The 104,473-nt window shown below is 61.1% G+C and carries 96 protein-coding genes, 1 tRNA gene and 3 pseudogenes (1 of these 100 running past the window's edge); 38 read left to right on the top strand and 62 right to left on the bottom strand.

Going from position 1 to position 104,473, the window contains the following annotated elements; all coding sequences use genetic code 11:
* Positions 1-17: 17 nt before the first annotated feature.
* Positions 18-794 carry a serine O-acetyltransferase gene (gene cysE, locus HX830_RS07465; RefSeq protein ID WP_152740971.1) on the bottom strand — a complete coding sequence of 259 codons (777 nt, stop codon included), beginning with the start codon at positions 792-794 and terminating at the stop codon, positions 18-20.
* The gene (gene trmJ / locus HX830_RS07460; RefSeq protein WP_100941404.1) at positions 794-1,567 is read right to left on the bottom strand and encodes a tRNA (cytosine(32)/uridine(32)-2'-O)-methyltransferase TrmJ; all 774 of its coding nucleotides are present in this window, start codon (positions 1,565-1,567) and stop codon (positions 794-796) included. Before trmJ ends, cysE begins: the two co-directional genes overlap by 1 nt.
* Before the next feature lie 144 nt (positions 1,568-1,711).
* On the opposite strand from trmJ, the gene suhB reads away from it, so the two are divergent.
* Complete coding sequence (gene suhB, locus HX830_RS07455; protein WP_152740973.1) at positions 1,712-2,527, top strand: type III secretion system regulator SuhB; 816 nt, start codon at positions 1,712-1,714, stop codon at positions 2,525-2,527.
* Between the two features lie 73 nt (positions 2,528-2,600).
* On the opposite strand, the gene HX830_RS07450 is transcribed toward suhB, so the two are convergent.
* The 6 genes from HX830_RS07450 to queA form a co-directional block, all read right to left on the bottom strand.
* Positions 2,601-3,167, bottom strand: coding sequence for a glycine zipper 2TM domain-containing protein (locus HX830_RS07450; RefSeq protein WP_103498552.1), 567 nt, complete (start codon positions 3,165-3,167; stop codon positions 2,601-2,603).
* Between the two features lie 124 nt (positions 3,168-3,291).
* Positions 3,292-4,206, bottom strand: a complete 915-nt coding sequence (gene secF / locus HX830_RS07445; protein WP_100941401.1) for a protein translocase subunit SecF — start codon at positions 4,204-4,206, stop codon at positions 3,292-3,294.
* Positions 4,207-4,215: 9 nt separating this feature from the next.
* Complete coding sequence (gene secD, locus HX830_RS07440) at positions 4,216-6,084, bottom strand: protein translocase subunit SecD (RefSeq protein WP_152740974.1); 1,869 nt, start codon at positions 6,082-6,084, stop codon at positions 4,216-4,218.
* A 62-nt stretch (positions 6,085-6,146) separates the two neighbouring features.
* Entirely contained in the window at positions 6,147-6,485 is a 339-nt protein-coding gene (gene yajC / locus HX830_RS07435; protein ID WP_100941399.1) for a preprotein translocase subunit YajC, read from the bottom strand.
* A gap of 37 nt (positions 6,486-6,522) precedes the next feature.
* Entirely contained in the window at positions 6,523-7,638 is a 1,116-nt protein-coding gene (tgt, locus tag HX830_RS07430; protein ID WP_164886323.1) for a tRNA guanosine(34) transglycosylase Tgt, read from the bottom strand.
* A gap of 14 nt (positions 7,639-7,652) precedes the next feature.
* Positions 7,653-8,717 carry a tRNA preQ1(34) S-adenosylmethionine ribosyltransferase-isomerase QueA gene (gene queA, locus HX830_RS07425; RefSeq protein ID WP_177099563.1) on the bottom strand — a complete coding sequence of 355 codons (1,065 nt, stop codon included), beginning with the start codon at positions 8,715-8,717 and terminating at the stop codon, positions 7,653-7,655.
* A gap of 108 nt (positions 8,718-8,825) precedes the next feature.
* Here queA and HX830_RS07420 point away from each other — a divergent pair.
* The 5 genes and pseudogenes from HX830_RS07420 (at position 8,826) to HX830_RS07400 (ending at position 11,477) form a co-directional block, all read left to right on the top strand.
* Positions 8,826-8,910 (top strand) — tRNA-Leu (locus tag HX830_RS07420).
* 328 nt (positions 8,911-9,238) lie between these two features.
* Positions 9,239-10,366, top strand: coding sequence for an AAA family ATPase (locus HX830_RS07415; protein WP_177099561.1), 1,128 nt, complete (start codon positions 9,239-9,241; stop codon positions 10,364-10,366).
* Positions 10,363-11,037: a DUF4276 family protein gene (locus HX830_RS07410; protein ID WP_177099559.1), complete on the top strand. Its 675-nt coding sequence runs from the start codon at positions 10,363-10,365 to the stop codon at positions 11,035-11,037. The genes HX830_RS07415 and HX830_RS07410 overlap by 4 nt, the downstream gene beginning before the upstream one ends.
* Positions 10,980-11,256, top strand: a pseudogene (locus HX830_RS32440) (type II toxin-antitoxin system MqsR family toxin). The gene HX830_RS07410 and the pseudogene HX830_RS32440 overlap by 58 nt, the downstream one beginning before the upstream one ends.
* Positions 11,257-11,258: 2 nt before the next feature.
* Complete coding sequence (locus tag HX830_RS07400; RefSeq protein ID WP_256350422.1) at positions 11,259-11,477, top strand: type II toxin-antitoxin system MqsA family antitoxin; 219 nt, start codon at positions 11,259-11,261, stop codon at positions 11,475-11,477.
* A gap of 86 nt (positions 11,478-11,563) precedes the next feature.
* Here HX830_RS07400 and HX830_RS07395 read toward each other — a convergent pair whose 3' ends face one another.
* On the bottom strand, positions 11,564-11,842 hold the full coding sequence (locus HX830_RS07395; protein WP_177099555.1) for a DUF3077 domain-containing protein: 279 nt from the start codon (positions 11,840-11,842) through the stop codon (positions 11,564-11,566).
* A gap of 696 nt (positions 11,843-12,538) precedes the next feature.
* On the opposite strand from HX830_RS07395, the gene HX830_RS07390 reads away from it, so the two are divergent.
* From HX830_RS07390 to HX830_RS07350, 9 genes are all read left to right on the top strand, one after another.
* On the top strand, positions 12,539-13,507 hold the full coding sequence (locus tag HX830_RS07390) for a hypothetical protein (protein WP_177099553.1): 969 nt from the start codon (positions 12,539-12,541) through the stop codon (positions 13,505-13,507).
* Positions 13,507-13,875 carry a hypothetical protein gene (locus HX830_RS07385; protein WP_177099551.1) on the top strand — a complete coding sequence of 123 codons (369 nt, stop codon included), beginning with the start codon at positions 13,507-13,509 and terminating at the stop codon, positions 13,873-13,875. The genes HX830_RS07390 and HX830_RS07385 overlap by 1 nt, the downstream gene beginning before the upstream one ends.
* Positions 13,872-14,042, top strand: coding sequence for a hypothetical protein (locus HX830_RS07380; protein ID WP_177099255.1), 171 nt, complete (start codon positions 13,872-13,874; stop codon positions 14,040-14,042). The genes HX830_RS07385 and HX830_RS07380 overlap by 4 nt, the downstream gene beginning before the upstream one ends.
* A gap of 1,070 nt (positions 14,043-15,112) precedes the next feature.
* Positions 15,113-15,589, top strand: coding sequence for a formate dehydrogenase subunit gamma (locus HX830_RS07375; protein ID WP_177099549.1), 477 nt, complete (start codon positions 15,113-15,115; stop codon positions 15,587-15,589).
* Positions 15,586-17,148: a formate dehydrogenase beta subunit gene (locus tag HX830_RS07370; RefSeq protein WP_177099547.1), complete on the top strand. Its 1,563-nt coding sequence runs from the start codon at positions 15,586-15,588 to the stop codon at positions 17,146-17,148. The genes HX830_RS07375 and HX830_RS07370 overlap by 4 nt, the downstream gene beginning before the upstream one ends.
* The gene (gene fdhF, locus HX830_RS07365) at positions 17,145-20,033 is read left to right on the top strand and encodes a formate dehydrogenase subunit alpha (RefSeq protein WP_177099545.1); all 2,889 of its coding nucleotides are present in this window, start codon (positions 17,145-17,147) and stop codon (positions 20,031-20,033) included. Before HX830_RS07370 ends, fdhF begins: the two co-directional genes overlap by 4 nt.
* Positions 20,030-20,251, top strand: a complete 222-nt coding sequence (locus HX830_RS07360; RefSeq protein ID WP_152740981.1) for a formate dehydrogenase subunit delta — start codon at positions 20,030-20,032, stop codon at positions 20,249-20,251. Before fdhF ends, HX830_RS07360 begins: the two co-directional genes overlap by 4 nt.
* A 189-nt stretch (positions 20,252-20,440) precedes the next feature.
* The gene (locus tag HX830_RS07355; RefSeq protein ID WP_152740982.1) at positions 20,441-20,737 is read left to right on the top strand and encodes a type II toxin-antitoxin system MqsR family toxin; all 297 of its coding nucleotides are present in this window, start codon (positions 20,441-20,443) and stop codon (positions 20,735-20,737) included.
* Positions 20,738-20,739: 2 nt separating this feature from the next.
* Complete coding sequence (locus tag HX830_RS07350; RefSeq protein ID WP_103497579.1) at positions 20,740-21,141, top strand: type II toxin-antitoxin system MqsA family antitoxin; 402 nt, start codon at positions 20,740-20,742, stop codon at positions 21,139-21,141.
* 185 nt (positions 21,142-21,326) lie between these two features.
* Here the strand turns inward: HX830_RS07350 and HX830_RS07345 are convergent, their stop codons facing one another.
* From HX830_RS07345 to HX830_RS07325, 5 genes are all read right to left on the bottom strand, one after another.
* Entirely contained in the window at positions 21,327-22,097 is a 771-nt protein-coding gene (locus HX830_RS07345) for an ABC transporter ATP-binding protein (RefSeq protein ID WP_152740983.1), read from the bottom strand.
* A gap of 20 nt (positions 22,098-22,117) precedes the next feature.
* Entirely contained in the window at positions 22,118-22,831 is a 714-nt protein-coding gene (locus HX830_RS07340; protein WP_177099543.1) for an ABC transporter permease, read from the bottom strand.
* Positions 22,828-23,517, bottom strand: coding sequence for an ABC transporter permease (locus HX830_RS07335; protein ID WP_177099541.1), 690 nt, complete (start codon positions 23,515-23,517; stop codon positions 22,828-22,830). The genes HX830_RS07340 and HX830_RS07335 overlap by 4 nt, the downstream gene beginning before the upstream one ends.
* Positions 23,518-23,607: 90 nt before the next feature.
* Positions 23,608-24,396 (bottom strand): ABC transporter substrate-binding protein, encoded by a 789-nt coding sequence (locus tag HX830_RS07330; RefSeq protein ID WP_152740986.1) that lies wholly within the window; start codon positions 24,394-24,396, stop codon positions 23,608-23,610.
* A gap of 65 nt (positions 24,397-24,461) precedes the next feature.
* Entirely contained in the window at positions 24,462-25,631 is a 1,170-nt protein-coding gene (locus tag HX830_RS07325) for a M20 aminoacylase family protein (RefSeq protein WP_177099539.1), read from the bottom strand.
* A gap of 85 nt (positions 25,632-25,716) precedes the next feature.
* Between HX830_RS07325 and HX830_RS07320 the strand changes: the two genes are divergently transcribed.
* Together HX830_RS07320 and HX830_RS07315 are read left to right on the top strand one after the other, a co-directional pair.
* Positions 25,717-26,706: a LysR family transcriptional regulator gene (locus tag HX830_RS07320; protein WP_177099537.1), complete on the top strand. Its 990-nt coding sequence runs from the start codon at positions 25,717-25,719 to the stop codon at positions 26,704-26,706.
* A 129-nt stretch (positions 26,707-26,835) separates the two neighbouring features.
* Positions 26,836-27,090, top strand: coding sequence for a CopG family ribbon-helix-helix protein (locus HX830_RS07315; protein WP_177099535.1), 255 nt, complete (start codon positions 26,836-26,838; stop codon positions 27,088-27,090).
* Positions 27,091-27,311: 221 nt separating this feature from the next.
* Here HX830_RS07315 and HX830_RS07310 read toward each other — a convergent pair whose 3' ends face one another.
* Positions 27,312-27,590, bottom strand: coding sequence for a DUF3077 domain-containing protein (locus tag HX830_RS07310; RefSeq protein ID WP_152740989.1), 279 nt, complete (start codon positions 27,588-27,590; stop codon positions 27,312-27,314).
* A 293-nt stretch (positions 27,591-27,883) separates the two neighbouring features.
* On the opposite strand from HX830_RS07310, the gene HX830_RS07305 reads away from it, so the two are divergent.
* Together HX830_RS07305 and HX830_RS07300 are read left to right on the top strand one after the other, a co-directional pair.
* On the top strand, positions 27,884-28,948 hold the full coding sequence (locus HX830_RS07305; protein WP_177099533.1) for a hypothetical protein: 1,065 nt from the start codon (positions 27,884-27,886) through the stop codon (positions 28,946-28,948).
* 134 nt (positions 28,949-29,082) lie between these two features.
* Positions 29,083-29,955, top strand: a complete 873-nt coding sequence (locus tag HX830_RS07300) for a DUF4087 domain-containing protein (RefSeq protein ID WP_177099531.1) — start codon at positions 29,083-29,085, stop codon at positions 29,953-29,955.
* Positions 29,956-30,009: 54 nt separating this feature from the next.
* Here the strand turns inward: HX830_RS07300 and HX830_RS07295 are convergent, their stop codons facing one another.
* The 10 genes and pseudogenes from HX830_RS07295 to HX830_RS07255 form a co-directional block, all read right to left on the bottom strand.
* On the bottom strand, positions 30,010-30,657 hold the full coding sequence (locus HX830_RS07295) for a VOC family protein (protein WP_177099530.1): 648 nt from the start codon (positions 30,655-30,657) through the stop codon (positions 30,010-30,012).
* Positions 30,658-30,692: 35 nt separating this feature from the next.
* On the bottom strand, positions 30,693-31,220 hold the full coding sequence (locus HX830_RS07290; protein WP_256350420.1) for a sterol desaturase family protein: 528 nt from the start codon (positions 31,218-31,220) through the stop codon (positions 30,693-30,695).
* A gap of 1,031 nt (positions 31,221-32,251) precedes the next feature.
* Positions 32,252-32,695, bottom strand: a complete 444-nt coding sequence (locus HX830_RS07285) for a TM2 domain-containing protein (protein ID WP_100941372.1) — start codon at positions 32,693-32,695, stop codon at positions 32,252-32,254.
* Positions 32,696-33,156: 461 nt separating this feature from the next.
* The gene (locus HX830_RS07280; protein WP_177099527.1) at positions 33,157-33,909 is read right to left on the bottom strand and encodes an outer membrane beta-barrel protein; all 753 of its coding nucleotides are present in this window, start codon (positions 33,907-33,909) and stop codon (positions 33,157-33,159) included.
* 236 nt (positions 33,910-34,145) lie between these two features.
* Positions 34,146-34,973 carry a Kdo hydroxylase family protein gene (locus HX830_RS07275; protein ID WP_218171217.1) on the bottom strand — a complete coding sequence of 276 codons (828 nt, stop codon included), beginning with the start codon at positions 34,971-34,973 and terminating at the stop codon, positions 34,146-34,148.
* 249 nt (positions 34,974-35,222) lie between these two features.
* Positions 35,223-36,011, bottom strand: coding sequence for a DeoR/GlpR family DNA-binding transcription regulator (locus HX830_RS07270; protein ID WP_177099525.1), 789 nt, complete (start codon positions 36,009-36,011; stop codon positions 35,223-35,225).
* 94 nt (positions 36,012-36,105) lie between these two features.
* Complete coding sequence (locus tag HX830_RS32435) at positions 36,106-36,870, bottom strand: methyl-accepting chemotaxis protein (RefSeq protein WP_371317479.1); 765 nt, start codon at positions 36,868-36,870, stop codon at positions 36,106-36,108.
* A 93-nt stretch (positions 36,871-36,963) separates the two neighbouring features.
* A pseudogene (locus tag HX830_RS32430) lies at positions 36,964-37,986 on the bottom strand (HAMP domain-containing protein); the annotation flags it as partial.
* A 267-nt stretch (positions 37,987-38,253) separates the two neighbouring features.
* Entirely contained in the window at positions 38,254-39,531 is a 1,278-nt protein-coding gene (locus HX830_RS07260; protein WP_177099626.1) for an ATP-binding protein, read from the bottom strand.
* Positions 39,532-39,599: 68 nt separating this feature from the next.
* Positions 39,600-40,310: a response regulator gene (locus HX830_RS07255; RefSeq protein WP_177099522.1), complete on the bottom strand. Its 711-nt coding sequence runs from the start codon at positions 40,308-40,310 to the stop codon at positions 39,600-39,602.
* A gap of 170 nt (positions 40,311-40,480) precedes the next feature.
* Here HX830_RS07255 and HX830_RS07250 point away from each other — a divergent pair, with 170 nt between their 5' ends.
* The 3 genes from HX830_RS07250 to HX830_RS07240 all read left to right on the top strand — a co-directional run bounded on the left by HX830_RS07250 (position 40,481) and on the right by HX830_RS07240 (position 43,117).
* A complete protein-coding gene (locus HX830_RS07250; RefSeq protein WP_103494591.1) occupies positions 40,481-41,269 on the top strand; it encodes an MlaA family lipoprotein in 789 nt (262 codons plus the stop codon).
* Complete coding sequence (locus tag HX830_RS07245; RefSeq protein ID WP_103494590.1) at positions 41,259-41,495, top strand: hypothetical protein; 237 nt, start codon at positions 41,259-41,261, stop codon at positions 41,493-41,495. Before HX830_RS07250 ends, HX830_RS07245 begins: the two co-directional genes overlap by 11 nt.
* 221 nt (positions 41,496-41,716) lie before the next feature.
* On the top strand, positions 41,717-43,117 hold the full coding sequence (locus HX830_RS07240) for an amino acid permease (protein ID WP_177099520.1): 1,401 nt from the start codon (positions 41,717-41,719) through the stop codon (positions 43,115-43,117).
* A gap of 205 nt (positions 43,118-43,322) precedes the next feature.
* Here the strand turns inward: HX830_RS07240 and HX830_RS07235 are convergent, their stop codons facing one another.
* From HX830_RS07235 to bcsQ, 9 genes are read right to left on the bottom strand one after another with little or no spacing between them, the layout of a single operon-like run.
* Complete coding sequence (locus HX830_RS07235; protein WP_177099518.1) at positions 43,323-44,468, bottom strand: alginate O-acetyltransferase AlgX-related protein; 1,146 nt, start codon at positions 44,466-44,468, stop codon at positions 43,323-43,325.
* The gene (locus tag HX830_RS07230) at positions 44,468-45,883 is read right to left on the bottom strand and encodes an MBOAT family O-acyltransferase (RefSeq protein WP_177099516.1); all 1,416 of its coding nucleotides are present in this window, start codon (positions 45,881-45,883) and stop codon (positions 44,468-44,470) included. Before HX830_RS07230 ends, HX830_RS07235 begins: the two co-directional genes overlap by 1 nt.
* 19 nt (positions 45,884-45,902) lie before the next feature.
* Positions 45,903-46,580 carry a cell division protein FtsQ gene (locus tag HX830_RS07225; protein WP_103494577.1) on the bottom strand — a complete coding sequence of 226 codons (678 nt, stop codon included), beginning with the start codon at positions 46,578-46,580 and terminating at the stop codon, positions 45,903-45,905.
* Positions 46,577-47,263, bottom strand: coding sequence for an SGNH/GDSL hydrolase family protein (locus HX830_RS07220; protein WP_100941354.1), 687 nt, complete (start codon positions 47,261-47,263; stop codon positions 46,577-46,579). Before HX830_RS07220 ends, HX830_RS07225 begins: the two co-directional genes overlap by 4 nt.
* Positions 47,264-47,282: 19 nt before the next feature.
* Complete coding sequence (locus HX830_RS07215; RefSeq protein ID WP_177099514.1) at positions 47,283-51,179, bottom strand: cellulose synthase subunit BcsC-related outer membrane protein; 3,897 nt, start codon at positions 51,177-51,179, stop codon at positions 47,283-47,285.
* Positions 51,161-52,342: a cellulose synthase complex periplasmic endoglucanase BcsZ gene (bcsZ, locus tag HX830_RS07210; protein ID WP_152741007.1), complete on the bottom strand. Its 1,182-nt coding sequence runs from the start codon at positions 52,340-52,342 to the stop codon at positions 51,161-51,163. Before bcsZ ends, HX830_RS07215 begins: the two co-directional genes overlap by 19 nt.
* On the bottom strand, positions 52,339-54,645 hold the full coding sequence (gene bcsB, locus HX830_RS07205) for a cellulose biosynthesis cyclic di-GMP-binding regulatory protein BcsB (protein ID WP_177099512.1): 2,307 nt from the start codon (positions 54,643-54,645) through the stop codon (positions 52,339-52,341). The genes bcsZ and bcsB overlap by 4 nt, the downstream gene beginning before the upstream one ends.
* Positions 54,642-56,903: a UDP-forming cellulose synthase catalytic subunit gene (gene bcsA, locus HX830_RS07200; RefSeq protein WP_177099510.1), complete on the bottom strand. Its 2,262-nt coding sequence runs from the start codon at positions 56,901-56,903 to the stop codon at positions 54,642-54,644. The genes bcsB and bcsA overlap by 4 nt, the downstream gene beginning before the upstream one ends.
* Positions 56,900-57,985, bottom strand: a complete 1,086-nt coding sequence (gene bcsQ / locus HX830_RS07195; RefSeq protein ID WP_177099508.1) for a cellulose biosynthesis protein BcsQ — start codon at positions 57,983-57,985, stop codon at positions 56,900-56,902. The genes bcsA and bcsQ overlap by 4 nt, the downstream gene beginning before the upstream one ends.
* Positions 57,986-58,342: 357 nt before the next feature.
* Here bcsQ and HX830_RS07190 point away from each other — a divergent pair, with 357 nt between their 5' ends.
* Complete coding sequence (locus HX830_RS07190; protein WP_152741011.1) at positions 58,343-59,047, top strand: hypothetical protein; 705 nt, start codon at positions 58,343-58,345, stop codon at positions 59,045-59,047.
* Positions 59,048-59,249: 202 nt separating this feature from the next.
* Here the strand turns inward: HX830_RS07190 and HX830_RS07185 are convergent, their stop codons facing one another.
* From HX830_RS07185 to HX830_RS07175, 3 genes are all read right to left on the bottom strand, one after another.
* On the bottom strand, positions 59,250-59,543 hold the full coding sequence (locus HX830_RS07185; protein WP_103494570.1) for an addiction module antidote protein: 294 nt from the start codon (positions 59,541-59,543) through the stop codon (positions 59,250-59,252).
* Positions 59,544-59,545: 2 nt separating this feature from the next.
* Positions 59,546-59,839, bottom strand: a complete 294-nt coding sequence (locus HX830_RS07180) for a type II toxin-antitoxin system RelE/ParE family toxin (RefSeq protein ID WP_177099624.1) — start codon at positions 59,837-59,839, stop codon at positions 59,546-59,548.
* A gap of 213 nt (positions 59,840-60,052) precedes the next feature.
* Positions 60,053-60,547, bottom strand: coding sequence for a hypothetical protein (locus HX830_RS07175; RefSeq protein ID WP_152741012.1), 495 nt, complete (start codon positions 60,545-60,547; stop codon positions 60,053-60,055).
* Positions 60,548-60,737: 190 nt separating this feature from the next.
* Between HX830_RS07175 and HX830_RS07170 the strand changes: the two genes are divergently transcribed.
* Positions 60,738-61,751 carry a sensor domain-containing diguanylate cyclase gene (locus HX830_RS07170; RefSeq protein WP_177099506.1) on the top strand — a complete coding sequence of 338 codons (1,014 nt, stop codon included), beginning with the start codon at positions 60,738-60,740 and terminating at the stop codon, positions 61,749-61,751.
* 189 nt (positions 61,752-61,940) lie between these two features.
* Here HX830_RS07170 and HX830_RS07165 read toward each other — a convergent pair whose 3' ends face one another.
* Positions 61,941-63,176, bottom strand: coding sequence for an acetylornithine transaminase (locus tag HX830_RS07165; protein ID WP_152741148.1), 1,236 nt, complete (start codon positions 63,174-63,176; stop codon positions 61,941-61,943).
* A 101-nt stretch (positions 63,177-63,277) separates the two neighbouring features.
* Between HX830_RS07165 and HX830_RS07160 the strand changes: the two genes are divergently transcribed.
* Positions 63,278-64,183, top strand: coding sequence for a LysR family transcriptional regulator (locus tag HX830_RS07160; protein ID WP_152741149.1), 906 nt, complete (start codon positions 63,278-63,280; stop codon positions 64,181-64,183).
* A 144-nt stretch (positions 64,184-64,327) separates the two neighbouring features.
* On the opposite strand, the gene HX830_RS07155 is transcribed toward HX830_RS07160, so the two are convergent.
* Positions 64,328-65,152 (bottom strand): alpha/beta fold hydrolase, encoded by an 825-nt coding sequence (locus HX830_RS07155; protein ID WP_103494565.1) that lies wholly within the window; start codon positions 65,150-65,152, stop codon positions 64,328-64,330.
* A 160-nt stretch (positions 65,153-65,312) separates the two neighbouring features.
* On the opposite strand from HX830_RS07155, the gene HX830_RS07150 reads away from it, so the two are divergent.
* Positions 65,313-66,134: an AraC family transcriptional regulator gene (locus HX830_RS07150; RefSeq protein ID WP_177099504.1), complete on the top strand. Its 822-nt coding sequence runs from the start codon at positions 65,313-65,315 to the stop codon at positions 66,132-66,134.
* Positions 66,135-66,289: 155 nt separating this feature from the next.
* On the top strand, positions 66,290-66,874 hold the full coding sequence (locus HX830_RS07145) for a DedA family protein (protein ID WP_177099503.1): 585 nt from the start codon (positions 66,290-66,292) through the stop codon (positions 66,872-66,874).
* Positions 66,875-66,881: 7 nt separating this feature from the next.
* On the opposite strand, the gene HX830_RS07140 is transcribed toward HX830_RS07145, so the two are convergent.
* The 3 genes from HX830_RS07140 to HX830_RS07130 form a co-directional block, all read right to left on the bottom strand.
* Positions 66,882-68,507: a methyl-accepting chemotaxis protein gene (locus tag HX830_RS07140; RefSeq protein WP_103494562.1), complete on the bottom strand. Its 1,626-nt coding sequence runs from the start codon at positions 68,505-68,507 to the stop codon at positions 66,882-66,884.
* 132 nt (positions 68,508-68,639) lie between these two features.
* The gene (locus HX830_RS07135) at positions 68,640-68,945 is read right to left on the bottom strand and encodes a DUF4124 domain-containing protein (RefSeq protein WP_103494561.1); all 306 of its coding nucleotides are present in this window, start codon (positions 68,943-68,945) and stop codon (positions 68,640-68,642) included.
* A gap of 262 nt (positions 68,946-69,207) precedes the next feature.
* The gene (locus HX830_RS07130; protein ID WP_177099501.1) at positions 69,208-69,894 is read right to left on the bottom strand and encodes a hypothetical protein; all 687 of its coding nucleotides are present in this window, start codon (positions 69,892-69,894) and stop codon (positions 69,208-69,210) included.
* 200 nt (positions 69,895-70,094) lie between these two features.
* Here HX830_RS07130 and HX830_RS07125 point away from each other — a divergent pair, with 200 nt between their 5' ends.
* Positions 70,095-71,507 (top strand): aminotransferase-like domain-containing protein, encoded by a 1,413-nt coding sequence (locus HX830_RS07125; RefSeq protein WP_177099499.1) that lies wholly within the window; start codon positions 70,095-70,097, stop codon positions 71,505-71,507.
* 57 nt (positions 71,508-71,564) lie between these two features.
* On the opposite strand, the gene cyoE is transcribed toward HX830_RS07125, so the two are convergent.
* The 7 genes from cyoE to hmpA form a co-directional block, all read right to left on the bottom strand.
* Positions 71,565-72,452 carry a heme o synthase gene (cyoE, locus tag HX830_RS07120; RefSeq protein WP_103494558.1) on the bottom strand — a complete coding sequence of 296 codons (888 nt, stop codon included), beginning with the start codon at positions 72,450-72,452 and terminating at the stop codon, positions 71,565-71,567.
* Between the two features lie 10 nt (positions 72,453-72,462).
* The gene (cyoD, locus tag HX830_RS07115; RefSeq protein ID WP_100941333.1) at positions 72,463-72,792 is read right to left on the bottom strand and encodes a cytochrome o ubiquinol oxidase subunit IV; all 330 of its coding nucleotides are present in this window, start codon (positions 72,790-72,792) and stop codon (positions 72,463-72,465) included.
* Positions 72,793-73,419, bottom strand: a complete 627-nt coding sequence (cyoC, locus tag HX830_RS07110) for a cytochrome o ubiquinol oxidase subunit III (RefSeq protein ID WP_100941332.1) — start codon at positions 73,417-73,419, stop codon at positions 72,793-72,795.
* A 3-nt stretch (positions 73,420-73,422) separates the two neighbouring features.
* Positions 73,423-75,441 (bottom strand): cytochrome o ubiquinol oxidase subunit I, encoded by a 2,019-nt coding sequence (cyoB, locus tag HX830_RS07105; protein WP_152741154.1) that lies wholly within the window; start codon positions 75,439-75,441, stop codon positions 73,423-73,425.
* 3 nt (positions 75,442-75,444) lie between these two features.
* Positions 75,445-76,383: a ubiquinol oxidase subunit II gene (gene cyoA / locus HX830_RS07100; RefSeq protein WP_103494556.1), complete on the bottom strand. Its 939-nt coding sequence runs from the start codon at positions 76,381-76,383 to the stop codon at positions 75,445-75,447.
* An 827-nt stretch (positions 76,384-77,210) separates the two neighbouring features.
* A complete protein-coding gene (locus tag HX830_RS07095; RefSeq protein WP_103494555.1) occupies positions 77,211-77,720 on the bottom strand; it encodes a disulfide bond formation protein B in 510 nt (169 codons plus the stop codon).
* 352 nt (positions 77,721-78,072) lie between these two features.
* Positions 78,073-79,254 (bottom strand): NO-inducible flavohemoprotein, encoded by a 1,182-nt coding sequence (gene hmpA / locus HX830_RS07090; RefSeq protein WP_177099497.1) that lies wholly within the window; start codon positions 79,252-79,254, stop codon positions 78,073-78,075.
* Positions 79,255-79,407: 153 nt separating this feature from the next.
* Here hmpA and norR point away from each other — a divergent pair, with 153 nt between their 5' ends.
* The 5 genes from norR to HX830_RS07065 all read left to right on the top strand — a co-directional run bounded on the left by norR (position 79,408) and on the right by HX830_RS07065 (position 83,685).
* Positions 79,408-80,958: a nitric oxide reductase transcriptional regulator NorR gene (norR, locus tag HX830_RS07085; protein WP_177099495.1), complete on the top strand. Its 1,551-nt coding sequence runs from the start codon at positions 79,408-79,410 to the stop codon at positions 80,956-80,958.
* 120 nt (positions 80,959-81,078) lie between these two features.
* Positions 81,079-81,981 (top strand): chemotaxis protein CheV, encoded by a 903-nt coding sequence (locus tag HX830_RS07080; RefSeq protein WP_103494552.1) that lies wholly within the window; start codon positions 81,079-81,081, stop codon positions 81,979-81,981.
* A gap of 1 nt (position 81,982) precedes the next feature.
* On the top strand, positions 81,983-82,474 hold the full coding sequence (locus tag HX830_RS07075) for a GNAT family N-acetyltransferase (protein ID WP_152741157.1): 492 nt from the start codon (positions 81,983-81,985) through the stop codon (positions 82,472-82,474).
* A 37-nt stretch (positions 82,475-82,511) separates the two neighbouring features.
* Positions 82,512-82,835, top strand: coding sequence for a hypothetical protein (locus tag HX830_RS07070; RefSeq protein ID WP_152741158.1), 324 nt, complete (start codon positions 82,512-82,514; stop codon positions 82,833-82,835).
* A gap of 97 nt (positions 82,836-82,932) precedes the next feature.
* Entirely contained in the window at positions 82,933-83,685 is a 753-nt protein-coding gene (locus tag HX830_RS07065; protein ID WP_152741159.1) for a YkgJ family cysteine cluster protein, read from the top strand.
* Positions 83,686-83,840: 155 nt separating this feature from the next.
* On the opposite strand, the gene HX830_RS07060 is transcribed toward HX830_RS07065, so the two are convergent.
* The 9 genes and pseudogenes from HX830_RS07060 to HX830_RS07025 form a co-directional block, all read right to left on the bottom strand.
* A complete protein-coding gene (locus HX830_RS07060; protein ID WP_370868313.1) occupies positions 83,841-84,899 on the bottom strand; it encodes a methyl-accepting chemotaxis protein in 1,059 nt (352 codons plus the stop codon).
* 243 nt (positions 84,900-85,142) lie between these two features.
* Positions 85,143-85,424: pseudogene (locus HX830_RS32425) on the bottom strand (PAS domain-containing protein); the annotation flags it as partial.
* 188 nt (positions 85,425-85,612) lie between these two features.
* Positions 85,613-85,855, bottom strand: a complete 243-nt coding sequence (locus HX830_RS07055) for a hypothetical protein (protein ID WP_152741162.1) — start codon at positions 85,853-85,855, stop codon at positions 85,613-85,615.
* Positions 85,856-85,940: 85 nt separating this feature from the next.
* The gene (locus HX830_RS07050) at positions 85,941-86,921 is read right to left on the bottom strand and encodes a fimbrial protein (protein ID WP_177099493.1); all 981 of its coding nucleotides are present in this window, start codon (positions 86,919-86,921) and stop codon (positions 85,941-85,943) included.
* Complete coding sequence (locus tag HX830_RS07045; RefSeq protein ID WP_177099491.1) at positions 86,914-87,696, bottom strand: fimbria/pilus periplasmic chaperone; 783 nt, start codon at positions 87,694-87,696, stop codon at positions 86,914-86,916. Before HX830_RS07045 ends, HX830_RS07050 begins: the two co-directional genes overlap by 8 nt.
* Positions 87,693-90,140 carry a fimbria/pilus outer membrane usher protein gene (locus HX830_RS07040; protein ID WP_256350429.1) on the bottom strand — a complete coding sequence of 816 codons (2,448 nt, stop codon included), beginning with the start codon at positions 90,138-90,140 and terminating at the stop codon, positions 87,693-87,695. The genes HX830_RS07045 and HX830_RS07040 overlap by 4 nt, the downstream gene beginning before the upstream one ends.
* Before the next feature lie 254 nt (positions 90,141-90,394).
* Positions 90,395-91,129 (bottom strand): fimbrial biogenesis chaperone, encoded by a 735-nt coding sequence (locus tag HX830_RS07035; RefSeq protein WP_152741165.1) that lies wholly within the window; start codon positions 91,127-91,129, stop codon positions 90,395-90,397.
* A gap of 64 nt (positions 91,130-91,193) precedes the next feature.
* Positions 91,194-91,751, bottom strand: a complete 558-nt coding sequence (locus HX830_RS07030) for a fimbrial protein (protein WP_152741166.1) — start codon at positions 91,749-91,751, stop codon at positions 91,194-91,196.
* A gap of 415 nt (positions 91,752-92,166) precedes the next feature.
* Positions 92,167-92,526 carry a hypothetical protein gene (locus tag HX830_RS07025; protein ID WP_177099487.1) on the bottom strand — a complete coding sequence of 120 codons (360 nt, stop codon included), beginning with the start codon at positions 92,524-92,526 and terminating at the stop codon, positions 92,167-92,169.
* Between the two features lie 267 nt (positions 92,527-92,793).
* Between HX830_RS07025 and HX830_RS07020 the strand changes: the two genes are divergently transcribed.
* The 5 genes from HX830_RS07020 (at position 92,794) to HX830_RS07000 (ending at position 100,690) form a co-directional block, all read left to right on the top strand.
* Positions 92,794-93,957 (top strand): efflux RND transporter periplasmic adaptor subunit, encoded by a 1,164-nt coding sequence (locus HX830_RS07020; RefSeq protein WP_177099485.1) that lies wholly within the window; start codon positions 92,794-92,796, stop codon positions 93,955-93,957.
* The gene (locus HX830_RS07015) at positions 93,954-97,049 is read left to right on the top strand and encodes a multidrug efflux RND transporter permease subunit (RefSeq protein WP_152741169.1); all 3,096 of its coding nucleotides are present in this window, start codon (positions 93,954-93,956) and stop codon (positions 97,047-97,049) included. Before HX830_RS07020 ends, HX830_RS07015 begins: the two co-directional genes overlap by 4 nt.
* Positions 97,050-97,058: 9 nt before the next feature.
* Complete coding sequence (locus HX830_RS07010) at positions 97,059-97,739, top strand: heavy metal response regulator transcription factor (RefSeq protein ID WP_103494538.1); 681 nt, start codon at positions 97,059-97,061, stop codon at positions 97,737-97,739.
* Positions 97,729-99,093, top strand: a complete 1,365-nt coding sequence (locus HX830_RS07005) for a heavy metal sensor histidine kinase (protein WP_177099482.1) — start codon at positions 97,729-97,731, stop codon at positions 99,091-99,093. Before HX830_RS07010 ends, HX830_RS07005 begins: the two co-directional genes overlap by 11 nt.
* A 151-nt stretch (positions 99,094-99,244) precedes the next feature.
* Entirely contained in the window at positions 99,245-100,690 is a 1,446-nt protein-coding gene (locus tag HX830_RS07000; protein ID WP_152741170.1) for a sensor domain-containing diguanylate cyclase, read from the top strand.
* Between the two features lie 186 nt (positions 100,691-100,876).
* On the opposite strand, the gene lpxC is transcribed toward HX830_RS07000, so the two are convergent.
* The 4 genes from lpxC to HX830_RS06980 form a co-directional block, all read right to left on the bottom strand.
* Positions 100,877-101,788: a UDP-3-O-acyl-N-acetylglucosamine deacetylase gene (lpxC, locus tag HX830_RS06995; RefSeq protein WP_100941309.1), complete on the bottom strand. Its 912-nt coding sequence runs from the start codon at positions 101,786-101,788 to the stop codon at positions 100,877-100,879.
* Between the two features lie 112 nt (positions 101,789-101,900).
* Positions 101,901-103,094, bottom strand: a complete 1,194-nt coding sequence (gene ftsZ, locus HX830_RS06990) for a cell division protein FtsZ (protein WP_103494534.1) — start codon at positions 103,092-103,094, stop codon at positions 101,901-101,903.
* A gap of 55 nt (positions 103,095-103,149) precedes the next feature.
* Positions 103,150-104,415, bottom strand: coding sequence for a cell division protein FtsA (ftsA, locus tag HX830_RS06985; RefSeq protein ID WP_100941307.1), 1,266 nt, complete (start codon positions 104,413-104,415; stop codon positions 103,150-103,152).
* A 14-nt stretch (positions 104,416-104,429) separates the two neighbouring features.
* On the bottom strand, positions 104,430-104,473 hold the 3' portion of the coding sequence (locus tag HX830_RS06980) for a cell division protein FtsQ/DivIB (RefSeq protein ID WP_152741171.1). The gene runs 826 nt beyond the window's last position; only the last 44 of its 870 coding nucleotides appear in the window; its start codon lies beyond the right edge, outside the window; it ends in the stop codon at positions 104,430-104,432.

The raw sequence follows: 104,473 nt of genomic DNA, 5'->3' as shown, positions 1-104,473 counted from the left end.
GGCAAGTCCGACAAAGATCAGCCCGCTTTGGCCTCGGCCTCGCTCTTCACCTCGACAAACCCATCACACTGCAACTCCGGCAGCTCCTTGGCGCAATACGTGCTGCCCAGGTCCTTCAGCGCCCCACACACCCCCTCCAGACGCCCATCCACCGCCTGCAGGTGATCGAGCAACTGGCCAATGGCCCGCGCCACCGGGTCCGGCATGTCTTCGCTGACGCCATAGGCATCGAAACCAATCTTCTCCGCCATGGCCTTGCGCTTGGCTTCGACCTGATCGTCGGCCTTCATGATGATCCGCCCAGGAATCCCCACTACGGTCGCACCGGCCGGCACCGCCTTGGTCACCACCGCATTGGACCCGACCTTGGCCCCGGCACCGACGGTAAACGGCCCGAGCACCTTGGCGCCGGCGCCCACCACCACGCCATCCTCCAAAGTCGGATGACGCTTGCCCTTGTTCCAACTGGTGCCACCCAGGGTCACACCCTGGTAGATGGTCACGTCATCGCCGATCTCGGCGGTCTCGCCGATCACGATGCCCATGCCATGGTCGATAAAGAACCGCCGCCCGACCTTGGCCCCGGGGTGGATCTCGATGCCGGTCAGCCAACGACCGAAGTTCGACACCACCCGCGCCAGCCATTTCCAGCCCATGCCCCACAAGGCATGACCCAGGCGATGCAGCCAGATGGCATGCAGGCCCGGGTAGCAGGTCAGCACTTCGAAGGCATTACGCGCCGCCGGATCACGGTGGAATACGCTCTGGATATCTTCTCGCAAACGCTCGAACATCACTGATCCTTCCGCTTAAGGAGCTCGCCCCGGGCCGCTTTTTCGGTTTCCGTGAGGATGCCCCGCAAAATATTCATCTCGGCGCGACTGACCGAACTGCGCCCGTACAGGCGACGCAACCGTGCCATCAAATGGCGCGGTTTTTCGGGGTCGAGGAAGTCGATGGCCACCAGGGTCTGTTCCAGATGGCCGTAGAACCGCTCCATCTCGTCCATGGTCGCCAGCTCTTCGCTGCGCGTCGACGCCACTTCATGCTTCTCTACCTTGCTCGGCTGCCCGACGGCCGCCAGCCAGGACATCCGCACTTCATAGCTCAGCACCTGCACCGCCGTGGCGAGGTTGAGCGAACTGAAGTCCGGATCGGACGGGATATGTACGTGATAATGACATCGCTGCAGCTCGTCGTTGGTCAGGCCGGAATCTTCACGACCGAACACCAGTGCGATCTCGGCGCCCTGCCCGGCCTCCTCGACCACCTTCAACCCGGATTCACGGGGATCGAGCAACGGCCACGGAATCCGCCGATCGCGAGCACTGGTACCAAACACCAGGTTGCAACCGACCAATGCGTCTTCCAAGGTGGCGACGACTTGCGCGTTTTCAAGGATATCGGTAGCACCGGAAGCCCGTGCATCGGCTTCAGCGGACGGAAAGATCCGCGGCTCCACCAGCACCAGGCGCGACAGCCCCATGTTCTTCATGGCCCGCGCGGCCCCGCCGATATTGCCCGGATGACTGGTATTGACCAGGACAACACGAATATTTTGCAGCACGAGAGACACTCTCAGACTCGGCGAAGGGGAGCAAATCTTACAGAAGCACTGGGGATTGCGCCACGAGCGCCAACGTCGTCCTTCTCCCCCGGGACTTTTCTGGTAGAATGTTCGGCTTTCTTTAACACTCTAGGTGAAACGTCCATGCAGCCCATGCTGAATATCGCGCTGCGCGCCGCCCGCAGCGCCAGTGAATTGATTTTCCGCTCCATCGAGCGCCTGGATACCATCAAGGTCGACGAAAAAGACGCCAAGGACTATGTGTCCGAAGTGGATCGCGCCGCCGAACAGAAAATTATCGACGCGCTGCGCAAGGCCTATCCGACCCACGCCATTCGTGGCGAAGAAACCGGCTTCCACGCCGGCAGCGGCGAAGGCGAAGAATACCTGTGGATCATCGACCCACTGGATGGCACCACCAACTTCCTGCGTGGCATCCCGCACTTCGCGGTCAGCATCGCCTGCAAATACCGTGGTCGCCTGGAACACGCCGTGGTCCTCGACCCGGTCCGCCAGGAAGAATTCACCGCCTCCCGTGGCCGTGGCGCCCAGCTCAATGGCCGTCGCCTGCGCGTCAGCGGTCGCACCAGCCTGGACGGCGCCCTGCTGGGTACCGGTTTCCCGTTCCGTGACGACCAGATGGACAACCTGGACAACTACCTGGGCATGTTCCGCGCCCTGGTCGGCCAGACCGCCGGCATCCGCCGCGCCGGTGCCGCGAGCCTGGACCTGGCCTATGTGGCCGCCGGTCGTTTCGATGCGTTCTGGGAGTCGGGCCTGTCCGAATGGGACATGGCGGCGGGCGCCCTGCTGATCCAGGAAGCCGGCGGCCTGGTGAGCGACTTCACCGGCGGTCACGACTTCCTGGAAAAAGGCCATATCGTTGCCGGCAACACCAAGTGCTTCAAGGCCGTACTGACGGCGATCCAGCCGCACCTGCCGGCTTCGCTGAAGCGCTAAGCTTTCGCCGAACACAAAAATGCCCCGTATCTTGCGATACGGGGCATTTTTTATGTCCCTACAACAGTAGCCGTTACTGGCCCGGCTGCGGAGCTGGCTGACCCTGGTTCTGACTCAGGACCAGATGACCATCCTTGTCCACCGGGATCTGGTTGCCCGGATCACGATCCATCCGGATCTTGCCTTCCTTGCCGCCCAACTGATAACGCACGTCGTAGCCGACCACCTTGTCGCTGACATCGTTGACCGTGTTGCAGCGTTTCTGGGTCGTGGTGTAGGTGTCACGCTCCTGCATGCCCTCCTGCACCTTGTTACCGGCATAACCGCCGCCGACCGCACCGACCACGGTGGCCAGGGTCTTGCCGCGACCGCCGCCGACCAGGCTGCCGAGCAGACCACCGCCGACCGCACCCAACGCGGTACCGGCCAGGCGGTGCTCATCCTGGACCGGCTTCTGCCGGGTCACCGCGACATCTTCACAGACTTGGCGCGGGGTCTTGATCTGGGTCTTGACCGGCTCTACCGCCAATACTTGCGCATACTCAGGGCCGCTTTTTACCAGGCTGTAGGTGGCAACAGCACCTCCGGCAGTGACACCGACAGCACCCAATACCGCACCTACCAGCAACGACTTGTTCACGTGAACCTCCTGACCATCACAAGTGGATCGGTGCCCACTCTTCTCTATGGCTTTGGAGTACAAAAAAAGGCGCGAGTTCAACACTCGCGCCTTTATCAGCAAACAGCCTGAAGAAAGATTTCCGTCAAGGACGGTCGTCGACTTCCTTCTGGGTATTGGCCGGAGGAATCAGGTCCTCGCTGTTCAGGTTCAGCCAGATCAGCACCACGTTGGCGATGTAGATCGACGAGTAGGTACCCGCCAACACACCGATAAACAGGGCGATGGAGAAACCGAACAGGTTATCGCCACCGAAGAACAGCAGCGCGGAAATCGCCAGCAAGGTGGAGATCGACGTCGCCATGGTCCGCAGCAGGGTCTGGGTGGTCGAGACGTTGATGTTCTCGATCAGAGTGGCCTTGCGCAGCACACGGAAGTTCTCACGCACCCGGTCGAAGACCACGATGGTGTCATTGAGCGAGTAACCGATGATCGCCAGTACCGCCGCCAGCACCGTCAGGTCGAAGGTGACCTGGAAGAACGAGAGGATACCCACCGTCACCACCACGTCGTGGACCAGCGAGACGATGGCGCCCACCGCGAACTTCCACTGGAAGCGGAACGCCAGGTAGATCAATACGCCGCCCAGCGCCATGAGCATGCCGAGGCCGCCCTGGTCGCGCAGCTCTTCACCGACCTGCGGGCCGACGAACTCGACGCGCTTGATCTGTACCGGGTTGTCGCCGCCCAGTTTCTGCAGCGCCTCGGCGACCTGATGGCCCAGCTGCGGGTCTTCACCCGGCATGCGCACCAGCAAGTCGGTGGTCGCGCCGAAACTCTGCACGATCGCCTCGTGATAACCGGCCTCAGCCAGCTCTCCGCGCACCTTGGTGACATCCGCCGCATGCTCGTAGGTCAGCTCGATGAGCGTACCGCCGGTGAAGTCCAGACCGTAGTTCATGCCCTTGTGGAAGCAGCTGAACAAGGCCAATGCGGTGAGGAACAGGGTGACGCCGAACGCAACGTTGCGAACACCCATGAAGTTGATAGTACGTAACATGGCAGCCCCTTAAATCCACAACTTCTTGAAGTCACGACCGCCGAAGATCAGGTTGACCATCGCGCGGGTCACCAGAATGGCCGTGAACATCGAGGTAAAGATCCCGAGGGACATGGTCACCGCAAAGCCCTTGACCGGGCCGGTCCCCATGGCAAAGAGGATGCCGCCCACCAGCAAGGTGGTCAGGTTGGCGTCGATAATCGCCGTGAACGCACGACCAAAGCCTTCGTTGATCGCTCGCTGCACCGTCATTCCCGCGGCGATCTCTTCACGTATCCGCGAGAAGATCAGCACGTTGGCGTCCACCGCCATACCCATGGTCAGGACGATACCGGCAATACCCGGCAGGGTCAGCGTTGCCCCCAGCAAGGACATCAGCGCCAGCAAGGCGACCATGTTGAAGGCCAGGGCCACGGTGGCGATGATGCCGAAAAAGCGGTAGATGGCGATGATGAACAGCGAGACGAACAGCATGCCCCACAGCGACGCATCGATACCCTTGGTGATGTTGTCGGCACCCAGGCTTGGACCGATGGTACGTTCTTCCGCGAAGTACATCGGCGCGGCCAGACCACCGGCACGCAGCAGCAGCGCCAGTTCCGAGGACTCGCCCTGGCCGTTCAGGCCGGTGATGCGGAACTGACTGCCCAGCGGCGACTGGATGGTCGCCAGGCTGATGATCTTCTTCTCTTCCTTGAAGGTCTGCACCGGCACGTCTTTTTCGACGCCATCCACAACCTGCTTGGTGTAGGTGGTGATCGGCTTCTGCTCGATGAAGATCACCGCCATGCTGCGACCGACGTTGCTGCGGGTCGCGCGGCTCATCAGGTCACCACCGTGGCCATCGAGCTTGATGTTCACCTGCGGACGACCGTGTTCGTCGAAACCCGCCTGGGCATCGGTCACCTGGTCACCGGTGATGATCAGACCACGCTCGATCTGCGCCGGAGGACGATTGCCTTCACGGAACTCGAACTCTTCGGAAGTCGCCTTCGAAGCACCTGGTTCAGCGGCCAGACGGAACTCCAGGTTGGCGGTCTTGCCGAGGATCCGCTTGGCTTCAGCGGTGTCCTGCACGCCCGGCAGTTCGACCACGATGCGGTTGGCACCCTGACGCTGCACCAGTGGCTCGGCCACACCCAGCTCGTTGACGCGGTTACGCACCGTGGTCAAGTTCTGCTTGATGGAGTATTCGCGGATTTCCGCCAGCTTGGCCGGGGTCATCGCCAGACGCAGTACCGGCTGCTCGCCGAGGTCGGCCGTTACAATGTCGAAATCGTTGAAGTTCTTGCGAATCAGCGCACGGGCCTGTTCACGGGTATCCGCGTCAGCAAAGCCCAACTGGATGGCGCCATTGAACGGTGGCAGGGTGCGATAACGCACACGCTCCTTGCGCAACAGGCTCTTGACGTCGCCGTCATAGACTTTCAGGCGGGCGTCGACGGCTTTTTCCATGTCCACTTCCAGCAGGAAGTGCACACCACCGGACAAGTCCAGACCCAGCTTCATCGGGTGCGCGCCAAGGCTGCGCAACCATTGTGGAGTGGTCTGCGCCAGGTTCAGGGCCACGACATAGTCGTCGCCGAGGGCTTTACGCACCACATCCTTGGCCGGCAGTTGGTCTTCCTGCCTGGTCAGACGAATCAGGCCGCCCTTGCCGCCGGCAGCCAGTGTGGCGCCCTTGACGGTGATCTTGGCGTCGGTGAGCGCTTTGCTCACACGGTCCAGATCGGCCTGGGTGACCTGCAGTGCAGTGCTTGCGCCGCTGACCTGGATCGCCGGATCGTCTGGATAGAGATTGGGAGCGGAATAAATAAAACCGATCGCCAGCACCGCCAGGATCAGTAGGTATTTCCACAGAGGGTATTTGTTCAGCATCACGCCGCCCGCTTATGACGCGGGGCGCCTTGCGCGCCCCGTCGATTGTTAAGAGTTGAAACCTAGATCGCTTTCAGCGTGCCTTTAGGCAGGGTGGCCGCGATGGCCCCCTTCTGAAACTTCATTTCGACGGTGTCGGAGACTTCCAGAACCACGAAATCGTCGCTCACTTTGGTGATCTTGCCGGCGATACCGCCGGTGGTGACCACTTCGTCACCCTTGGCCAGGTTGCCCAGCAGGTTCTTCTGCTCCTTGGCGCGCTTGGCCTGCGGACGCCAGATCATCAGGTAGAAGATGACCAGGAAGCCGACCAGGAAGATCCATTCGAAACCACCGCCCATCGGGCCTGCAGCAGCAGGCGCGGCGCCGTCGGCGAACGCGTTAGAGATGAAAAAGCTCATTTAGCACTCCAGTTGCAATCATTCAATTCTGAAAAATTCAGTCCAAAGGCGGTACGGGAAGCCCGCGTTTGGCGTAGAAGGCATCGACAAAGGCGGCCAATGTACCCTGTTGAATAGCCTCGCGCAAACCAGCCATCAGGCGCTGGTAATGGCGCAAATTGTGGATCGTATTCAACATGCTCCCCAGCATTTCGCCGCACTTGTCCAAATGATGCAGATAAGCACGGGAGAAGTTCTGGCAGGTGTAGCAATCGCAGGTCGGATCCAGCGGCGATTCATCATGGCGATGGAACGCGTTGCGGATCTTCAGCACGCCGGTATCGATGAACAGGTGCCCATTGCGGGCATTACGGGTTGGCATCACGCAATCGAACATGTCCACCCCGCGGCGCACACCCTCCACCAGATCTTCCGGCTTGCCAACGCCCATAAGGTAACGAGGTTTGTCAGCAGGCATCAGGCCGGGCAGGTAATCCAGCACCTTGATCATTTCGTGCTTGGGCTCGCCCACCGACAGGCCGCCGATGGCCAGGCCGTCGAAGCCGATCTGGTCGAGGCCTTCGAGGGAGCGCTTGCGCAGGCTTTCGTGCATGCCGCCCTGGACGATGCCGAACAACGCGGCGGTGTTTTCGCCGTGGGCGTTTTTCGAGCGCTGGGCCCAACGCAGCGACAGCTCCATGGACACACGGGCGACGTCTTCGTCAGCCGGGTACGGGGTGCACTCGTCGAAAATCATCACGATGTCCGAGCCCAGGTCGCGCTGGACCTGCATCGACTCTTCCGGGCCCATGAAGACCTTGGCGCCGTCGACCGGCGAGGCGAAGGTCACGCCCTCCTCCTTGATCTTGCGCATGGCGCCCAGGCTGAACACCTGGAAGCCGCCGGAGTCGGTGAGGATCGGGCCTTTCCACTGCATGAAGTCGTGCAGGTCGCCGTGGGCCTTGATCACCTCGGTGCCGGGACGCAGCCACAGGTGGAAAGTGTTGCCGAGGATGATTTCGGCGCCGGTGGCGACGATATCCCGTGGCAGCATGCCCTTGACCGTGCCGTAGGTGCCCACGGGCATGAAGGCCGGGGTTTCGACGGTACCGCGGGGGAAGGTCAGGCGACCGCGACGAGCCTTGCCATCAGTGGCGAGCAGCTCGAACGACATACGACAGTTGCGACTCATGCTTGGTCCTCTGGGGCCCGATCCTTGGGTGCGGCAGGCGCCGGGTTGCGGGTGATGAACATCGCATCACCGTAGCTGAAGAAGCGGTAGCCGTTGTCCACGGCGGCCTTGTAGGCGGCCATGGTCTCGGGGTAACCGGCGAAGGCCGAAACCAGCATCAGCAGCGTGGATTCGGGCAGGTGGAAATTGGTCACCAGGGCGTCGACCACATGGAAGGGACGGCCCGGGAAGATAAAGATGTCGGTGTCGCCACTGAAGGGCTTGAGCACGCCATCGCGGGCGGCGCTTTCCAGCGAACGGACGCTGGTGGTGCCCACGGCGATCACCCGACCGCCGCGTGCACGGCAGGCGGCAACGGCATCGACCACTTCCTGGCTGACTTCCAGCCATTCGTGGTGCATATGGTGGTCTTCGAGACGCTCCACACGGACCGGCTGGAAGGTCCCGGCGCCGACGTGCAGGGTGACGAAAGCGCGTTCAACACCCTTGGCGGCGATGGCATCCAGCAGCGGCTGATCGAAATGCAGCCCGGCGGTGGGGGCGGCCACGGCGCCAAGGCGTTCGGCGTAGACGGTCTGATAGCGCTCGCGGTCGGCGCCTTCGTCGGGGCGGTCTATATAAGGAGGCAACGGCATATGGCCGACGCGTTCCAGCAGCGGCAGCACTTCTTCGGCGAAGCCCAGTTCGAAGAGCGTGTCGTGGCGGGCGAGCATCTCGGCTTCGCCGCCGCCATCGATCAGGATCTTCGATCCGGGTTTGGGCGACTTGCTGGAGCGCACATGGGCCAGCACGCGGTGGGTATCGAGGACCCGTTCCACGAGGATCTCCAACTTGCCGCCGGAGGCTTTCTGGCCGAACAGGCGGGCTGGAATGACCCGGGTATTGTTGAACACCATCAGATCGCCAGGGCGTAAATGCTCAAGCAAATCAGTGAATTGACGGTGTGCGAGAGAGCCGCTGGGGCCGTCGAGGGTCAGCAGGCGACTGAGGCGTCGCTCGGCCAAAGGATGGCGAGCGATCAGGGAATCGGGGAGCTCGAAAGTAAAGTCAGCGACGCGCATGATGGGGTTCGTTCAGCAGGGCCGGGAAGTTTAGCGGAAATCGTAAAAATTGACCACGAAAGCCGATTGACCAACGGTAATCACGTCTCTATACTTCGCCGCCATTGAGCCCTGATGGCGGAATTGGTAGACGCGGCGGATTCAAAATCCGTTTTCGAAAGGAGTGGGAGTTCGAGTCTCCCTCGGGGCACCATCTTAAAAAAAGACCTTGAAATTCAAGGTCTTTTTTTTCGCCTGCAGAAAAGTGGAAAAGCACCACGATCCTGTAGGAGCCGAGCTTGCTCGCGATGAACGATGACGCGGAGAGCCTGCCGTGCGCCGCCGCCAATCTCGACATCAATCGAGGATCGCTCGATTGATACTGGTAACACCTGCTCCAGCGTTACCTGATGCAAAAATAAAATCAGGATGATCCTTTCACGAGTTACGCCAATATTGGGAATCAATGGCAAACTCTGATCATGTATCAACAACCGCGGCCTGATACTCGACAAACAGAGCCGCGCAAGGAATCAGGCATCATGAGCAAGAAGAACTCCATCAGCAGGCTTACGATCAAGGGCTTCAAGTCGATCGAACACCTGGATGACCTGAGCCTTGGAAGCCTGAACGTTCTGCTGGGTGCCAACGGCGCGGGCAAGAGCAGCTTCGTTTCCTACTTTCGCATGCTTGGCGAAATGATGGAGCTGCGCCTGAAAAAGTGGACGACCCAGCAAGGCTCCGCAGATCGCATTGTCAGTTTCGGCGTGAAAGAAACCCACAGAATAGAATCATTCGTCAAATTTGGTCTGAACGGATATCGATTCGAGCTGGAACCTACGGTCGACGGTGATTTTGTATTTGCCAATGAACGACTTTTTTTCAACGGACCTCTTTACGGCCCTCAGTGGATCCCCCTCGGCTCGGGTCATCAGGAAGCAAAACTCCGAGAGGTGTTCAAGGCTAAAAATTTCTCGGCAGCCTACAAAAACGACGTGGCCGCTTACTGCTATGAATCCATCTCAAGCTGGAAGGTCTTCCACTTTCACGACACCAGTGACACGGCAGCCGTAAAGCGCTTCGGTCCTGCCCACCTCCACGACGACCTGCGCCCAGACGCCTCGAATCTGGCGGCCTATCTTTACCGCTTATCAAACGAAACGCCGGATGTCTACGAACAGATTCGCAAGACCATCCAATTGGCCATTCCGTTCTTCGATGATTTCGTGCTCAAGCCCCGCCGCCTGGACACGGAAGAGGAATTGATCAATCTACAGTGGCGCCAGAAAGACAGCGACTACATCTTCTGGCCCAGCCAGCTTTCGGACGGTTCGATCCGCTTCATGTGTCTGGTGACTGCCCTCCTCCAACCGGAGCCGCCCTCGACCATCATCATTGATGAGCCTGAATTGGGCCTACACCCATACGCCATTACTTTGCTGGGCTCACTACTGCGCTCAGCGTCAAAACGAATGCAAGTGATTGTCTCGACGCAGTCCGTGCCACTGGTGAATGAGTTTGCCATTGAAGATCTGATCATTGTCGAACGCGAAGAAGGTGCGACGGTTTTCAAGCGACTGGATGAGGATGAGTTTGAAACCTGGCTGGAAGACTATTCGGTCGGCGAGCTATGGGAGAAAAACATCCTGGGCGGGAGGCCTCGCAAATGATTCGAGTGCATGTCATTTGTGAAGGCCAGACCGAGGAAATGTTCATCAACGAGGTACTCGCCGAAGCTTTTCATCACTTGGGCATCTATCTAACACCGGCGTTGATTGGCAAACCCGGCCACAAGGGCGGCAACTTTCGCTTCGAACGCCTGCTCAGCGACCTCGAAAAGCGACTGCTGGGTGATCGTCTGGCTTACTGTACGACGTTTTTCGACTTCTACGGCCTGCCCGAAGAGTTTCCCGGAAAAACCGAGGCTGCCAGCAAAAACAGCATGGATAAAAAAGCCGACTACCTACTGAAGGCCATGACAGAGAAGCTGAGGAACAAACTGGGTAACGATGTGATGCGCCGCTTCATTCCCTACGTACAGATGTACGAATTCGAGGGATTGCTATTCAGTTGTCCTGAGCGACTGGCTGCCGGGATCAACCAACCACTCCTTGAAGAAAAGCTGCAGCGCATACGAAATGAGTTCGATACGCCAGAAACCATCAACAACAGCCCGATGACCGCACCGAGCAAACGGATCTTGAGGCTTTACGAGGGCTACGAGAAACCGCTGCATGGCTCACTCGCTGCGATTGAGATTGGCCTCCCAACGATACGAACCCAATGCACGCGGTTCAATGCCTGGCTGCAACAAATCGAATCGTTGCTGCCATTGGCGTAGCCGCACCCAAATCAAAATCAGGACTGAAAGCTTGAGCTGTCAGATATGCTGACTGTCGTGACGGTGCTGACAGATACGGACTTCTACGAGAGCATGACGACTCATGCCGATCACATGATCTGGCAAGACGTGTACCGCCCCAGCACGCAGGTGGGCGACGTGTATTTAAAGCTGACGGTTATCGATGACGTGCTGATCGTATCCTTCAAGGAGTTATGAACATGAAATGTCCTGTTTGCGGCGCAGCGGAGCTGATCCACGATACACGTGACCTGCCCTACACCTACAAAGGCGAAACCACAGTCATCACTTCGGTGACGGGAGACTTCTGCCCGGCCTGCGCCGAGTCTGTCCTGGATACAGCCGAATCGGATAGTGTCATGCGCGAAATGCGATCAGCCTCGAAACAGGCCCATGCAGCTAACGCACCGCTCCTGTAGGAGCAAGCTTGCTCGCGGATGAACGATAACGCGGTGAGCCTGCCAACACTCACCGCCAAAATCGGCATCAACCGAAAACTACCTGCCTACACCGACGTCCCGCGCAACATTCCCTGCGTCAAATCATCAATGACCGCCTTGCCCATCTCGCCCAGGTAATGCGATGCCCAAGCATAGCGTTCGCCATCGCTTTCCAGGGCAGCATCGAGGGAGAGTGCTTTGGCGCAATAGAGCAGGAGGGACGCGTGCTCCATGGCTTCCAGAATGGGAACGCCAGGGTTTACGCGGAACAGTTCACGACCTTGGGAGCCGCACTGGGAAAAGGTGATGACGCCAAGGGTTTTGCTTGTGGGTGGGTTGGTCATTGGGCACCTCCGACGAATGCGCGGGTGCTTGATACTTGAAGCTGAAGCTCTTGAGTCAAAATGTTCATGCGCTACTCCTACCGTAGAAGAAAGCGCCAGCAGTCTAATCGATAGTGGCGCCTATGCGCCTATCTTCCGTTCCACGGGTTTCCAGGCCCGGTCGCCGAATTGGCAGCGACAAACAAAAGGTAGCGCGCGTAGTGAAGAGCTGCAATGTGACTGGTAGGGAGTATTTAAGTCGAAAAATTTCAACCGGCATATGGAACCGGTGTGACATCCCAGCACAAACCTTTGGCCGAAGCGGCTGCAATATCGCCAGCCACCATGGCTTGCTCAACAATGAACGATCGCTTAATCTTTTCATATGAGCATTTGATCTCTGGACAGCACCATGGCCACCACCCAAAAAAATCGACAAACCCTACAAGAAGCCCATCAGCAGTGAACTGACATACCTTGATGTGCGTCAGGCCGCGCGTGACGGACAAAAAGCCTTTGAAGCCTTCGTTGCCACCGGTAAATTACCCTTCGCCAAGTAAGCCACGCATGCTCTCCAACCTATTCAACATCAATCGATACGTAGGACATTTCCCATAATCAATTAAGACCTGTAGCAAATAGCGGAATTGCTCTTTTTTTCAGTGTTTATCTGCCCTTATATCCGACGTCATCTTTCACACATCAAGGATGTGAAGCGTGGCGCACGGATTCATCAATGAAAAGACCACCCATTACCCCAGCCTGAAAAGCCAGCTATTGATACAGCGTGGTTCACATGCACTGACCAAGTTCGACACGGTCAATAGTCACCTGCGCCGCTCGATGGTAACCCCCGGGCAACTGGTGATCGTGCCCGACGATACTACGGCGTCCTGCACCTTCGAAGAGGCCTGGCTGATGACCCGGGCCCGGGAAATCGACCTGGCCCTGAGTCTCGAACCCAGGGCGGGTGTCGAGATCCTGAACAACTATGATTTGTTACAGGGGTTGCTGGGTTACAGCTCGATTGGCATCGGTAGCACCACAGCCGCCTGGGGACGGCATTTGAGCGGGGTTGAGGACACCTTGAAAGACATCGAAAAACTGCATCAGCAGCATCTGAAAGGCGGTGTTTCAGCCAAGGCCGAATTCATCGCCAAGCGACAGGCCCTATTCCAGAAGCTGGACACCCAACTCCAGGGCGTCGGCCATTACGGCACCAGCTTGCGGCACAACAAATCGATCAAGAAAATGCTCGGCATTTCCACCCGACGCTATCTGCATCGCCAGGAAATCGACTGGTATGCGCAGCGGATCAACAAGATTGCCAGTACCTCCCGTTTTCTGAGCAAAGGCGGTTATGTGGGCATGACGCTGGACGTGGGAGCGGCGGGGCTGGCAATTCAAGAGGCATGTTCGACCGGGCGCGAGGAGCAGTGCAGAAAAGCGCGGTATGTCGAAGGCGGTAAAGTGGTCGCAGGAATTACGGGATCTCACTTCGGTGGAGTACTTGGAGGTAAGGCCGGTCCCATCATATGCGCCATTGGATTGGGTGTTGTATCTGGAGGGTGGGGGGCTTTGGGGTGTGGGATTATCGGCGCAGCCGCAGGTGGATATATCGGTGGGAAGATTGGTGGGGGACTGGGAGAGTATACCGGTGATTTGATTTATGAGGGGCAGTACTGATGATGACATTAAAAGCGGTGGGGGCTTTTCTGTCTCTGTTTCTATTATTCCTTGGTGTTGGCTTGTCAGCCTATGTCACGAAGGCCAAGCTGGATCTTGTTGAGGTCTACTTCAAGGATAACACAATGATGATTGGCCATTGCCGATGGTGGGGAGGCAACTCGTTCAAGGATCGCTCAATGAGACAGGGATTGATAAGTATGATGGTCATGTTCCCCAAGATGTTCATCTGGCGCGGATTCTTGACTCAGCAAGAAATAGACGTTATTCCACCAACACTCAAGCGATGGATCAAAGCCCCATTGTATTTTGAGATCCCTTTTTTTCTTGCCGCTATCGCATTCTGTATAGGGGAACAATTCCAGTGAGCGTTAAGCCCACACCCTGGCACATCAATGCAATTGCCGATGGAATCGCCGACGCAGAAGCAGGCAACCTGACCGATCTGAAAATCATCAAGGCCAAATGGGTGAACCGTGCCAGACTTTCAGCGGTTGCGGCAGTTTTTGCGTCCGAACAGCGTCGACGCCGCTAGTCGGGCAGGTGCAGTAATCATGTAGAGCGTGCGAATACTCGGAATACAACCATATATTAGTTACCCAATTGATGATCTGCCCGACGATTGCCGGGAATGGCTGAAGGGCAAAGAGAGGGAATGGACAATCAAATAGCAGACGCATTGCTAAACCCGCCCCGACCGAAGCCGGGACGGGCCACTTCAACAACCTTTACCGCTGATTATCGAAATGATCCCGCAGAAACTCATACAGGCGATAAGCCCGAAATGCGTTCACTACGAGGCTCCAGGTACGTCGCAGAATCTTTGACATACTTTGGCCCTCCAAGGTGGGCCAAACCTCCAGCGTACTTACCGGAACATGTACGCCTTCGAGATCCACGGCGATGGTCTCTGTGAGGCGGCCAGGCTGGTGAACTCCTGAATAAATCCGGCACGGGTTACTAAGCCGTGTCAGGAGAACGGAATGCGCGCGCGGGCTTGGCCACTTCACAAGGACTCTCGAGCGTGAGAGCGTGGACATAATACCTGAGCGCACCGGCCTTAATTCCCATTACAGGGATATTTTTCAAACTAACGTTGATCAAAATATTTCATAATCAATCAGTACTCAATAACCCTGTCGCCGCGAAGCAAGCACAGCGTTGCATGATGCAGCTAACGACAGTAAACTGAGGATCCACGTCGATGGTCTCTGTGAGATATGCAAGCTGGCTTTATGCCAGACTTGCGGAAAAAACCGCCCTACTAAGGCGGTTTTTTTTCGCCTCCACTTTCTGGAAAAAGAGGCACCCCGCCCCCTCGTGGACAACACCTCGGTCAGCACTCATCTAGACTCAACAGGCGGTCGCAAAAAGAACCGCGTACGTCGCTTTGGTGCAGGCGAATCATAGGCCGCGTGGCAAGCTGCCTTTTATGCCCTGAAGAGGTGCGGCAAAGACCGCATCGGGCCCAACAAGATGCCCGCCCAGGGTGCCTGGCCAACGGCCTGAAATGCCACGATACCGTGACGTGGCGTGAGTGCCGCAGCCGACACTTTCGGACAACCGACAACCGCCTGGTTTGTCCGTGACCGTGAGGAATGCCGTATGCCTGATGAGATGTTGTACCTGCCCATGGTCAACAACGTGCTGGAGCGCCACAAGGGCTCCCCCGGCGCACTGTTGCCCATCCTCCATGAGATTCAGGCGGGCATCGGCTATATCCCCGATGCCGCCGTCCCCGAGATTGCCCACGCCCTCAACCTGAGTCAAGCCGAAGTACGCGGGGTGATCAGCTTCTACCACGACTTCCGTAGCGCGCCTCCGGCCCGGCATATCCTGCGCCTGTGCCGCGCCGAATCCTGCCAGAGCCGCGGCGCCGAGCAGCTCGCCGCGCAACTGCGCGAACGCCTGCAACTGGACGACCACGGCAGCAGTGCCGACGGCAGCATCAGCCTGCGCCCGGTCTATTGCCTCGGTGCCTGCGCCTGCTCGCCGGCCCTGGAGCTGGACGGCCAGGTGCATGCGCGACTCAGCGCCGAGCGCCTGGATGCCCTGCTCGATACATGCCGGGAGGACGCATGATGCCGAGCCTCTATCTCCCCGCCGATTCCCTTGCCCGTGCCGTGGGTGCCGATGAGGTCGCCGTGGCCCTGGCCACCCAAGCCCGCGAGCGCAATCTGCCGCTGGACCTGCAACGCACCAGCTCCCGTGGCCTGTACTGGCTGGAGCCGCTGCTGGAAATCGACAGTGCGCAAGGCCGAATCGGCTTCGGCCCGCTGACGGTTGCCGATGTGCCGTCCCTGCTCGATGCACTGCAAGGCGATCCATCCACCCATCCCCTGGCCCTGGGCCCGGTGGAACAGTTGCCTTATCTGAAGACACAACAACGCCTGCTGTTCGCCCGTGCCGGGATTACCCGGCCGCTATCTCTCGAGGACTACCAAGCCCACGGAGGCTTCGAGGGCCTGACCCAGGCCATCGCCCTGGGCGGCGAGCAGACCGCTACCGCCGTGTTCGACTCAGGCCTGCGTGGCCGTGGCGGCGCGGCCTTCCCCGCCGGGATCAAATGGCGCACGGTGCGCGGCGCCCAGGCGGCGCAGAAGTACATTGTCTGCAACGCCGACGAAGGCGACTCCGGCACCTTCGCCGACCGCATGTTGATGGAAGGCGACCCCTTCTTGCTGATCGAAGGCATGGCCATCGCCGGTATCAGCGTCGGCGCCAGCTACGGCTACATCTATGTGCGCTCGGAATATCCACAGGCCGTGGCCACACTGCGCGACGCACTGGATATCGCCCGCGCCGCTGGTTACCTTGGATCTAATGTCAGCGGCAGCGGCCTGGCCTTTGATATGGAAGTGCGCGTCGGTGCCGGCGCCTATATCTGCGGCGAGGAAACCGCGCTGCTGGACTCCCTCGAAGGCAAGCGCGGGATCGTCCGCGCCAAGCCGCCGATTCCCGCCCTGAAGGGCCTGTTCGGCCTGCCGACCCTGGTGCACAACGTGCTGACCCTGGCCTCGGTGCCGCTGATTCTGGCCAAGGGCGCGCAGTTCTATCGCGACTACGGCATGGGCCGCTCCCTGGGCACCATGCCCTTCCAACTGGCCGGCAATATCCGTCACGGCGGCCTGGTGGAACGGGCATTTGGCCTGACCCTGCGGGAACTGGTGGAAGACTACGGCGGCGGCACTGCCAGTGGCAGGCCATTGAAGGCCGCCCAAGTCGGTGGTCCCCTCGGCGCTTGGGTGCCACCCAGCCAATTCGACACACCCCTGGATTACGAAGCCTTCGCCGCCATCGGCGCCATGCTCGGTCACGGTGGCGTGGTAGTGGCTGATGACAGCCTGGACATGGCCCGCATGGCGCGCTTCGCCCTGCAGTTCTGCGCCGAGGAATCCTGCGGCAAATGCACCCCTTGCCGCATCGGCTCGACCCGCGGCGTGGAGGTCATCGATCGCCTGCTCGCCGCACCCGACCAGAACGGTCGTGATACCCAGGCGCTCATCCTCAAGGACCTGTGCGACACCCTGCAATACGGTTCGCTCTGCGCACTGGGCGGCATGACTTCCTACCCGGTGGCCAGCGCCCTCAAGTACTTCCCCGCCGACTTCGGTCTGCAATCCTCGGAGGCCGAGCAATGATCACTCTCTTCGACCCGAATACCGATATCGACCTCGGCACCCCGGCCCGCGACAGCCAGGTGCAGGTCACCCTGAATATCGACGGCCGCAGCATCAGCGTGCCCGAAGGCACCTCGGTGATGCGTGCCGCCGCGCTGCTGGGCACCACCATTCCCAAGCTGTGTGCCACCGACAGCCTGGAAGCCTTCGGCTCCTGCCGCATGTGCCTGGTGGAAATCGACGGCATGCGCGGCTACCCGGCGTCCTGCACCACGCCGGTCAGCGAAGGCATGAGCGTGCACACCCAGACACCGAAGCTCGCCAGCCTGCGCCGCAACGTCATGGAGCTGTACATCTCCGATCACCCGCTGGACTGCCTGACCTGCTCGGCCAACGGCAACTGCGAACTGCAGACCGTCGCCGGCCAGGTCGGCCTGCGGGAGGTGCGCTACGGCTATGAAGGTGAAAACCACCTGGCCGACCAGAAAGACACCTCCAACCCCTACTTCGACTACGACCCGAGCAAGTGCATCGTCTGCAACCGCTGCGTGCGCGCCTGCGAAGAAACCCAGGGCACCTTTGCCCTGACCATTACCGGACGCGGCTTCGAATCCCGGGTCTCAGCCGCCGGTGGCGAGAATTTCCTCGACTCGGAATGCGTGTCCTGCGGCGCCTGTGTGCAGGCCTGCCCCACCGCGACCCTGATGGAAAAAAGCGTGGTCGAACTGGGCCAGCCCGAACGCGCCGTGATCACCACCTGTGCCTATTGCGGCGTGGGTTGCTCGTTCCGCGCCGAGATGAAAGGCGACAAGCTGGTGCGTATGGTTCCCGACAAGAACGGCCAGGCCAACCACGGCCACTCCTGCGTCAAGGGACGTTTTGCCTGGGGCTACGCCAGCCACCCGGATCGCATCACCAAGCCGATGATCCGCAAGCACATCAACGACCCTTGGCAGGAAGTCAGCTGGGATGAAGCGGTGACCTACGCCGCCAGCGAATTCCGCCGCCTGCAGCAGAAATACGGTCGCGATTCCATTGGCGGCATCACCTCCAGCCGCTGCACCAACGAAGAAACCTACCTGGTGCAAAAACTGGTGCGGGCCGCCTTCGGCAACAACAACGTCGACACCTGCGCGCGGGTATGCCATTCGCCCACAGGCTATGGCCTGAAACAAACCCTGGGCGAATCCGCCGGGACCCAGAGTTTCGACTCGGTGATGCAGGCCGACGTGATCCTAGTGATGGGCGCCAACCCCAGCGATGCCCATCCGGTGTTTGCTTCCCAACTCAAACGCCGTCTGCGTGAAGGCGCACGATTGATCGTTATCGACCCACGGCGCATCGACCTGGTGGACGCGGTACACGGTCGCGCCGACCTGCACCTGGCCCTGCGCCCGGGCACCAACGTTGCCATGCTCAATGCCCTGGCCCACGTCATCGTCACCGAAGGCCTGCTCGACCAGGCCTTTATCGACGCCCGCTGCGAGGGCAACGATTTCGCCCGCTGGAGCGAATTCGTCAGTCGCGCGGAAAACTCGCCGGAAGTCCTTGGCCCGATCTGCGGCGTCGCCGCTGCCGATATCCGTGCCGCCGCCCGCCTGTATGCCGGCGGCAACAACGCGGCGATCTACTACGGCCTGGGCGTCACCGAACACAGCCAGGGCAGCACAGCGGTGATGGGTATCGCCAACCTGGCCATGGCCACCGGCAATATCGGTCGCGAAGGCGTGGGCGTGAACCCACTGCGGGGTCAGAACAACGTGCAGGGCTCCTGCGACATGGGCTCCTTCCCCCACGAATTGCCCGGTTACCGGCACATCTCCAACGAGGTGGTACGGGCGCAGTTCGAACAGGCCTGGCACGTCAGCCTGCAACCCGACCCAGGGCTGCGCATCCCCAATATGTTCGAAGCCGCCCTCAGCGGTAGCTTCAAGGGCCTGTACTGCCAGGGCGAAGATATCGCCCAGAGCGACCCCAATACCCAGCATGTCACCGCGGCCCTGTCGGCCATGGAATGCATTGTGGTGCAGGATATTTTCCTCAACGAAACCGCCAAGTTCGCCCACGTGTTCCTGCCGGGCAGTTCGTTCCTGGAAAAGGACGGCACCTTCACCAACGCCGAGCGGCGCATCTCCCGAGTGCGCAAGGTCATGGAACCGCTCGGCGGCAAAGCCGACTGGGAAGGCACGGTGGCCCTGGCCAACGCCCTGGGTTACCCCATGAACTACAAGCACCCGTCGGAAATCATGGACGAAATCGCCAGCCTGACGCCAACCTTCACCAACGTCAGCTATGCCGCGCTGGATAGCCACGGCAGCCTGCAATGGCCGTGCAACGCCGAGGCACCGGACGGCACGCCGACCATGCATATCGAGGAATTCGTGCGCGGCAAGGGGCGTTTCATGCTTACCGGCTACATCCCCACCGAGGAAAAGGTCAACAATCGCTATCCCCTGCTGCTGACCACCGGGCGCATCCTCAGCCAGTACAACGTCGGCGCCCAGACCCGGCGTACCGAGAACATCGCCTGGCACGACGAAGATCGCCTGGAAATCCACCCGAGCGATGCCGAGAGCCGTGGCATCAACGAAGGCGACTGGGTCGGCATCGGCAGCCGCGCCGGACAGACCGTACTGCGCGCGCGGGTCACCGAACGGGTCGCCCCGGGCGTGGTGTACACCACCTTCCACTTCCCTGAATCGGGGGCCAACGTCATCACCACCGACAACTCCGACTGGGCCACCAACTGTCCGGAGTACAAGGTCACCGCCGTCGAAGTCAGCCGTGTCTACCACCCTTCCGAGTGGCAGAAACGCTATCAGGAGTTCAGCGACGAACAACAACGCCTGCTTGATGAGCGCCGCCATGAACACAGCGCCGGAGCCAAAGCCGAGGTGCGCCGATGAGTACTGAAAACCTGATCAAGATGGCCAACCAGATCGCCCAGTACTTCGCTACCGAACCGGACCAGCAACAGGCCGTGCTCGGCGTGCGTAATCATCTGCAGATGTTCTGGACGCCGGGCATGCGCAAGGAGTTACTGGCCTGGCAGACAGAACATCAGGGGGCGGACATGCATCCGCTGGCGCAGGCGGCGGTCAGTGGCGCGGGGTGGGAGGCTTAGGTCCACACAATCGCTTGGGGTTGCCCCCTGGTCGGTGACGACAGACCAAGGGGGCATTCCAACGCCTTTCAAATCTTGAAATACACCTCCAAAGCCCCCTCCATCACTACGGAGTAAGCTGGTTTCCAATACAGCCGAAACGCCCACCAAATTGCCAAATAAAAACCTAATAGGTTAGTATCTAATCTCATGGAAAAACGCATCCCGCATTGCAAGCTATCCATCGTCAAAGCCTTGGTCGAAGCGGGACAAGTACGCACCACCCACACCGCACGAGCGGGCGCGAATGAGTTGGGGCTAGAGCTGTCAGATATGCTGGCGGTCGTGACGGCGCTGACAGCAACGGACTTCTACAAGAGCATGACGACCCATGCCGATCACATGATCTGGCAAGACGTGTACCGCCCCAGCACGCAGGTGGGCGACGTGTATTTAAAGCTGACGGTTATCGATGACGTGCTGATCGTGTCCTTCAAGGAGTTATGAACATGAAATGTCCTGTTTGCGGCGCGGCGGAGCTGATCCACGATACACGTGACCTGCCCCATACCTACAAGGGCGAAACCACCACGATCACTGCGGTGACAGGCGACTTCTGTCCGGCGTGCGCCGAATCGATCCTGGATATGACCGAATCAGATCGCGTCATGCGTGAAATGCGTGCTTTCTCGAAACAGGTCAACGCAGCCATTGTCGACCCTGGATTTATTGCCAGCGTACGCAAGAAACTCTCTCTTGATCAACGAGAGGCGGCTGAGATCTTTGGCGGGGGAATCAATGCTTTCTCTCGATATGAGAATGGTAAAACCAGACCCTCGTTGGCGTTGGTGAAACTGCTCAAGGTGCTGGACCGTCATCCTGAACTGCTGAATGAAGTCAGAATGGCCTGAGGTCCTGGGGCTCGCACTCCAGCTATACACCTTGTGTTCGTTTGAAAAAAGACCTTGAGTTTCAAGGTCTTTTTTCGACGGTTGGAAAACAAAAAACACTGTATTGCTATAAATTCCGAGTTTGCTCGCGATGAACGATGACGTACGAAACCTACCAATACTCCCCCTGATTGCTCAACCCGGCATCACGACTTAAGACTCCCCGCCAGAAACTGCTTCAACCGCTCACTACGAGGCTGCTCAAAGACCCGGTCCGGGTCTCCCTGCTCCTCTATCCTGCCCTGATGCAGAAAAACCACATGGTTCGACACCTGCCTGGCAAATGCCATTTCATGGGTGACTACCACCATCGTCCGGCCTTCCTCCGCCAACTGCTGCATGACCTTGAGCACCTCGCCCACCAATTCAGGGTCCAGGGCCGAAGTCGGTTCATCGAACAGCATCACCTGGGGCTCCATGGTCAGCGCACGGGCGATGGCGACACGCTGTTGTTGGCCACCGGACAGATGGGCCGGATACTGGCTTTCGACCTTTTCCGCCAGGCCGACCTTCGCCAGGTAATGACGCGCCCGCTCCAGGGCCTCCTTGCGAGCGAGACCCAGCACACTCATCGGACACTCGATAAGGTTCTCCAGCACCGTCATATGGCTCCACAGATTGAAGTGCTGAAACACCATCGACAACTGGCTGCGCATCCGCTGCAACTGCCGGGGATTGGCCGCACACAAGTCGCCCCCCGAGTTCTTGCGTGTGAGCAGTTCCTCGGCATTGACAGTGATGCGCCCCGCCGACGGCTGTTCGAGCAGGTTGATACAGCGCAGGAAAGTACTTTTTCCAGAACCCGAGGAGCCAATGATGCTGATCACATCACCCGCTTTGGCCTTGAGCGAGACCCCCTTGAGAACTTCATGGCTGCCATAGTTTTTATGCACATCTTCAACGATCAATTTATACATTCGAGCCAATCCGCTTGGGGTCAGTGCGTCCGGGGTTTGAGGTAGGCCAGCCAATGCAGCTCGCCACGTCGAAACAGCCAGATCAGGAAAAATGCGCTACCGGCATACAGCACCCCGGCAATGCCAAAGGCCGTGAAGGACGCGTAGGTCGCCGAATTCACATCCCGGGCAATCTTCAACAAATCGGGCACCGTGGCGGTGAACGCCACCGAGGTGGAATGCAGCATCAGAATCACTTCATTGCTGAACAGCGGCAGGGCCTGGCGCAACGCCGAGGGCAGGACGATTCGCCGATACAGCGTGAAGCGATTCATCCCGAAGGCGCGTGCGGCCTCGACTTCACCGTGGGGAACGGCCCTGATGGCACCGGCGAAGATTTCGGTCATGTAGGCACAGGTATTGAGCCCGAACGCCAACACCGTGCAGTTGAAGCCGTCACGGAAAAACGCGTTGAGCAAATCCTGGGACCTGATCACCTGCAAGCTGTACACCCCGGTGTAGAAGAACAGCAGCTGGATATACAACGGCGTGCCGCGAAACACGTAGGTGTAACCCCAGACCGGCAGACGCAGCAGCGGATTGCGGCTGACCCGGGCAAGCGATAACGGCAGCGCCAACAAGAAGCCAATCAGCACTGCCAGAATGAGCAACCACAAGGTCACCGCCAACCCGGAAAAATACGGCCCGTCGCGCCACAGGTAAGCCTGCCAGTAGTCGCCGAGAATGCCGGTCATAGGGCTGCCGTCCTGACACCCACCGAGTAGCGGCGCTCAAGCCACATCAATACCCCGTTGGACACGGTGGTAATGGCGAGGTAGATCAGACCGCCGACCAGGGTGAAGTAGAAGAACTGTAGTGAGCCCTTGCCCGCATCCTGCGTGGCCTTGACCACATCCGTCAGGCCGATGATCGAGACCAGCGCCGTGGACTTGATCAACACTTGCCAGTTGTTGCCGATTCCCGGCAGCGCGTGACGCAGCATTTGCGGGAACAGCACCTTGCGAAAGGTGCTCCAGCGGCTCATGCCATAAGCCCATGCAGCTTCGAGCTGACCAGCCGGAACGGCCTGGAATGCGCTGCGAAACGTCTCGGTAAAGTAGGCCCCGTAAATGAACGCCAAGGTGACGACACCGGCCAGGAATGGGTCGATATCGACCTGGTTGACGCCCAGCCAATCGGTCATCCGGTTGAGCAACATCTGCAGGCTGAAGAACAGCAACAGCATGATCACCAGATCCGGCATGCTGCGAATCACCGTCGTATAACCGGTGGCCAGCGCTCGCAATAAGCGATTGGAGGACAACTTCGAACTGGCGCCGAGCAGCCCTGCCAGAATGGCGATCGAGAGTGACCAGAGCGCCAGCTTGAGTGTGACCAGAGTACCCAGCAAAATCTGCGGGCCAAAGCCTTCCAGAAGCATTTCACTCTCCTTGTTTTTATTAGGGTGAGGTGAAGGGGATGCTGTAACGGAGCGGTCCGAATGACCGCTCCATTCAAGGTAGCGAGGGGCTTATTTCGCGCCGTAGACGTCGAAATCGAAGTACTTTTTATTGATCCGCGCGTAAGTGCCATTGGCCAGAATCGTCGCCAGGGCCTTGTTCAAGTCTTCGCGCAACTCGACATCGTTCTTGCGCAGGCCGATGCCATCGCCAACGCCGAAAAAGGCCGGGGCATCCAGGGTCGCGCCGGCAAACTCATAGTCCTTGCCCGCCGCCGTGCCGAGGAAGCCGTAACTGGCTTGAATGGCGCCCTGCAGCGAGGCATCGAGTCGGCCCACCACCAGGTCGGCGTAGACCTGGTCCTGATTCTGGTACGACAGAACGTCCACACCCTTCGTCCCCCAGACGGCTTTGGCAAAGGCCTCCTGGGTCGAGCCCTGCTCCACGCCAATGCGCCTGCCCTTGAGTGACTCGAGGGTCGGCAGCAGCCCCGATCCGCGCCTCACCACCAGCCGCGCCGGCGCATTGGAGACCTTGTCGGTAAAGGCGATCTGCTCCTGGCGCTTGGGCGTCACGGTCATCGACGACGCCACCGCGTCGAACTTGCGCGCCAGCAGCGCCGGGATCATCCCGTCCCAGCTGCTTTCCACCCAGACACAGTGGGCTTTCAGCTCGGCGCAGAGTGCTTCGGCGATATCGACGCCAAAGCCGGTCAGGGAACCGTCCTTGTTCTTGTATTCCAACGGTGGGTACGTGGGATCGACACCCAACTTCAAGGTTTTACCGGACCAGTCGGCCGCGCCGGCCAGGCTGGAGGCCGTCAGGAAGACCAGGGATACAGCCGCAATCATCTTGTTCATTGTTATTTTCCTCTTCAGACCAAAGACGATGTTTCGTACAGACTGACGCGCGAAAAGACGGCGTCTCAACTCAGGAAACGCTCGACCAACTTGACCCAGTAGCTCGCCCCGATCGGCAGGCAGGCATCATTGAAGTCGTAGCCGGGGTTGTGCAACTGGCAGCCGCGCTCGCCCTCACCGTTGCCAATCACCAGATAGCTGCCGGGGCACTTTTCCAGGATGAAGGCGAAGTCCTCGCTTGCGGTGAAGGGCCGCAGGTCGTCGATCAGTTGCTCCTCGCCCAACCAGTCCAGGGCGACCTCGCGGGCGAAGGCGGTTTGCTCGGGATGGTTGATCAATACCGGATGACAATGCTGGTAGTCGATCTCGGCGCGGGCGCCGAAACTGGCAGCCTGGCCCTGGACCAACTCGGTAATCCTGACTTCGAGCAAGTGGCGGATCTCAGGCGTCAGCGCCCGCACGCTCAGGCTCATCCGGGCGCTGGACGGGATGACATTCGACGTACTACCGGCATGCAGGGAGCCCACCGTGATAATCGCCATTTCCTGTGGATTGACGTTACGCGAGACGATGCTTTGCAGCGCAATAACAATGGACGAGCAAACCACCACCGGGTCGACTGCCTTGTGCGGCACCGCGCCATGGCCGCCACTGCCGATGATGGTGATCGTCACCGTGTCGGCCGATGCCATGAACGGGCCGCTATAGAAACCCAGGTGCCCGACGGGATAACCCGGCACGTTATGCATGGCAAAGATCGCGTCACACGGAAAACGTTCGAGCAGGCCCTCTTCGAGCATTTTCCGCGCGCCGCCCAGCCCTTCTTCGGCCGGTTGGAAGATCACTTGCAGGGTGCCGTTGAACGTCCGGGTATGGGCCAAGTGCTTGGCGGCGGCCAACAAGGTTGCCGTATGACCGTCGTGGCCGCAGGCATGCATGACACCGTCGATCCGGCTGGCATAGGGCAGGCCGCTGGTTTCCTGAATCGGCAGCGCATCCATGTCGGCACGCAAACCGATGGAGCGGCCTTCGCCGTTTTTCAGGGTACCGACGACACCGGTCTTGCCAACGCCCGTGCTGACCTGAAAACCCCATTGGGTCAAACATTGGGCAACACGCTCGCTGGTGACGACTTCTTCAAAACCCAGCTCGGGATGCGCGTGAATGCCGTGACGCAACGCGATCATTTCATCCTGTATCGCTGCAATACCAGGCAGGACATGGCCGGCACCCATTGTTGTACCCCTTCGACGAGATCTGAGCAGTTGATGGAGTGGATCTTAGGGAAGGGATCCTGGGCTGGGGAGACGCAGTTTGGTTATGATGACAACCATGAGTTGTCACCAGGGTGAGCGGATGAAGCTGCATCAATTACAAGCGCTGATTGCCAGCGCCGAAACCGGCAGTATCCGGGCCGCCGCGCGGTCACTGGATATTTCCCAGGCCGCGGTGACCAAGGCCCTGCGCGAGCTTGAAACCAGCCAGCAGTTGCCGCTGTTCACTCGAACGCCCAGCGGCCTGAGCTTCACCGAATACGGCAAGGTGTTGCTGACTCATGCCCGGTTGGTGATCAAGCAGCTGGAACATGCGCAAACCGAACTCGATCACCTGCGGGGTAAGGCTCAGGGGCGGCTGTGTGTTGGGGTTACGCCGTGGATCGCGCTGACGTTCTTGCCCGAAGTGGTGGTGGCCTTTCGTGAGCAAATGCCGGAGATCCGCCTGGAGTTGTTCGAAAGCCTGATGGCGGTGGCCCAGCCGCTGTTGCGCGATGGCAGCATGGATTTTGCAATTGGCCAGTTGCACCCGACGCAATCGTCACAGGAGTTTGCCAGCGAAATTTTGCTGGATTATCAGACGTCGGTGCTGGTCCGCCAGGGCCATGCCCTACAGAACGCGCGATCGATTCATGAGCTGCTGGAGCAGGACTGGACGCTGAACTATGCGCCGGACGGGCACGATGGGCTGATGCAGGAGTTGTTCTGGCAGCATGGCGCGCAGATCGATGAGAAACGTATCGTTCGTGCTCATTCGCTGGCCATTTTGCAGATGATGGTCGAGCGGGCTGATATGTGCACCTGGGGGCCATCGATTGTGAGTATGGCGCCGCCCTTTCTTGGTCGATTGGTTTCCCTGGGGCTGAAGGAACAGTTCGAACCGAGGCAGTTGAGCATCGTGACACGCCGCAATGGCGCGCTGAGCAAGCCGGCACAGTGCTTCACGGATTGCCTGTTGCAGGTCATCCGGCGTCATGCGCGCTCGGCGAAGAAGGAGGATCGGCAGCTTTTTGAAACCTTACGGCTGAGACTGTGAGCCCCAACCCGTATTACTGTTTAAGGCAGACGGATCGCTCGTCCGGCCATTCAGCTAACGGTTGAAATGTATGCCTCCATGGGCATACAGCCACATCACTTGTATACCTCTGCCGATGAGAACCTAATTATGGATTCCCCCTTGCTGTCATTTCGTGTCGACGAGGTGTTGGTCGAACAACTCGATCAGTTGTCAGCAGCAACGGACCATGATCGCCAGGACCATCTTAACCGCGCCTTAATCCGTTATCTTGAGCCCGAGTCACGGCACCTCAATGCAATTGCCGAGGGTATCGCCGACGCTGAGGCCGGTAACCTGACAGATCTGCAAACCATCAAGGCCAAGTGGGCGAACCGTGCCAACGGCCGGATGCAAGAGAATTAGCTCTATCCAAACTCCCGTTCAGAGCCCCTTACCGCGTGATTCATGGAGAAAATCCAGATCTTGTGCATCCTTCACCAACGCACGTAGCACGTAGAAGATTGGTGATTGCGGCTATTGCCGAATACACACCTGTGGGAGCCGAGCTTGCTCGCGAAGAACGATAACGCGGTGAGTCTGCCAACACTCACCGCCAGTCTGGACCTCAACCGGACGTCACCCGCCTACACTGACGCCCCGCGCAACATCCCCTGCGTCAGATCATCGATGACCGCCTTACCCATCTCGCCCAGGTAATGTGATGCCCAGGCGTAGCGTTCGCCGTCGGTTTCCAATGCTGCATCGAGGGAAAGTGCTTTGGCGCAATAAAGCAGAAGGGACGCGTGCTCCATGGCTTCCAGCATGGGAACGCCGGGGTTTACGCGGAACAGTTCACGGCCTTGGGAACCGCATTGGGAAAAGGTGATGACGCCCAGGGTTTTGTTTGAGGGTGGATTGGTCATTGGGCACCTCCGGCTAATGCGTGGGTGCCGAGGGTTAGGATGATTTAAAAAGGGATCGGTAACCCGGCGAATGAAGGCGCTCGCTTGAGATCTACGTCGTCTGGGCCGACGCTTTCGCGGGCAAGCCCGGCTCCTACAGGGTTTGTGTGTGCCGGAATGATTTGTGGAGCTATTCCGAATGCCTGGTTCGTGAAACAAGGATAAACCGCATGCTCTCTCCCGGACTGGACCAGATAGTGGCACTTCAGTAGCATCGCCGCCTTTCTTCCATATCCGTCAGCCAGGGATGACTAATGCCGGTTCTGTCACTGTTTCCATCACGCTTGTTAACCACCACAACCCTGCTGCTATCGGCGCTACTCGGAGGTTGCAGCGTCAACGGCACTTACCCGGACGCCACGGACCCAGACGCCGCCAAGCTGCGTTTCATCGCCAATACGCAAAACGCCACGCTCGATTACTTCGATGCCGAGCATTGCGACGGGCAAACCACCGGTATTCTCAACAACCTGCTTCTTGGCGATACCAAGCGACGTGCCGACATGAGTATCGCGCCGCCGGAAAACGCCAGGGGCTATCTGGAAATCAAACTCAAGCCCGAACACGAAACCCTTCTGCGGATCCATACCCAGAACGGTTATTCGGTTTGTGGCAACAGCATCAATCTCAAGCCTGAACGCAATGCCGAATACGAGCTGACCTTCGATTCCGGGAAGGGCCAGTGCAGCAGCCAGTTACAACGGGTCCGCAAGATCAATGGCAAGGAGCAGCGCAGTCCCGTCCTGGTCTTTGAAAAAGGCCTCCCGGCCTGTGTCGGGCGCAACGTGATGTTCCCGAAACCACCGGAACCATTGCCGGACACTCCCCATCGCCTGGAACTGATAGGCCGGATTATCGACAACAGTCTTATTCCAGCCATGAAACCCGACTCGGCTGAAATCGCCAAGAGCGCGGTCTCCGCAGAAAAAATCGACGGTTTGATCGCCGAGCGCAAGGCCAAGCTGGGTTTCACCCTGCCGGACGACTATTGGACCTTGTATCGCCAGAATCTCCAGGCCTTCGATGCAGAAGCTGCCCAGCGCAAAGAGCGGACCTTGCAGCTTTACAAGGACGAGTACCTTCTGCGCCTGCGTCGGTTGAAGGATGAGGACCTGGAACAACGGGCGCAGCCCGAAGACAAGTCAGCCAAATCGACCAACGTGGCCGCGCTCGAAGAATACAAGTCGATGACTCTCTACTATTTCGGCGCCAGCAAACGGGTCATGCTGGAAACCATCGACCATCATCTGGAGCGGATGGCGCAGATGGATGCGCATTACGGCGTCTGCGAGCGTTACGCCGATTGCTGGAGACGCTGAAACCCGAGGCCTCGCGGCAGGGCTCACACGCGCACTGCGGCGAGAAAAACCCAGCATTCGCTATCATCACCTATGCTTTCAGCGACCACTCCAGTGCACTACCACCACGTGATGAACACAGACAAGGACGCTCCATGCCCCGCCTCTCCCTCGGCCAGCTCTCCCTACTCACTCTCGTGTTCACCTGCGTGATCCTGCCGGCCCAAGCCGCCGACAAGGTCGAACGCCGCTGCGGCTGGTTCGAAAACCCGACCGCGGCGAACGCCACCCTCACCGACCGTGATGGCACCTGGGAAATCGCCACCCAGGGTGGCTACCAGGCCGAAGGCGACTGGCCACAGTTCAGCGATGCGCAATGGGTGCGTACCAACGGGCATTACGGCTACGGCTGTGGCTGCATGACCGCCAGCGCCGATCCCCAGACCCACCGCTTGAACCACCTCACCAACGCCGTCGCTCGCCCACTGGCGGCCTGCCGCAACGATGCAACCTTGCACGAGCCGGCCAATCCGCTGGCGCCACGACCACCCGATGTGCCAGCCTCGGCCAAAACTATGAAGCCCTACCAAGCCACCGGCTTCAGCTTCAACTACCCGACGGGGTGGAAGGTCAGCAAGAACAAGGAGTGCCTGAACCTCAATCAGCCAAAGACTCAGACCAACGAGGAATACACCCTCAACCTGTGTGTCCAGCACGGCACGCTGCAACAGGCCGCCGACAGCATGATCTTTTCCCAGGAAGACGGCGTCTGGATGCGTAGCGCCGGCATGGACTCGCCCAGCCCCGTCGACATTATCGAAGGCCCCGGATGGAAAGGCATGCAGACGACCCAGACCTGTGGTGTTGGTGACCAAGAGACCGGCTTTCATGCCGCCGGAGGCACTTGCCTGATGGCCATCGTCTACAACGCCAAGACGCAGTTGCTGTTCGACACCGTGGGCTACTACCAGGACTTCGACACGATTGGCGCAATCATTCGGTCGGTTCGGTTTGACGAGAAACAGTAGAAAGCACGCGCCCCATAAGTGATGTCCGGTGACCACAGCAGATCCGAGTGCGAATCACGCCCCCGAAATCGGCAATGTTTTTAAACCACCGGGTGTTTGAATATGAGCGACCAGATACGGAGTTGAAGTTCCTTCGAGCCCGTGAAGATAAACCGGCCCCGAAAAGTTCATGGCGGCCAGAATCGCCCTGACTTTTTCTGGATCAGTATGGAAGACATCCAAAGCCACTAGAGAACAGCCTTTGTCTTGCAGCGTACTTGCGGGATGAGTCGTCTGTTCCCATTGAATCAGGGTAGGAGCTGCCCCTCCCAAAGGAAGGCTGCCGTCCGCGGGTATTGTTATCTGCCAGGACAATGCTCCTCTGCTCATGGGTTCGACATCTCCAACGATGTCGTGGCAATAAGCGCCGACAGCATGGATATCATCGATTCGCGCAACCCATGTCGCCAGGCGTGCCGGAGAGTCGGGCGCAAGTTGGTCAAGACCGAACCAGCGAGGCCGACTGGGGCGCTCAGCAGATGGATCAACGGCAATCACTTCCAGATAGAGCTCGGGGCCAAGGCGAAGCAGCCGATTGTGGGTGCCCATGCGTGGATGGGCTCCGCCCGGTTGAAGGTCGACGCCCAGAGCGCCAGTGACGAACGCGCAGCCGGTATCAAGGTCCGGCGCCACGATAGCCAGGTGATCGATAGTGCTTTTCACGCAATCAGCTCCTTGAAGCGTTTTTTGCCTCGACTTTATTCAACCTCACTCGCGCCATCGCTCCGCCAAACTGCACGGCGCCCTTCCCCTCCAAGCTCAGTCGCCTCACGGGACTCGCGCAACTGCCTCTTCAACGTGCGTAGCGATGGGGCATACAGAAAGCCGAACGACACACTGTTCTTGCGCCCTTTCACCGCATGATGCAACAGGTGAGCCTGATACAGGCGTTTCAAATAGGGATGACGGGGACACGGCCGAAATGGCCAATAGCGGTGGACGATGCCGTCATGCACCACGACATAGATGATCCCGAACGCCGCCACTCCGGCACCTATCCACTGCAGCGGGTCGTATCCGCTATTGCCCAGCACGATCAGGGTGATGGCCACCGCCGCCAATACCAGCAGGTAGATGTCGTTGGTCTCGAAGGCGCCCAGGTGCTCCTCATGATGGGAACGGTGCAGAAACCAGCCCCAACCGTGCATGACGTACTTGTGCGCCAGGTAGCCGACCCCTTCCATGGCCATCAGGGTGCAGAGAAACAGGGCAACGTGGGTGATCATGGAACGCCGTGAGCTCGCAGGTACGTCGGGAAAGACGGCTGGGAAATACTTGAGCCGTGCCCAAGCATACCTCGGTAGTGGGGGAAATCGAATGCGATGAGCGATTCAGCGCTGATTTTCTCAAAGCTCGCTGGCTCGGCGAGGAAGGAAACTACCCAACAGTCGTCCCTTGGATCTGAATCAAAACCCGCCCCGACCGAAGCCGGGGCAGGCCACTTCAATAACCCTTACCGCTGATTATCGTAGTGATCCCGTAGAAACTCATACAGGTGATAAACCCGTAACAAGTTGACTACGAGGCTCCAGGTACGTCTAAGAATCTTGGACATACATTGACCCCCAAAGTGGGCCAACCCTCCAGCATACTTACCGGAACACGTATGCCTTCGAGAACTACGTTGTTAGTCTCAGTGAGGTGGCCAGGCCGATGGCCCCCTGAGCCAATCCGGCACGGGGTACTAAACCGTGTCAGGAGGTCCCAAATGCGCGCGCTGGCTTGACCACTTCAAAAAGTCTTTTAACGAAAGAGCCAAAAAATCATACCTCAGCTCGAATATGGAACTGAAAGCAAAAAGTGTTACTTATCCGAAAAACCTCAATCAAAAAATTTCAGGCATTCAACTCACCTCAACACTCAGAAATATGATGAACCACTCCCAGGCTTGCGTGATAAACATGACTTCAGTAGAGTAAAGGTTCGTTGTTAGTCTCAGTGAGATGAGCAAGCTAGCTTCACATCAGGCTTGCGGAAAAAACCACCCTACTAAGGTGGTTTTTTTTCGCCTCGACTTATCCGGCAGCGACCACATCGCAGCTCACTCGCCCTCAAAACCAGGGCATGCCCGAGGGCACCGCCCAGCCCGACGGCCATCGCGAGGAAGCGTGTTTTTAGGAAATATCGAGAGGGTAAGGCACAGCAGCTATACAGACAGGACATTCGTCAGTCGAACAGGAGCACCCAACGTGCCCCTGCCCACCGGCGCCAACGCCGACAACCGACCCGGACTCACTCAAGCCCAGGGATCAGTGACTCAGAACCAGCCGCGTTTACCAACTACATAAGTCTGCTCGAAGTCATCTTCGGACTTGAGCAGGTAGATGATGAATTCAACAAAGGCGACAATACTGATCACGATCGACGGGATACCCAGCAGCAGCCAGCCGAACAGGAACACCAGCAGCATGATCACGCCCTGGACGTTGTAACCCAGGTAGAACTTGTGCACGCCAAAGGCACCGAGAAAGAACGCCAGCAGGGCCGCCGGGATCTTCTTGGAGTTGCCGCTCGCCGCAGCGCCGTCGGCGAAGATGGCTTCGGCAAACGCACCATTGCTGGCGAAGTCGACGCGCGCGCCGGCCTTGGGCAGTACCGCGGCTTTCCACTCGACCACGTCGAAGGTGTAACGGTTGCCGTCATCACCGGAAATAATGCCGTTACGGGTGTTGGTGTCGTAACTCAGGATCTTGCCTTTCATTTACAGCTCCTTGGGAAGAACGGGACAGGGGGATGCGGGGTAGTGTTCAGGGGATTAAAGGCAGGGAAATCACTTTTCCCGGACAACCCGAACCTGCGCGAACGCTCCATCGACAATCGCCGAGCAGCGCTCGTCGACATCAATCAATACGGTCGGGTGGTTTTTCAGGTTTGAGTAGTTGGACCAACAGGCCATCGCTCGTCCTTGAAAAGTGGCTACCGGACAAGGCTGAAATCGATCAGCATGTCGTCGGCAGTTTCACTGCGTATTCCTTAACCGCTATGAAGGCCTGAGTCGCTGGCGCGTGGAGAGGGCCAGTAGCAGAGGGCTTTGGGGAGGAAAGCTACTATTTCGCTAGCGCGGCGTCTAGAGGGGACAGGAAGGAATGGGACATTGCGGGTAAAAGTGCGGCAACCGCCGGGATAAAAAGCGCGGGAGCCATGGCTCCCGCGCTTCATGCATCAGAACGCGATACCGACCTTGGCACCGTACTCGTCAATCTTGAGTTTGGTGTTGTCCGCCAAGTCGGAATCACCATCCAGTTTGAACTCGGTGTGGGTGTAATAAACGCCCGCGACAATCGGCAACGAACTTTGCTGGTTGAACAGGAAGTTCACTTCGGCATAAGGGTTGGTATGGTCCTTCAGGTCCACCGTATCGGAGCCTTCGCCAGCGACCCTGATCTGCCCCTCGCTGCCAATACTGCGGCGCACGCCCGCTTCGACGCGCATCGTCGCGGCATCGAACTGATGGTTGTAGCCCAGCGCGGCCTTGGCAAACGGCGAACGGCCGGTGAGCTTGATGTCGTAGTCGGCGGAGTCAGGCTCGTAGCGGGTCCAGCTGTAACCGCCACCCACGATCACATCAAAGAAGTTGTGCGAGTCCAGCGCCGCACGCCAGCCAAGGTCGAGGTCGCCCTGGCCTTCCTTGAGTTTGTTGTCATCATTCTTGCCGTACTTCACTTCAACACCGGCCTGGTAGATCAGGCCGGATTCGGCGGTCATCTTGTTGCCGAAGTTATAGAACAGGCCACCAGTGGGCATATGACTTTTCTCGGACTGACTGCCACCCTCCAGCTTGAAGTGGCTGTAGCTGCCCAGGACGCCGAATTGGGAAATAGGGTCGGTGGAGGGAGCCGCCATCGCGATCATCGGGGTGGCGATCACTGCCAGGGCCGAGGATTTGATGAACAGGTGAGTCAGACGATTGAACATAAGCACTACTCCATTAGGGTGTAAACGTGAAGAATCCGGTGGTCTATGAACAGGAAAATGATCATTTGGTTCAAAAAACATTGAGCAAATGTTCATATTTCCGTCATTTTTCTAACTCAGGCAAAAAGCGACGCGCACGCTCTACCCTGCGGCATGCCGGGTAGACGCCAATATTCGCGAGGGGGTGCACAGCCGAGGACCCAGTCGGCCGCGCACAAGTCAGCCAGTGCGAAGCCTCAAACCAAAGGCCGCCCCATCATCCGTGTCAGGATCGCCAAAGGATTGGACTGAGGGTCGTACTGTTTGTCGGCAGGTATGTGCAGGGTCTGCTCAAGCATGTACTGACCGGACATGACCGCATGGGGCACCTGGTCCGAGAAACACACCCAGACCGAGCCGGCGGCAAATGGCATCGTCACCTGCTCAGCGGTTTCCTGATAGGTCTGATCGCCCTTCATGCCGTCATGCAACTGCAACATCAGGTGGTCATATTCGCTGCGGTATGACTTGGTGATGTGCAACGCCTTCAACAGGCTGGCCTGCCAGGCCGCATAGGGTTTGGCCCGTGGCAGGAACTTGCGGGCGACCGTTTCGAAAGGCTCGCCGACACGCCACACCCGCGGCACACCCTCGGGATTGATGTTGCTGAACACCCGCAGAATCCGCTCGCCATAGTTGGGACGCGAAGGAAAGGCGTCGACATGCAGGCGACGATCATCCGCACGCCAGGACTGGGCACGGGTCTCGACCTGCATCGGACGGTAGCTGGTAGGTGCCAGGCGCAAAGCACCCTGGTAGCGGGGCAGCAGCGAGTACACCAGCGTCTGCGCCTGCTCACGGAAGCGTCCGATCATCTCGGTCAGCGCCTGTTGCACGGCAGCATCGCCTTCGGCGCCCTTGAGGTGATTATTCGCATCCAGGCTGATATTACGAGCCTTGGGCGAGCGAATATCCGGACGGAGCAAGGACTTCTCTTCTTCCCGCAGTTCAAACGACAACCGGGGGAAATAAAGCACCTTGCCCGCTTCCAACGCAGCGATCCAGTCCGCGTTCACTTCAGGCATCCGCCAATCGGCGAAATCGATGCCTATTATCTGAGAATCCATTTCCTCAGGGGGCCTCTTTGTGGAGTAGGCCTGCAATGATGCGGCGAGCCGACCGACCATTGCAATGTTTTGTTACCTCTGATTACAAGATGTCGCTCCCAAGAGGGCTCAGCTAGAGGCCTCAACGACCTACGCGGCGGTTCTGCAGAGCCCGGAAATCCTGACTCAGGCGACAGACGGTGAGCTGTGTCCGGCAACGTCTTTCTCTCAAACCTCCAACTGCACGACCTCGATCCCCAGGCGCCGGTAAGCCTGAATATCCCCCGACGGCACAAAGTGCTCGGTCAGCATCGTCTGCAAGCGCGTACAAGGCGCCACCACAAACGGTTCCACGGCCCCGAGCTTGTCGGCCGTGGTCACCGCCACCACATGCGAGGCGCTGTCGAGCATGGCCTGTTTCACGGCGACTTCGTCGTAATGCAGGGAGGTAATACCCATCTCCGGGTGAATCGCGCAAACGCCGGTAAACAGCAGATCGGCCTTGATACCCTGGATCAACCGCACCGCCTCATGCCCGCCAGAGGCCATGGTCGCCGGGTTGAGCTTGCCGCCCGCGAGGATCACGGTAATGCCCGGATGTTCGGCCAGGGTCATGGCGATCATCGGCGAACAGGTGACGGCGGTGATCGACAACCCGGACGGCAGCGACTGGGCGATCTGCAAGGTGGTGCTGCCGGAGTCGAACAGCACGATCTGCCCCGATTCGACCCGCCGGGCGGCCATTTTCGCCAGTTGGGTTTTCACTTCATTGGGCTCGGCGACCCGGGTGAAGTAGTCCTTGCCGGTGTCCTTGGGACGCGGCAACGCACCGCCATGGACCCGCTGCAACAGCCCGGCCTGGGAGAGCTCGGCAAGGTCGCGGCGAATGGTGTCTTCCGACACCGCGAAATGCTGGCCCAACTCCGAGGCCATGACCTTGCCATCCCTTTCGAGCAACAACAGGATCTTTTGCCGCCGCAAATACGGCAATTCCGAAGCTTGGTGAACGCTATGCATGTTTTCGCCTGAGTCTGCATGTTTGTGCCGACTTATACGAGACTCCCGGGCGAATAGCAACTCAGGGCGAAGGGGCTCTCAGGCAAAGCGCACCTCAAATACGAAAGCCGCTGACCAGTTGCTCCAACCGAGCCGTCTGCTCCTCCAGGTCGGAACAGGCCAGCAGCGTGGCATTGAGGTTCTCCACCGCATCCTTGTTCAAGGTGTCGATCTGGGTGATGTCCATATTGATCGCCTCGACCACGGCGGTCTGCTCTTCGGTGGCGGCGGCCACCGACTGGTTCATCCCGTCGATCTCGCCGATACGCCGAGTGACCTGCCCCAGATGCTCGCCGGCCTGATTGGCAATGGCCACGCTCTCCGCGCTGTATTGCTGACTCTCGGCCATGGTCCGCACCGCCTGCCGGGAACCGACTTGCAGCTCCTCGATCATCCCGTGGATCTGCTGGGCCGAGGCCTGGGTTCGTCCGGCGAGGTTACGCACCTCATCGGCGACCACCGAGAAACCGCGCCCCGACTCGCCGGCACGGGCTGCTTCAATGGCGGCATTGAGTGCCAACAGATTGGTCTGCTCGGAAATCGCCTGGATCACCTTGAGTATCTGGCCGATGCTCGAAGTGTGGCTATTGAGCTGCTCGATCCGCGCGCTGGAGGAAAGGATCTTGGCCGACAGTTCATTCATCGCCTGGATCGAGCGCTCGACCACCCGCCGTGCCTCATCCGCCGTGTCCCGCGCATCGGAGGCGCCTTGTGAGGCATCCGCGGCATTCACGGCGATCTCATGGGCCGCGGCACCCAATTGATTGATGGCCGCCGCGACACTGCTGGTGCGATGGGACTGGTTGTCCGAGTTGCTCATCGAGGCGTTGGAGGCGTTGACCACCCGGCTGGCCACCTGGCTCAAGCGGGCGGTGGTCGAGGCCACTTCGCGGATCGAACCGTGGATACGCTCGACAAAACGGTTGAAGGCCCCGGCCAGGTTGCCGAACTCGTCACGCGACTGGATCGGCAAACGCTGCGTCAGGTCGCCATCGCCCTGGGCAATGTCCTCCAGTGCACGGGTCATATGGTGCAAGGGTTTCATCAACAATCGGATCAACAGGCTGAGCAGGACAAAAGTGATGGCCAGCAGCACGACGGTGGCGATCACCACAGAAAGACGAAACTTGGCCAATGCCGCGTAGGCTTTATCCTTGTCGACGGCCAGGCCCACCGACCATTTCACCGAAGGCAGGCCCTGCACGGGCATGAACGTCAGCAACTGCGTGCTGCCCGCCTGATGCACCTCGGTCAGATCGGCGCCGATCCGCGCCGGCTCCATACCGTAGATATCACGCAGGTTCTTGGTGACCAGGGTCTTGTCGGGGTGCACCAGGATATTGCCGTCGGCACTGACCAGAAAGGCATAACCGATGCCGCCGAAATCCTGGGCATTGATCATCCGGGCCATCTTGTCCAGGCTGATATTGACCCCAAGCACACCCAGAACCTGATCGCCAGACTTGATCGGCGCCGCCTCGCTCATGACCAGATAGTCGCTGCCCACGCCGATATAGGGTTCGGTCAGGATCGGACCGTTTTTCACCGCATCCGAATACCAGGGTCGCTGGCGGGGATCGTAGCCGTCGGGCATGACCCGTTCCGGGAAAATGTCGAAGGCGCCGTCACGCGTTGCCCTGTAGCTGGCGACAAAGGTCGAAGTGAGCGCAGGCTGCTGAAGCAGAGTACGGACCTTTTCCTTCGCGGGGTCGAGCGCGATGACCTGGGCCATGGCGTCCACCAGCAGCAAACGATCGCTCAACCAGGTTTGAATATTCTGGGCCAGGACCTGCCCGGTAGTGTGCAAGTTGTTCTCGATATTCCCACTGATTTCATTGCGCTGTTGATAATCGCCATACAGTGCGAACACCGCAAAGACCACAACAACCACGGTAGAAACGGCGAGCAGGATCTTTTGACTGAACTTCAAGCGCATATTCATGGTTTTGGCTACTGCACAATGGAGGGCTTTTTGTTTGGTTTTATATCAAGGCAGGGCAAAACAATGGGCAGGGCGAAAGTCACCCTTAATAGAGAAAGTTTCAGTGTTAGTTAAAAGACTGTCAAACAACAAATATCCGGGGGCTGGCATCAAAAAAACTGATCGCCCCTGGAGTTACAGTGTTCTCTTTACCGTTGTATGAAGTTGCCAAGATTTTATTTGTGAAAGGACGTGATAACAAACACATCCTCCGGGCACCACCTACAAGGCCCCTTGCACCGGCAATGCCACCAGGGCGATCAACCCGCCATCAGCCCGATTGCTCAGGGTCAGCGCCCCCCCCTGTTCCAGCACAATCGCCCGCGCCGCCGACAAGCCCAGTCCGACACCACCGGTGCTCTTGTTACGCGAACTCTCCAGCCGGAAGAACGGTTCGAACACCTGCTCAAGGTAATCCGCGGCGATGCCCGGCCCACGATCCTGCACGCGGATCAGCAGCCGTTCTCCGTCCGGTTCCAACTCGATCGATGGCTCACGACCGTATTTGATGGCGTTATCCAGCAAATTGCCGATGACCCGCTTCAACCCCAGCGGCCGCCCGAAATATACCCATCTGGACGGTCCCACGAAGTCGACCTCAATCCCCTGGTCGCGATAATCGTCCACCAGGGTCTGCAGCAACTCCGCCAGGTCGAAGGACGTTGCCTCTTCCAGGCGCGCATCGTCACGGAAGAACTCCAGTGCCGAGTTGATCATCGCCTGCATTTCATCGACGTCGCGAAACAAGCGCTGCTGTTGTTCCTCATCCTCGATGAACTCACCGCGCAGGCGCATGCGGGTCAAAGGCGTGCGCAGATCATGGGAAATGGCCGCGAGCATCTGCGTGCGGTCCTTGATAAAGTGCTGCAACTGGGCCTGCATGGCGTTGAAAGCGAGGATAGCCTGACGGATTTCATGGGGCCCCACCGGCTCCACCGGCGGGGCCCGGAAGTCGACACCAAAACGCCGTGCGCCCTGGGCAAATTGTTGCAGGGGCCTGGCCAGGCGACGGGTGGCGATCAGCGTGACGACAGCGGTGGAAATCAGCACCAGTACGATCACGATCAGCCCACGCGGCCCCTCCTCCAGCCCCCAACTGCGTGAGGCGGCGGAAAACATCAGCCAGGAGTCATCGTCCAACTGGATCAGCAAGGCATAGCGCCCACCTGGGCCTGGCCAGTCGGAGGGCCGATAGGCCTCGATCCGGCGGTTCGGCGCATTGAGTGCCCGGCGTATGGCCTCCGATCCCCGACCCCGGACTTCTTCGACGATTTTTGGCTGGGCGATATCCTGACGGTCGAGGTACCAGTTCACCTGCATATTCGGATCGCTGACCACCGCCGCCAGACGCGCACGTTGCCCGGGCTCGGAGGCTTCGATCACCCGACTGATGGAGGCGATCTTTTCCAGCAGGCCGGTCTCGATCAGGGAGGGATAGGCCCAGACACCAGCCAGTTTGACAAACAGCGCGTTGAACCCCAGCGCTGTGAGCATGGCCATCAGGATGGTCAGGGCGATCCAGCGTGCCACCGTGTCCTTGGGGCGATAACGCCCGGCTCCGAAGCGGCTCACTGGCGTGTCACATCAGGGGTGAACAGATAGCCGCCATTGCGCACCGTGCGAATCATCGCCGGGCGCTTGGTATCGAACTCCAACTTGCGCCGCAGGCGGCTGACCTGGACATCGATGCTGCGGTCGAACGCGTCATGGCTGTGCCCGCGCGCCAGGTCCAGCAGTTGCTCGCGGGTGAGAATGCGCTGGGAATGCTCGACAAATACCAGCAACAGATCGAATTCCCCCGCCGACAGCGGGATCATCACCTGATCCGGCGAACGCAGTTCACGCCGGGTCAGGTCCAGTTGCCAGTCGGCGAAGCGGATCAGCGGGCGCGGCACTTCACCGGTCAACGGTCGGCTTTCCCCCGCCCGGCGCAAGACCGCCCGGACCCGCGCCAGCAACTCGCGGGCATCGAAGGGTTTGCTCAGGTAGTCGTCGGCGCCCATTTCCAGGCCCACCACCCGGTCGCTCAACTCGCCCATGGCGGTCAGCATGATCACCGGAGTGGCGTATTGCCGACGCAGGCGCTGGCACAGCATCAGGCCGTTCTCTCCCGGCAGCATCAGGTCGAGGATGATCAGGTCCGGGGCCTGGCGCTCCAGCGCGGCCCACAACGCAGCGCCATCAGCGGCGACTTCCACCGTGTAGCCGTGCAACACAAAAAATTTCTTCAGCAGGGCAAGGACCTCGAGGTCGTCGTCCACGATCAACAGACTGCTCACCGGCGGTCATCACTCGAAGTGGGAAAGAGCTCCATCTAAAACCATTCGCCGCGCTCCGTCATATATTTCAATGCGGTAACAAACTGTCAGCGCAGCAATAAAGCAGACATCTTTGCGCAAGGCGCGGCTGCCAGCATCAGCCTCCCGTATTTCGCAGAGACCGTTTGCCCATGCCCCCGCTCAAGTGTTCGCCCGCCCTGCTCCGTCACGCCGCGCTGTTGCTGACCGTTTCGTACCTGGCCGGCTGCAGCAGCTCGGCCCCGGTGGCGAGCGCCAGTTGCGCGCAAGTCGACCATCCAGTGTTCGACCCTGCCCAGCGGGTCAATCGGGGAATTTTCGCCTTCAACCAGGTCGTCGATGACTATGCCCTGGCCCCCGTGGCCCGTGGGTATCTCCACCTGCCGAATTTCTTCCAGCGGGGTGTGCATAACTTCACCACCAACTTTGGCGAGCCCAAGGTCTTCGTCAACGACTTGCTGCAAGGCAACCTGAAACGTTCGGCCACGACCCTGGGGCGTTTCACGGTCAACACCACCCTCGGAGTGGCGGGGCTGATCGATGTCTCGGACCCGATGGGCATCCCCCGCCACACCGCCGACTTCGGCCAGACTTTTGGCGTCTGGGGCATCGGCAACGGGCCCATCGTCGAGCTGCCGCTGCTGGGCACCGGCAACGCCCGCGACGCCGCCGGGCGTGTTCTGGGGCTTGCCTTCAACCCCTTCGGCACCCACAGCGACACCGTCAAGACCCTGGAGACGGTCAACCTGGTCGGCGGTGTGATCGACCAGCGTGCCGAACTGCTGCCGCTCACCGACAGCCTGAAAAAGCTGCCGGACTACTACAGCGCCCTGCGTAATGTCGTCGCCGAACATCGCGCGGCTTTCGTGCAGGAAGGCAAACAGGGCAGCACCCAGCCTGAGAAGGACCGCTGCCAGGGAGCCGCCCAGGATGGTTTCTGAACAGCGGGCATTGATCCTTGAGCAACGGGTGAGCAAGCGCGCCGATACTGACCTGCACTGCCATGAAGTCAGCCTGCGGCTGTCGGACGATCGGCGCCACCTGATCCTCAGCCACTACACCGAGCACTACAGCCCGCAAGGCTCGCAATGGGTCGAACGCCATCAGCAGGTGGCCATGGACGATCTGTTGCGCTGGCTTGCCCACCGGGCGGAGCAAGGCGCCTGACCTGGCGCCCTTCTCATCGACCTCGAGTGTGAACCCGGCACCCTCGAGGCTTGCCACGCTCCTACAGTTTCTTCTCTATTTACCCCTCGAACCCGCGTAATACTTGAGCCCCGCACCTTCGGGATTTAATATCCACGCCGCTTATGTCGAGCATCAGTACCGGTTGCACGCCTGGCCCGCTCAGGTCGACACCGAGAAGAAAAACTAGAGAAGGTGAAGCAATGACGGGTGAAAACCTGACACCGGGTTTGCTCAAGCGCGGCCTGAAAAACCGCCATATCCAGCTGATTTCCCTGGGCGGGGCCATCGGCACCGGGCTGTTCCTGGGTTCTGCCGGCGTACTCAAGTCCGCGGGCCCGGCAATGATCCTCGGTTATGCGATCTGTGGGTTCGTCGCGTTCCTGATCATGCGCCAGCTCGGCGAGATGATCGTCGAGGAACCGGTGGCCGGCTCGTTCAGCCACTTCGCCCATAAATACTGGGGCGGCTACGCCGGCTTTCTCTGCGGCTGGAACTACTGGGTGCTCTACGTACTGGTGGGCATGGCCGAACTCACGGCCGTCGGCAAGTACGTGCAGTTCTGGTGGCCCGATGTACCGTCCTGGGTCAGCGCGGCGGTGTTCTTCGTGCTGGTCAACCTGATCAACCTGACCAACGTCAAGGTGTTCGGCGAAACCGAATTCTGGTTCGCGATCATCAAGGTGGTGGCGATCATCGGCATGATCGCTCTCGGTTGCTACCTGCTGATCAGTGGCACCGGCGGCCCGCAAGCCTCGGTCAGCAACCTGTGGAGCCACGGCGGATTCTTCCCCAACGGTTTCAGCGGCCTGCTGATGGCGCTGTGTTTCATCATGTTTTCCTTCGGTGGCCTGGAGCTGGTGGGCATCACCGCCGCCGAGGCCAACGAACCGCGCAAGGTGATCCCCAAGGCGATCAACCAGGTGGTGTTGCGGATCCTGATCTTCTACGTCGGCGCCCTTACCGTGCTGTTGTCGCTGTACCCGTGGGACCAGTTGCTGACCACCCTCGGTGCTTCCGGCGACGCCTACAGCGGCAGCCCGTTCGTGCAGATCTTCGCCCTGATCGGCAGCGACACGGCGGCGCAGATCCTCAACGTGGTGGTGCTGACCGCCGCCCTGTCGGTCTACAACAGCGGCGTGTACTGCAACAGCCGCATGCTGTTCGGCCTGGCCGAGCAAGGCGATGCACCGAAATCCCTGATGAAACTGAACAAGCAAGGCGTGCCAGTACGGGCGATTGGGGTCTCGGCGCTGGTGACCTTGCTGTGCGTGGTGGTCAACTACGTGGCGCCCCATGAAGCGCTGGAGTTGTTGATGGCGCTGGTGGTGGCCTCGTTGATCATCAACTGGATCGTGATCAGCCTGACCCACCTGAAATTCCGCAAGGCCATGGAACGGCAAGGCGTGGTCCCGGGCTTCAAGGCCTTCTGGACCCCGTTCAGCAACTACCTGTGCCTGGCCTTTGTCGCGCTGATCCTGGCGGTGATGCTGATGATTCCGGGGATCAGTGTCTCGGTGTATGTGATGCCGCTGTGGGTGCTGTTCATCTATGGCTTGTACCGACTGCGGCTAGCCAAGGGCCGGACACGGACGGTCAGCTGATAAATGAGCGTCTGAGAACAGCGCAAACTACTGGAGCCTGGCTTGCCAGCGAAGCTTTTGGCGATCTTGGGAGCCCCTTCGCGGGCAAGCCCTGCTCCTACAGTTTTGTGTCGTACCGTGGTTTTGTGAACGACACAGCTCTTGTAGGAGCAAGCTTGCTCGCGATGCAGGCAACACGGTCTAACAGGTCGCCTTCATATCCTGCTCAAGGCAACCGCACATTCCCGTCATAAGGCGTCTGCAGATCCCGCTCCGGGATCTCCCAGATCAGCAGCTTCGGCGGCGTCTGCTTGAACGCCGGGCTGTCGAAGTAGGCTTTCGCCGCCCCGGAGAACTCGCCGCCATCCTTGGCGAAATTACCCACCGGCGCGCCCACCGCCGCCTCCAGGAAACCAACAAAATTCGAGTTGCGCGAAAACGACGTGCCGATCAACGCCGTGTTCGGCAGATTGTCATCACCAAACAGATCATCAAGGTTCTCACCCGCCGCCGCATCAGCCTTCTCCTTGACCTGCGTCGCCGCCACGCTCTCCGCCTTGGGCTGCAACGCCAACGGCAACCAGTCGATCCCCGCCAGGCGCACCAGGTCACCCGGTCGCACAGCGGCAGGTTGCGTGCTCAACTCATAGGTCTTGTGCGGCGTCACCGTGAACTTCAAGGCACCGACCGCCTCGGCAATCCGCCCCGCCGCAGCCTTGGCCCCGGCCTCGCTCCAGTGGGTATCGGTACGCAGGAAAGCGCCCTCCCCCAGCGCCTGCAAACCTGACGTCAAGTCCACCGCCGCCACGCCCGCGCCTTGCAGCCCGGTCAACCAGGCGGCAATCCGTGGCTGGAATGCAATCGGACGCCTGAGCGAGCACAACTGCGCCGCCGCGATCCGGCTCTTGTCCGGCACCACCGCCACCAGCAATTCGATACCGCGCTTGCTCAACGCCTGGCGCAAATCAAGCACAGCCTGCGCCTTGGCCTGGGCATTGGTCGCCGCGTTGCGGTTCACGCGCAACTCGTCACTCAGGAACAACCAACCCGGACAGCCCTCGCGCACCCGTGGCCCGAGGTCGCCATCGATCAACCAGCTGCCGCCGCGCTCAAGGTCGGCGGCCTGCTTGGGCAGTGGTGCATCCGACAGTGTCTTGGCGAAACGGTGAGTGATCTCGCCATGCAGGAGCATGTCCGGCGTCACCACCTTGGGCACGAACTCGATCGAACCCTTGATCATCAACCAGACGCAGGACAAGGCCCCCAGTGCCAGGAACAGGGTGAAGATCACGCCCGCCAGGGGACTGGCGCGCATCGCCAACGCACTGGGCGGCGTGGGGGCAACGGACGGGGATTGCGTTGGCTGGTTCATCAGAATTGAAAGTACAGAAAGGGCACGGCTTCACGGCTGGCGATCAGAGCGAACGACAGGGTGAACCCGAGCACGGGCCAAAGGGCCGCAGCCAACACGAACAACTCGTTGCCTGCGAAACGTCTCTCCACACAAGGCTGCAACAGCGGCGCGAGAATGCACGCCAACCCGAGCAACGCCGCCAAGCCATGAACCGGACGCAAGGTCACGGCCAGGGCGTCGCCCAGGGCAAAGCCGTGCTGGCCGAACTGGCCGCCATACATGCTCAGGGCCGTGGCGAAGTCCGGCGAACGGAACAAGGTCCAGGCCAGGCACACGAATAACAGCGTAGCCACATGACAGGCCCAGAGCGGCAACCCCGGCAGGCTGGAGCGCGACCAGGCCCGGTCGACACACAAAGCCACGCCATGGGCCGAGCCCCAGAGCAGGTAGTTCCAGCTGTCGCCGCCATGCCAGAGCCCGGCGATGGCCATGGTCAGGAACAGGTTGCGATAGGTTTTCCACACGCCTTTGCGATTACCGCCCAGGGCGATATACAGGTAGTCCCGCAGCCAACTGGACAACGACAGGTGCCAGCGCCGCCAGAAGTCCTGGATGCTGTAGGCCAGGTACGGGCGGTTGAAGTTTTCCGGAAAGTGAAAGCCCAGCATCAGTCCCAGGCCGATGGCCATGGCGCTGTAGCCGGCGAAGTCGAAAAACAGTTGCAACGAGTACGCCAGGCAGCCGATCCAGGCGTCGACAAAGGACGGGTTGTCCAGATGGAAAGCCACGTCCACCAGCGGTGACAAGGTGTCGGCCACCAGCACTTTCATGCACATGCCGATCATGAACCGGCGTGCGCCAAGGGAGAAATTGAACCAGTTGAAATAGCGCTGGTTCAGCTCCCGGCGAACCCAGTCATAACGAATGATGGGCCCGGCAATCGAATGACCGAACATGGAGATATAGGTGGCGTAGTTGATAAAGCTGCGCTCCACCGGCACCACATGCCGGTGCACATCCACCAGATAGGAAATCGCCTGGAGGACGATAAACGACAACCCCGCCGGCAAGGCCACACGCTGCCAGGCCATGGGCATGGCACCGTAATAGGTGATCAGCTGGTTCCAGGTCGCGGCGAGGATATTCGCGTACTTGTACCAGCAGAGCACCGCGGTGTTGATCACGATCAGCGCGATCAACAAACGTATCCGCCCCCGCGAATCCTCCCGCGAGCGGTCCACCAACAGGCCGCCGACCCAGGCCAGCAGGGTCAGCACCATATGCAGGAACAGGAACAGCGGGCTCAGCCAGCCATAGAACAACCAACTGCCGATCAGCAGGATGACGTTACGCCAGCCCGGTCGGGCCAGCGCATAGACCAGTAGAAAGGCTGGCAGGAACAGCGTCAGGAATTCAAGCGAGGCGAAAACCATGGCAACGGGCGCTTCCGATTCAGTTGGACAAGCTATCCGTGGCGGTAATCAGGCGCGGCCCCGACGACGATGGCAGTAATAACAAACTGTAGCGCTTGTTCGCCTCCAATGCGCCGAGTTCGACCGCCGAACCCACCGGGCTTCCGGCACAGACCAACTGCACCGCCAGCGAAGCCCGCGGGTTCAGTTCCTGACGCCGAGGGTTACCCGGCGGCGCCTTCTGGAACAGGTCGACATCGCGTCCGGCCAGGTTGATCCGGGCGTCAGTGCAAGCCGGGTCGGCATCGAAAAATGCCAGCGAGGCCTTGAGCTGGTTGGGGATATCGAAGGCTTCGCTGATCACTACTTGTCGAATGCCTTGCTGTGCATCCGCCAGGGCGAACACCGTGGCGAAATCGCCGGCGTTGACCTTCACGTCCAGGGCCACGCTTTTGCCGTCACGGCTCAAGCTGCCCCTGATCGGTTGACCACCGGATACCGGAATAAAGCCGCTGACCACCTGGCCCTTCTCCAGCTTCAGGCTACTGCTCGCCCCTTCGGGGGTCAGTTCCAGGGGCGTGTCGACCGCGTTGACGAAACGCAGATAGGCCGAGTCCTGGGACGGGCCGGTGGGGTACAGGGCAATCGGCCCACTGAAGGCACTGGCACTCAGGGCCAGGCCGGCCAGGGCGCCAACGGCATTGAAAATCCGTTTCACTTTGCAGCTCCTTTCACTGCCGTGGCGGGCAGTTCGTTCAATGATTTGCCGATGGCCGCTGCCCATAACTTGTAGCCGGCGATGGTGAAGTGCTGGCCGTCGGAGGTGGTCCACTCGCCGGGCTTGGAAAACTTCGTCGAGTCGATATAGGTGCACGGCGCGACCATATTGGCCAGGGTGCCCGCCACCAGTTGAGTACGGACCTGGTTCTTGCCGTACTGGTTTTCGTTGGTGTTGCTGCCGTTGGCCTTGCCCCATGCAGGTCCCACCCAAACACACTTGGCACCGCTGTCGGCGATCTGCTTGGTCAGCGCGGTGACACTCTGGTAGGCCCAGACCTTGGGAAACGGCGTGGTCTTATAGGAGGCCATGGTGTCGCCCATGATCAGGACCACCAGGTCCGGTTTGTCCTTGGCGATCACGTCCTTGATCGGCTGTGTGTCGAGGGTGCCGCGACTCATCACCTTGATCTTTTCACCCGGTTCGCGAATCGCCCCGCAATCGAGTTTCAGCTTGGGCGTGACCCAGTCCGCCGGGTTGGCGCCACAGGCACCGATGGCGTGAACCTGGGCGCCTTGCTGGGTCAGGTTGTCGTAGAGCGGGTTCATCAGCGAGTCGGGAAAGCTCATATGGCTTTCGCCAATCACGAGTAGGGTCAAACCAGCCAGTACGGAAGAAGCCATCAATCATTTCCTCGTTGCATCAATTCGAATAGGGGGAGCCAAAAGGGCTGACCGGCAGGGCCATAGGCCCGGTCATGTTCTCGAAGGTGTAGCGCAGGTACACACCGCCGCTGAGCTGTCGGTAATCGCTGGCGTTGTCCACGCCCAGCGTGCCACCGAGGAAGAAGCGCGAACCGAACTTGTATTCGCCCGCCGCATTGAGGCTGTATCCGACGCCGGTCTTGCTCTCGCTGCCATAACCGGTCAGCCCGGCAGCGGTGGCCTGTGGTTGCAGATTGCTGTTGCCGGGGAAGACCTCGGCGCTGTCCTGGCCGATATGCTGGACGCCCACCGAACCCTTGACCCGGTAGGTGAAGTTCTCGGTACGTTGCGACCAGCTGATCGGTACGCCCAGGGCGAAGAAGGTCTGCGGGCTGAAGTAGCCGCCATGGCCCACGGTGAAGAAGTCCTGGTTGTTGGCATAGGTCAGCGCCGAACCACTCAGGCCCAGGGTGAGGATGCTGTCGGGGGCATTGCGCAGGTACCAGTAGATACCGCTGCCCAGTTCGAAGCGGTTGTTCGACTCGACGTTGTTGCCTTGCAACACATGCGCCGAACCATAGCCGTAGGCGCCGAATTTCTGGTCGTCGTAGCTCAGTTCGCCGCGCACGCCGTTGGCCGTGACGCCGCCCCACTTGTCGCCGGTGCGCGGATCGCGAGAACCGGCAAAGGAGGTCACGCTGTCGGTGACCGCCCGCCGTGAAACACTCACGCCGTAGCGGTAATCGGAATTGCTGTCGAACGGCCGATTAAGGCTGACACCACCAATCGGCGTGCTGTAGATAAAGCCCATGGGACTGACACCGAGATCCGCCTTGAGGCCTTGCTCCTTGTCCCGATAGGCCACGGCCACGCCGAGACCGCTGGCGGTCTGCGAACCGACCGGGTCGAGGCCGCTGGCACCGAAGCGCGCCTGGGCGGAATTGCCCGGGCTGCCTGAAGACAGCGACACCGGAGTGATCTGCAACGCCATACTGGCGCTGTTATCGCCCACCGGCACGCTGACTTCGAAGGGGGCCTCGACGTCCGTCAGCTTGCTCAGGCCCTTTTCGCCGTTGTTGCTGCGCACGGTCAGGCCCTGGACGGCATAGCCGGTACGGTCTTCAACGATCTCGTTCAAGGCCTGTTGCGCCGGGCTCAGCGTCGGGCGCGAAGTACTTTCGCGGGCGTAGGGATCATCGAACGGATTAACCGAATTTGCCGCGATGCCGGTCCCGCGTCCGACCGCCGTCGGCACCGTGTCACCGTCGCGGGCGCCCAAACCTGAACCCAGGCCCACGACAGAGGCATTGATCGGCGGCGGAACCAGGTTCGAAGACGCCAGGGCCGTCGCCTCCCGGCGTTGACCGGGCAAACCGACAAAGGGGTTGGCCGACTGCGTCGCGGCTTGCGGAGCCGCTGCCACATAGATCTCCTGGCGCTGGCTGTCTTCGATTTCGATGGCCTTGCGCAGCAGCTTGCCGGCCTCACCGGTCTTGCCCATGCCGCGATAGATTCGCGCCGACGCGGTCAGGGTCTGGGGTACCCCGGGCTCCAGTTCAAGGGCCTTTTTCACCGACTGTTCGGCCAGGTCGAAGTCCCGTCCTTGCAGGGCGACATCGGCCAGGCCCAGCTGCAATTTGGCATTGCCCGGGTCGGCCTTGATCAGCGGTTCATAGAGTTCCCGGGCTTTTTGCGTATTGCCGCTGGCTGCATACATCCGTGCCAGAGACGACACCGCCTGGCTGTCATTGGGCCGCTGCTTGAGGGCTGGCGAGAGCATGTCGAAAGCCGCCACCAGGTCGTTCTTTTCCCGCAACTCATCGGCCTGCTTGATCCGGTAGAGGAACAACAGGTCTTCATAACGCTTGCTGGCGGTCTCGCTCATCGGCTTGCCCTGCAAGTCCCGCAGGATCTCGCTGGCCTGGGCGTCCTGATCGGCCTTGAGCAGCACACCGGCATAGAGCAATTGCAGGTCGGGGGTCGATGGCGAGTGATCGAGCACTTGGCGCATCAGGTTGACCGCCTGCTGTGGATTGCCGGCTTCGGCATAGGCCGATGCCAGCACCGCGACACGCTCGGGTTTCTGCCCGGCCAGGGGCTCACAGCGCGACAGCAGTGCCCAGGACTCCTGGCGCTGACCACGGTGGGCCACGTCCACCGCCAATTCGGTCTGGATATGCAGGCGGATGTCCAACTCCATATCGTTCATGTCGCTGCTGCGCTTGGCCGCTGGAATCCGCGACAAGGTGCGCTGGGCCTTGGTCCACTCACCCAGCTCGGCCGAGAGCAAGGTGCTGGTGTAGAGCGCGTCGGGCTGATCGGGTTGCTGCTTGAGCAGTTCGTCGATCAGGTCCCGGGCCACCTGGGTCTGGCCGTCGCGCAGGTAGACGCGGGCCAGGGCAAAGCGGGTCCAGGGATTTTTCGGGTCGTCGGCCAGGGCCTCCTTGTAGGCCTTTTGCGCCGCCGCCAGATCACCGCGACGTTCAGCCAACTTGGCCACCTGGATCGCGCGCAGGGAGCGGATTTTCACCGTAGGCGCCAGGCGTGCCTGGTCCGCCGCCGACAGCCCGTCGATCAGGCGCAACGCCTCATCGGACTTGCCTGCCCGCGACAGCACGTTGATCAATCCGGCGAGGGCTTCCGGGTAGTTCGCCGTGCGCGCCAGCACTTGCCGGTAGCCCGCTTCGGCGGCATCCAGCTGCCCCGCCTGGGACTGCCAGTTGGCCAGGGCCGTGGGGCCGGCCGGCTCGGCGGGGTTCTTGGCGATCGCCTGGTCGATCAGTGCCCGGGCCTGGCTCTGCCGGCCAGCGCGCTGGGCATCGCCGGCCTGGTCCAGCAGGATCCAGTAGCGTACATCCTCGAGGGCCGCGTTCCACTGCGCGCCCCCCGGCAGGCGGGTGGCTTGTATCAGGTAGCTTTCGGCCTCGCCCAGACGCTTCTGTTGCTGGCGCACGATACCCATGCCGCCAAGGGCATCGTAATCGTTGGGACGCTCCTTGAGACGGGCCTGCAAGGCCTGCTCGGCACCCGCGATATCGCCGGCATCGATGGCCTTGAGACCACGGGCCACCTGCGGGTCGCGCTGCCAGCCGGAACCACCACGGCCCTGGGCGATGCCCTTGTCCATCAGCGCACGGATCTCGGCATCGTCCGGGTGTGCCTGCAGATACTGCTGGAACAACGACACCTGGTCGCGTGAGGGCGGCCCCAGCCACTGCAAGGCGAAACGCCAGGTTTCATCGGCATTGCCGCCGATATCCGGGTTGTGCGACAGCCGCGCCAGGGCACGGATGCCTTCCGGGCGGCTGTCGGAGTTACGCGCCAGGTGCAAGGCCAGGAACAAGTCGAGGATCGCATCGTCGGGACGTTCCCGGCGCAACCGCTCCAGCCCCACGCGGGCCTCGGGCCAGCCACCGGTGGAGAAGCCCAGGGTGTTGTAGTACTCACGGGCGATCAAGCCTTGCGGCTGATGGCCATCGAGCAACTGCCGGTACACCGCCACCGCCTTGTCGCGCTCATCGGCGTCGCTCAGTTCGCGGGCCTTTTCCAGCAGTTGCTGCTTGTCGCCCGGGCTCAGCGCAATATCCTGCTCCAACTGCAAGGCCAGGCGTGGCAACGGCTTGATCGCCTGCAACCGCGCCAGGTACTGGCGGGCACCGTCCAGGCGTTTCTGTTGCAGGTCGATCAGGCCCAGGCCATAGAGCGCGTCAGGCTGCTCGGGGGACAGGTTCAACAACTTGCTCCAGGCCTCCGCGGCCCGATCGGGATGCTCCTTGGCCTGCCAGTAGTAGCCCTGCTGGATCAGCAGCGACTGCGGGTTGCCGGTCTCGGCGGCCAGGCCGGGCATGGCCGCCAGCGCGGCGCACACCGCCAGGGCTAGGGTTTGCTGGCGCATGGAGCCTCCCAGGACACTTTCAAGGTACCGTCCTTGTTGAACTGATAACGTTTTTCACTCCAGCCCAGTGAGAACAGGCTCAGCATCACGTGGTAATACTGGTGCTGGCTGTAGGCCGGATCGGCCGGATTGCTGTAGTGCGCGATGGCCTCGTCGACGATGCGCTGCTGCTGGTCGGCCAGCAACGGCAGGCCCTTGGCCCGCAGATACGGCACCAGGGACGCGGAGAAACCGTAAGGGCCGATGCCCTCGGTAACGCCGGTGACCACCTGGACCTTTTCCGGCGGCACGCCGGTGGAGGCGACGAACTGGGCCATGCCGTCGAGGTTGTCGAGGATCGGCTTGGCCAGCGGGTCGGCAGGTGAGGTCAGGCCGGCCCACAGGTAGGTGCGGATGGCGTCGTAGCTGCCCTGGGCCGAGGTGAATTTATCGACCACGAACATGCCCTTGTTGACGTCCGTGCCGCGATAACCGACCCAGTCGGGCACAAAGCCGAAACGGTTCATGTTCTTGTCGGCAATCATCTTCGCGGTGCTTTCGGCGATGTCCTTCCAGGCCCCGGACGGGCTCTCCTGGCTGAAGCGTCGCAGCAACGGGATCGGTGTATAGCTGGCGTTGAAGCGCCAGAGCTGGTCCGGATGCTCGTAGCCGACCGGGCCCGGCAAGAGCATCTTGCCCAGGCCCGGAATGTTGCGCACCAGGGTCTTGTCCAGGTTGTTCAGAATCCGCTGGGCGTCCGTACGGTACTCGGGCTTGTGCCACAAACGGTCGGCCTCCAGCAGCGAGTACGCGATCCAGAGATCGGCATCGCTGGCGGAGTTGGTGTCGATCACACCCCAGGTGCCAGTGGGCGTTGGGCCCCACAGCCAGCCGGGCAGGTTCTGCGCGATATTGGCCCCGGCCATATTGTCGCGGGTCCAATGCCAGAGCTCCTCGAAGGTCAGCGGATCGTTGCCGACCAGGGCGAAGAACATCCCATAGGCCTGGCCTTCGGAACTGCTCTGGTTGGGGTCCATGCTCGAGCCGAGCATGCGCCCGTCCTTCTGCACGAAACGCTCGGCGTAGTCTTTCCACAGCGGCCAGTTCTGCAACGAGCAGGACTCGGCCCGCGCGACCAGCGGCACCAGCAGCGCCAGGGACAGCAAGGTTCGACGCCAGATCATGACAAACGCTTCTTCGCACGGGCACGCAGGGCGAGATACAGCAGGCTGGCCACCAGCAACAGGCCCAGCACGGTCACCAGCAGCATCCACTGCATGTTCTGCGACAGCAGCCATTGCACGCGCTTGAACAGGTTCAGCTCACCGACGTAATACTGCTCGTCGGCCACCAGCGAAGTGATCTCCTTGCCCTGCACCACCGCCAGGCTGCCCTGGAGACTGTCCTTGTAGGCGTCGCCACCGATCATCGCGGCCGTGGCCTCGGCCAAGCCTTCAGGCTTGCCGCTGGCAATCACCACCACGCTGCGACCGGGCTTGAGCGGCGACTCGAAACCGGCCAGGTAGGTACTGCTCTGGGGACCGCTGTAGCTCACGGTCAAGGTCGGTTTGCGCTGGTTGGCCGCAGGGTCCGGGCTGATCCACTGGCGCACGCGCAAGGTCAGGTCGGACAGCGAGAAGCGATGGTTGTCGCCCGAGACACCGGCCGGCAAACGGTCGATCCACTGCTTGAGCAAAGGCTGGTTGTCGCCCGAAGCCAGCACCAGCAGGTCCTTGTCACTGACCGACTGCACCTGCGCGGCATCCACCACCTGCACGGCCGTGGCCGGGTAGCCGGTGGAGTCGCCGAAACGACCGAGCACGGTCAGGTAGGCGCCCCACTCCGCCGGCCCGCTGCCGTCGGGCAGCACCACGGCGCTCTGGGAAAGGTCGGCCAGGCGGGTGAACGGGAAGCCGCTGTCGTTGAACACGCCCAGGTTCGGCAAGGCGATGTAGTGGTTGTAGCCCGTCAGGTCGAGGGTCGAATCCGGGTCGATCAGCCCACGCATGTTGTCGATGATGATGTCGCGGCATTCGCCCTGCTTGATGTAGTCGAACATGAAGCGCAACTGCAATTGCGACTGCGCGCCGGCGGAACCCAGGGGGATGCGGACGACGGATTCGCGGGGCAGGCTTTCATCTTTCTGCAGCAGTGTCAGCAGGCTTTCAGCACCGCCCAGGCTCTTCATCGAAGGCAGGGGCATCGACTTCATGAAGGTGTTGTTCAGGCTCACCAGCAAGGAGGAATTGCTCGATTCCTGCTGCGGGGTGTAGCGGTATTTCAAGTCCAGCCGGACGCCTTCTTCACGCCAGTTGAACATGTCCGGCGGCAAGCGCAGCGGTATGCCGATGGGCCCCGGGTTGTAGCCGGACACGCTGAACAGCTTCGGATCGAGCAGCTCGCCGAGCTTGACCGGACGATCGGACGGCAGCCAGTTGGGCGCATCATAGGGTTTGCGTGGGCTCAGCGAATCAAGATGCTCGATCAGCACGCTGTTGCCCTCCAGCGCCTTGCTGCCCAGGGCCACGGCCGAGGCCGCGAGCTTGAGCTCGGCGCCGTCGCGACCGGCGACGATCAGGAGCTTGGCATGGGGGTCGCCGGGATGGGTCACGAGGGTGACCGTCGGGCCCTTCGGCGCGGGAATCGCCAGCCCACCCAGTTGCACGGCGTCCTTGCTCTCGACCAGGACAACGGCGTTGCCCTTGTCCGGCAGTTGCCCGACGTTGCTGGTAAAACTGGCGCCGCGATAAGCCGCCAGGGCGCCCAGCCACGACGACAGCGCACCGGCGCCTTCGAGGGCGGCGTGATCCGGCGCCTTGGCAAACACGAATGGCAGGTTCAAGGGCTGCGAGTCGCGACGGTCGAAAAACGGCAGCGGCAGGATCGACAGATCGTCCTTGAGCGAGATCGGCGACACGTTGAGCTCAAGCTCTGAACTGTTGTTGATCTTGGCCCACAGGCTGCTGTGCTGCGGGTCCTCGCACTGCATGGTGTAGTGCCCGATAAATTGCAGGCGCAGGCGGTTGAACTCGGTGATCAGGTGCGCCGGGATATTCACCACCTGCTCTTGCGGCTTGCCGGCACCGTCCTTGGGCAGCGCCAGGCTGGCGGCCACTTCATCGTTGACCAGCACGTTGATCTGCGACAGGTCGGCCAGCAACGCTGGCGAGTAGCTGTAGCGCAGCAGCAGTTGCGCACTGTTGACCACCTCGTCGGCGCGGACGTTGAAGCTGACGCTGTCGGCCGCTTCCACGCCCTGCAGGTTCATGGTGTCCAGGCGTCCCAGTTGCTTGAGGGTCAGGCTGTGGCTGTAACTCCCGACCGGCGGCTGTGGCGCGACATTCGTCGGCACCACCGGCGGCGTTGCGGCGGTCTCGGCCCAGGCGTTATGGACCAGCCCCCCCAGGCACAGTGCGGACGAAGCCAGGAGCATCAGCGGACGACGAGTGCAACGCAGGGCGCTACGGGTCAACGGTGTAGGGGTCATGACTTATCCATAAGAGGTACGAGCGGGTTCAAAGGGGCGTTTTTTCTGGCCGGTACGGCTGGGCGAACAGGCGTCGGCTGATCGGCCGGGCGTCGGCGCGTCGGCAGCAACAGCGCCTTGACCAGCGTGCCGAGGCCGATCAGGCCAATGGCACTGACCTCGCGCAGGGCCGACAGCGGTGTATCGAGTTTGCCGTTGCCCCAACTGGTGGCCCAGGTGTCGGCACGGGAGAAGGTCATGCGCACCAGTTCGCTTTGCTGGCGCAGGGTCAACGGATCGAACAGCGCGCCGAGGTACTGGCCCTTGCTGAACACCACCGTGGTGTCGAACTCACAGGTCGTGGCGTTGCGAAACAGTGTCACCCGCACCCGCTCACCGGCCGTGACCGTAGTGCCCGCCGGCAACTTGATGCCGAGCCCGCGCTGAGAGAAGTCCTGGGTGATGCCATACACCGGGGTGCCGTCGGGCAGTTCGACCTTGACCGGCAACTCGGCGCTGACCCGCGGCTCGGCGCGGATCTGCCGCGACTCACTGGCCACCGCCACGGCGGCGCTGGTGATGATCAGGTTGTAGAGGGTCCAGAGGGCGTTGATCAGCACCGTGATCGCGGTGGCGGGATCGCCCCAGATCCATTGGTGGACGGCAAAACCCAGCCCGGTGAGGTTCAGCACCAGCAGGACGATATAGGGCCGGGCCAGCTTCCAGTCGAAGAACTGCTGGTCGATGATCCCGCCCTTGTCGGTGACGTTGAAACCGCCAAAGCCGGGTTTTATCAGCGCCATCAGTACTGGCGGCATGATGTACCAGGCCAGCACCGTCTCGTAGACCTCGTTCCAGAACGAATGGCGGAAGCGCCCCTGGATACAGGAGTTGGTCAGGTTCGAGTGGAACAGGTGCGGCAGCACATAGGCGGTGATCATCAGCGCCGAGGCGTGGAAGATCTGCGCACCGAAGATCAGGTACGCCAGGGGCGCGGTGAGGAACACCAGGCGCGGCAAACCGTAGAAGAAGTGCAGCATGGCATTGGCGTAGCAGACCCGCTGGCCGAGCTTGAGGCCCTTGCCCATCAACGGGTTGTCCAGGCGGAAGATCTGCGCCATGCCCCGGGCCCAGCGGATGCGCTGGCTGATATGTCGCGACAGGCTTTCGGTGGCCAGGCCCGCGGCCTGGGGAATCGCCAGGTAGGCGGTGTTGTAACCGGCGCGGTTGAGCTTGAGGGCGGTGTGGGCATCCTCGGTAACGGTCTCGATCGCCACGCCGCCGATTTCTTCCAATGGCTGGCGCCGCAGGATGGCGCAGGAGCCGCAGAAAAAGGTGGCGTTCCACAGGTCGTTGCCATCCTGCACCAGGCCGTAGAACAACTCGCCTTCGTTGGGCACGGCACGGAAGGTCTTGAGGTTCTTCTCGAACGGGTCCGGGGAGAAGAAAAAGTGCGGCGTCTGCAACATCGCAAGCTGTGGGTCCTTGAGGAACCAGCCCATGCCGATCTGCAGGAAGGAACGGGTCGGCACATGGTCGGCGTCGAACATGGCGATGTACTCGCCGTCGGTGACCTTGAGAGCGGCATTGAGGTTGCCGGCCTTGGCGTGGGCATTGTCATCACGGGTGATGTAGTTGACGCCGATGCTCTGGCAGAACCGTCGGAACTCGTCACGACGACCATCGTCGAGCACATGCACCCGCAGTTTTTCCTTGGGCCAATCCATCGCCTGGGCGGCGAAGATGCTCAGTTTCACGATGCTCAGGGCTTCGTTGTAGGTGGGGATGAACACATCCACCGTCGGCCATTCGCTGGGGTCGCCGGTGAGCAGTACCGGGCGGCGACGCAGGGGCCAGGCGGTCTGCACATAACCGAAGACCAGCACCACCAGGGCGTAGATTTCCGCCAGCACCAGGCCATAGCCAAAGGCGATGTCCAGCCAGCCTTCGAAACCGAGGGTCTCGGTCAGGCGCCAGTACATGTAGCGCAACGAGGCGACCAGCGAGAGCACGATCAGCAACAGGATCGGCCAGCGCCCCGGCATGCGCTTGACCAGCAAGGCCAGGCCGAAGCACAGCGCGGCAAACAGGCATTGGCTGTACAGGTCCAGCGGTGCGCTGACGATGCTGATCAGCAACAGCCCGCCAATCAGCGAAATGCCCGCGATCAGCGCCTTGCGCAGCGCCCCCGGCCATTGGTTGAAACGCTCCAGCCAGGCGTTGAGACGCAGTTCAGAGCGCCCCGGGAGATGGGGCGTGAGGTTGGGATCGCGGGTCATGACAAAGAGGACTCTTGCGTACCGTACATGAGCAGTTCGCACAGCGAACCTGAGAGGTCGAGGACGTCCTGGCAGCCTCGGGTGCTTGGGGTATGCGCCAGCGGATTACGGTCGTACGCCAAGGCTTCGCTGATGAAATGATCCTGGCGGATCACCCCCAACAGCTGCTGTCCTGTTCTTTTTTTCAGCACTTCGCAGAGGTCGAGGCTGAACTGGCGGGACGTGTCCAACTGGTTGATCACAACTTTGTATTGCGCGGGATTTTCCCGTTGCAGGTAGGGAGCGAGCAGCCGGTCCAATTGATTGAGGCTGGTGTAGGCGGCCGCATCGGCCAGGGTCACCCCAAGCACCACATCAGCGATCTCCAGCGCCTGGGCCAGGTAGACCGTTGCCCCGGGCGGGGTGTCGATCAACAGCGTGTCCTGCTCATCCAGGTCAAGCTGCGCCAGGTGACGGGCCAGCCACAAACGATCGTTTTCCAGGCGCTGTTCCAGGCTCCGACGCTGCGGCTCGCCGACCACGCCGTAGGCCAGGCAACGGCTACCGGAAAAGCCCTTGCGGATCAGCGGCTGCCAATCTTCGTCGGCACTCTCGGACTGGGCAATGCCTGGCCAGTCTTCGTTGCCGCCCAAGTGCAGGCACAAGGCGTTTTGCGGGTCCAGATCGAGCGCGAGCGTGCGCCCGCCCGAACGTTTGATCCCACAGGCCAGGACGGCGGCCAGGGTGCTCTTGCCCACCCCACCCTTGGCCGACACCAGGACAATGACCTTGGCCTTGAGCTTTGGCGCACCCTGTCCAACAGGCTGCGCAGTAGACACGCCGCCGCGCTGTTGTTCGATTTCCACCAGCAGCCGGCTCAGCGGCGTGGAGCCGACGAGCGCCATGGAGGACGACGGGAAAACATCCAAGGGTTCAGTGGGCTGAGGGTCGAGGCTGGCAGTCAGCGACTCCGGCATCGGGACTTCGGATACGACAGGCGCCGTGTCTTCGATGTAGTCGTAGCTGGGCTCGATCTCCCGGTAGCTCTCGACACTCCCCCCGAATCGATTGAACAGATTCGCAATGTCATCTGAACGGTGCATGTAAGTGTCCCTTCGTACAATTAGGTTCAACTCAAAAATGTAAGGGGACAAGCACTCGACTAGCTCTACATTCCATTGCCCGTTATTCCCGGATTGCTCCCTCCCCACGCAGTATCAATTTGATAGCGCCATTATTTTGTTGTCCAATAGATTTTCATCAAATAAAAACCGACAATCGCCAATAAATTGGCGAGCAAAGCCAACCACCTCATTTCACTGGTAAATTTCCTTCTTCCGAGACCGCTGACCGGTTGAGCCGTGACATTGGCGCGTGGGTCCAATAGATTAGGCGCCCTGAAATGCCCCGGCCTTTCGAGCCTCACCCCAGTTAAATGACACTGAAATAGCGAAATTTCGATGCCTGATTCCCATACCGATGAAGCCGTAACCTCCCTGTCCGCCAAGGGCGAATACGAAAACGCCATCCATCTTTCCCAGCATGTGCCCCAGGCCAAGAACATCAGCGAGATGGTTCTCGACGCCTTCCACACCTCGAAAGAGAGCGACCAGATTCGCGAACTGCGCTTGGCGATCCGCCAGGCCCACGACCGTTTCGACGACGACAAAGCCTACGAACTCATGGGCCAGCTCAAGCAACTCAAGGACGCCGAGGCGGCCGACATCGCGGCCCTGGAAGACCTGAGCACGAAATTCCCGATCAGCCGGATTCTCTCCAGCTACAAGGACGACGCGGCGTTCCAGGAGCTGGTCTATGGCTTGGCGCTCAAGGTGCTGAACCAGACTCACCAGGCCCTGAGCAACCCCAGCGCCGGCAAGGGCAAGGCCGCACGCGTCAAGAAAGAGGCGCCGGTCTTTGTCATCAGCAAGGACGACACCAGCGTCAACTTCCCGCTGCGCACACCGCGCAGCAAGGCCAATGCCGACCGCGAAGCGTTCGAATTCCTCGGCTTTGCCTTTGCCGGCCACGGCGACCTGGCCGAGTTGCTGAGCGAAACCTTTGTCGACAACGAAGGCAACGAACAGCCGGCCACCCGTCAGAACATCGTCACGGCGATTCAGCAGCAGACGGCGTTTGCCGGGTATAGCGTCGTACAGCAATGACGATCCGCCGCTGAGTGGGAGCGGCGGCGAATGAAAAGAGGCAGGTGCGTTTCGAGGTCAGTCGCAGTGAGGGCTGGCCTGGGGATGGGCCTGCCTTTTTTGATTCGAATGCGGGAAACCTGCTGGAAGGTTTCTTGGATAACGACCGTAAAAATGACCTCACGCAGCAGCGAGAGACATTCTGATCATGGAGGGGTCGAAGCTAAACCAAGGCTCGCGCATGAGCATTCAAATCTATTCCTAAAGCATGCATGACCCTGAGCACCGTCTCGAAACGTGGTTTCGAACCAGGCGCAAAAGTCTTGTAGAGGCTTTCCCGCCCGAGCCCCGAGTCCTTGGCTATTTGCGCCATTCCCCTCGCTTTGGCCACATATCCAATCGCGCGAAGAAATTCATCGCTATCTCTATCGGCCAATACCTGGGACAGGTACTCACTGATAGCCTCGTCGCTATCCAGCAACGCAGCCATGTCAAATGCGATGAGAGCTTGGCTCATATTCAAACCTCCTGTGACAGTTTCTTTGCTCGTCGGATGTCGGCAACCTGTGAAGACTTGTCACCCCCAGCCAGCAGGACGACCACCACACCGTTGCGCACCGTGAAATACACACGATAGCCCGCACCGACATCTACTCGTAGCTCGGATACGCCCTCACCCACCGATTTCACATCACCCCAATTACCCGCGGCGACGCGATCAATGCGACGGGCAATTGCCACCTTGGCGCGCAAATCACGTACGGATGAATGCCAGTGCGAAAAACTCTGCGTTTGCTGAACAACGTAATTCAAAATCATCAAGTATCCATCTGGATACTAGCAGAAACGCCCGCACTCGCCAACAAGCGCCGGGAAAGCGTTATCCACCAGCGCTTTATCAGACCTGATCGCTGCACGTGCAACGACAGAGCGACATTAGCTTTCCCTTGAAACGCAGTAAGTCCGTCGCAGCCGCAATAGGATGTAAGAAGAGGAATCGCCACTAGGCGGCTTGCATGCTTCGATCTAAATGCCTACACAGTCCCTGGCGGGTATCTGACGAAATCCAGCCATTCTCGCCGTGAAATACTTATCCTTCGGTTTCAGCGCCAATGTCTGCTTCTCAGCCGCGATCGCCCCGGTAAAGTCACCGCTCCTGGCCCGCACACAGGCCAGGGTCTCCAGCGTATTGGCATCGGGTTGCAGCGCCATCGCCCGTTGCGCGGCGGTGAGAGCTTCAGCCTGGAACGCTGCACCCTTGAAGATTTCAGTGCTCGCAATAAGCCAGGCCAGGTTGTTCTGGCCTTTGGGCGAGTGCGGATAAAGCCGGGTTCCGCTACGGTAATCCGCCAGGGCTTTTTCGAGCGCCCCTTTCTTCTGCCAGAACTCGCCGCGCAGCAGCGTGGCATACCCCAGCACCTCGTCGCGGGACAAGGTACGCCCCTGCCAGACCGGCAACTGCGCAGACGGGCTCAAATCCGCCGCCCCAGCCCGCAGGCAGGCCAGCCCCAGGAAAATCATCGCCCGCGCCTTCACTGCCCATGCCTATGCGGATCACCCCCATTGCGCCAAACACCTCGAAAACCCCGAGAGCCAGGGCTCTACATCTATATTTCCCACAACAAACGGTACAGTATTACCGTGCCATAGACCGTTGCGTCCCCGCTTTTGGCCTGAGACACCGAAATCAATGCCAAAGGAGTGAGCAGCGATGGTCGAACCATCCAAAAGCGGACCCTGGAACAGCCAACTCGGCGATATCAACGAAGACGTCGTGCACGCGATCCTTGAACTGGTCAGCGATGGCGTCTGGGACTGGAATGCTAATACCGGCCTGGTCTACCGCAGCCCCGGCTGGTACGAAATGCTCGGCTACTCCCCCAATAGCCTGCCGAACAGCGTCTTCACCTGGGAAAACGTGATTCATCCCGACGACTACCCACAGGTGATGGCGCATTTCGACGACCATCTGAATGAACGCACCCTGGGTTATCACGCCGAGTACCGCTGCCGCACCCGCAGCGGCGATTATATCCTGGTAGAAGACCGCGGCTATGTGATCGCCCGCAACCCCGACGGTTCGGTCGCCCGGATGATCGGCGCCCACCGTAGTCTCGAAGACCAACGGCGCCTGCTCGAACAACTGGAGGCCCGTAACCACTCCTTCGAGGCCATCGTCGCCGAGCGGACTGCCGAGCTGTCACGGGTCAATCGCCAGTTGCAGGCCCAGCTCGAGGAAAACCGCCGCCTGGCCGAGAGCGATTCGCTGACCGGGGTCGCCAATCGCTATTGCCTGGAGAAGATCCTGTTCCGGGAGTGCCAGCGCGCCGGGCGCTTTCGCCAGGCGCTGTCGCTGATTGCCATGGATATCGATGACTTCAAGCTCATCAATGACCGCCACGGGCATCAAGGCGGCGACAGGGTGCTGGTCGAGGTCGCGCAAACACTCCAGGGCTGCCTGCGCGACACTGATCTGCTGGCGCGCTGGGGCGGTGACGAATTCATGCTGGTCCTGCCGGACAGCCCCCTCGCCACCGCCATGAACCTGGCACAGCGAATGCGCGAGCGCCTGCTGCAACGCAACCCCCTGGGCCTGAACTCACTGACAATCAGTTTTGGGGTGGTGGAACGTCACGCCGACGAGCCCATGGCCGAACTGATGGGCCGGGCCGACCAGGCCCTGTATCGCGCCAAGGGTGCCGGCAAGAATGTGATTTCCAATTGAGACCGCACTGGCCTTGGCCGACGCCAGGCACCGCCGGTTTTTCCCGCGTACACAAAAAACCCCGCCGAAACGGGGTTTTCTTTTGACCATTCCAACGTCCTGTCGGCTGCCGTCCTGGCGATGGTCGATCTTCCCTGATCCTGTGCACATCCTTGCGCAGCAGTGATGGATCCAGAATAGGGCAGCCGCTCAAACGCTCATAGAGGCGATTGCGGGCGCGGCGTGTAAGCCTTTCGCTATTGCCGTGTTTTTTTCCCACTGCAATACGCCACACAGCCCTTTCACTATCATCTCGACTTCCTGCTTGTCGATCACCAGCGGTGGCAGCAGGCGAATGGTCTTGCCCCGTGTCACGTTGATCAACAAGCCCTGGTCCCGGGCCGCGATCAGCGCCAGGTCACGTACCGGCTGGTGCAGTTCGACACCGATCATCAGGCCTTGCCCACGTATCGCCAGGACCTGCGGACAACCGCTCAGTTCGGCCCGTAGCCGTGCCAGCAAATGCTCCCCTTGCTGCCGGGCATTCTCCACCAAGCCCTGCTCCTCGATGATATCGAGCACGGTGCAGCCGGCCCGACAGGCCAGCGGGTTACCGCCAAAGGTGCTGCCGTGGCTGCCAGGAGTAAACAGCTCGGCGGCCTTGCCCCGCGCCAGGCAAGCGCCGATGGGAATGCCATTGCCCAAGCCCTTGGCCAGGGTCATCACGTCCGGGACAACGCCTTCGTGCTGGAAGGCGAACCACTGGCCGGTGCGGCCGATGCCGGTCTGGATCTCGTCGAGCATCAGCAACCAGGAGCGCCGCTTGCACAGGTCGCGGACGGCCTTCAGGTAGCCCGGCGGCGGCAGTTGCACACCGCTTTCGCCCTGGATCGGCTCCATCAGCACCGCGCAGATCCGCTGGCCGTGGCTGCGGGCAATGCTGTGCAACAGCGCCAGGTCGCCGTATGGCACCTTGATGAAGTCCCCCGGCAGGTCATGGAAGCCCAGGCGCACCGCCGGACCGTCGCTGGCGGACAAGGTGCCCAGGGTACGGCCGTGGAAGGCATTCTCCATGACCACCACCAGGGGTTTCTCGATCCCTTTGTGCCAGGCATGCAGTCGCGCCAGCTTCAGCGCCGTTTCATTGGCCTCGGCGCCGGAGTTGTTGAAGAACACCCGGTCCATGCCCGATAGCTGGACCAGGCGTTGGGCCAAGTGTTGCTGCCAGTCGATGCTGTAGAGGTTGGAGGTGTGCAGCAACAGGCCGGCCTGCTCGCAGATGGCACTCACCAGGCGCGGGTGGGAGTGACCGATATTGGTCACCGCCACGCCGGCCACGGCATCCAGGTACTCACGGCCTTCGCGATCCCACAGGCGGGTGCCCAGCCCTTTGACGAACCCCAGGTCCAGTGGTTGATAGGTGGTCATCAGGCTAGCGGCGGTCATGGCATCGAGCTCCAGGCATGGGGTGGTGCTGGCAGTATCGTTAGCCACCTGAGCTGGATAAACTGCGTTACGCTTCAATCATTTTAAAGCTGAGATTGATAATGGATCTTTTCCAGGCAATGCGGGTGTACGTGACCGTGGTGGAGAGCGGCAGCATGACCGCCGCCGCCCTGGAGTGCGGCATTTCCACCACCATGGTCGGCAATCATCTGCGCTCACTGGAGCAACGGCTCGGGGTCAGCCTGCTTAACCGTACGACTCGTCGTCAGCGCCTGACCGAGTTCGGCTCGACCTACTATCAGCGCTGTCTTGAGGTGCTGGGGCTGGTGGCGGACTCCGAGCGCCTGGCCGAACAGGCCCAGGGCGAGCCCAGCGGTATCCTGCGGATCACCGCGCCGCTGACCTTCGGCTCCGAACGCCTGGCACCGGCCCTGAGTGAGTTCGTGCTGCGGTATCCCCGGATCAAGCTGGACGTAATGCTCAGCAACCAGCGCGAAGACCTGATCGACAGCGGCTTTGATGCGGCGATCCGCCTGGGTGCACCCGACCCCTCGGCGCTGATTGCCCGGCCCCTGGAAAACTATGCGCTGACCGTCTGTGCGTCGCCGTCGTACCTGAAACGGCGCGGGACACCGATCATCCCCCAGGACCTGGAACATCACGACTGCCTGGCCTTCGCCTACCCGGCGGGCGACGACTGGCGGACGGTGGAAAAACAGTGGAGCCTGAGCGGCCCGGAGGGGGAAATCCTGGTACCGGTGAGCGGCCCGATGACCATCAACAGTTCTTCGGCGTTGTACCAGGCGGCGCTCTCTGGAATGGGCATCGTGATGCTCCCGGATGCGTTGCTGCGCGATGATCTGCGCGAAGGCCGACTGGTGCCGCTGCTGGGGACATACAAGCTGCCCAGCCGGCCGATGAACCTGCTTTACGCGCAAGACCGCTACCGACTGCCCAAGCTGCGCAGCTTCGTGGAGTTCGCGTTGGAAAAGTGGGGCAAGCCCTAGCAGGCCGAGCACACATCCTGTGGGAGCGGAGCTTGCCCGCGAAGCTTTTGGCGGTCTCAAGGGCCCCTTCGCGGGCAAGCTCCGCTCCCACAGAATCCCTGATCGGCTTTCAAACCTCACTGTGCCTGTCTGGATGCTCGTGGTTTATTTGGCGATAGCCTTGGCCGCATCTTCAATGATCGCCGCGACCTTGTCCGGATGGGACACCATCACCACATGGGACGCGCCCTTGATATCCACCGTCTCCCTGGAGCCCGCGCGATCAGCCATGAACTTCAGGGCCGCTTCGGGAATGTTCTTGTCCGCCGAACCGTAGATAAACCAGGACGGCAGGGTTTTCCAGGCCGGATCACCCGAGCCTTCCTTCAACGCGGCCTCGGCGACCGGGCGCTGGGTCGCGGCCATCAGCGCGGCATCCTTGGGGGCGACATCGGCGGCGAACTGCGCGGCGAATTTATCCTGCTGGATAAACAGGTCCACCGTGCCATCTTTCAACGGCACCGGCGGCGCCAGGGTCGGGCCCAGGGTGCTGCCCGGAAAACGGCCGGAGAGTTCGATCGCGGTCTCGCCTTTTTCCGGGGCGAAGGCGGCAACGTAGACCAGTGCCTTGACGTTGGAACGGCCATGGACCGCGTTGGAAATCACCGAGCCACCGTAGGAATGCCCAACCAGGATCACCGGACCAGGTGTATGTTCGACGATGTCGGCCACATAGTCCGAATCGCTTTTCACGCTGAGCAGCGGGTTGGCGACGGCGATCACCGGATACCCCTTGGCCTGCAGGCGGGCAATCACCCCATTCCAGCTGGAAGACTCGGCAAAGGCGCCGTGCACCAGCACCACCGTGGCTTTCTGGCCCGGCTGCGCGGCAGCGGCGGCCGAACCCGCCCAGCCCATCGACAAGGCTCCAGCCGCGATGGCGACGGCGGCGAACAGTTTGGAGACGGCAGAAAAACGGAACATTTGCATTGGTATTCCCTCTCGCATGAAATGGCTGACCCACCGGAAGCGGCGGCGTCCAGGTCGCTGAACGTGGGGCCATGATGGGCAAAACAGCTTTACGAATGGCGCCTTCCTGTCGATGATATGCACCAGATCGTCTAATTCCAGCGTTAACGAGAGGGAAAGAATGGATCGCCTGTCGACCTTGCTCACGCACTTCGGCATCGCCGCCGACACCTTCCACAGTGGCCTCCTGCGAGGCAATGCCGAGGTCGATGGCCTGGAACCCACCGGGCACGTGCACCTGCTGAAAAGTGGCCGGGTCAACCTCGAGAGCGGCGGCAAGCTGCTGCGCATCGAAGAACCGAGCCTGATCCTGATCCCCCGTCCCCTGCCCCATCGCCTGGTTGCCAGCAAGGCCGACGCCGCCGAACTGGTCTGCGCGGCGCTGCGTTTCGATGGCGGTATCGACAATCCGCTGTCCGTGGCCTTGTCCGACACCATCGTGATGCCGCTCGCCGCGGTGCCCATGCTCGAGGGCAATCTCGAGTGGCTGTTCGCTGAGGCCTTCGCCGAACACTGTGGCCGCGAAGCGGTGATGAACCGCCTGTTCGAACTGATGGTGATCCAGTTCCTGCGGCACATGATGGCCTACCACAGCATGACCACCGGGATGATGTCGGGTCTGGCGGACCTGCGCCTGGCCCGGGCCATGACCATGATGCACAACCATCCCGAGCGGCCCTGGACCGTGGCCGACCTGGCGCAGGAGTCGAATATGTCCCGGGCCAGTTTCGCCGCGCATTTTCACAAAGTGGTTGGCCAGACTCCGGCAGACTATGTGCTCAGCTGGCGTGTCAGCCTGGCCCAGAAGCGCTTGCGCGAGGGCCGGCCGATTGCCCTGATCGCCGATGAGGTCGGTTATGAAAGCCCATCGGCCCTGGCCCGGGCCTTTCGCCGCAAGATCGGTGAAAGTCCGCGGGAGTGGTTGGCGCGACAGTCAGCCTGAATCAGAACAGGCACAAGCTCGGCTATTGTTGAACCGGGCACCCCAGGGCACTTTCGCCTGGCCAATCGATCAGACCCAAGAACACCGTCGCCTGCCTGCTGCCTCGTGCATCGGCAACAGCGCCCATGGACCGATACAAGGATCAGTACACCGTTATGTTCGAACACATCGACTTCAACTACCTGCTCGCCACCTACGGCTATTGGGCCATCTTCATCGGCTGCCTGCTGGAAGGGGAAACCATCCTGATCCTCGGCGGGGTGGCGGCGCACCAGCAGGTCCTGCACCTGCCGCTGGTGATCTTCTGGGCCAGCCTCGGCGGGATGCTCGGCGACCAGGCGCTGTTCTGGACCGGACGTTATTTCGGTGCCCGCCTGCTACCCCGCCTGCATCGCCAGCAGGCCGCCATAGAACGGGTGACGGGACTCATTCAACGCCACCCGCTGACCTCGATCTTTGCCGTGCGCTTCCTCTATGGCATGCGCCTGGTGGGTCCGCTGGTAATCGGTGCCAGCCGGCTATCGCCGCTGCGCTTCAGCCTGATGAACCTGCTCGGAGCCGTGGTCTGGGCCATGCTCTTTGCCACGGCCGGTTATTGGGCCGGCGGCTTCCTCGAAAGCTTGCTGGGCAATCTCAAACCCTATCGCCTGCGCATCGTGATCGGCGTAGTGGTCATCGTTGCCGGGATCGCCCTGATCCGCCATCTGCGGGCCAGGGCGCGGGAACGTCAGAAAGCCTGAGCCAGGCTCAGACCCGGAAGCGCCCGACCAGTCCCTGCAACGAGGTCGCCAGCCGCGACAACTCATGGCTGGCGGCGCTGGTCTGGTCGGCCCCGGTCGCCGAGCGGATCGACAGGTCGCGGATGTTCACCAGGTTACGGTCGACTTCCCGGGCCACCTGGGCCTGTTCTTCCGCCGCGCTGGCGATCACCAGGTTGCGCTCGTGGATTTCATGCACCGAGGCGGTGATGGTCACCAGCGCTTCGCCGGCCCGTTCGGCCAGGGCCAGGGTGCTGGCGGCACGGGCGGTGCTGGTGTGCATCGACTCCAGGGCCAGGGTCGAGCCGCTGCGCATGCCGGACACCATCTGTTCGATCTCCTGGGTCGACTGCTGGGTGCGATGGGCCAGGGCACGCACCTCATCGGCCACCACCGCAAAGCCGCGCCCGCTCTCACCGGCACGGGCCGCCTCGATGGCGGCATTCAGTGCCAGCAGATTGGTCTGCTCGGCAATGGCGCGAATCACTTCCAGCACCTTGCCGATGCCCTGGGACTGATCGGCCAGCGAACGTACCAGCTCCCCGGTGCGCTCGACGTCCCCGGACAGCGCACTGATGGCGCCGAGAGTTTCACTCACCCGCTCCTGGCCGAGCCGCGCCGATTCGCTGGATTTGCGGGTGGCGTCCGAGGTGGACACGGCATTGCGCGCCACCTCCTCCACCGCCGTGGTCATTTCGTTGACCGCCGTGGCCGCCTGTTCAATTTCATGGTTCTGCTGTTGCAGGCCCTCGGTGCTGCCCCGGGTGACCGTATTCAGTTCGTCCGCCGCGGTGGTCAGCGAGGTCGCCGAACCGCTGATGCCTTGCAAAGTGTCACGCAAGGTTTGCTGCATGGTGGCCAGGGCTTCGAGCAGGTGACTGACTTCATCGTCACCGTGGCTTTCGATACGCTGGGTCAGGTCGCCCCGCGCCACATTCTGCGCCGCGCTCAGGGCCTGTCCCAGGGGTTTGACGATACTGCGCGTGAGCAACGTCGCCAGGCCCACGGTGGCCAGGGCCGCCAGGACAACAAACAGGATCACGATCATCCGCGAGTTGCTGTAGTGCTCCTCGGACTTCTGGCTCTCGGCCGCCACCTGTTTGGTAAAGAGGTCGGCCAGGTCGGTCAGTTGCTTGCCGGAACCGTCCACCACGGTCTTCATGTCCACCAGCAGCAGCTTGATCAGTTCGTCGCGCCGGCCCTGCTCGGCCAGGGTGAAGGATTGGGCGATACCGGCACGGTACGCGGCGAAGGTTGTCTTGAACTGGTCATACAACACCCGGGCCTCGGGGCTGGTGACCAGTTTGTCGTAGGCGACGATCCGCTCGCTCAATTCCTTGTCGCGCACGTCCATCTGGCCGCGGTACACCGCGATGTTCTTCGGGTCCTGGTCGAGGGCCATGCGCAGGGAGATGGTGCGGATGCGCAACATGATCTCGCGGATCTCGTCACCGCCACGAATACTCGGCAGCCATTGGGTTTCAACCGCTACCTCGCCTTCGCGGATGTTCGACATCTGGCCCAGGGCGAACACCCCCAGCAAAGCCACCAGCACCGCGATCAAGGCAAAACCCAGCGCCGCGCGAGGCGCGATATTCAGTTGACGAAGAAACATGACGACCGCCTTTTTTGTTATGGCTTCGGGTCAGCGACCCCTGCCCTTAGCTTCAGAGTTGGCAGGCTATCGGCACGTCGTACGACAACTTGAAATAATTGCCGAACCCTTTCACTCGTGCACTGGCTTGTCTCAGGGAGCTTTCTGTCCGGGGCCGGGGACGATATTGACCTTGTAGATAATGCGCGTGTGGTAGCCCGCCTGCAGGATTTTCGTGGCGCGCTGATTGATGGCGTCGGCCTTGGCCTCATCGGCCGAGACACTGTGCAGTTGCGTGCGCTGGGTGCGGGCTTGCCAGCTGGATACGCCCTGGTCCGGCGCGCAGGGCTGCGCGGCGAAACTGACCTTACCGTCCTGGCTGACACACTTGTAGGCATCGGCGCTGAAGGCCGAGCAGGAGGCGCCAAGGAGGAGAACGAAGACCAGGCATCTGCCCATGGATGTGCATCCCTGTACGCGTTGGCTGTCCACAGATAAAAGAAAACCCGCCGAAGCGGGTTTTCTTCAAAGCATTCCGACATCCCGTCGGCGGCCTCCATGGCCTGGTTCGATCATCCCTGATCCTGCACACATCCTTGCGTAGCAGCGATGGGTGTAGATTAACCCCGGCCATGAACGGTCAACAGAGGAGATCAGTGCCACGGCATGTAAGCCTTTCGCCATACATGGATCCAATTTTCACCGCCACGAGCAGCATCGCTCATGGCGCCAGGACAGGCATGCTTGCGCGGTCATGGCTGGCATCAGTCGTTTCATCGAGCAGCACATCGGCCTCCACAACCCCCAGTTGCAGGAGGATTGCCTCCCACTTCGAATGATCCTCGGCGGCAAACCCGTGGAGGGCCTTGGGCAGAATCCGCGCAAAGAACAAGTGTTTCTCGGTATCCAGCCCCAGGTACATCACCTTGGCCACTTCAGCAAGCATCTGGCTCCGGGTGTGCTCGCCACGGCCGGGCGACGCCGCCCCGCGACGATTGCGCGGCTGAGGCCCCGGGTCATCGACGAGCAGCTCCAGATGAGTATTCACGCGGATGTGGGCCACGAGCGCAAAGGTGATCGTGGCCAGATCGCGTTGCCAGCCATGGTGGAGCTCGGCGCAGAGCCCCTGCAGGCGCAGATAGGTCGCGGACAGCGGTAGCTCCAGGTCTTTCCAATCCTCGCTGGCCAGGCAACGGCAGACAGTATCCAGCGCAGCGTCGACGTTTTCGACCGCGAGGGAAGGCGCCCAGGCGTTACCCGCCACGAGGTCATCCCCGGGCTGGACCTTCTCCACCAGAAAGATCAGCGAGGCCTGATACAGCGTCCGGCACAGCTCGCGCAGTTTCTGGATATCGCCTGCACGCTTGCCCGCGTAGCCGGCCACCATCACACAGGGTTGCGCGTTCATATCAGACTCCCGGCGGGCTCAGTCATGCAGCGGTACCTCGAATGTTCGATTGGGCAGTTTCAACACGTAGGGAGAACCTCTTCAATCAGCACGGCATGCAGGGGAACAATGGCCTCTTGATACTAGCGAGCGGATGTCTTCTTGATCAGGGCAAGTTCGACTAGAATCCTCCGGACTTTATTGCTCGAGCGACCAGTAAAATGCAGGTTCAGAGAGCCGTGATCGCCGCCATCGAGTTCCTTCCAGGCGAGCCACTGGTACAACAGATCGTCGACCGCGTCTCGGCTGCCATCAACCAGGGCTCCCTGCAGCACGGGGCCAAGTTGCCGCCGATTCGCGAACTCTCGGATCTCATGGGGGTCGGCAAGTCGACGGTGGTCGAATCACTGGACCGGCTGCGGGCCAAGGGCCTGATCACTTCGCGCCAGGGCTCGGGGCACTACGTCTCACGGCTCAGCGCGGCGGTGCAGGCCGGAGTCGGCCGTGAGCTGCTGCCGCAGGACACCCTGAGCGTGGTGCGCCGGGGCCTGCTGCTGGACAACGGAGCCCTGCGCCCCGGCTGCGGTTTCCTGCCCTCCTCCTGGTTGCCTCGCGAGGAATTGCTCAAGGCCGCTCGCGGCACCCTGCGGGCCACCACCCTGCGCATGGGTGAAGTCGGCGTGCCCGCCGGTTACCCGCCGCTACGCCAGGCCCTGCGGGTGAAGCTGTCGACCCTGGATATCGACGTCCCGGTGGAACAGATCATCACCACGGCCAACACCCTCCAGGCCATCGACATGCTTATGCGCCTGTTGATCAAGCCCGGCGACACGGTGCTGCTGGACGACCCATGCTACTTCAACCTGCGGGCGAACCTGGTGCTGCACGGCGCGCGGATCGTCAGCATTCCCCGCGGCCGTGACGGCCTGGACTTCAACCAGCTCGAACAGCTGCTCGACAGTCATCGCCCGATGCTCTACCTGACCAACAGTACGCTGCACAATCCCACCGGCCATTCCTTTTCCCCGGCCCAGGTCTATCGGTTGCTGGAGCTCAGCCATCGCTACGGCTTCCATATCATCGAAGACGACCTGTATGGTGATATCCAGCAGAAACAGACCCCTCGCCTCGCGGCGGCCGGCGGCCTGGACAACATCAGCTATGTCTCGGGGTTCACCAAGATACTCAGTGCCAACTGCCGGCTCAGCTACCTGGCGCTGCGGCCGGAGCTGGCCGCGCGGATGATCGACCTGAAGATGTCGAGCGGCTGCGTGACCTCGGAGCTGGTGGAACAGATCATCTATCGAATGCTCAGCGACGGCAGCTACACCCGGCACGCCCGACGCCTGATCGATCGCTTGTATGCGGCCAACAACCGCGTAGCCCGCTGGCTGGGCGAAGCCGGCTGTTCGGTGGCGTCATGCCCGGGCGAAGGGCTGTTCATCTGGGCCCGCCTGCCGGCCGGAATCGAGGCCGAGACCCTGGCCCGCAAAGGCCTGGAAAACGACATCGTGCTGGCCCCCGGGACCTTGCTCAGCGCCGGCCCCGAAGCCTCGAGCTTTCTGCGCTTCAACGTCGCCCACAGCGACGACGAACGGGTCCGCGAGCGCTTCCTGCGTTTGCTCCAGGCCTGAGCAAAAAAAAGCCCCGCGCTTCTTGCGAAGGCGGGGCTTTTTCAATAGCCGGTGGACTCAGCGGGCGTAAGTCAGCAGCAACTCACTGGGCACCTTGAAATCCAGCGACATCATCACGCTCAGGGCAGTGATGGTGAAGATCGAGAACACAAACAGCTTGCGTGCCCAGACCGTGTCATCCACCGCCTTGTAGCCGGTCCAGGCCATGTACAACCAGTACATGCCCATGGCCGCGGCCACGGCGAGGTAGCTCATGCCGGCATAACCGCTGAAGGTCAGCATCAACGTCGCGCCGAGGAAGGCCAGGATGTAGAGCAGGATGTGCTTCTTGGCCACCAGGATCCCGCGCTTCACCGGCAACACCGGAATCGATGCGGCCAGGTAATCGTTGAAGCGGAAGATCGCGATCGCGTAGGAATGCGGCATCTGCCACAAACTGAACATCACCAGCAGCGTCAGGGCCGCCATGTCGAAGCTGTTGCTCACCGCCACGTAGCCGATCACCGGAGGCATCGCCCCCGACAGACTGCCGATCAGCGTGCCGTGAACCGACTTGCGCTTGAAGTACAGGCTGTAGAAGCCGACGTAGATGACAAAGCCGATCACCGCGAACAGCGCCGCCAACGGGTTGGCGACGCGGTACAGCAGGGCCACGCCGGCGATCCCGAGAACGGTGGCGTAAATCAGGGCCAGTTTCAGGGAGATAAGCCCCTGGACCAGCACCCGGTTCTTGGTGCGCTCCATCTTCAGGTCGATGTCACGGTCGATGCAGTTGTTGAACACACAACCGGACGCCACCACCAGCGAAGTACCGATCATGGCCGCCAGGAAGATGGCCAGATCGACATGCCCTTTCGAGGCCAGGAAGAAACCACCCGCCACAGAAAGCACGTTACCGAAAATGATCCCCGGTTTGGTGATTTGGATAAAGTGCTTGAGCGACATCGGGTTTACCTCACTTCGCCATCATGACGGTGTGGATGCTGAACATGATCCACAGCGACAGACCCACCAGCAGGACGATCACCAGTGCCGCGAAGATAAACGCCACCACATTGTTACGCTGTGCCGCGGAACGGTCCAGGTGCAGGAAGTACACCAGGTGCACCAGCACCTGGATCACTGCGAAGACCAGAACGATCCACAGGGTCGCCGCTTTCGGCAGCGACGGGTACATCACCAGGCCGAACGGGATGATAGTCAGGATGATCGACAGGACAAAGCCGACCATGTAGGACTTCACGCTGCCGTGGTTGGCATCACTGGAATGCTGTGCATTAGCCATTTACAGAGTCCCCATCAGGTAAACAACGGTGAATACGCAGATCCACACGACGTCCAGGAAGTGCCAGAACAAGCTCAGGCAGCTCAGGCGGGTGATGTTGCTTGGCGTCAGGCCGTTTTTCCAGACCTGGTACATCATCACGCCCATCCAGATCAGACCGCTGCTGACGTGGAGACCGTGAGTCCCGACCAGGGTGAAGAACCCGGACAGGAAGCCGCTGCGGTTAGGGCCGAAACCTTCTTCGATCAGCTTGTGGAATTCATTGATTTCCATGCCGATGAAGCCCAGGCCGAACAGGAAGGTGATTGCCAACCAGAACAGAACCTGACTTTTCTTGCCCTTGAACACCGCCAGCATGGCGAAGCCGTAGGTGATCGAACTGAGCAACAGGCAGGCGGTTTCGCCCAGCACGTACGGCAGTTCGAAGATGTCGTGGCCCGACGGGCCACCGGCGACGTTGTTAACCAGCACCGCGTACGCTGCGAAGATCGACGCAAACAGGATGCAGTCGGTCATCAGGTAGAGCCAGAAACCGAAGACGGTCATCTCGCTCGTATCGTGGTGGTGGTCATCGTGCCCATGGTCATGACCATGGGCGTGTCCAGCATTGGTCACTAAGTTCGACATGGTTTAAGCCTGTTCCAGCGAAGATTCAACACGGGTGGCAGGAGTCACTTTCGCCGCCGCCAGCACCTTGTGCTGCTCAGCTTCGATACGCTCGATGACGTCCACTGGCACCATGTAACCCTGATCATCACGCGAGATATGGATGATGAAGTAGATCACCGTACCGGCCAGGCCAGCGATCGCCATCCACCAGATATGCCAGATCATCGCGAAACCGAACACGGTCAGCAGAGCACCCATGACCAGGCCGGTCGCGGTGTTGTTCGGCATATGGATCGGCTGGTAGCGCTTGGGCACCGAGTACGCGGTACCGTTTTCCTTGGCTTCGGTGAACGGGTCAACCCCATCGGCTTTCGGCAGTTCGGCGAAGTTGTAGAACGGCGGTGGCGAAGAAGTCGACCATTCCAGGGTGTGGCCGTTCCATGGGTCGCCGGTCACGTCCATGTTCTGCTTGCGATCACGCACACTTACGTAGATCTGGATCAATTGCGAAGCGATACCGAAGGCGATCAGAATGGCACCGAACAACGCCACGTACAGGTAAGGCACCCACTCAGGGTTGGTGCTGGCGTTCAGACGACGGGTCATGCCCATGAAGCCCAGTGCGTAGAGCGGCATGAACGCGACGAAGAAGCCGGAGATCCAGAACCAGAACGCCGCCTTGCCCCAACCTTCGTGCAGCTTGAAGCCGAACGCTTTCGGGAACCAGAAGCTGAAGCCGGCGATGTAACCGAATACCGCGCCGCCGATGATCACGTTGTGGAAGTGCGCGATCACGAACAGGCTGTTGTGCAGGACGAAGTCAGCACCCGGGATGGCCAGCAGTACGCCGGTCATGCCGCCGATGGCGAAGGTCACCATGAAGCCCAGGGTCCAGAGAACCTGGCTGGTCATGCGCAGACGGCCACGGTAGATGGTGAACAGCCAGTTGAATAGCTTCACCCCCGTCGGGATCGAAATCAGCATCGTCGCCAGGCCGAAGAAGGCGTTGACGTTGGCACCCGAACCCATGGTGAAGAAGTGGTGCAGCCAAACCATGAAGCCCAGCACCGAGATCGCGCCACTGGCGTAGATCATCGAATGGTGGCCGAACAGTCGCTTGCCGGAGAAGGTCGAGATGACTTCGGAGAAGACCCCGAACGCCGGCAGGATCAGGATGTACACCTCGGGGTGACCCCAGGCCCAGAACAGGTTGACGTACATCATCGGATTTCCACCCAGTTCATTGGTGAAAATGTGGAAATCCATGTAGCGGTCAAGCGTCAGCAAAGCCAGTGTAGCGGTGAGGATCGGGAACGAAGCAACGATCAGCACGTTGGCCCAGGTGCAGGTCCAGGTGAAGATCGGCATGTCCATCAGCTTCATGCCAGGGGTACGCATTTTCAGCACGGTGGCCAGGAAGTTCACCCCGGTCAGCGTTGTACCCAGCCCTGATAGCTGTAGCGCCCAGATGTAGTAATCCACCCCCACGCCCGGACTGTATTGCAGGCCCGACAGCGGCGGATAGGCAACCCAACCGGTCTTGGCGAATTCGCCGACACCCAGGGAAACGTTGATCAGCACCACGCCGGAAACCAGCAGCCAGAAGCTCAGGGAGTTCAGGAACGGGTAGGCCACGTCACGCGCACCGATCTGCAACGGCACGACGATGTTCATCAGGCCGGTGAAGAAAGGCATCGCCATGAAGATGATCATGATCACACCGTGGGCGGTGAAGATCTGGTCATAGTGGTGAGGCGGCAGGTAGCCAGGAGAACCCTCGGTGGCCATGGCCAACTGGGTCCGCATCATGATGGCGTCGGAGAAACCGCGCAGCAGCATGACCATGGCGACGACGATGTACATGACACCGATTTTCTTGTGGTCGACCGAAGTCAGCCACTCGGTCCACAGGTAGGTCCACTTCTTGAAGTAGGTGATCGCCGCGAACAAAGCCAGACCGCCAAGCGCGATCATGGCAATGGTCACCATGACAATCGGCTCGTGGAACGGGACCGCTTCCCAACTTAATTTACCAAACATCGTTTACTCCTCTGCCCCGGCAGCTGAATGCGAACTCATGTCCATTCCTTCCGATGCGGCCACTTCTTTCTTCTCGTGCTCGATCGGCTTGCCTGCTTTCATCCCTTCGTACTTGTCGACGATGTTCTGGAACAGGTTCGGCGTCACGGTCGAATAAAGCGCGACCGGATTGTCCTGGCTTGGCTTGGCAAGGTCCGCGTATTCAGCTTGTTCAAGCTGTTTAGGTGCCTTCTTGACCTCAGCTACCCAGGCATCGAAATCCGCCTGGCTGGTTGCGGTCGCTTTGAATTTCATACCGGTGAAGCCGGCGCCGCTGTAGTTGGCGGAAATCCCTTCGTACTCATGATTCTCGTTGGAGATCAGGTGCAGCTTGGTCTGCATACCGGCCATGGCGTAGATCTGACCGCCCAGGCCCGGGATGAAGAACGAGTTCATCACGCTGTCGGAAGTGATCTTGAAGTTCACCGGGGTCTTGGCCGGGAAGACCAGCTTGTTGACGGTGGCGATGCCTTGTTCCGGGTAGATGAACAGCCATTTCCAGTCCAGGGCGACCACTTCGACGGTGATCGGCTTGACGTCGGATTCCAGCGGACGATACGGGTCCAGGGCGTGGGTCGACTTGTAGGTGACGATGCCCAGGAACAGGATGATGATGGCAGGTACGGCCCAGACCACGATTTCGATCTTGGTGGAGTGGCTCCATTTCGGCGCGTAGGTGGCGTCCTTGTTCGACGCGCGGTATTTCCAGGCGAAGGCAAAGGTCATCAGGATGACCGGCACCACGACCAACAGCATCAGCAGCGTAGCGGTGATGATCAGGTTACGTTCGTCCAGGGCGACCTGACCCTTCGGGTCGAGCAAGGTCATGTTGCACCCTCCCAGCAACAACGTGCCGAGCAGCGGCAATAAGCCTAAGAATCTGGGATACCTTGTTTTACTCATCTCACGACCTCTAAAGCAGCTTGCGCAATGCAGTTGGGTTTCGATAGCCAACACTTCACCCTGCCAAGGGTTGGCAATTTTTTCCGATTGAATAAGGGCCTGTCCGTCGTACCAATCATTGATCGGCACCTCTGGAACGGGCGTGAGTTCTTATTCGATTTCGTGGGTCATAGGCCTTGTTACAGACCAATTCCATTTGGTGCGGATACTTGGAAAGGTCGCCAGCACCAGGGGTCGCATAGCGCCCTTGAGCCCTTCGACCGCCCTATTGCGCTCAGGCAGAGCGGCGCCGGACATTCAGTGCGGCGATTGTAGTGAGGTAGCGTTTTATAAACCACGTCTCATCCTGAAATATTTTTTATCAATTCACGCAACAATCATTAACCGTTTTTGCAACGATCCTGAATCGTATCGCGTTCCATTCTCAACAAAAAGCCATGAACCGCTCTTTTGTCCAACAACTGATCCGCAGTGAATTCGCCCTGGCAAGAGCCGTGAAAGAGGCTCTGGCCCAAGCATGACGGGGTATTGGAAGGATCTTCGGGGGGTATCGGGAGGCTCCCCATATAGACGTGAAACACAGAGCGTGCCAGGGAACTTTTTCGAGGATGGCTGTCAATCAGAAGATGACATCGAGGTCAGAAACGGCCAGTGCGACAGCTGCGACGTGACAATATGTCGCAGTTTTTTCGCGCGTTTTATTGCTGGTTATCAGGGCTTTTTACCAGGGCCGACAGACATAAAAAACGCCCCGATCTTACATGAAAGATCGGGGCGTTTTCCAAGGATTATCGGCAAACCTCAGCCGCATCGACTGACCACCGACATCAGCGGTTTTTCTGGCGATTGCGGTAGATACCCACCGGCACCAGCAACGCCGTCAGCACGAAAGCCACCAGCGCCCATTGCGCCAGGGACAGCCCCAGCAGCGGCGGGTATGGCGTTTCGCAGAAACCCTCGACCTGGAAGCCCAACGGGAAGATCGACGCCAGGGGCAGGCCGTCGACAATCGGTTGCAGCACGTCGATGCCGCAACTGACCGCCGGATTGGCCTGGATATAGACGTGGCGGCCCGCCGCAATGATGCCGCCGACGGCACTCAACCACACCAGCACTTCCAGCACCGTGAGGCTGCGCCGGGTGCGCATGCCCGCGCCGATAAAGGCGAACAGCGCAATGAACAGCAAGGCGTAGCGTTGCAGGATACACAACGGGCACGGCATTTCGCCCAGTACCACCTGCATGTACAACGCACCGCCGATCAAGGCGAGGCAGATCACCCCCAGCAGGACCAGGAAGCGCTTTTCCCGTCCCAGCCGCATCATTTCGTCAGTCATCCCGTTTCCCTTTGACTCGTTGTTGGATCGGCCGAAGGACCGCGCAGCGAGCTGCGGCATCAAACCGAGGTTGTATCCCATAGGCCCGCAGGTCGCAATCCGCTCGTTTCAACCCGGTGAACATGTGTTGCCCGGAAGTCTACACGCTGACCATGACCTTTGAGCGTATTGAACACGCGAGGTCGGTGTCTGGGGGAGTATGGGTAAACCACCACAAGATCGCCGACAATGATCGGCGAATTAACGACAAGCCGATTAAACCGGGATTAACGCGCCCAGGGATTTTGTTCATGCGCCCGATCCGGGCGGCCGACCGCCGTGGCCACAGGCTTGGCCACGGCGATACCACGAATTACTCCAGGGCCGCGGCCGGCCCGAAGAACTCATAACGGCTCTGCTGTTCCGGCACCCCCAGGGCTTTGAGGTGACGCTTGATTGCGCCCATAAAACCCTTGGGCCCGAGGAAATAGGCATCCAGGTCACGCTCCTGAGGCAACCATTCGCCCAACTGTTCCTGGCTCAGCAGACCGACCTTGTCCGCGGCGGGGCTCACACCATCATCCTCGGCGTAACAATAGAAGCGCTTGAGCTGTGGATGACGCTCGGCCAGGGCATCGACCCAGTCGCGGAAAGCATGCACCTGGCCGTTGCGCGCGCAGTGGATAAAATGCACCGGCCGCTCGCCCGCCAACGCCGCCTCGAGCATCGGCAAGGTCGGCGTGATCCCGACCCCGCCACTGATCAACACCAGCGGCTTGTCGCTGGCCGCCAAAGTGAACTCGCCCGCCGGCGGGAACAGTTCCAGGCTGGCGCCGACGGCCAGTTGGTCATGCAGGTAGTTCGAGACTTTGCCACCGGCCTCGCGCTTGACGCTGATCCGATACTGACCGGCCTTCGCCAGCGCCGAGAGCGAGTAGTTGCGGCGCATCTCTTCGCCGTCGATAACCAGCTTCATGCCGATGTACTGTCCCGGGGTGAACGCCAGGACCGGCCGGCCATCCTCCGGCTCGAAATAGAACGAAGTGATTTCCTGGCTTTCCTCGACCTTGGCCACCACCTTGAACAGCCGGGCGCCGCGCCAGCCGCCGGGCGCCAGGGCTTTCTCGTCGTAAATGGCCGTTTCGGCCCCGATCAGGATATCGGCCAACTGCTTATAGGCCGCCCCCCAGGCACTCATGACTTCAGGCGTGGCGATCTCCTCGCCGAGCACTTCGTGAATGGCCCGCAACAGGCAAGTGCCGACAATCGGGTAATGCTCCGGGAGGATCTGCAGCGCAACATGCTTGTTGATGATCTTGGCCACCAGGTCGCCCAACTGATCGAGCTGGTCGATATGCCGGGCATACATCAATACGCCGTTGGCCAACGCCCGGGGCTGGTCGCCACTGGACTGGTGGGCCTGGTTGAACAGTGGGCGCACCTGCGGGTACTCGGACAGCATCATCCGATAGAAGTGAGTGATCAGCGCCTCGCCGCCGCTTTCCAGCAGCGGGACAGTCGATTTGACGATGGCACGGTCTTGAACGCTCAGCATGGGTCAACTCCTGGGTGAGGTTTTATCTGAATCAACCTTTACTCATCACACTTCATGCCAAGATTAAAAATGATACAAATCAACAAGTTAAAATTGTATTAGTCATAGTGACTACAGGCAACTTATAGTCATTCCGACACCATAGGAGTCAATATGACTGCAAAACTCCTGCTGACGGCCCTACTGCCGCTGGTATCGGATCTCTCACGGGAACTGCCCGAAAGTGAACGCTATCGACGCCTGCTCGAAGCCATGCGCGCCCTGCTGCCCTGTGACGCCGCCGCGCTGCTGCGCCTGGACGGCGAGTGGCTGGTGCCGCTGGCTGTCGATGGCCTGAGCCCGGACACCCTCGGACGGCGCTTCAAGATCAGCGAACACCCACGTTTCCAGATCCTGCTCGGCAGCCACGGGCCGACCCGTTTCGACAGCGACACCGATCTGCCGGACCCTTACGACGGCCTGGTGGAGGGTTTGACCGAGCACCTGGAGGTCCATGACTGCCTGGGCTGCCCGCTGTTTATCGACGAACAACCCTGGGGCCTGCTGACCCTCGACGCCCTGGACCCGGAGCGCTTCGAACGGATCGAGCTCGATGCCCTGCAGGCCTTCGCCAGCCTGGCGGCGGCCACGGTGAATGCCGCCGAACGGATCGCGCGTCTGGCCTTGCGCGCCGAGGACGAACACCAGCGCGCCGAGCTCTATCGCCAGGCCAGCGGTCCACAGAATCGCGAGATGATCGGCCAGGGCAAAGCCCACAAACGCCTGGTGGAAGAGATCAACCTGGTGGGCGGCAGCGACCTGACGGTGCTGATCACCGGTGAAACCGGGGTCGGCAAGGAACTGGTGGCCCAGGCGATCCATGCCGCGTCCCCCCGTGCGGAAAAACCCATCATCAGCCTCAACTGCGCCGCCCTGCCGGATACCCTGGTGGAGAGCGAGCTGTTCGGCCATGTACGCGGCGCCTTCACCGGAGCCGTGAACGATAGACGCGGCAAATTCGAACTGGCCAATGGCGGCACACTGTTTCTCGATGAGGTCGGCGAGTTGTCGCTGAGCGTCCAGGCCAAATTGCTGCGGGTACTGCAAAGCGGCCAGCTACAGCGCCTGGGTTCGGACCGCGAGCATCAGGTGGATGTACGGTTGATCGCCGCCACCAATCGCGACCTGGCTGAAGAAGTGCGCAGCGGGCGCTATCGAGCCGACTTCTACCACCGCCTGAGCGTCTATCCGCTGCAAGTGCCGGCCCTGCGCGAGCGCGGTCGCGATGTATTGCTATTGAGTGGTTTTTTCCTGGAACAGAACCGCTCGCGCCTGGGCCTGGGCAGCTTGCGCCTGAGTGCGGATGCGCAGGCGGCGCTGCTGGCGTACAACTGGCCGGGCAACGTCCGCGAGCTGGAACACCTGATCGGACGCAGCGCCCTGAAAGCCTTGGGCAATTGCCGGGAGCGGCCAAGAATCCTAAGCCTGAGCGCCACCGATCTGGATTTGCCGACGACTGCCCCCCAGGCCCCACAGGAGCAAACCCTTGCCCCGCCGGAGCTCGAAAGCGGCGTTGATCTGCGCCAGGCCACGGAAAACTACCAGCGACAACTGATCGGCGCCTGCCTGGAGCGACACCAGCACAATTGGGCCAGCGCCGCCCGCGAACTGGGGCTGGACCGGGCCAACCTCGGGCGGATGGCCAAACGCCTCGGCTTGAAGTAAACACTTAACAGCGAGTTGTGTATTACACCTAAAGCCGGCCCCCATCGGGTCGATAACCCATCATCGATAGCCGTTCAGGGTTAATCTGTCCTGGACCACCTTTTTCCACAGAAGGTTTTTATGTCTTCCAACAAAGCCCGCGCAGACTCGCTATCCCTTCTGCTCTTCACTTTGCGCAGCGGCAAGCTGATGGCAATCAACCTGCTGAAAGTCAGTGAAATCATTCCCTGCCCGCCACTGACCAAGCTGCCGGAGTCCCATCCCCACGTCAAAGGCATCGCCACCCTGCGCGGCGCCTCGCTGTCGGTGATCGACCTGAGCCGCGCCATCGGCGAACGCCCCCTGGTGGACCCGGACGGCGGCTGCCTGATCGTCACCGATGTCAGCCGCTCCAAACAGGGCCTGCACGTCCAGGCCGTGAGCAAGATCGTTCATTGCCTGACCACCGATATCCGTCCGCCGCCCTACGGTTCCGGCGGGCCCAAGGCCTTTATCACCGGGGTGACCCAGGTCGACGGCACGCTGGTCCAGGTGCTGGATATCGAAAAGGTCATCCACGGTATCTCGCCGACGCAAATCGAAGTCACGCCCAGCGAACTGACCATGGAAGAAGCGGAAATCCTCGGCCATGCACGGATCCTGGTGGTCGACGACAGTCAGGTGGCCTTGCAGCAATCGGTGCTCACCTTGCGCACCCTCGGCCTGACCTGCCACACGGCCCGCAGTGCCAAGGACGCCATCGGTTGCCTGCTGGACCTGCAAGGCACCGCCGAACAGATCAACGTAGTGGTTTCGGACATCGAAATGTCAGAGATGGACGGCTACGCCTTCACCCGTACAGTGCGCGAAACCCCGGACTTCCAGGATCTCTACATCCTCCTGCACACCTCGCTGGACAGTGCCATGAACAGCGAGAAAGCACGACTGGCCGGGGCCAATGCGGTGCTGACCAAGTTTTCCTCGCCGGAACTGACCCGCTGCCTGATCCAGGCGGCCCGGACCGTCGCGGAACAAGGTATCTGAGATGTCCGACCGCCACTGCCAGTTGCTGCGCAAGGACCTCGACGACCTGCTGGACATTCCCCAATGGCCGGCCGGCATCCGTATCGGCGTATTGCGCGCACAGCTGATGGAGCCGGTGCATGCCTTGCTCAAGCACGGTTACCAGGATGGCGGCGGCCAGGTCGAAGACTTCGCCCAATGGAGCCAGCACTTCACCAGCGATGCCGAGTTCGATCCCGCGCTGTGCCTGGTCGCCCTCGACGAACAGGGCGTGGCCGGTGTCGCGCTGTGCTGGACCAGCGCCTATATCAAGGACCTGGTGGTGCACCCCCGTCGCCGCGCCGAAGGCCTGGGCCTGGCCTTGCTGCGCCAGGCGTTCAAGGTGTTCGCCGCCCGCGGCGAAGCCTTCGTCGACCTCAAGGTCATGGAAAACAACCTCGGCGCCCGGCGCCTGTACGAGCGGGTCGGCATGCGCTTTATCGAACGCTATGAAGTCAGCCCGGCTCAGGCATAATCCCCCTTTTGCCCGCCGCCCTTGAAGGAGACCTGTCATGAAAACCTTCACTCTGCTCTTCATCAGCCTCGTCACCCTGGCCAGCCAGGCCCAGGCCGCCAGCCCCGACGCCTGGGCGAATGTTCACAAAACCGTGGTTGCCAGTTGCACCAAGGCCAGCAAGCTGAAAAACGTCAAACCCGTGGGCAACCCCGCGCAATTCGACGACAGGGTCGGTTACACCGCTCTGTTGCTGCACGGCCGCTATCCGCAGGCGCACATGAAGAACCAGCCGGGTACCGAGTTGTGCCTGTACAACAAGAAGAGCAAGACCGCCGTCGTCACCGAATGGGACTCGGTCATGCCCGCCCGCAGCAACTGAGTGGCTGGCGCATAACTTGCTTTGACCGAAGCCCATACGGTGAAACAAAACGGAATTACGTCACCGTCCCAGTCCTTGCCCTTCGGTCGGTTCACTTATGAGCACCCACTTTTCCTGCGTCGGTTGCGGCAAATGCTGCACCGATCACCATGTCCCCCTGACACTGGTCGAGGCCCGGCAATGGGCGGCGGACGGCGGCCAGGTGATCGTCCTGGTCGAGGCCTTCCTGGCCGATGGCCTCGGCCAGCCGGAACAGCAACGCGATCACGTGCTGCGCCGCTCCTGGGGCGTACCCAGCGGTCACGCCGAAGCCCGCGTCGCCATCACCTTTGCCGCCTACAACGTGGGGCCCTGCCGGAATCTTGACGAAGACCTGCTCTGCCGGATCTATCAACGGCGGCCACTGGTGTGCCGGATCTACCCGATGGAAATCAACCCGCATATCCCGCTGCGTCCCGAGGCCAAGGACTGTCCACCGGAGGCCTGGCAGGACACGCAGCCGTTGCTGATCGTCGGCGGGCAGTTGCAGGACCCGGAACTGGTGCGGCTGATCGAAACCTCGCGTCAGGCCGATCGTGACGATATCCAGGCCAAGGAAGTGATTTGCGCACGGCTGGGGATTCGCACCACGGCACTCAAGGGCGACGGTTTCACCGCCTACCTGCCGCTGATGCCGGCGTTCGCGGAGGCGATTGACCAGGTGCAACAGCTGACGCATTGGCCGGCGGCGAGCGAGTGGAGCTTCCATGTCTCCGGACCGGCCATCGCCGAGCAGTTGCAGGCAGAAGGGGCCCGGGTAGTGAGCGAAGCGGCGACCACCTACGCCTTTATCCCCTTGCAGGCGGCCTGACCTCGGATAAAGATCCGCCTGGAGAAACACGGACCTGTAGGAGCCGGCTTGCCGGCGATGGCGGCCGATCGGGCGATGCAAGGCTCACGGGCCTCATCGCCAGCAAGCCGGCGCCCACAAGGGATCGCGTTGACCCTGTCTGCCAGCATGGAGGTTCAGCAGCGCTTGCGCCAGAACTCCTGGGCCAATGAACGCAGGTCATCCGCCAGCCCCGCCACATCCCCCGAGCTGAGATGACTCTGCTGGCCGACATTGACCAGTGCCTCGCAGGCATTGCGGATGCTGACGATATTGCGGCTGATGTCCTCGCTGACGGTGCTTTGCTCTTCCACCGCCGAAGCGATCTGCTGGCTCATGGCGGTAATCCGGCTGACCCGCTGGCTGATCCCGGCCAGGGCATCGGCCGCCTGCTGGACCTGTTGCACACTGTCCTCGGCCTGCTGGCTGCTGTGCTGCATCACTTGCACCGCGTTGCACGCGCCTTCCTGCAGATTGCTGATCATGCGCTGGATCTCGTTGGTCGATTGCTGCGTTCGCTGGGCCAACCCCCGTACCTCGTCGGCCACCACCGCGAACCCGCGACCCTGCTCTCCGGCACGGGCGGCTTCGATGGCGGCATTGAGCGCCAGCAAGTTGGTCTGGTCGGCAATCCCGCGGATCACTTCCAATACCGTGGAGATCTCGGTGCTGTGGCTTTCCAGATGCAGGATCACCTCGGTAGCCCGCGCCAGCTCGTTGGCCAGTCGCAGCACCGCGCTGCGACTGTCTCCCACCAGTTGATGACCTTCGTGGGTTTCCCTACCGACCTGGTCGGCCACCTCGGAGGCCTGCTGGGCATTGCTCGCGACCTGGGCCACGCTGGCGCTCATCTGCTGAATCGCCGCCGCGACCTGGTCGGTTTCAGCCTGTTGATCCAGGGTGCTGGCATGACTGCTTTGAATATGCCGGGCCAGCGCCTGAGCATGCCCGGACAGGCGCAGCGAGGCATCGCCGATACGTCCCACCACCGCGCCGACCTGGGCCTCGAGCATGTTCAGGGCAAAGCCGATCTGACCGAACTCGTCGCTACGACCGGTGTAGATCGCCTGGCTCAAGGGGTTGTCGGCGATCTCCCGGGCTCGCGCCGTCAGTTCGGCAAACGGGCGCAGCGCCCAGTGGGTCAGCGCGCCGACCAGCACGCTGCCCAGGGCCCAGAGCCCCAGATCAACCTCCAGCGGCTGCCCGGAAAACCCTTGCCCCAGTGCCAGGACAACGGCAAATACCGCGCTGGCCTGCGCCCAGAGCCGGGTCTGCACACGCAGGCTGGGCAAACGCTGACGCCAGGGCAAACGTCCGCTGCGCAACCAGGCGTACCAACGCTCGGCGGCCTCGACCTGGGCAGCCTCGGGCCGGGTCCGCACCGACTGGTACTCCACCGTCTGACCGTCGCGGGTCACCGGCGTGGCGTAGGCACTGACCCAGTAGTGATCGCCATTCTTGCAGCGATTCTTGACCAGCCCCATCCACGAGCGTCCGCCCTTGAGGGTTTGCCACATATGGGCGAAAGCCTCGGCGGGCATGTCCGGATGACGCAAGAGGTTATGCGGCGAACCCAGCAGCTCCTCACGGCTATAGCCGCTGATCCTGATGAAATCAGGATTGGCGTAGGTAATCGTGCTGTCCAGATCGGTGGTCGAAAGGATGTTGGCATCAAAGGCGACATCTACATTTCGCCCGGTAATCGGGAGATTGATCTTCATGGAACGCGCGCTCAGAAAGTGAGAGGAGTCGGCAGGGCGTCGACTCTAAGCGCACGGAAAAGCAAAACACTGATCTAGCTCAGGGTCTTGGCATTTAGCCATCTTCATGACAATTCAAAGACGATCCCTGTTTTTTGGCGCCAATTCGCTGGCGATGGCGACCCTATGGGCGAAGCCGGACTCAAGGCTCAGCGCTTGCCCATCGACCGACGCGTGCCATTCGGCGCGCGGCCCGGTCTCTCGTGATGCCCGTCCTTGCCACCTTTCTGGTACCAGGTCTGGCCGGCCTTTTTCGCCGCGGCGAATTCAGCGGGGTTGAACGGAAAACTGAAGGCCGGGACGGCGGGCTTTTCGCTGACCGCAAGCTCAGCCTCGACCACAGGCTCTTCGCCCGGGTTGGCGGAAACGGACGGTTGTTCAGGGGAAGTCATGGAAGCTCCGAAAGGGCGGGACGGATCAGGTCGAACCGAAAGACCGCAGTATACCTGAGCGCCCTGCCCGCGCCGCCGCCAACGGTCATTTATAGAACAAATCGACCACCACCCCGGCCGAGAACGGCCCGGCCTTGGGCCGATCACTGTTCCACACCAGCTCGGCATCGAAGTGCGCCATGGCCGCCCGGGTTTCGCCCAACAGGTCGGCCAGGTGAAAGGTGCGGTTATAAGGAATCCCCAGGCCGCCCTCCGCCCGGACGATCCGGATGCCCACGCCATCATTGCCCTGGGGAATCAGCAGATCCCCGGAGACACTGCCCGATACCGGCTTCAAGCGCGCGTCCAGGCTGAACGCGGTGTCGCAGGTCCGACTGGTGTGCAAGGCGAAAGGACGACGCGCGGCGACCTGGCCCATGACCACCCGCTCGATGGCGACCCGACCGAAATCGACGGTCTCGGGAATCACCTGCAACTGCGCATCACAGGCCACGAAGCGCAGGCCGGACAGGTTGTTGATCACGTAATTGAGCGAACGTCCGCCCGCGCTCGGCCCAGCGCTGCCGTCCAGCTGGAACAGACGATAGTCCTGCAGATTGCTCGCCACCCCCGAAGGCGGCGTCGGCCCGAATTTCTCGATAAACACCGAGAAGGCCAGATTGAAACTCAACGGCGGGCAGTTCCCCTCAAGGCAACCCGGCACCCGCCGCCCGGTCGCGATGCGTCCGCTGCTCTGGCGATGATCGACGCCGTCATGGGTCAAACCGGCGCGGATGCCCTGGCCGATCACCTGGCCGGCCGGATTGAGGTAGATAAACACGTCCTCGTCGCCGCCCTGGGGATTGTCCCTGGCGCAATCGACCGCCAGGTTGAGCGGTTCCGAGCGCCAGATCACGCTGCCATTGGGCGACGAGGCCGGGATCGCGACGGTGCTGCCGAGGTCGGCGTTGACCAGGGTGGCGCCACTGCCCTGCAAGGTGCAGGTCAAGGCAAATGCGCTGGCCGGGCTCAAAAGTCCAAGACACAACAACGGACGCAGCCAGGCACGACAATCAAACTTAGTCATGGGATGAAACCTTCTGTTCGGAATGGGCGGTGTCGCCACTCAGTGACGCGTTGAACGGCGTACCGAAGGCCAACCGGGCGCGATAGGCGCGTTGACCGCCGTAGTCGGTCAGCGCCTTGAACTGCAAGTGCTGCGCAGGGGAACGGGCGAGGATCAGTTCCCGCCGCTCGCCCGGCGGGACCAGCAAATCGTCCCCCTGACGCTGGGGGGCGCCCTGGCGTGGCTCCTCGATCTGAATATTCAGCAGGGCGGCATGGAACACCGTCGGGTTCTCCACCCGCAGTCGATGGACGCCACTGTCGTCGCGCACCAGTGTCCAGTTCAGGCGTTGCGGGGTGGCCGCCGGATCCCCCGGCAGCCCGGGCGGACGAAAAAACACATTGATCCGTTGGCGGATCGCGATATTCAGCAGCCCGTCGCCCGGGCGGGTGCGGGGAATTTCCAGCACATACAGGTGCAGCAGCGACTCACGCCCCGCCGGCATGCCCAACCCTTCATACATCAGGCGCAAGACCTGACGCCCCTCCGGCGCCAGCCGCGACAGCGGCGGCGTCAGCACAAAGGGCAAATTCGCCGACGGCTCCGCCCCCTCGCTCACGTCGCTCAACCAGGCCTGCAACAGGACCTCCTCCGCCCCACGGTTGCGCGCTTCGATACTCACCTCGCGAAAGCGTCCGTCGAACACCAGCCGCGTGCCGCTGAGGGACACCGCGGCCTGCAACGGGCCGCCGGCGCACAAACCCAACAGCAAGGCCAGCACACGCAAGCGTTTCACTGGCACACCCCACGAATCCGTTCGTAGGTCCGCTGCGGGTCCTTGGGTGGCAGCGTGAAGGAAAACTGGCAGCGCCGATCCGACCAACTGACGCTCAGCACGCCTTGCTCCTGCTCGCTGAGCACCAGCGCGCGACTGCTCGGATCGACCACGGCCAAGGTCCGGCCGGTGGCATCCTGAACACTCGCGCCGAGGGGAATCGGGCTGCCATCGGCCTGGCTCAGCTCGAACTGCACGCGCCGCCCGGCACTGGCCTTGAAGGTGGCCAGGACCACCGCGCCACGCCGCGGAACCACCTGGGCGATGGCATTATCCACCTCGACATCGGCCCCCAGGTCGCGGGTATCGAGGCTGATCCAGTTGGCCCGGTAAGGTTGTGCATAAGGCACCACGGCATAACCGTTGGCACCGGTTTCGACACCACTGAAGTTGTTGAAACGGGCCCCGCTGACACCCGGCACCTGCGCCAGCACAAAGGTGTCGCCCAGGGACTGGCCGAGGTTGATACCACCGCCGTGGGCCACCAGCGAGCCCCGGGCCCCGAGGTTCCAGCTGTTGAAATCGCGCCCATGGCTGTAGCCGGCCTCGAAACGCCCGACGGACGTGGTGCTGTTCAAGCTGGCCGAACCCGCACCGGCACCGCTGCCATCGTTACCAGCGAGCACCGAATAGAAAGTGTCGCGACTCTCCGGCAGGCGCCCGGTCACGCCGGCCAGGGCACTGGAACCGCCCTCGCTGTCGCGTACCCCGGTAAACGAGGCGCGGGTCGCCCGCTCAGGACTGCCGAAGGGCATCGAGAGGGTCAGGGTCAACTGATGATCGGTACCGGCCTGGCCATTGATATCCGTGACTTCGGCGCGGTCCAGGGACAGGCTGTAATTGAGGTCGCGCCAGTAACCACCGTAGGTCACGTTGTACTGCCGGGACGTGCCGGGCAGGTCCCAGAAACGCTGTTCCAGGGCCGAAACGCTCAAGGTCCCGGTGCCCAGCGGTTGGCTGAGATTCAGATCCACCCGGTCCCTGGCCCGCCCCTGCAGGATCAGACCGGGCTGGCTGCGCTCCTGCACATGCTGGTCGAACGTGCGGTATTGCTCGCTGGAATAGCGATAGCCGGCGATGGCAAAGGTGGTGCTGGTGGCATTCAGGGTATTGGCATAGCGCAGGCGCACGCTCTGCCCCCCCAGGTCCGTTGCCGGCTGGCGACTGACCGAATGGGTCAGATCCGCCGAAATCGCCCCCAACCCGGTATTGAGACCCGCCCCCAGGTTACTGGCCTGGTAGTCCTCGGCCAGTTGCAGGCCGCCATAGCCGGTCAGGTGCTCGGTCAGGCCGTAGATCAGGGTGGTGCTGGTAAAACCGGGGGTCTGGTAGCCGCTACTGTTGCTGTCGTATTGCCCGGCTTCGACGCTGTAGCTGAACGTACCCTCGGGCACCATGATCGGCAGGGAGGCGAACGCCTGGGTAAAGGTGCGGCGCCGGCCATCGGCCTCGATCACCGTTACCAGCAGATCGCCATTTGAACCGCTGGGGTAGAAGTCGCGGATTTCGAACGGCCCGGGCGCCACATTGGAGCTGTAGAGCAGGTAGCCGTTCTGGCGGATTTCCACCGTCGCGTTGCTCTCGGCCACACCGCGAATGGTCGGCGCATAGACCCGCTCGCTGTCCGGAAACATGCCGTCGTCCGTGGCGACCTGGACACCGCGAAACCGCACGCTGTCGAAAACCCGTGAATCGGTATAGGTCTCGCCCAGGGTCAGTTGGCTCTTCCAGGCGGTCAGGTCGCGCTGGACGAAGGTGCTGTTACTGCTCCAACGCGCCGACTGATCGGTGCCCTGCAACAGCGAGGACTGGTTGCGCAGGCGCCAGTCGCCGAGATTCAAACCATTGTTCAGGCCCAGGTAGTAACTGTCGGTGCGAATCCCGGTGACCTCGCGACGGTTACCGATAAAGCTGTAGTCGATGAAAGCGCTGTTCACCCCGCGGTCCCACAACTGCGGGGAAATGTAGCCGCGGGCGCTGCGGCGCAAGGCGATCTGCGGCACGCTGATATTCAGTTGCAGGCTGTTGGGTTGGTAGTCGACGCTGGCCTGGTCCAGGCGACGCCAATCGAAGCACTGCTCGGGCGCCGTGCCGTCGGTCAACACCCCGAGGCTGCGCAGGCGCTCCAGGTCCAGTCCGAGGTCGTCGAGCACCGGCAAGGTCAGGCACGGCTCGACCTGGCCGGTCGCGGCATTGCGGGCAAACACCAGGTCCCGGCGCGCGCTGAGATTGCGATTGAGGTAGATATCCACCCGGTAGGTACCCGGGGCGACGCTGTTGCCTTCGAGGAAGGCCTTCAGGTCCGCCGACTGCTCGCCGCCGTGAATAAAGGCGGTATTGAAGCGGGGTCCCTGCCCGCTTTCATCCCCTGACGGCTCGGCAAAGGCAGCGCCCGGCGCAATCAGCGCCACCCCCAATGACCATTTGAAGCCCCACGGGCCTCGAGCCTTCTCAAACAGGGAACGTACGAAACCACCGTTGCTCCCATGACGTGATAACGCGAGAACTTCCTTTGTTCGCTGATAAAGCCAATCCATGTGCACCTTCACAATACAATAGCTTGAAGTGTGTTCCAGACGGGATCCTTCCGCCCGCACAATGCCCTGACCTGCGCGCGGGGTCCGGCATCGAAAAATCGGATAACGATCGAAGACGCTGACTAACTGCCCAGCGGTTGCGCCTGGCCCTGGGTCCAGTCGCCCGAGGACAACCGATAAGGCACCAGCGCCCCGTGGTCGTTGATGACACTGAAATTCAGCTGGGCATTCTGGGCCTGGGCATGCTCCTGCAGGTCGTAGTCGGCGGACTGCCCCGGAGCCAGCATCGAGTTCTTCCGGCGCAGGACCCGATGCCCCCCGGACAGCAACTGAATGTCCACCAGCGTCACGTGATAGGGCCCGGTGTTGACCACATTCAGCACACCACCCCGAGGCAGGCTCCAACGCAGTTGCGCCGGCGCCTGCTCGATATCGTCGTTGAGCCGACCGGGGCGGTAGAACAGCTTGATGCGCTGGCGGATGCCGATCTGCAGGACATTCTCCCGCTCGCTGGCCTGGGGGATTTCCTGCACGTTCAACCAGAACAGCGACTCACGGTCCGCCGGCATCGCGGCCCCGGAGTGAATGATCCGCACCGTCTGCCGTCCCCCGGAAGGCAATTGCACCAAGGGCGGGACCACTACAAAGGGCAACTCCCGGGTGACCTCGTCCTCGGCTTCGAGCCAGGACTGCAGCAATATGCTCGAGGAGTTATTGTTCAGTACACTGAGTACCGCTTCCTTGTCTTGCGCCGGATACACCACCCGTGTCGTATTCAACACAATACCCGCCCGCGCATCGGCTCCTATCCACATTGCCAGGACAATGCCGATCATCGGAGCAAAAACGTTCCGCATGTGAACTACCCATTCCAATGAAAAAAAGAACGGAGCCGTGCAAAGCTCCGTTCAAGAAAGCCGCTTAGTTATAAGTCAGGACAAAAGGCACGGTGCCTGTCGCGGCACCGGGGACCGTGGGTACACCGTTCTTGACGAACACCGCCCGCAAAGCCAGTTCACCGCGCGAGCCGGTACCGCTGGCCTCAAGGACGCCATCAATGGTGTCGGTGGGGTCCTGGATATTGAGGAAAGTGTCGCTGTCGCGACGTACCAGGCCGATGCCTACCCCCTTGGCCGCTCCGGCGGTGGTCAACAGGTAGGGATCGTTGGTGTCGGTTTGTGACGGCCGGAACGACATATGCACGGTGTTCTCCGCCGCCGGTTGCAGGCAGGTCACCACCAGGTCGATGTCTTTCGCGGTGCCCAGCCGCGAGTCGGTGCGATTACCGATATCGGCAAAGGATACACGGCCCAGGTCCACCGGGATGTTATCGGCCGACCCGCCTCCGGAAGACACTTCGCAACTGGTGTTGGTCAAGGCACCGGTAAAGTTCAGCGTGCCACTGTTGGCTGCGTGTGCGGTAGTCACTGCCCCCAGAGTTGCCGCCAATAAAGCCAGGGTCATAGAGATATTTTTCATGCGAACACAATCCTTCGAGTTAATTCGTTTGCACCCATTACTTGGGTGGCGAGCACTATAGACCCGAAGAATTTATTACGCTGTAAGCCCTTATCGATTGGAAAACTAAGAACCCGCTTACAATGAGGAACGCCAATACTGTCAGAGCTCGGCGTCATTCAAAACCCCAAGAAAAAAGAACAATAACCGTTTAACACTCACACTCTTTCAACGAAATAACTTATCACTGAAACACAACTCTCCAGCACACTGATATTATTCTGATACCCTGCTGAATAGCTGCAAACAGTACGATTTGCTCGATATGGCCAAGTACCGGACCCATACGCTCGTGCAGGCCGCCGGATTTTTACCTGTCCGGCAGCCCGTCTATACACGCAACCCGCAACCACGAGGGCTTGAGCCCACGTACAACTTAGTTGTACGTGAGGGTGACCACGCCTTGCGTTGCCACCTGCCGGGTCGTGACACTCGACGCCAGGGGCTGATAGTTTGCGCTAAAAGGCACCCGCCCATCGCGACAGGCATTGGCCGCTGTATCGACATTCAAACTGACTGCGGAAGAGACTTTGAGCAATCGGCTGTCGGCCCCGGGATGACCGGCTGCCGATGTCCCGACTTCGCAACCGGACTCCACGATCTCCCCGAAAAACCTGATCTGTCCGGCGCCATTCACGGCCTGTATGTCGAAACCGCCAGCGATCAGCAACAGCACACCGAGACTTACTATTTTTCCGTTCATTTCCAACACTCCCAAAGCAGGGTCGGTATTCACCAGTAAAGATCACTTCAGGCCCACGCACCAGAAAACAAAGAATCATCCGTAGGACATATCAATAGTGTTTGTCCGCCAACAACACTCTTTATCGTTATCGTCCAAAGCGATAGCGGCTTTAATGCCCGGGCGTGTTATAAGACGGACGGTTTTCTGACAGCCCTGTCAGGTAGCCGTCACCTTGCTGACCCGGTTGGGGGGTTATAAAGGAGCTACTGTTCTGCCAGCATTCACCTTCCCATCCCTTTGTCCCGGCGTCCTGACAGCATGCGTATCCCGAAGAAAACCGCGTTGATCCTTGGCCTGGTGGTCCTCGTGGCCGCTGCCGCGACCTGGACCCTGACCCGAGCGCCCCAGGCCAAACCCAGCGCCAATACCGCCGTGCCGGTCACGGTGGTCAGCGTGATCCAGCAGGATGTGCCGCGTTATGTCAGCGGCATCGGTTCGGTACTGTCATTGCACAGCGTGGTGATCCGCCCGCAGATCGACGGCATCCTCACCAAGCTGCTGGTCAAGGAAGGGCAACTGGTCAAGGAAGGCGACCTGCTGGCGACCCTCGACGACCGTTCGATCCAGGCCAGCCTGGCGCAGGCCAAGGCCCAGCTGGCACAGAGCCAGGCGCAGTTGCAGGTGGCGGAAGTCGACCTCAAGCGCTACAAGTTGCTGACGGTCGATGACGGCATTTCCAAGCAGACCTATGACCAGCAACAAGCGCTGGTCAATCAATTGAAAGCCACCGCGCAAGGCAACCAGGCGGCGATTGCCTCGGCGCAGGTGCAACTGTCCTATACCCAGATCCACTCGCCGGTCACAGGCAGAGTCGGTATCCGTGCCGTGGACGAAGGCAACTTCCTGCGCATGAGCGATGCCCAGGGCCTGTTCTCGGTGACCCAGATCGATCCGATCGCCGTGGAGTTCTCCCTCCCCCAGCAAATGCTGCCGACCCTGCAAGGCTTGCTCGGCACCACTCCACCTGCGTCGGTCCGGGCGTTCCTCGGTGACGACGGGCATAGCGGCCTGCTGCTCGGCGAAGGTCACCTGACCCTGATCGACAACCAGGTCGCGGCGGGTACCGGGACCATCAAGGCCAAGGCCGAATTCAGCAACAAGGGCCAGAAGCTCTGGCCGGGCCAACTGGTGAACATCAAGATCCAGACCGCCCTCGAACGCAACGCCCTGGTGGTGCCGCCCGTGGTGGTCCAGCGCGGCCTGGACAACTACTTCGTCTACCGGGTCAAAGGCAGCGGCGTGGAAGTGGTGCCGGTGCAGATGGCCTACCAGGACAGCGACCTGAATATCATCACCGGTGTGCAGGCCGGCGATGTGCTGGTCAGCGACGGCCAGTCGCGGCTCAAGCCGACTTCGCGGATCGAAGTGCAGGGCCAGCCGAAAATGGCTGACCGCCAGGCCGCCCTGGAGTCCAAGCCATGATCAAGGAAAGTCGCGGCGTTTCGGCCTGGTGCATCGACCATCCGGTGGCGACCATACTGCTGACCTTCGCCCTGGTGCTGCTCGGGTCGATCGCCTTTCCGCGCCTGCCCCTGGCACCGCTGCCGGAAGCCGAGTTCCCGACCATCCAGGTCTCCGCCCAGCTCCCCGGCGCCAGCCCGCAAACCATGGCGTCCTCGGTCGCGACACCGCTGGAGGTGCAATTCAGCGCCATCCCCGGCATGACCCAGATGACCTCCAGCAGCGCCCTGGGCACCACCACCCTGACCTTGCAGTTCACCCTCAGCAAAAGCATCGACACCGCCGCCCAGGAAGTCCAGGCGGCGATCAACACCGCCTCGGGCAAGCTGCCCAAGGACATGCCGACCCTGCCGACCTGGCGCAAGGTCAACCCGGCCGACAGCCCGGTGCTGATCCTCAGCGTCAGCTCCAGCCAGATGCCCGGCACCGAACTCAGCGACTACGCCGAAACCCTGCTGGCCCGCCAGCTCAGCCAGATCGACGGCGTCGGCCAGATCAACATCACCGGCCAGCAGCGCCCGGCCATCCGGGTCCAGGCCTCGGCGGACAAGCTGGCGGCCATCGGCCTGACCCTGGCCGATATCCGCCAGGCGATCCAGCAGACCAGCCTCAACCTGGCCAAGGGCGCGCTGTACGGCAAGTCGAGCATCTCCACCCTGTCGACCAACGACCAGTTGTTCCAGCCGGAGGAATACGACCAGTTGATCGTCTCCTACAAGAATGGCGCGCCGGTCCAGCTCAAGGATGTCGCCCGGGTCATCCGCGGTTCCGAGGACGCCTACGTGCAAGCCTGGTCCGGTGACGAACCGGGGGTCAACCTGGTGATTTCCCGCCAGCCGGGGGCCAACATCGTCGAAACCGTGGACCGCATCCAGGCCGCCCTGCCGGGCCTCGAAGCCATGCTCCCGGCCTCGGTGCAGGTCAAGGTGCTGATCGACCGGACCCAGACCATCCGCGCCTCGCTGCATGAAGTGGAAATGACCCTGCTGATCGCCATCCTGCTGGTGGTGGCGGTGATGGCGCTGTTCCTGCGCCAGTTGTCGGCGACCCTGATCGTTTCCTCGGTGCTCGGCGTGTCCCTGGTGGCCAGCTTTGCCCTGATGTACGTGATGGGCTTCAGCCTGAACAACCTGACCCTGGTGGCAATCGTCATCGCCGTGGGCTTTGTGGTCGACGATGCGATTGTCGTGGTGGAAAACATCCACCGCCACCTCGAGGCCGGCGACGGCATGCGCGAAGCGGCGATCAAGGGCGCCGGGGAGATCGGCTTTACCGTGGTCTCCATCAGCTTCTCGCTGATCGCCGCGTTTATTCCGCTGCTGTTCATGGGCGGCGTGGTCGGCCGGCTGTTCAAGGAGTTCGCCCTGACCGCGACCTCGACCATCCTGATCTCGGTGGTGGTCTCGCTGACCCTGGCACCGACCCTGGCCGCGCTGTTCATGCGCGCGCCGGTGCATCACGAACACTCCAAGCCGGGCTTCGGCGAGCGTCTGCTGGCCGTCTATGAGCGCAACCTGCGGCGCGCCCTGGCGCACCAGAGAACCATGTTCGGGCTGTTCTGCGTGACCCTGTGCCTGGCCATCGCCGGCTACGTGTTCATTCCCAAGGGCTTCTTCCCGATCCAGGACACCGGCTTCGTCCTCGGCACCACCGAGGCCGCCGCCGATGTGTCCTTCACCGATATGGTGGCCAAGCACAAGGCCCTGGCCGAGATCGTTGCGGCCGACCCGGCGGTGCAGGCGTTCTCTCATTCGGTGGGTGTGTCCGGCAGCAACCAGACCATCGCCAACGGCCGCTTCTGGATCGCCCTCAAGCCCCAGGACCAGCGGGATGTCTCGGCCAGCGCATTTATCGACCGGATTCGCCCGCAGCTGATGAAGATTCCCGGCATCGTCCTCTACCTGCGGGCGGGCCAGGACATCAACCTCAGTTCCGGCCCGAGCCGGGCCCAGTATCAGTACGTGGTCAAGAGCAATGACGGCGATACGCTGAACACCTGGACCCAGCGCCTGACGGAAAAGCTGCGCACCAACCCGGCGTTTCGCGACCTGTCCAACGACCTGCAAACGGGCGGCAGCGTCACCCATATCAACATCGACCGCGGCGCCGCCGCGCGTTTCGGCCTGACCGCCAGCGATGTCGACGAAGCCCTCTACGACGCCTTCGGCCAGCGGCAGATCAACGAGTACCAGACCGAAACCAACCAGTACAACGTGATCCTCGAACTGGACGCCGCGCAGCGCGGCAAGGCCGAAAGCCTGAACTACTTTTACCTGCGCTCGCCCCTGACCGGTGAGATGGTCCCGCTCTCGGCCCTGGCGCGCTTCGACGTGCCCACCAGCGGTCCGTTGTCCATTGCCCACGACGGCATGTTCCCGGCCGCCAACCTGTCGTTCAACCTGGCCCCCGGCGTGGCCCTGGGCGATGCGGTGCTGCAACTCAACCAGGCGAAGAACGAGATCGGCATGCCGGCCTCGGTGAACGGTTACTTCCAGGGCGCGGCCCAGGCCTTCCAGAGTTCCCTGGCGAGCCAACCGTGGCTGATCCTCGCGGCGCTGGTGGCGGTCTACATCATCCTCGGGGTGCTCTACGAAAGTTTCGTGCACCCGCTGACAATCATTTCCACCCTGCCGTCCGCCGGCCTCGGCGCCCTGATCATGTTGTGGCTGCTGGGCCAGGACTTCTCGATCATGGCGCTGATCGGCCTGGTATTGCTGATCGGCATCGTCAAGAAGAACGGCATCCTGATGATCGACTTCGCCCTTGAAGCCCAGCGTGGCGGGCTGTCGCCGGAGGAAGCAATCTACAAGGCCTGTATCACGAGGTTCCGGCCGATCATCATGACCACTCTGGCCGCCCTGCTCGGCGCCCTGCCGCTGATGCTCGGCCACGGTACCGGCGCCGAATTGCGCCAGCCCCTGGGGATCGCCGTGGTCGGCGGCCTGCTGGTGAGCCAGGCGCTGACGCTCTTTACCACCCCCGTCATATACTTGTGGCTTGAGCGGCTTTTCCATCGGCCGACACCGGCGCCCGCGCCGGCGATCACACTCTGAGGCGGGTTCATGCGCGTTCTGATTATCGAAGACGAAGAAAAAACCGCCGATTACCTGCATCGCGGCCTGACCGAACAGGGCTACACCGTGGACCTCGCCCGCGATGGCGTCGGCGGCCTGCACCTGGCGCTGGAAAGCGACTACGCGGTGATCATCCTCGACGTGATGCTGCCGGAGCTGGATGGCTTCGGCGTGCTCAAGGCGCTGCGGGCGCGCAAGCAGACCCCGGTGATCATGCTCACCGCCCGCGAGCGCGTCGAAGACCGTGTTCGCGGCCTGCGCGAGGGCGCCGACGACTACCTGGGCAAACCCTTTTCCTTTCTCGAACTGGTGGCGCGCCTGCAGGCCCTGACCCGGCGCAGCGGCGGCGGCCACGAGCCGGTGCAGATCAGCGTCGCCGACCTCTGGGTCGATCTGATCAGTCGCAAGGCCAGCCGCGCCGGCATGCGCCTGGACCTGACCGCCAAGGAGTTCTCGCTGCTCAGCGTGCTGGCCCGGCGCCAGGGCGAAATCCTCTCCAAGACCGCCATTGCCGAGATGGTCTGGGACATCAATTTCGACAGCGACGCAAACGTCGTCGAAGTCGCGATCAAGCGCCTGCGAGCCAAGCTCGACGGGCCGTTCGAACAGAAACTGCTGCACACCATCCGCGGCATGGGCTACGTGCTGGAGAGCCGCAGTGCCAACTAACAGCATCGCCCTACGCCTGAGCGGCTTGTTCAGCGGCGTGGCGCTGCTGGTGTTCCTGTTGATCGGCTGGGCCCTGTACCAGCAGGTCGGCGAGGGCCTCGGCCTGCTGCCTGAAGCCGAGTTGGAGGCACGCTCCAGCGTGCTGCTGTCCTCACTCAATCGCGACAGCACCCTGGAGCACTGGGCCAAGGTCAGCGCCAAGCTCAAGCAGTTGGGCGAAGAGGACAAGCGCATTCGTTTCTGGGTGGTCAGCGGCGATAGCAACTACGAGTACGGCCCCCCCGACGGCCTGGTTCGTGCCTTCGCCGAAGGCCCCGCGGGCATGCGCGACCTGCGCTTGCCGGGACACGCCTACCCCTTCAAGGTGCTGGTCAACGCCCTGCCGGCCAAGGGGCCTCGCCCACCGTTGAAGTTCCTGATCGCCATCGACACCGAAACCTTCCGACAGACCCAACACCACCTGCTGATCGCCCTGATCGGCCTGGCCATCGCCGGCATCGCCCTGGCGTCCGTGCTGGGTTACTGGGTGACGCGGATCGGCCTGAAACCCTTGATCAAGCTGTCCGAGGAGGCGCAGAAGCTGGCACCGCCACGGCTGTCCGGGCGCCTGCAGTTGTCACCGCTGCCGCCGGAGCTCAGCCAGTTCGTCAACTCCTTCAACTCGACCCTGGAACGCGTCGAGCATGCCTATTCGCGCCTGGAGTCGTTCAACGCCGACGTCGCCCATGAGTTGCGCTCGCCGCTGACCAACCTGATCGGCCAGACCCAGGTGGCCCTGACCCGCGGACGTTCGGCCGAGCACTATTTCGAGGTCCTGCAATCGAACCTCGAAGAGCTGGAACGCCTGCGCTCGATCATCAACGACATGCTGTTCCTGGCCAGCGCCGACCAGGGCAGCAAGGCCACCAAGCTGATCAGCACCTCGCTGGCCGGCGAGGTGGCGACCACCCTGGACTACCTGGACTTCATTCTCGAAGACGCCCAGGTCCAGGTACGGGTCAGCGGCGATGCCCAGGTACAGATCGAAATCGCCCACCTGCGCCGGGCGCTGATCAACCTGCTGAGCAATGCGGTGCAGCACACGGTGCCGGGCCAGGTGATCGTGGTGCGCATCGAGCGCGAGGGCGAGCGGGTCGCCATTGGCGTATCCAACCCCGGCGAAGCGATTGCCGCCGAGCATCTTTCGCGGCTCTTCGAACGTTTCTACCGGGTCGACGCCTCCCGCAGCAACAGCGGCGCCAACCACGGACTGGGCCTGGCAATCGTCAAGGCCATCGCCCTGATGCATGGCGGTGATGTGTTCGTGCGCAGCCGCGACGGGATCAATACCTTCGGCCTCTACCTGCCAGCCTGAAGCACTCCAGGGACAGAACGGCAAAGGCCAGTCTCAAGAGACTGGCCTTTTTCTTGCGTGGGCCGTATACATGCGCCAATAAACCGATGCAATCGAGAGTGCGACCATTCCTCACGCCCCGGCAAATTCCGTCAAGCCGCAAACCCTGCTGATGCTGGTCAGCGGAATGACAGTGATCGCCATGCTTGCCATCGTGACCTTCCTGCTGATCCGCGAGCGCGGCAGCGCCACCGAGGCCGCTGCGCGCTCGGCGAACAATATCGTGCAACTGATCGACGCCGATGTATCGCGCAATATCGAGCTCTATGACCTCGCATTACAGGGGCTGATCCAGGCCTCGCAGCGCCAGGACCTGCGCACGGTCGCTCCCGAAGTCCGTCATCTCGCCCTGTTCGACCGCGCCTCGAGCACCTCGCACAAAAGCGATATCCTGCTGCTGGACCGACTGGGCAATGTGGTCGCCGACTCCCAGTCGGTCATCCCCAGGGCCGAGAACTTTTCCGATCGTGAGTATTTCCAGTCCCACGAGGGCGACCCGGACCCGAGCCTGATGATCAGCCACCCGTTCAAGTCCAGGCGGGCCCCGTATCCCTGGCTGATCAGTTTCAGCCGCAGGATGACCTCCGCGGACGGTGAGTTCCTGGGAGTGGCCGCCGCCGGTATGCGCCTGAGTTACGTCGACGAGCTGTTCATGAACCTGAGCGTCGGCAAAGGCGGTTCCATCAGCCTGGTCAGCACCGACGGCACCCTGCTGTCCCGACAAACGCCACTGCCCGACGAGCTGACCGGCCAGGACTTCAGCAACTACCCCAACTTCATCCGGATCCTGAAACAAGGCAACGGCAGCTTCAGCACCACCTCGGGGATCGATGGCAGCGAGCGGCTCTATACCTTTTCCCAGGTCGGCACGCTACCGCTGATCGTGGTGGTGTCCCAGTCCGCCGACGAAGTCTATGGCGCCTGGAAACGCACGACCCGCCTGGTCGGCCTGGCCACGGGCGTGCTCTGTATCGGCCTGCTCTGGCTCAGTTGGCTGCTGGCCCGGGAACTGCGCCGACGCCAGCGCGCCGAGCAGGAGCTGGCGCAGCTGGCCGCCACCGACTCGCTGACCGGCCTGGCCAATCGCCGGGCGCTGGACCAGGGCCTGGCGACCGAATGGGCGCGGGCACAGCGTTCCGGCAAACCGCTGTCGGTACTGATGATCGATGCTGATCACTTCAAGGCCTTCAACGACCGCCACGGTCACCCGGTCGGCGACGAGGCCTTGCGGCGGCTGGCCCAGGTGATCAGTGACAACATTCGGCGTCCTGGCGACATGGCGGCGCGTTATGGCGGCGAAGAGTTTGCCGTGGTGCTGCCGGAAACCGATGAGCAGGGGGCAATGAACCTGGCGCAAAAGATCCGCACGGCCATGGCCGCACTGGCGCCCTTCAAGGGCGACCATCGGGCGATCACCGTCAGCATCGGCGCCAGCACCGCCTCGCCGCCCAGCGACGGTAGCGTGGAGCAGTTGCTGCGCAAAGCCGACCAGGCGCTGTACCAGGCCAAGCACGAAGGCCGCGATCGTGCGGTGCATGCCAGCCTCGACCGGTTGTAAGCGCCCCCTGTAGGAGCGAGCTTGCTCGCGATGGACGTCAACGATAACACGCGGCATCTGATACCCCGCGGTGTCTGGACTACCCTCGCCGGAACGCCGCCCGGAGCAAGCTCGCTTCGACAAGGGAAGGGATATAAAAAAAGCCGCCCGAAGGCGGCTTTCAAATACAACAAAAGGAGAGAGTCGTTACACGGCCGCAACAGGACGCATGTAAGAGATCGGCGCGGTGCTGGCGTCTTCGAAGGTCACCACTTCCCAGGCATCTTTCTGCTCAATGAGCTTACGCAGAAGCTGGTTGTTCAGGGCGTGACCGGACTTGAAGCCTTTGAACTCACCAATCAGGCTATTGCCCAACAGGTAGAGGTCACCGATAGCGTCGAGGATCTTGTGTTTGACGAATTCGTCTTCGTAACGAAGGCCGTCTTCGTTCAGTACACCATCCGAATCGACCACGATGGCGTTTTCCACGCTACCGCCGAGTGCGAGGTTGTGCTTGCGCAGGTACTCGATATCACTCATGAAACCAAAGGTCCGGGCGCGGCTGACTTCTTTTACGAACGAAGTGCTGGAAAAATCCACGCTGGCACTCTGGATGCGGTCACGGAACACCGGGTGATCGAAATCGATCTCAAAGCTCACCTTGAAACCTTCGAAAGGCACGAAAGTGGCGCGCTTGTCGCCGTCTTCCACTGAGACTTCACGAAGGATGCGGATGAACTTCTTGGCTGCGTCCTGTTCTTCCAGGCCGGCAGATTGAATCAGGAATACGAAGGGTCCAGCGCTACCATCCATGATCGGGACTTCGGACGCGGAGAGCTCGACGTAGGCGTTATCGATGCCCAGGCCGGCCATGGCCGAGAGCAGGTGCTCAACCGTGTCCACCTTGACGTCACCGTTGACCAACGTGGTCGACATCGTGGTTTCACCAACGTTTTCCGCGCGAGCAGGAATCTGCACCACAGGGTCGAGGTCGGCACGACAAAACACGATACCGGTGTCCACAGGCGCGGGCTTGAGGGTCAGGTAGACCTTCTCGCCGGAGTGCAGGCCGACACCTGTAGCACGGATAATATTTTTCAGGGTGCGTTGTTTAATCATGGCATGGGCCGCTTCAGCGCAAATTGCGAACAGGTATCAACAAAGGCTGGCGATAATAGCAGACCAGGCCTTTGCTGAACACCAATCACCCTAATACTCCTGATACATTCCATCAATCGGCCTGGCGACGCAGGAAAGCCGGGATATCCAGATAGTCCAGGTCATCCTGCGGGTTCATCTTCGCGGCAGTCGCAGCACCGGCCTGGGCCTGGTTGCGCATGACGGTCGGACGATCCAGGTCACGGTAGTTCACCGACGGCAGTTCCTGACGCGAAGGTGCTTGCGTCTGGGCGGCAGCCGATTGGCTGGTCTGCAGCGTATTGTCGATGACCTTCACAGGCTTCTCGATACGCGCACCCAGGCCGGTGGCAACCACGGTCACGTGCAGCTCGTCGCGCATGTCCGGATCGATAACGGTACCGACCTTGACCATGGCGTGCTCGGAGGCGAAGGCTTCGATGATGCTACCCACGTCGGAGTACTCACCCAGGGACAGGTCAGGACCGGCGGTGATGTTCACCAGGATGCCGCGCGCGCCTTGCAGGTTGACGTCTTCCAGCAGCGGGTTGCGAATCGCCGCTTCGGTGGCTTCACGTGCACGGTTGGGACCGCTGGCGCAGCCAGTGCCCATCATCGCCATGCCCATTTCGCTCATCACGGTACGCACGTCGGCGAAGTCGACGTTGATCATGCCCGGACGCTTGATGATGTCGGAGATACCGCGAACGGCACCGGCGAGTACATCGTCAGCCTTGGCGAAAGCCGACAGCAGGCTGGCGTCCTTACCCAGGATGGTCAGCAGCTTCTCGTTGGGAATGGTGATCAACGAGTCGACGCTTTCGCTCAGCGCGCGGATGCCTTCATCGGCGATCTGCATGCGCTTTCGGCCTTCGAACGGGAACGGACGGGTCACCACCGCAACGGTGAGGATGCCCATTTCCTTCGCCACTTCGGCAATGATCGGGGCCGCACCGGTACCGGTACCGCCACCCATGCCGGTGGTGATGAACACCATGTTGGTGCCCTGCAGCACTTCGGCGATGCGCTCGCGATCTTCCAGAGCGGCCTGACGACCGACTTCCGGATTGGCGCCGGCACCCAGGCCCTTGGTCACGCCGGTACCCAGTTGCAGGATAGTCCGCGCGCCAATGTTTTTCAGGGCCTGGGCATCGGTGTTGGCGCAGATGAACTCGACGCCTTCAATGTTGCTCTTGACCATATGGTTAACGGCGTTGCCGCCGCCACCGCCTACGCCGATAACCTTGATTACCGGACTTTGTGGGACGTTGTCTACGAGTTCGAACATGTTCCCTCTCCTTTCATTCTCTAGTTTTTTCGCCTACTTCTACTGCTTTGAAACTTTAAAAGTTGCCCTGAACCCAGCGCTTCAAGCGCTCCAGCACAGGTGCTTTCTGTTCTTCATCGCGATAGTCGTTTCTGTTGCCGCCGTTGTAGCCGGACAGGGAAATGCCGTCCGACTGCTTTTGCAGCCCGTACAGCAACAGCCCTACCCCAGTTGAATAGATCGGGTTGCGGACCACGTCCGACAGCCCTTTGACGCTATGCGGCACGCCCAGGCGCACCGGCATGTGGAAAATCTCTTCGGCCAGTTCGACCGCGCCTTCCATTTTCGAGGTACCACCGGTCAGCACGATGCCGGCCGGAATCAGGTCCTCGTAGCCGCTGCGACGCAGTTCGGCCTGGATCAGGGTGAACAGTTCGTCGTAGCGCGGCTCGACCACTTCGGCCAGGGCCTGGCGCGACAGCTCGCGTGGCGGACGGTCGCCGACGCTCGGCACCTTGATGGTTTCACCGGCACCGGCCAGTTTCGCCAGGGCACAGGCGTAGCGGATCTTGATCTCTTCGGCGTACTGGGTCGGGGTGCGCAACGCCATGGCGATGTCGTTGGTCACCTGATCACCGGCAATCGGGATCACCGCGGTGTGGCGGATCGCGCCTTCGGTGAAGATCGCGATGTCGGTGGTGCCGCCGCCGATATCCACCAGGCACACGCCCAGTTCTTTCTCGTCGTCGGTCAGCACCGAGTAGGCCGAAGCCAGTTGCTCAAGAATGATGTCGTCGATTTCCAGACCGCAGCGACGCACGCACTTCTCGATGTTCTGTGCCGCGTTCACCGCGCAGGTGACCACGTGGACCTTGGCTTCCAGACGTACGCCGGACATGCCCAGGGGTTCGCGAACGCCTTCCTGGTTGTCGATCACGTAGTCCTGCGGCAGCGTGTGCAGGACCCGCTGGTCCGCCGGAATCGCCACGGCCTGGGCCGCATCGAGCACACGTTCGAGATCCGCCGCGCTGACTTCACGATCGCGGATCGCGACAATCCCATGGGAGTTCAGGCTGCGGATGTGATTGCCCGCCACGCCGACGAACGCCGAGTGGATCCGGCAACCGGCCATCAGTTGCGCCTCTTCCACCGCACGCTGGATCGACTGCACGGTGGACTCGATATTCACCACCACGCCCTTCTTCAGGCCGCGGGAAGGATGGGTGCCGATACCGACGATTTCCAGCGTGCCATCGGCCGCGACCTCGCCCACCAGTGCCACCACCTTGGAGGTACCGATATCCAGTCCGACGATCATTTTGCCGCTTTGCACGTTTGCCATGGTCCTGCCTCTTCTTAATTCTTCGCAACGGCGGGTTTGGCCGTCACGGGTGCCACAG

Origin of the sequence: Pseudomonas gingeri (assembly GCF_013385425.1) — a bacterium.
Taxonomy (GTDB): Bacteria; Pseudomonadota; Gammaproteobacteria; order Pseudomonadales; family Pseudomonadaceae; genus Aquipseudomonas; species Aquipseudomonas gingeri_D.
Note: the sequence above shows the minus strand (reverse complement) of the source record. Positions and strands in the feature narration are given on the sequence as shown.

What these genes read in the sequence shown, in the direction of transcription:
- HX830_RS07290 (WP_256350420.1), bottom strand. Translation starts at nt 31,220, where the DNA reads ATGATCACCCACGTTGCCCTGTTTCTCTGCACCCTGATGGCCATGGAA.
- HX830_RS07245 (WP_103494590.1), top strand. Translation starts at nt 41,259, where the DNA reads ATGGTTTCTGAACAGCGGGCATTGATCCTTGAGCAACGGGTGAGCAAG.
- HX830_RS07190 (WP_152741011.1), top strand. Translation starts at nt 58,343, where the DNA reads ATGCCTGATTCCCATACCGATGAAGCCGTAACCTCCCTGTCCGCCAAG.
- HX830_RS07335 (WP_177099541.1), bottom strand. Translation starts at nt 23,517, where the DNA reads ATGCTTCTGGAAGGCTTTGGCCCGCAGATTTTGCTGGGTACTCTGGTC.
- HX830_RS07385 (WP_177099551.1), top strand. Translation starts at nt 13,507, where the DNA reads ATGATGACATTAAAAGCGGTGGGGGCTTTTCTGTCTCTGTTTCTATTA.
- HX830_RS07415 (WP_177099561.1), top strand. Translation starts at nt 9,239, where the DNA reads ATGAGCAAGAAGAACTCCATCAGCAGGCTTACGATCAAGGGCTTCAAG.
- HX830_RS32435 (WP_371317479.1), bottom strand. Translation starts at nt 36,870, where the DNA reads ATGAGCAACTCGGACAACCAGTCCCATCGCACCAGCAGTGTCGCGGCG.
- HX830_RS07185 (WP_103494570.1), bottom strand. Translation starts at nt 59,543, where the DNA reads ATGAGCCAAGCTCTCATCGCATTTGACATGGCTGCGTTGCTGGATAGC.
- HX830_RS07350 (WP_103497579.1), top strand. Translation starts at nt 20,740, where the DNA reads ATGAAATGTCCTGTTTGCGGCGCGGCGGAGCTGATCCACGATACACGT.
- yajC (WP_100941399.1), bottom strand. Translation starts at nt 6,485, where the DNA reads ATGAGCTTTTTCATCTCTAACGCGTTCGCCGACGGCGCCGCGCCTGCT.
- ftsA (WP_100941307.1), bottom strand. Translation starts at nt 104,415, where the DNA reads ATGGCAAACGTGCAAAGCGGCAAAATGATCGTCGGACTGGATATCGGT.
- cyoC (WP_100941332.1), bottom strand. Translation starts at nt 73,419, where the DNA reads ATGTCGAACTTAGTGACCAATGCTGGACACGCCCATGGTCATGACCAT.
- HX830_RS07345 (WP_152740983.1), bottom strand. Translation starts at nt 22,097, where the DNA reads ATGTATAAATTGATCGTTGAAGATGTGCATAAAAACTATGGCAGCCAT.
- HX830_RS07020 (WP_177099485.1), top strand. Translation starts at nt 92,794, where the DNA reads ATGCGTATCCCGAAGAAAACCGCGTTGATCCTTGGCCTGGTGGTCCTC.
- HX830_RS07300 (WP_177099531.1), top strand. Translation starts at nt 29,083, where the DNA reads ATGCCCCGCCTCTCCCTCGGCCAGCTCTCCCTACTCACTCTCGTGTTC.
- HX830_RS07325 (WP_177099539.1), bottom strand. Translation starts at nt 25,631, where the DNA reads ATGGGTGCCGGCCATGTCCTGCCTGGTATTGCAGCGATACAGGATGAA.
- HX830_RS07315 (WP_177099535.1), top strand. Translation starts at nt 26,836, where the DNA reads ATGGATTCCCCCTTGCTGTCATTTCGTGTCGACGAGGTGTTGGTCGAA.
- queA (WP_177099563.1), bottom strand. Translation starts at nt 8,717, where the DNA reads ATGCGCGTCGCTGACTTTACTTTCGAGCTCCCCGATTCCCTGATCGCT.
- HX830_RS07145 (WP_177099503.1), top strand. Translation starts at nt 66,290, where the DNA reads ATGTTCGAACACATCGACTTCAACTACCTGCTCGCCACCTACGGCTAT.
- bcsB (WP_177099512.1), bottom strand. Translation starts at nt 54,645, where the DNA reads ATGACCCCTACACCGTTGACCCGTAGCGCCCTGCGTTGCACTCGTCGT.
- HX830_RS07130 (WP_177099501.1), bottom strand. Translation starts at nt 69,894, where the DNA reads ATGAACGCGCAACCCTGTGTGATGGTGGCCGGCTACGCGGGCAAGCGT.
- HX830_RS07050 (WP_177099493.1), bottom strand. Translation starts at nt 86,921, where the DNA reads ATGACTAAGTTTGATTGTCGTGCCTGGCTGCGTCCGTTGTTGTGTCTT.
- HX830_RS07320 (WP_177099537.1), top strand. Translation starts at nt 25,717, where the DNA reads ATGATGACAACCATGAGTTGTCACCAGGGTGAGCGGATGAAGCTGCAT.
- HX830_RS07010 (WP_103494538.1), top strand. Translation starts at nt 97,059, where the DNA reads ATGCGCGTTCTGATTATCGAAGACGAAGAAAAAACCGCCGATTACCTG.
- secD (WP_152740974.1), bottom strand. Translation starts at nt 6,084, where the DNA reads ATGCTGAACAAATACCCTCTGTGGAAATACCTACTGATCCTGGCGGTG.
- HX830_RS07035 (WP_152741165.1), bottom strand. Translation starts at nt 91,129, where the DNA reads ATGCGGAACGTTTTTGCTCCGATGATCGGCATTGTCCTGGCAATGTGG.
- cysE (WP_152740971.1), bottom strand. Translation starts at nt 794, where the DNA reads ATGTTCGAGCGTTTGCGAGAAGATATCCAGAGCGTATTCCACCGTGAT.
- HX830_RS07355 (WP_152740982.1), top strand. Translation starts at nt 20,441, where the DNA reads ATGGAAAAACGCATCCCGCATTGCAAGCTATCCATCGTCAAAGCCTTG.
- ftsZ (WP_103494534.1), bottom strand. Translation starts at nt 103,094, where the DNA reads ATGTTCGAACTCGTAGACAACGTCCCACAAAGTCCGGTAATCAAGGTT.
- HX830_RS07175 (WP_152741012.1), bottom strand. Translation starts at nt 60,547, where the DNA reads ATGATTTTCCTGGGGCTGGCCTGCCTGCGGGCTGGGGCGGCGGATTTG.
- HX830_RS07330 (WP_152740986.1), bottom strand. Translation starts at nt 24,396, where the DNA reads ATGAACAAGATGATTGCGGCTGTATCCCTGGTCTTCCTGACGGCCTCC.
- HX830_RS07280 (WP_177099527.1), bottom strand. Translation starts at nt 33,909, where the DNA reads ATGTTCAATCGTCTGACTCACCTGTTCATCAAATCCTCGGCCCTGGCA.
- cyoD (WP_100941333.1), bottom strand. Translation starts at nt 72,792, where the DNA reads ATGGCTAATGCACAGCATTCCAGTGATGCCAACCACGGCAGCGTGAAG.
- bcsZ (WP_152741007.1), bottom strand. Translation starts at nt 52,342, where the DNA reads ATGATCTGGCGTCGAACCTTGCTGTCCCTGGCGCTGCTGGTGCCGCTG.
- HX830_RS07375 (WP_177099549.1), top strand. Translation starts at nt 15,113, where the DNA reads ATGCCTGATGAGATGTTGTACCTGCCCATGGTCAACAACGTGCTGGAG.
- HX830_RS07235 (WP_177099518.1), bottom strand. Translation starts at nt 44,468, where the DNA reads ATGAACCAGCCAACGCAATCCCCGTCCGTTGCCCCCACGCCGCCCAGT.
- HX830_RS07260 (WP_177099626.1), bottom strand. Translation starts at nt 39,531, where the DNA reads ATGGCCATGCTCACAGCGCTGGGGTTCAACGCGCTGTTTGTCAAACTG.
- HX830_RS07080 (WP_103494552.1), top strand. Translation starts at nt 81,079, where the DNA reads ATGTCTTCCAACAAAGCCCGCGCAGACTCGCTATCCCTTCTGCTCTTC.
- HX830_RS07030 (WP_152741166.1), bottom strand. Translation starts at nt 91,751, where the DNA reads ATGAAAAATATCTCTATGACCCTGGCTTTATTGGCGGCAACTCTGGGG.
- HX830_RS07305 (WP_177099533.1), top strand. Translation starts at nt 27,884, where the DNA reads ATGCCGGTTCTGTCACTGTTTCCATCACGCTTGTTAACCACCACAACC.
- fdhF (WP_177099545.1), top strand. Translation starts at nt 17,145, where the DNA reads ATGATCACTCTCTTCGACCCGAATACCGATATCGACCTCGGCACCCCG.
- bcsQ (WP_177099508.1), bottom strand. Translation starts at nt 57,985, where the DNA reads ATGCACCGTTCAGATGACATTGCGAATCTGTTCAATCGATTCGGGGGG.
- HX830_RS07070 (WP_152741158.1), top strand. Translation starts at nt 82,512, where the DNA reads ATGAAAACCTTCACTCTGCTCTTCATCAGCCTCGTCACCCTGGCCAGC.
- cyoB (WP_152741154.1), bottom strand. Translation starts at nt 75,441, where the DNA reads ATGTTTGGTAAATTAAGTTGGGAAGCGGTCCCGTTCCACGAGCCGATT.
- norR (WP_177099495.1), top strand. Translation starts at nt 79,408, where the DNA reads ATGACTGCAAAACTCCTGCTGACGGCCCTACTGCCGCTGGTATCGGAT.
- secF (WP_100941401.1), bottom strand. Translation starts at nt 4,206, where the DNA reads ATGTTACGTACTATCAACTTCATGGGTGTTCGCAACGTTGCGTTCGGC.
- HX830_RS07310 (WP_152740989.1), bottom strand. Translation starts at nt 27,590, where the DNA reads ATGACCAATCCACCCTCAAACAAAACCCTGGGCGTCATCACCTTTTCC.
- HX830_RS07170 (WP_177099506.1), top strand. Translation starts at nt 60,738, where the DNA reads ATGGTCGAACCATCCAAAAGCGGACCCTGGAACAGCCAACTCGGCGAT.
- HX830_RS07150 (WP_177099504.1), top strand. Translation starts at nt 65,313, where the DNA reads ATGGATCGCCTGTCGACCTTGCTCACGCACTTCGGCATCGCCGCCGAC.
- HX830_RS07015 (WP_152741169.1), top strand. Translation starts at nt 93,954, where the DNA reads ATGATCAAGGAAAGTCGCGGCGTTTCGGCCTGGTGCATCGACCATCCG.
- hmpA (WP_177099497.1), bottom strand. Translation starts at nt 79,254, where the DNA reads ATGCTGAGCGTTCAAGACCGTGCCATCGTCAAATCGACTGTCCCGCTG.
- HX830_RS07360 (WP_152740981.1), top strand. Translation starts at nt 20,030, where the DNA reads ATGAGTACTGAAAACCTGATCAAGATGGCCAACCAGATCGCCCAGTAC.
- HX830_RS07000 (WP_152741170.1), top strand. Translation starts at nt 99,245, where the DNA reads ATGCTGGTCAGCGGAATGACAGTGATCGCCATGCTTGCCATCGTGACC.
- HX830_RS07240 (WP_177099520.1), top strand. Translation starts at nt 41,717, where the DNA reads ATGACGGGTGAAAACCTGACACCGGGTTTGCTCAAGCGCGGCCTGAAA.
- HX830_RS07395 (WP_177099555.1), bottom strand. Translation starts at nt 11,842, where the DNA reads ATGACCAACCCACCCACAAGCAAAACCCTTGGCGTCATCACCTTTTCC.
- HX830_RS07135 (WP_103494561.1), bottom strand. Translation starts at nt 68,945, where the DNA reads ATGGGCAGATGCCTGGTCTTCGTTCTCCTCCTTGGCGCCTCCTGCTCG.
- HX830_RS07275 (WP_218171217.1), bottom strand. Translation starts at nt 34,973, where the DNA reads ATGCCTGAAGTGAACGCGGACTGGATCGCTGCGTTGGAAGCGGGCAAG.
- HX830_RS07410 (WP_177099559.1), top strand. Translation starts at nt 10,363, where the DNA reads ATGATTCGAGTGCATGTCATTTGTGAAGGCCAGACCGAGGAAATGTTC.
- HX830_RS07215 (WP_177099514.1), bottom strand. Translation starts at nt 51,179, where the DNA reads ATGCGCCAGCAAACCCTAGCCCTGGCGGTGTGCGCCGCGCTGGCGGCC.
- HX830_RS07400 (WP_256350422.1), top strand. Translation starts at nt 11,259, where the DNA reads ATGAAATGTCCTGTTTGCGGCGCAGCGGAGCTGATCCACGATACACGT.
- lpxC (WP_100941309.1), bottom strand. Translation starts at nt 101,788, where the DNA reads ATGATTAAACAACGCACCCTGAAAAATATTATCCGTGCTACAGGTGTC.
- HX830_RS07160 (WP_152741149.1), top strand. Translation starts at nt 63,278, where the DNA reads ATGGATCTTTTCCAGGCAATGCGGGTGTACGTGACCGTGGTGGAGAGC.
- HX830_RS07250 (WP_103494591.1), top strand. Translation starts at nt 40,481, where the DNA reads ATGCCCCCGCTCAAGTGTTCGCCCGCCCTGCTCCGTCACGCCGCGCTG.
- HX830_RS07140 (WP_103494562.1), bottom strand. Translation starts at nt 68,507, where the DNA reads ATGTTTCTTCGTCAACTGAATATCGCGCCTCGCGCGGCGCTGGGTTTT.
- HX830_RS07270 (WP_177099525.1), bottom strand. Translation starts at nt 36,011, where the DNA reads ATGCATAGCGTTCACCAAGCTTCGGAATTGCCGTATTTGCGGCGGCAA.
- HX830_RS07125 (WP_177099499.1), top strand. Translation starts at nt 70,095, where the DNA reads ATGCAGGTTCAGAGAGCCGTGATCGCCGCCATCGAGTTCCTTCCAGGC.
- bcsA (WP_177099510.1), bottom strand. Translation starts at nt 56,903, where the DNA reads ATGACCCGCGATCCCAACCTCACGCCCCATCTCCCGGGGCGCTCTGAA.
- HX830_RS07055 (WP_152741162.1), bottom strand. Translation starts at nt 85,855, where the DNA reads ATGACTTCCCCTGAACAACCGTCCGTTTCCGCCAACCCGGGCGAAGAG.
- cyoA (WP_103494556.1), bottom strand. Translation starts at nt 76,383, where the DNA reads ATGAGTAAAACAAGGTATCCCAGATTCTTAGGCTTATTGCCGCTGCTC.
- suhB (WP_152740973.1), top strand. Translation starts at nt 1,712, where the DNA reads ATGCAGCCCATGCTGAATATCGCGCTGCGCGCCGCCCGCAGCGCCAGT.
- HX830_RS07230 (WP_177099516.1), bottom strand. Translation starts at nt 45,883, where the DNA reads ATGGTTTTCGCCTCGCTTGAATTCCTGACGCTGTTCCTGCCAGCCTTT.
- HX830_RS07095 (WP_103494555.1), bottom strand. Translation starts at nt 77,720, where the DNA reads ATGACTGACGAAATGATGCGGCTGGGACGGGAAAAGCGCTTCCTGGTC.
- HX830_RS07065 (WP_152741159.1), top strand. Translation starts at nt 82,933, where the DNA reads ATGAGCACCCACTTTTCCTGCGTCGGTTGCGGCAAATGCTGCACCGAT.
- cyoE (WP_103494558.1), bottom strand. Translation starts at nt 72,452, where the DNA reads ATGTCGCTCAAGCACTTTATCCAAATCACCAAACCGGGGATCATTTTC.
- HX830_RS07155 (WP_103494565.1), bottom strand. Translation starts at nt 65,152, where the DNA reads ATGCAAATGTTCCGTTTTTCTGCCGTCTCCAAACTGTTCGCCGCCGTC.
- HX830_RS07075 (WP_152741157.1), top strand. Translation starts at nt 81,983, where the DNA reads ATGTCCGACCGCCACTGCCAGTTGCTGCGCAAGGACCTCGACGACCTG.
- HX830_RS07285 (WP_100941372.1), bottom strand. Translation starts at nt 32,695, where the DNA reads ATGAAAGGCAAGATCCTGAGTTACGACACCAACACCCGTAACGGCATT.
- tgt (WP_164886323.1), bottom strand. Translation starts at nt 7,638, where the DNA reads ATGTCGTTCGAGCTGCTCGCCACTGATGGCAAGGCTCGTCGCGGTCGC.
- HX830_RS07220 (WP_100941354.1), bottom strand. Translation starts at nt 47,263, where the DNA reads ATGGCTTCTTCCGTACTGGCTGGTTTGACCCTACTCGTGATTGGCGAA.
- HX830_RS07370 (WP_177099547.1), top strand. Translation starts at nt 15,586, where the DNA reads ATGATGCCGAGCCTCTATCTCCCCGCCGATTCCCTTGCCCGTGCCGTG.
- HX830_RS07165 (WP_152741148.1), bottom strand. Translation starts at nt 63,176, where the DNA reads ATGACCGCCGCTAGCCTGATGACCACCTATCAACCACTGGACCTGGGG.
- HX830_RS07340 (WP_177099543.1), bottom strand. Translation starts at nt 22,831, where the DNA reads ATGACCGGCATTCTCGGCGACTACTGGCAGGCTTACCTGTGGCGCGAC.